The organism is Vibrio mimicus CAIM 602 (assembly GCF_000338875.1).
Classification (GTDB): Bacteria; Pseudomonadota; Gammaproteobacteria; order Enterobacterales; family Vibrionaceae; genus Vibrio; species Vibrio mimicus.
The window spans coordinates 230,686-346,028 of record NZ_AOMO01000024.1; the positions used below are offsets into that span (position 1 = coordinate 230,686).

Below are 115,343 nucleotides of genomic sequence, written 5' to 3' on the forward strand. Positions count from 1 at the left end.
TGCCACAGAAAGAGCAGTACAGCAGTTTACTACTACCGCCCTCTTTGCTTTTATCTGTCATTCGCTAACCTCTTAGCCTTTACTCACTTTGGTTTGAGTGTATAACAATTCGATAAAAATTGCGTTATACAATTACGAGCTTACTCGCCACGGTGTTTAAGAACCGCATCCACCAAACCGTACTCCACTGCTTGATCAGCTGACATGAAGTTATCACGATCAGTATCACGCTCAATCACTTCAAGTGGCTGGCCAGTGTGCTCTGCCAACAAACGGTTCAGTTTGTTTTTAATGGTCAGAATTTCCTTAGCATGAATTTGAATATCAGAGGCTTGGCCTTGGAATCCACCCAGTGGTTGGTGAATCATCACTCGAGAGTTCGGCAGTACATAACGCTTACCTGGCGCACCGCCAGCAAGCAAGAAAGCGCCCATTGAACAGGCTTGCCCCATACATACTGTGCTCACATTCGGTTTAATGAACTGCATGGTGTCGTAGATCGACATACCCGCAGTCACACTGCCACCCGGTGAGTTGATGTACAGGAAAATATCTTTATCAGGGTTTTCAGATTCTAAGAAAAGCAGTTGAGCCACGACAAGGTTTGCCATGTGATCTTCTACTTGACCGGTTAAGAAAATCACTCGCTCTTTCAGTAAGCGAGAATAGATGTCGTATGAGCGCTCACCACGAGAGGTTTGTTCAACCACCATAGGTACGAGTGCGTCAAAAATGGGCGACATTGCATTTTTTTCTTGGTAGCTCATAGTCTTATATCCCTAAAATAAATGGCCCGGATGATGGGTATCACACGGACCATTGTTAGCAGATGATTGATTGTTTCGTCAACCTTCTACGCTACAGTTTGCTTATTAAGCAGCAACTGGGTTCATCAGCTCGCTGAAGCTGATTGCTTTTTCAGTCACTTTTGCTTTTGCAATGATCGCGTCTACCGCTTGCTCTTCTAGAGCAACGTTACGCATGTTGTTCATCAACTGTTGGTTTTGCTCGTAGTAAGCAACAACTTCAGTTGGATCTTCATACGCAGTAGCCATTTCAGTGATCAGTGCTTTCACTTTTTCTTCGTCAGCTTTCAGCTCGTGAGTACGGATTACTTCACCCAGCAGCAGACCAACAACTACGCGGCGCTTCGCTTGCTCTTCAAACAGTTCACGAGGCAGTTGAGCAGCAGCTTCAACATTGCCACCGAAACGTTGTGCAGCTTGTTGACGAAGAACACCAATTTCTTGGTCGATCAGTGCAGAAGGAACGTCGATTTCGTTCGCTTTAACTAGACCTTCGATCGCTTGCTCTTTGATGCGCGCTTTGATTGCTTGCTTCAATTCGCGTTCCATGTTCTTACGTACTTCAGCTTTCAGGGCGTCAACGCCGCCTTCAGCAACGCCGAAACGTGCAACGAATTCATCGTTCAGTTCTGGCAGTTCGCGAGCTTCAACTTTGTTCACTTTGATAGCGAACTGAGCTGCTTTACCTTTCAGGTTTTCTGCGTGGTACTCTTCTGGGAAAGTCACGTCGATAACGAATTCCATGCCCTTAGTTTTGCCAACGATACCGTCTTCAAAACCTGGGATCATGCGACCTGCGCCCATTTCCAGAGGGAAGTTTTCAGCTTTACCGCCTTCAAACTCTTCACCGTCAATAGAACCAACGAAATCGATAGAAACGCGTTTGCCGTTCTCAGCCGCTTCGTCAACTTCTTTCCAAGTTGCTTGTTGCTTACGCAGAGTTTCCAGCATTTCTGCTACGTCAGCGTCAGTCACTTCTGCAGCTGGCTTTTCTACAGCGATGTCTTCTAGGCCTTTCAGCTCAACTTCTGGGTAAACTTCGAATGTTGCTGTGAAAACCAGATCTTTGCCTTCGCCAATTTCAACTGGAGCAAAAATTGGTGCGCCAGCTGGATTGATTTTTTCTTTTACGATTGCTTCGATGAAGTGGCGTTGCATTACTTCACCCAGCACGTCTTGACGTACTGCTTTGCCGTACATTTTAGCAACCATCTTCATTGGCACTTTGCCTTTACGGAAACCATCGAAACGACGGTTTTTCGCGATGTTGCGTAATTCTGCTGTTACAGCGTCTTCGATGTTTGCAGCTGGAACAGTAATATTCAGACGGCGCTGTAGGCCTTCTAGCGTTTCAACAGTAACTTGCATTATTTCTAAACCTCAAAACTGGCTCAGGGTTTCTGAGCGTCATGAGCCAACACGACGTGTGGCTGCATCCTTGTGTTGTGCCCGATTGAACACTTAAATGTAAATATTGAGCATCGGCTTTCAAGCGAATCACCAGAAAACCTGACTAATGAGCGATATCTTTTAGCAAAGGTATCTCCGATTAGTCTCAGGACCAAATTTCAGACGCGACATTCTAACGACCACAACCGGAGCTGTCGAGTTAATACCCGGTCAGAGTCAAGCCAATCTCCTGAAAACCCAATCAAGTGCTAAAAATTCCATCAAAAGGAAACCAATAGCCACTCTGAAATGGGGACAATATAGGCTTTTTCAACGGAATCGAGGCTTTTTTTTATTGAAAAGCGTAAAAAGAGATCTTGCTCTTGTTTTGTAAGCGGAGATTGCGATCTTTTTAGACGCCTGAGCGAGCCATTCTCAGTATGATGAGAGTTAAGGATTTGCAAAAGAAGAGTCAAGGATGCCATCGATTCGTCGTCTTAGCCTGATGCTATGGGTGATTTTTATTGTGCTGGCGAGCTTAAGCACACACTTGTACTGGCGTTTCCAGTATCAGTCTTTGCTTGATGAACACCAGTCGCAGCTTGATCGCTTCTCTAGTCATATTGCGGCGACTTTAGATAAATACGCACACATTCCCCACTTAATCTCAAAAGATAAAGAGCTGATTGATGCTCTACTTGCTCCTGAGAATTCAGCGCAAATTGATATCACCAATCGTTATTTAGAACAGGTCAACGAGGTGATTCAAGCGGCTGACACGTATCTGATTGACCGCTTTGGCAACACGATTTCTTCAAGTAACTGGAATTTGGATCGCTCTTTTATCGGACGCAATTTTGCATGGCGACCCTACTTCTATCTCTCGATTGCGGGTGAAAAAAGCCAATATTTCGCATTAGGCTCCACTTCAGGACAGCGCGGTTATTATTACGCTTATCCAGTGATTTATGCGGCGGAAACTCTTGGGGTTATTGTCGTCAAAATGGATCTGTCTGCCATTGAAGATGGCTGGCAAAGCAAAAGTAGCTATTTTGTGGCTACCGATGATCATCAGGTGGTTTTTATGTCGAGCCAGCCTGCATGGTTGTTTCATAGTGTGGCCGATTTGCCTGAATCGCAGCTAAAAGAGATTCGAGCCAGCCAACAATATTTAGATAGCCCTATCCCATCATTAGGTTGGCAAGGGGACTTACAAGCAGAGCAAAGCGAGTGGCGTAAACCAGAAAAACATTGGCTGCAAGATGACTACATCGTTTCGAGCCGCGCACTACCCCAACTTGCGCTCACCATTCGCGTACTCTCACCCAAAATCGAGCTATTTTGGTCAGCGTTTGGCCTTGTGATAATCCTTTGTATGGTGTTTGCCATTGTCTATCTGGGTTTTCAACTTTGGCATCACCGCGTGATGCGTCAGCGACAGATTGAGCAGATCCAGCAAGAAACCAAACAGAAACTCGAATTTCAGGTGATGGAGCGTACAGCCAAGCTGCATGCCGAGATTGCCGAGCGGATCAAAACCGAGCAAGTGCTGCGCCAAACGCAAGATGAATTGATCCAAGCGGCGAAACTGGCGGTGTTGGGTCAAATGTCAGCCAGTATTAGTCATGAGCTGAACAATCCGCTTGCGGCAATCCGTAGTTTTGCGGATAACGGCCGCCGTTTCCTCGCCACCAACAAGCCTGAACGAGCCGAAGAAAATCTCACACGCATTTCCGCACTGACTGAACGTATGGCCAAAATCAGTGAGCAACTTAAATCTTTTGCACGTAAATCTACCTCAAATGAGCAGCAAGACGTTCAGCTGTACCCATTGATTCTATCGGCCAAAGAGTTGATGACCGCTCAATTTAAAACCCAGATGACTAAGCTGGAATTGTGCGAGGTTGACACTCCAGTTTGGGTGCGGGTGAATCCGATCCAGTTGGAGCAGGTTTTGATCAATCTACTCACGAATGCATTACAGGCATTGGATGAACAAGCTGAGCGTTTAGTACAAATTAGGCTGCAAATTTCTGAGCAGCAGGTGCAGATTTTCGTTGATGATAACGGCCCGGGTATTGGCCTTGAAACGCTGCCGAAACTCTTTGAGCCATTTCATACCACCAAGAAAAATGGTCTCGGACTTGGGCTTTCGATATCACAGCAAATTTTGCACAGTATGCAGGGAGAACTGAACGTAGCAACCGCACCCATTGGTGGTGCGCGCTTTATTATCTCCCTACCCCGTTTCACACCACTCAATATGGAATGACCATGTGTGATGTATTTTTAGTTGATGATGAGAGCGATATTCGTATCGCACTCGCACAAAGTTTTGAGTTAGCCGATCTAACAGCACAATTTTTTGCTAGCGCAGAAGAAGCGCTGCTGACCATCAAAGAACAAGGTCTGCCATTGGTTATCGTTAGCGATATCTGTTTACCCGGTTTAAGCGGGCAGAACTTACTCAGCTCGGTTTTGCATCAAGATGATGAACTGCCCGTTATTCTGATGACTGGACATGGCGATATTTCAATGGCGGTCAAAGCCATGCACGATGGTGCCTACGATTTTATTGAGAAACCCTTCGCCCCCGAAAGACTCATTGATACTGTCCATCGCGCGATCGAAAAACGACGCCTCACCCTTGAAAACCGTCAGTTAAAACGCAGCCTAAAAGTCAGCCAAACCTTAGGCCCGCGGATAATTGGTGAGACAGCAGCGATTCAGTCTCTGCGCGATACGATTGCTCAAGTGGCTGATACTCAAGCTGATATTTTACTGCTTGGCGAAACCGGAACGGGTAAAGAACTGGTCGCGCGTTCGCTGCATGAGCAAAGCTCGCGCCGTGAACAGAATTTCGTTGCGATTAACTGTGGTGCTGTGCCGGAGAACTTAATTGAGAGTGAGCTATACGGACATGAAAAAGGTGCATTTACTGGGGCTGACACTCGACGCGTAGGCAAGTTTGAACATGCGCAAGGCGGCACACTGTTTCTGGATGAGATTGAGTCAATGCCGATGCAGGCGCAGATCCGGCTGCTGCGTGTGCTGCAAGAGCGTGTGATAGAACGCATTGGTTCCAATGAGTTGATCCCACTGGATATTCGGGTAATTGCTGCAACGAAAATCGATTTAAAACAAGCGGCAGCCGAAGGGCATTTTCGGCAAGATCTCTATTATCGGCTCAATATTGTGACCTTGGATATTCCACCACTGCGTGAGCGCAGAGAAGATATTCCGGCGCTGTTCCACCATTTTTTGCTTGTTGCTGCCGCACGTTATGGCAAAGCCGCAACCGCCCTGACTGCCAATGATGTACAAAACCTGCTTAGTCACGACTGGCCGGGCAACGTGCGCGAATTGCGTAATGCCGCCGAGCGTTATGTGTTATTGGGTAAGCTGGCTCAATTTGCTGAAAGCAGCGAGCCAAAATCAAAATTGTTAGGACTTAATGAGCAAATGGCGGAGTTTGAGAAATCAATCTTAGAACAGACCTTAATTGAGTGTGGCGGCAGCATCAAAGCCACCATGGAGCGTCTCAATCTTCCGCGCAAAACCTTGTATGACAAAATGCAGAAGTATCAGCTCGATAAAGAGAGTTACAAACCCTAAGGTCTGCCCAGATGTCATCTTAAAAGGCAATCGTAAAAACAAAGCCCTTCGCATACGAAGGGCTTTTCTTTGATTAGTAAGTCAACCTCTAACGAGTGATGATTTCTGGCCCCATTAAGAGGGTTGGCAACCAAGTAGATACCCAAGGTACATAGGTCACGATGATCAAGAATAAGAACATGACGCCGACCCAAGGCAGTGCAGCTTTGACAACGTTCATCATCGACATCTTGGCGACCCCGGAAGTCACAAACAGGTTTAATCCAACGGGCGGCGTGATCATCCCGATCTCCATGTTCACCACCATCATGATACCAAGGTGAATCGGGTCGATACCCAGTGCAATAGCGATTGGGAACACTAATGGTGCAACAATAACCAACAGACCTGAAGGTTCCATGAACTGTCCACCAATCAACAGAATAAGGTTAACCACAATTAAGAAAGTGATTGGACCTAAACCTGCGGATAACATGGACTCCGTAATCATCTGCGGAATGCGTTCCTCAGTCAGCACATGCTTAAGAATCAAAGCGTTGGCAATGATGAACATCAACATGATGGTCAGCTTACCCGCATCATACAAAGTGGCTTTGGTGTCTTTATGCACGAAGGTTTCAAACACTTTGACGAGTGCTGGCTTGGTGTTGTTCTTATCCGCAAATGGCCCCATGTCGCGGTAGATAAAGTTGGCAATCAAGAACGAATACACTGCGGCTACGGCTGCAGCTTCAGTTGGAGTGAAAATCCCTCCATAGATACCGCCTAGAATGATCACCACCAACAGTAAACCCCAGCTCGCTTCTTTGGCGGATTTTAGTGCTTCTTTCCAACCAACAAAGGGCTGTTTCGGTAAGTTCTTAACCCGAGCAGTAATGTAGATAGCCACAATCAGCATTAAACCAGCCAATAGACCTGGTATCACACCACCCAAGAACATGCGTCCAACCGATACGTTGGTTGCTGCTGAGTACACCACCATCACAATCGAAGGTGGGATCAAGATACCCAAAGTCCCCGCGTTACAAATCACCCCTGCGGCAAACTCTTTGCTGTAGCCGTTTTTAACCATACCCGCAATAACGATACTACCGATCGCCACCACGGTAGCCGGTGATGAACCAGACAAGGCCGCAAACATCATACAGGCCACAACGGAAGCAATCGCCAACCCGCCACGGAACCAACCAACCATAGCAATCGCGAAGCGGATGATCCGTTTCGCCACGCCACCTGTCGACATGAAGGTTGAAGCTAAGATGAAAAACGGGATTGCTAATAAGGTGTAGTGGCCAGCAAAAGCGTTAAACAAGGTTTGTGCAACCGATGCCAAAGAAGCATCCGAATGCCAGAGCAGGAACAAAATACTGGATAAACCCAGTGAAATAGCAATCGGCACACCAACAATCATCATGCCGATGACAAGAATAAATAACAGTGCAACGGCCATGGCTTACTTCTCCTTGCCTTGAGTCTTAGGCATCATTGCCTCACCGGCTTCTGAAAGCTCAGCTTTCAGTGCTTCCAAGTCTTCTTCTGCTTCATGCCCAGCAATCATGCGATCCAGCTTGCCTGTGATGATTTGCCAAGCGATTTGTAAAAATCGGAAAGTCAGTAATGCCATGCCAATCGGTAGAGCGGCATAAGGAATGAAGCGTGGCAGTTTTTCATAACGCTCGCCTTCGTTAACCCAATCAGCGAGGAACTGCAGCATATCAGGCATAGGAATATCGTCGGTTTCGTACCAAGCACGTTCAGTGATAAAGGGATGCCAGTAGTTCCAAGAGCCAATCAGCAACAAGATTGAAAATGCTAAACAACATGCCACCGCAACCAACGCATACAGTTTGCGCAGCCCTTCCGGAGCAATATTAATCAGCACATCCACACCGATGTGGAAATGCCTTTTTACGCCAAATGACGCGCCCACCAGCACCATCCAAGCAAACATAAATACGGTGCCTTCTAACGCCCAGAGAATATTGTCGTTAAATAGATAACGCATGATGACGTTAGCAAAAGTGAGTAGGGTCATCGCGCCCATGAAAAACGCGATCAGAAATTCTTCTATCGAGTCGGTGAATTGGCCAACCCTCGAAAACCATGACTGTTCCATGTGATACATCGCTCTAATAGTGTGACGAACAGGCAAAAGGCCCCATTAACATGGGGCCAAAGAGTGATTACTTCTGGTTCGAAGCTAATGCAGCATCAATCAGATCAGCACCGATGTCTTTCTCAAACTTCTTCCATACTGGTTTGAGTGCATCGACCCACTGCTGACGTTGCTCAGGCGTTAATGTGCGTACCACACCACCCGCTTCAATGATGTATTGCTTATTGAGTTCTTCCACTTTGTTGGATTCAGCGTTGCGCTCAATCGTTACCTCGTTGAGGATCTTGGCAAACTGGTCACGAACATCCGCAGGTAAGCCGTCCCACCATTTGCTTGAGGTCACGACGAGGTAATCAAGAATGCCGTGGTTGGTTTCAGTAATCCCATCCTGCACCTCGAAATATTTTTGGCCGTACGTGTTTGACCATGTGTTTTCTTGGCCATCAATAACTTTGGTTTGCAAACCGCCGTAGGTTTCTGCGAAAGACATTTTCTGTGGGTTTGCACCGATTTGCTCAAACTGAGCAACCAGAACATCTGATGCCTGTACGCGGAATTTCAAACCCTTGGCATCCGCTGGAACGAGGATAGGTTTGTTCGCAGAAATCTGTTTCATCCCGTTGTGCCAGAACTCCAAACCTTTCACACCACGACGAGTCATGGCGTTTTTCAGCTCTTCGCCTTTAGCAGAGCTTTGGAAACGGTCAACGGCATCAACATCTTCAAAAAGGAAAGGTAGGTCAAAAATGCGGTACTTTTTGGTGAATTTTTCGAATTTTGACAGCGAAGGAGCCGCCAGTTGCACGTCGCCATTCAGCAGCGCTTCTAACACTTTGTCGTCATCGTACAGCGTTGAGTTAGGAAACACTTGCATACAAGCTTTGCCATTCATTTCTTCGTTCACTCGTTTTTCGAGCAATGACGCAGCAATCCCTTTCGGGTGTTTGTCTGTGTTGGTCACATGGCTGAACTTGATAACGATTTCACCAGGGTCACAGTTAGCAGCAGCATTAAAACTAGTGACAGCGAGGACAGAAGCGGCAATTAGGGTAAGCGGCTTGAACATTCTTATTCTCCTTGGTTGGATTTTTCAGCCCATCATTGGACTGCGTACCTTTACCAAAGCAACAAGCGCGCCAAAAGTTACACAAATTTAACATTTACTAAAAATCAGTAACTTGCAATTCACTTTCTAGGTTCAATCTCGCAAGCTCGCTGTTCAAGGTATAAAAAATGGGTGGAAATCCACCCATCAAATTTGAATTATGTGTGAGTTTCCACCCATGAGTTGCGGTTAGGATGAACAACTGATTTCCAGCTTTTTACCCCACTCCGGAGGTAATTTCGCATAATGTTCAAACTCAGGGTGTTCGTCATAAGGGGTCGCGAGCACTTGGGCCAAACGCTGCATCTCTTGGAAATCGCCTCGCTCCGCCAATTCAATGGCTTGTTGCGCCAAGTAATTGCGCAAAATGTATTTCGGGTTCACCTGACGCATCACTTGGCAACGTTCAACTTGGCTGATTGGCTGACCATCTTGGCCAAGTTCGCGAGCCGCACGTTCAAGATAGCGAGTTAACCAAGCCTTCGCCGCTTGGCGATCGACCACCAGATCAATCACAGCCTCTGTACTCTGTCGATCAAGGCAAGAAAGTTCACGCAGAAAGCGAGTGTAGTCGGTGTGATTGTTAGCAAGCAGCGCGAAGAAATCGGTAAACAGTTCCCCATCCCCCTCTTGCTGAGTCGCTAAACCGAGTTTAGCGCGCATCAACTGGCTGAAATAACGGTTAAGGTGCTCAGAGTAACTTTCCAAAGCAGCTTCTAAATCCGCTTTTTCGATTAAAGGTGAGAGTGCATGCGCCAATGCCGACAGATTCCATAGCCCAATCCGCGGCTGCTGATCAAAAGCATAACGCCCCTGATAATCGGAGTGATTACAGATAAAGTTCGGGTCGTAGTCATCTAGGAAGGCAAAGGGCCCGTAATCAAAAGTCTGCCCCAAAATCGACATATTGTCGGTGTTCATTACCCCATGGTTAAAACCGTAAACCTGCCATTGGGCAATCATAAGCGCCGTACGCTCAACAACTTGATGAAACCAATCGGCATAAGGTTTAGTGCTCTGCGCACAAGTTGGGAAATACCATTCGATGACTTTATCCGCCAGTAACTTCAGTTCGGTATGCTGCTCGGTGTAATAAAAATGCTCAAAATGGCCAAAACGAATATGGCTTTGCGCTACACGCACTAACAAGGCTCCGCGTTCTTCACGTTCACGATAAACCGGTGTGTCGCTATTCATGAGAGCTAAGGCTCGAGTAGTGGCAATCCCCAACCCTGCCATGGCTTCACTGCACAAGTATTCACGGATGGAAGAACGCAGCACTGCGCGGCCATCTCCCATTCTTGAATAAGGTGTAAGCCCTGCGCCTTTCAGGTGAATGTCATAGACATCCCCGGTTTTTGAGGCCATTTCTGCCAGCAGTAGCCCGCGTCCATCACCCAAATCTGGGTTATACACACCAAACTGGTGGCCTGCATATTTCATCGCGAGTGGGGCAAAATCAGCAGGAAGATGTTGCCCTGAAAGCGCTGCGAGCAATTCAGAATTCGGCACTTCGGGCAAGCCAAACTCTTGTGCCAAAAGTGCATTCCACATCCCCCAACGCGCGTTCTCTAAAGGCTGCGGATGAATTGAGGTATAAAAAGCTTTGGGCAAAGCCGCAAAACGTTGACTGAGGCGAACAGAATTCCACACCGACATAACTTCACTCGTGATAAATCGTTTGTCCGCACGTTAGCAAATACCTGACCATTTCACTAGGTTTTATTGCGACCACTTTTATCGTGGGCTTCCATCACACGAAAGTTGCTCTTCAAGAGACAAAAAAGCCGAGTATTAAACTCGGCTTTCACAAGGATCCGGTGTCATTACAAAAGCATGAAGGTGAAGCCTAATGCCAGCAAGGAAAACACCAAAGTACGACCCACAACTCCTAGCGTGCTAGGTTGAACCATTTCAACGTGTTCCATATCGATTCCCCCACCTTTATGTTTATGACACGGCAATGACAATATGGTGAAGTTTCAGAAAATCAGCAAGAGTTCGAAAAGTTAATTTTTTGTGACAAAAGTTAGTCTCACTCGCTCACCCAGACGATTCATCTACGCGACTTTAGTGTTAAGCCAGAGATGTACCTTGCACGTGGCACATGAGCTACCTATACCTATTAGAGATACTCAACCATAGAGGGCATAACCAATGAGAGCACTGAGTACTTTTTTCTTGGTATTGCTGACGTTATTGAGCAACAAAGTGTTTGCCGATGAACCTATTCTCACGTTAACCCATCAAGGCCAGCAATTTACAGCCACCTACCAAGAACTTCTTGCACGCAGCGATTTAACCATCACAACCGAAACACCATGGACACAAGGCAGTGCAGAGTTTAAAGGCATCTCAGCTCAAGCGCTTCTCGCTTGGTTAGGGGTCAAGCAAGCTGATCTGAAGGTGACTGCTTTAAACAAATACTGGGCGATCATCCCTTATTCCGACATCCAAAAATACAATCCGGTATTTGCGATTCAGAAAAATGGGAAACCGATGGCTATTCGTGATCGAGGACCCATCTGGTCAATTTACCCACTGACCAGCAGTAAAGAACTGGATAATGAAATCCTCCACAGCCGCATGGTTTGGCAAATCAGCAGCATAGATGTCATCAGCCAATAACGGTTATGAAAAAGTCTCTGCTTGCTTTTTTTGTATTGGTTTTCGCCATCATCCTGCTCTCTTTGTGGGCGATGGTGCGCTTTACCAATACCTACAATATGTTGACCAAATATACCCAAATCGCCGCTTGGTCCTTGGCTCAACTTGAAGTCGAAACCCTCGATTTTGTACATCGGCTGGATAGCTATTTACTTACCGCCAGTAATGAGCATTACCATTCGATGACCATCAATTACGATATTTTGTGGAATCGTTTCGATCTCTTTCTGACCAGCAAAGAAACACAAGATATTCGAGAGCAGCACGGTGCGCAGCAGATCATTCAAGAAACCTTTACCCAACTGAAAAGCTACGATTTGGCCGTCAGTCACGGTGATATAACTGAACTAAAACAGCTAAGGCAGGTTCTGGAGTCATACAGTGATCGAATCCGGGACTTAGCTGTTGTGAATTTCACAGGGGAAAGCGCGAACTCCCATCTACATATGATTGCTGAAAATAAGCAGCAACTACTCTATTTTTTTTGCTGCAATTCTGCTCATTTTGATCCTGCTTTCATACCTGACTTATCGCTCTGCCGATTACCAACAGTTTTTAGCTTGGCATGATCCATTAACTCAACTGAAAAACCGCAATTTCATCGTGAAGACATTGAAAAAAAACCATCTTGGCAAAGAAGATGCTATCGCACTGGTTTTGTTAGATCTCAATCGATTCAAAGAATTGAACGACACCATAGGCTACGCTTTTGGTGATCAACTCTTAATCAAAATAGCCTCACTATTAGCGATACGCTGCCAACCTTTTGGGTATGAATGCGCTCGAATTGGTGCTGATGAATTTGCGGTTTTGCTCCATCCCTGTAGTGGAAATGCAGAATTTTTTATCCGTAACCTATGGAATGATTTAACCAAACTCGTTAAAGACAATGATCCAACCAAGCGCTTAAGCATCGCCATGGGGGTGGTCACGTATCAAAATCCAGATACAGGCCAAGCGAACTCAGCACTGCGTGCCAGTAGCTTACTAAATAATGCCGATTTGGCTCTGCACATCGCAAAAAAAACGCCTGACGGACAAGTGGTCTATTACACCCGTGAAATCGAGTGTGCTTACAATAAAAAACGGATACTTGCGGAGCAGTTACAACAGCTCCTTTCCGACCCCAACCAAACTAGTTTGTACGTGTGTTATCAACCCATCTTATCTTGTCATTCTGAACGTTTAGGGTGCGAGGCTTTACTGCGTTGGCAACACGATGAATTTGATTTGATTGACCCACAATATCTGATTGAGATTGCCGAAGAGTACGGGCTTGGGAAGCAGCTCGGCACATGGATTATGGAACAGGTTTACTTGGCACTGAAAAAGGAGTGGCATGAGTATAACCATCGGTTAGATGTTTCAATCAATCTATCCAATGCTCTGTTTGATGAGACACTTCCCACGTTAATCAAGGATATCTTTGACCACCAAGAAAGCTTCCTCAACTCGATCATTTTAGAACTGACCGAAACCATGACCATTGAAGATTTCGCCCACAGTCTGGCAATCATCAATCAGTTGGAAAAGATGAAAGTCCGCTTCGCCCTCGATGATTTCGGAACTGGCTGGTCTTCTTTGTATCAACTCAATCACCTTAAATTCAGTAAGTTGAAAATTGATAAATCGTTTGTCGACAATATGAACCAGAACCAGCAACAAGCGATCTTTATTGCCTCGATTGTTAATCTCGCTCACCAGTTGGGGATGACGGTTGTTGCTGAAGGGGTTGAGCAACTGGCGCAATTAGAACAGCTCAAACAGCTCGGGGTTGACGAATTTCAGGGCTATTACTTCTCTTACCCCATCACCAAGGAAGAGTTTGCAACCTTTTGCGAGCACCACTTTGCTTCAGGCAACACCTTAACCTCAACTCAAATTAATGAGTGATGCATTAGCACTCACTGCCACAAGATTGAGATGCGTGCCAAAAATCACTCATTCCTACTGTGTAGCGCTTCTTTTAACTACAGATTGGTGATACCACATCGCCTATTGCCAACCACACTTTCATTTGTGGTAACAAGAGGTTATATGGAAATGACAACAGTCGAAGAGAAAAACCGCCGTCCTCTAGCGGTGAGAGAACTCAAATTCACCAAACGCATCACAATTTGGTTGAGCCAAAAACAGATCACCCCCAACCAAATTTCGTTAATGAGTATTGCCTTTGCGCTACTCGGTTGTGCCCTATTGGCTCTTTATCATTACCACCCTTCACCATTGTGGCTAATCGTTGCGGCTTTGTGTATTCAAGCGCGCTTACTGTGCAATCTTTTTGATGGCATGGTCGCCGTGGAAGGCGGCAAGAAAACCCTAGCAGGCGAGCTTTTTAATGATGTTCCCGACCGAATCGCTGACCCTTTACTGATTATCGGTGCAGGTTTTGTCACCGCTTCGGCCTTAGGGATGACACTGGCTTGGCTCTGCGCACTCCTTGCAGTATTGACGGCATACGTTCGGGTTTTGGGAGTCAGTATGGGTGGAGAAGCCGATTTTCGTGGCCCTATGGCCAAACAGCACCGCATGGCACTACTGACATTCAGTTTACTGATGATTGCTGCACTGTCTCTGCTTAGTGAGCCGCCAGCACTTTTGGCCTACAGCATGGATGGTGTTTTGGCTGTCATGCTCGTTGGATTAGTGGCCACTGTTTGGCGACGTTTACAACACATCTATCAATTTCACGCAACTCGCGTGCCGTCATCGCCCACTCAAGGTGAATAAACATGCTCAACATTCCTGATCATTCACTGCATTTGATGTTGGTGATATTGGCCATTTTAGTGGTTGGCACTCTCACTTACTTATGGCTGTCTCGTCGCCATCCAGAGCGAGATTACTTAGAACTTAAACTGCGAATCCGCTCTTGGTGGTGGATGGTGGCTATCGTTTTTGTAGTGCTGCAATTGCCCCTCAACTACACACTCTTTTTTGTCGGATTCCTAAGTTTTATGGCACTGAAGGAATTTCTTTCCATTGTGCCAACACGAATGACCGATCGCCGGGTGATTTTCTGGGCTTACCTTTCGATTCCGTTCCAGTATTACTGGCTCTCGATTGGCTGGTACGGCATGTTCATCATCTTTATTCCGGTCTATGTGTTCCTTTATCTCCCTATGGTGATGGTACTGATTGGTGACACTAAGGGCTTTATTCGCTCTGCAGGGATCATTCATTGGGCGATGATGCTGACCGTTTTCTGTATCAGCCATATGGCGTACCTATTGGTTTTACCTAGCTTGAATGCTGATGCGGGTTCATTAGGTATGTTGCTGTTTTTGTTAGTCATGACCCAGTTCAATGACGTAGCCCAATATGTGTGGGGCAAAAGCTTCGGCAAGCACAAAATCGTGCCCAAAGTCAGCCCAAACAAAACATGGCAAGGCTTTATTGGTGGCACAATGACTGTCATTACCGTCTCTTACTTTGCCGCACCTTATTTAACTCCTTTAACCGCAACTCAAGGACTGGTCGCTGGGGTCATTATTGCGTTGAGCGGCTTTATTGGTGATCTGGTGATTTCTTCGGTCAAACGCGACTTGCGCATTAAAGACACCAGCCAATTTATTCCGGGTCACGGTGGCATTTTAGATCGAGTTGATAGCTTGATGTTTACCGCACCGCTGTTTTTCCACTACATCTACTATCTCTATTATTGAGGTATTTATGGCGCGCTTTCTAAAAGTGATGTTTTTTCTGCTGATTGTAAAACCCTTAGTGTTCATTGGTTTAGGGCTAAACATTTTGCAGCGACAAAATTTGCCAAGCCAAGGGCCAATCATTATCGCAGCCAACCATAACAGCCACTTGGATACGTTAGTGCTAATGGCACTTTTTCCGCTGCACTTGATCCATCGAGTGCGGCCAGTTGCCGCAGCAGATTACTTTCTGGTCAATCCGTTTATAGCTTGGTTGTCCCTTAATATTATTGGGATCATCCCTATCCGTCGTTCGCCTTCGAGTAACGAAAGAGATGCCGTGTTACAAGCCTGTCATGATGCTTTAGAACAGGGTGAAATCCTGATTCTTTTCCCTGAAGGCAGTCGCGGTGAGCCAGAAATCATGAGTGGTTTGAAAAAAGGCATTTATCATCTGGTCAAAAACCATCCTAACCGTTCGGTACTGCCTGTCGTGATGCGTGGTCTAGGTCGCTCTCTGCCTAAAGGAACCGTGATGTTTGTGCCTTTCAATTGTGATGTGGTCATTGGTGAACCTTTAACAGGTTTTACCGATGCCGATCATTTTGTACTGACTATGCAGAAGAGTTACCAACAACTGGCCACACATTGCATAACTCAAACCCAAACGGCTCTCGACAGCGAAGAAATTTAACGTTTTGCTAACAAACTCAAGCTCTGAATAGCGACTTGTCGTTAGACTAAATGTTCTAATAACAACATGAGTAAAAAACATGGAGTCGCTTTTAAAGGATTTTCCGGTGGTGACCAGCATCACTGTCGCGTGGGGAGAGATGGATGCTCTACAACACGTCAATAACGTCGTCTATTTCCGCTATTTTGAAACCGCGCGAATCGATTACTTCGCCCATTTAAAACTGATGGAAGAGTTGCAGAGCACCCAAATTGGCCCCGTTTTATCGGAGACTCAAGCGCGCTATAAAATTCCAGTAACCTTTCCTGACACCTTACTGATTGGCTCACGAATCACAGCCGTGCAAGCGGATCGTTTTAGCATGGAGTACCAAGTGGTTAGCCAGAAACTGGGAAAAGTCACCACCGTCGGTAGCGCAACCGTGGTGATGTTTAACTTCAAAACTGGCGAAAAAGCGCTATTGCCACCAGCAGTCATCGACACAATTCAAGCTTTGGAAGGTTTATCTCCTTCTATCACCAACGCATAGTCAAACTCATACCAGCTTGACCCCTCTCCAAAGTAACGCTTGCACCGAGTCATCAATGGCTCGGTGAATCACCATACCGACACAACTCTTTATGCTAAATCTGTATGTGCATTTCGCCATGGTTTTTGCTCCATATATTGTCACCTTTCACACTTAACATACACCATTCCATAAAATCAACTGTGCTTATTTATCTTTTTGACACTAAGGCAAAAATCTCTTTTTTGAGATTTTCGGGTTAATACACAAAATTTACACTGAAACTGTTCACATAAGGCTCTTCATTGTTTGAGCGTTCTGTAGGCAGTGAATAGTTCTATGTTGAATATCCGATTTTTTAACTTCTCTTAAAGTGAGTTTATATTGTGAAAAAAAACATAATTGCTACGGCATTGTTACTTTCATGCGCAGGCTCTGTACTGGCCGCAGAAAACTACGACCCACACCAAAGCTACGCAAGCGGTGAACAAGTTTACTTCGACGGTAAGCTTTATCAGGCGCAGTGGTGGGCAAATCCGAATCAGTCGCCTGCTGAGATCACGGAAAATAGCTGGGATTCCCCTTGGGTTCTTATTTCTGATAGCCCTGAAATCACACCACCAGTAGAACCGCCTGTCGAACCAGAAATTCCTACCCCACCACCTACAGATGGTAATCATCCGAGTTACGTTGAAGGTAATCGCTATGTAGGCGGAGATATTGTCGAAAATGATGGTCGTTACTATCGCTGTAAATTCGGGGCAACCGAAGGATGGTGCTCACAACCAGCTTACGAACCAGGCCAAGGCAACGTCTGGCAAGACGCTTGGGAAGAAATTGAAGCAACCGTTACCGAAACCTTTTCTCTCAGCTATCTGGGTAACAGCTTTAAACTAAACCATTCAACCTTTGGCTACGCAACAGAATCTGAATTCGCACCAGAGTCTATTGCCATCAACAATAACATCCTATATGTCGGTAACACGGCCAAAAAAGACGAAAAATCAAACATCGACCGCTACGACTTAGTGAACAAACGTGCACTATCACCAATAACGGGTTTCACTCTGAACGGTAAAGAGGAAACTATTCGTGTGGTGAGTGACATCACGGTTCACAATGACCGCTTGTACATGGCATCACTGTCGTCTAACCGTGTCGATATTTATGACACCAAGAACAACAACCAGATCATCATGTCATTAGGTACGGGAGTGTATTGGGGTGATAAATTCCGCGATGCGCTGACTCACCCTTACGCTGTTGCGGCTAACGATAACTATGTGTTTGTCGCAGACATCACAGGTAAAATTTCAATTTACCTACAAAGTGATGTCACGTTAGAAAACCATAAACGTGCGGTTAAGCATGCTTTTTTTGATTTGCCAGACAGCAACTCCATCCATCGCAATCTGAAACTAGAAGTGGTTGGGGACGAACTGATCGTTAGCTTTGATAATGGTAAAACTTATGTCTTCGACATTACCAATATCGAAGAGAGCCAAAAGCTGGTTGAAGCGAAATATGTTGTCAACAATGCCAACCGACGCTGCATGTATGAAGCGCAAAATGGTGCCATTTTCGCGGGTACACGCTCGGGTATGATTGAAGAGTACCCTGCGGGTAAATTTAGCTTCAATGAAAATGGCGTTGCTACTGCGCCTCTACATACGTTTAACCGCTACTACAATACAGCAGAAAATCGTGAAGAAATGCCCGTCGGAGCTTTCGACTTTGCTGTTGAAAACAACACCCTTGCTCTATTGCAGGGTAAAACCGTGGTACTGGCAGATAAAGTCCAGCTCACTGTGTCGGTAAAAGATATGCCGAACAATGAACAGCCAACCGATTTTGATCTGACTTCACCAGAGGTTAGTAAAGCCAAGCTACTGCAAAATGACGAAAGCTGGGAAAGTCTCATTCAAAATCATGAAGTACGTGTCAACCGCATCCTTTCTGGTAAGCAAGGGATTGATAAGCTTGAGATCACCAGCTACGCAGCTCAAACAACTTACGATCTGGATGTAGAAGCGCGCTTTGGCTCAAAGGGCGAATGGATCAACTTGGGAACCATTACCCAATTAGAGCCGTTCTCAAAACATGAGCTGAACTATACGTTACAAGATGGGCATTATTACACCAGCGTAGACCAACTAAAATCGTATGCGATTTCTGGCCTGGAAAACTTGGATTACTTGCCATCAGATCTGATTGATATTCGTCTTACTTCAGACACCGATACCTTTGTACAAAAAATCACTGACTTAAAACCGAGCTGGCGTCTGCGCTTTGGTAACTACAGTCCTGAAACACACGGCAAATGGGGACGCATTACAGGTCCATATGCTCGTGAGTGGATGATTATGATGACTAACTTTGCGTACATCATGAACAGCCCTGAGTTTGAACACATCTGGTTCAATTACAAAGAGACATTTGGTCAAGGAACCAATGAGTTCTTCGGTAATGCAGGCCCTGTGAATGCTCCAAATGGTAACTTTACCGCGGCGGATTACCAACGTGTATACCAGCAATTCATGAACCGCGATCTGATCCATTTGGGTGTATCTACCATTGGTGGCGGACTTGGTGGCGGTACCGTACTTGGCATTGATACTTGGCTTTTCTACGGCCACTACTATCGTTCAGGTTTTGGTATTCTCGCTCATGAGTTTGGCCATGGCTTCGGCAGTCATAGTAGTGCCTTTTCTAACAGTGGTGCTGGGTTACAACCGCTTTTCACCCAAATGCACCATATGATGCTGCTTGATAAAGTGCTGCCGTATGTGGATGAAGAGATCAATGCGTTTTACGCATCGCCACAAGAGCTGCTGCACAATACGGTTTCTAACGGCATTCGTACACCACTAGCACCAGATCACACCAACTGGATGATTGAATACTTCAAAGCAAACCCTCTGCATTAAGCAGAAATCAACCTCAAGGCTGGAGCGCACATCGTTACCCTTCAGCCAATAAGCCAAGCCCCAGCTGAAAGCTAGGGCTTTTAAATAAAACGCATAGGGGTTGCAATTCAAACATTGAACAAGCTTTTCTTCCGCTATCACCAACGCATAGTCACACTGATACCCGCTTGTTCCCCATCAATCCAAGGTAATACTTGAACCGAATCATCCAATGATTCGGTGAATATCCATGCCGACACGGTTCCCAAAACCGCACCTGCGAGCACATCTCGCCAGTAATGTTTATTTCCTTCAACTCGCCCAACGCCAGATAACGCCGCCACACCATACGCAGGCAAACCAACTTCCCAACCGTAACGAATGTTTAACGTCGTCGCAGCTGCAAAAGCATTCGCGGTATGGTTTGACGGAAAACTATCATTACCACTGCCGTCTGGGCGTTCTTCATCAATCAACGATTTAGTCACAAGCCCCACTCCTGAAGCGGTGGCAATGCTAAGCCCTGCTTGTGTAAAACCTTGCCAATCGCTCTGATAAGCTGGCATAGCAAACGCCAATCCGACCAAGCCGTAAGTACCAATATCACTCAAGGTTTCCCAATTTTGAGCGTTGTCCGCACACACGGCGCCAGAGTAAACCACGGACATCACAACACTACTCAACCAAAGCTTTCTCTTCATAACGCTATCCATTTAGATTCAATGCCGTAATTGTATCTTGCCACTTCGCTATACCTCAAATTTCTTAGGGTTACAGCAGGTCATCCATTTGCAAACCTATCTATTTAACGTGAATAAAAAGAGAGATTGAATTAATTGAAGATTGCGCATTTTGAGACTGGCCTATATTGTGAATCTGTTGTTAATGGATATAACACGATAATAATCTGGTTAGGGAGATAACTTGATGAATAGCGCTCTATTGGGACTGTTTATTCCCACCTTCTTTTTTGTCTCGATCACTCCGGGCATGAACATGACCTTAGCACTCACGTTAGGAATGAGTGTGGGTTATCGACGAACCTTGTGGATGATGGTTGGCGAACTACTCGGGGTCGCTTTGGTTGCTGTTTCTGCGGTCGTTGGCATTGCAGCGGTAATGTTGCGTTACCCGAGCATCTTTACTCTATTTAAGATAGTGGGAGCGAGTTACCTGATTTATTTAGGCATTCAGATGTGGCGATCACGCGGCAAACTGGCGATCAATGTCGAACAGGAGACAACTTACCAAGGCAGTGATTGGGGACTATTAGTGCAAGGCTTTGTCACTGCGATTGCCAACCCCAAAGGTTGGGCTTTTATGATTTCGCTCCTTCCTCCCTTCATCGACCAATCTCTAAGCCTTGCTCCACAACTCACCCTATTGGTGGCCATCATCCTGCTTTCAGAATTTATCAGCATGAGTCTGTACGCGACTGGCGGAAAAGGGCTAAAACGCTTATTGGGCCAAGCACGCCACGTTCGTTTATTGAATCGTATAGCGGGCACACTTATGGTTGGCGTTGGAATTTGGCTCTATTTTAGTTAAGCGATAAAAACAAATCAGCCTGCACAATGCAGGCTGATTATCTATGTATCCGATATATCTCGTTGGCTAGTCACCGCTACTAACAGTGAACAATACCCACGATGCTTTGAGCTAATTCACCGGATTGTCTTCACTGCTGTTTGGCTCGCTCACTACTTCATCATTCGCAATTTCACTGCCGGATAACGGATCAGCGATAACCTCATCACTAATCGCGATAACGTCACTTTTCTGTGGCTGAGGGATAGCAGCAAAACTGGTGGTCGCAACCAAGAGCAGGGAAAGACCAGCCACTACAGCCGATGACAGATTCATCACTTTATCTTTACGTTGTTCCTGTAACCAAGCTGCAATCCATAATGTCGTGCACAACAATAAAATAATGGATGTGTGCCAAAATGAATCACGCGTCGTCAACAACCAAGGCGCAGTTAAGAAAATCAACACGGTTTGCCAAGTAAATACTTGAAGTGAGTGACGGCCAAGGTAGCTGAGCGGTTCAAACACCAAAGCAGATGGGAAAAAGCGAATAATCACCGCAATTAGGTAAATCCACACACTCAGGCTAAGTACCCGTAACCAACCGAGTTCTGGTTTGCTGGATGCCGCAAACACCATTTGTTTGGTGATCCCAAATGGCGCTAAAAGATCACGGTAGGCCACAAAGATAATCAAAGCCAACACACCACACGCCCAAGCTAATTTGGGATTGAACCAAGCCAAATCGCCTTGACGTTTAGCAAAACCCAAGGCTCCGCCAAACACAAATAACACTTGCCACGCAAACGGATCAAAGTAGCCCAGCTCAGGTATGTATTTCGCTGAAACCTGCTTGAATATAGGTGTCAACATAGAAGCTTCAATCCAGCTACTGCCTGCCCACAAAGCGACACTGACCGCGAGCACTAACCAGAGGTAGCCACGGCGAAATGCATACAGAGCCAGAGGGAAAATCAGCATATACATGATGTAGAGCGGTAAAATCTCCAGATACGCAGGTTTATTGAGCAGCAGGAAACTCATCAGCATAGTCAGCCAAGGCATCGTCAGCAGATTACTGAAGCTTCCACCAAATACTGTTACTTGCTCAGGAAAATAAACGCTTCCCAGCAAAAACCAGAGCATCGCAATGAACAATCCACCGATGTGATATTTGTAGATGGTCAGGGCTCGATGCCACACTTTACTGGTCGCTTGACGGTCAGAATACTCACGGCGGCTATACACCATGCCAGCCAGTAATCCAGACATAAAAATGAAACCTTCAGCTGCACCAAATACTCCCACAGGCTCATGGGTGAACAATTGCAGTATGGTTGTACCGCCGCTATACCAGATCAGATGGTTGAAGGTGATTAACACCAACAATAATCCTCGGATACTGTCCAATGCGGGGATGCGTTTCATCGATGATCTCCCTGCTTTCTCAGTGAGGCAAATCGGCGATATACGAAAGTACCAATCTCTGACTGAAAATGCGGATAAACGGTTGAATATAATAGGTAATATGGAAGGACGGTGATATCTGGCGTTGGACTACCCTCTCCCCGAGTACGCGGATCCTTGCACCACCTGATGGCTTTGTAAATAGGACGCACAGAAAAAACCGAGAGGTCGCACACCTTGCTGATGATACACCTGAAAACCCTACTCCTTGGATAAGCCAACCAAGTAAAACCAACACAAAAAACCCCAGCAAATAAGCTTTGCTGGGGTCTGGAATAATGGCACGCCCTACAGGATTCGAACCTGTGACCACATGCTTAGAAGGCACGTGCTCTATCCAACTGAGCTAAGGGCGCGCTACAGGGTCAGGATTATACGAGTTAAACGGGCTAGATCAACGCCTTTGTCTAACTTTCTGTTTCAAATGAGCAATATTTTGCCAATCTCACTTCAATTGCCGAAAAACAGAACAAAGCAAACGTTTGCCTGTGGATGTTATCAAAAATATCTGCGACAATGCGCGCAAAAATTTTCGCTCCAAATCTGTAAGGAAAGTCATGACTGCTCAAAATATTGATGGAACGCTGATTTCGCAAACGGTGCGCTCAGAAGTTGCAGCCCGTGTTAAAGCTCGAATTCAAGCCGGGTTACGAGCCCCGGGGCTGGCGGTTGTGTTGGTGGGCGAAGATCCTGCTTCACAAGTGTATGTCGGCAGTAAGCGTCGTGCCTGCGAAGAAGTCGGTTTTGTCTCCAAATCGTATGATTTACCTGCAACCGCCAGTGAAGAAACCTTGCTATCACTGGTTGATGAACTGAATAACGATCCACAAATCGACGGTATTTTAGTTCAGTTGCCTTTACCAGCAGGTATTGATACCACAAAAGTGTTGGAGCGCATCCATCCAGAAAAAGACGTGGATGGTTTCCACCCATACAACGTAGGTCGTTTGGCACAGCGCATTCCTAAACTGCGCTCTTGTACGCCCAAAGGCATCATCACTTTGCTTGAACGCTACAACATTCCACTGCGCGGCAAACATGCAGTGATTGTCGGCGCATCCAACATTGTGGGTCGCCCGATGACTTTAGAACTCTTACTGGCAGGCTGTACCACCACCACTTGCCACCGCTTTACTCAAGATCTTGAAGGACACGTGCGCCAAGCGGATATCTTGGTGGTTGCCGTCGGTAAACCGAATTTTATCCCTGGAGCATGGATTAAAGAAGGCGCGATTGTGGTCGATGTCGGTATCAACCGTTTAGAAACTGGTAAGTTAGTTGGCGATGTGGAATACGATGTTGCTCGTACTCGTGCTAGCTTCATTACCCCTGTACCGGGCGGTGTTGGGCCAATGACTGTCGCGAGCCTGATTGAAAATACCATGATGGCGTGTGAACAATTCCATACCCAAGCTTAAGCGGTTCACATTCCAAATCGTGGAATAGAGCTGAACCCATCACTGATATTTGATTAGTCAATTTCAGGATCTAAAAGCTCAAAAAACAGAGGTCAACGCATTGTATGTGTTGACCTCTGTTCTTCCTTTTGGCACTCACTTTTCTCCGAAGTCTCATCATCACAAAACAGCGCAAGAATTAGAGATCGTTCATGAGCTGCTCTAACTCATCCGTCGCATCTTCAATGAGATGACTGAGCTCGCGGGCATCTGGTTCTTCCAAAGAAAGTTGCCATGGACGTTTTTTGTTGGTGCTGACAATTCGAGTATGCCCACTCTGTTTTTCAAACTTCACTTGTTCAAATTCCGCGACATGGTGTTGGTGCGTTTCCATCACATCGACGCATAATTTGCCCAGTGGGTTGACTTCGATATGAGCATGTAACTGTGGCTTACCGGCCACTCGGTAATGCCTATGTACAGTAATCATCGTATTTCTCCTAGCCTGACTTAGGTTGAAATCCTTTTTAGTTTAGAACACCCGATTGAAATCGAGGTGTGAATTCACTATCAAGTTCACAAGACACATTTTAATTGTTTGAAATGCTCAGTATTCATTGTGGACTGACCAGAGACATGGCGAGAAGAAGGAGGTGATGAAAATGAAGACGAGAAAAAACACCCCAGCTAAGCCAGGGTGTTATTTTAGAAACGCTGATGTTTATTGCGCGTTATTCATTTGAGTGAGCTTATCGCCTACAGGTTTGGAAAAGTTAAAACCGTCATGCTGATCCCAGTTAATCGACCAAGTCATTACGCCTGCATAGTTAGGATAGAGGAATGCAGGTTTGATGGTGCCACAACGGGTTCCTTTAGTTAAACAATCCAACGCATCGAGGATATTTTGTGTTGGTGCTTGACCAGAATTGGCAGAGCTTGGACCTGAAGGTAAACCAATCGCTACTTGATCATCACGCAGTGGTTCAAAGCGTGTTCCGTTGGCTAATGTGAAGCCTTCAATCAACATTTTTGATTGCGCTACCATCATATCTACCGAGCCTTCTGGTGCTGCACTCGGTGTGTATGGGTTAGGTAGGCCACCGTTGTTGTAGAGCTGAACATGAAGAAGATCCAGTGTATCGCGCACTTCGTTGATTACCGGAATGTAAGCGCCCCAAATGCCACTGTAAGCAACCATACCACCTTGCACATAAGGGTGCTCTGGCGCCATAGTGAGGAACATATCACCACCCATGTTTCTCTCGATTTGCTTCAAGGCACGACCTAAACGAGCTTGAATTTGCGAGCCGTGAACTAGGTTTGAACCACTTTCGAGATCCACATCCAGACCATCAAAGCCCCATTCTTTAATCAAGGCAGTTAAGCTGTTTACAAAGTTAGCTTCATCCTGATCGGTGTTAAGGGTGATCGTACCCTCTGCTCCACCTAAAGAGAGAACAAAGACTTTACCTTTGGCCTGCAAAGCTTTCATATCTTGTTTGAATTGAACAGGATCAAGAGCAGGACAGCTGCTGTAGATGTCACCAGAGTAAAGATTGAAATGCACGGTTCCATTACTGCTGCGATCGTTTTCCGCAAACGCGATATCAATCACGTCCCACGCGGTAGACATATCAGCAAGGCGAATTGGACAACCCGCACCATTAACGAAGTTATGCCAGTAACCAATCAAGCGGTGTTTCTTCTGCGCTTGCTCAACCACATTAATTGCGGCTGCAGTAGAAGTCATACTGGTTCCGGCAGCATCGGTCGCTTTCGCTGCAACGGTATAGTTGCCAATAGCGCTCGGAGTCCAACTGTATGCAAATGGCACTGTGGTATCGGTCGCGACAACAGCGCCATTGACGACGAATTCCACTTTCGCAACATTGTTGGTCAGTGAAGTCGCATCAGCGGCAATGTTGACAGGTTTACCTAAACCAACGGTTTGACCAGAAGTCGGCGATGTGAGTGATACGACAAGATCTTGATCGCTTACTGTCACGCTCACTGCACTTTCGCTTTGATTGTTGTCATTGTCCGTCGCCACTGCCTTGATGGTGTTGTTACCAATGGTAGTCGCTAACCAATTCACTGCGTATGGCGCTTGAGACACAACGCCTAAGCTGCTATTGCCAGCAAAGAATTCAACTTGTGTGACAGTACCATCTGCATCGCTGGCTTGGGCAGCAACGTTAACGGTAGATCCAGCAAGAATAACTTGGTTTGCACTTGGGTTCGTTAAAGTCACGACAGGAGGCGTCGTGCAGGCACCCAGACCAGTCCAAGCTTCTTTCCAGTTACTGCCAACACCCGGTTCATAAGCCCATGCTGAGTTAGAAGAGCACCAACCAGCGACTTCACAACGGTATTTTTGATTCTGATTTTGTACCAGTTGACCTGCAGAGTAAGCCGTTCCTGCGGAGTAAGCAGGTAATCCGGCACAACCTGCGTTAGAACCACTGCTGACCGTCAGCGTGACTTCTTGGCTGAACGTGGCTTGGTTGTCATTATCGACGGCTTTGGCTTTAAAGGTGTGGCTGCCGACAGCGGCATCCCAATTAAACTGGTAAGGCTCAGAATTATCCGAAACCGCGAGTTGGCCATCCACATAGAATTCCACTAACGCCACACTGCCATCAGTGTCATTGGCATTAGCCGCTACCGCTAACACATCCCCGGCTTTTAACTGCTCATTACCTGTCGGGCTCGTTAACGCAACCGTCGGCGGCACTAGGCTACCACTTGGCGTTACACTGATATTCACTGTGTTACTGCTCGTCGCGCCTTGGTTGTCCGTTGCTATTGCTGTTACGGATGTTGCGCCCAGTGTCGCTGTCCAATCAACTTGGTACGGTGCCTGTTGATCAATGGCAATGCTCTGCGTACCAACTAAAAACTCAACTTGAGCAATGCTGCCATCGGTATCGGATGCATTGGCTTGCAATCCTACGACAGAGCCTTGAGGAATCTTTGCATTATTCAAGGGAGATTGAATGGATACCTGTGGTGGGTTATTGGCTCCCCCTTCACATTGACCAAGAACTTGCCATGCATCCCATTGGCCAGAATAGGTTGCTGGATCATTACCCTGTGTCCAGTGTCGAGCTTGATAAGCCGTATTGGACTGTTGAACCTTGTCACTACCGACATACACTGTGCTGCTGTCCCAAACTGGCACTCCGGCACAATTGTAGGCTTGGGCGGAGTAACTCACGCCCAAGGTCGCAGCAATCACTGCCGCTAAGCAATAACGCGTCATCTTTCTCTCCTGTATTAGATGGGGTCGCTTATAACTAATACTCCAGAGCGAAAGTTTTGCATGCTAATCATCTGATTAGTTTATGTTTCTCGGCACAGTGTCACTGACTTATTGAGCGCTTAACATTGCTTTCAATGCTTTTTCGGCGCGATTCACGAATCCCTCTCATAAAACGTATATCGTGTTTTATGTTGCCAAAATGGGCATAAAAAAAGCCAGCATCATCGCTGGCTTTTTCTTTATTTTATAGAGATCACAAGGACAAGATTACCCCGGCAATCGATGCGCTCATTAGGTTGGCCAACACGCCAGCACCAATCGCACGGAAACCGTATTTTGAAATAAAGGCACGACGCTCAGGAACAAGGCTACCCAGACCACCAATCAAGATCGCCATGGTTGAAATGTTAGCAAAACCACACAGAGCAAAAGTGATGATCGCTTGTGAGTGCGCACTCAACTGCTGCTTCACTTCAATAAGCTGAATGAAGGCCACAAACTCGTTCACTACCACTTTGTTACCGATCAGCGAGCCAGCGGTGATCGCTTCATGCCATGGAATACCAATCAGCCATGCCACAGGAGCGAAAACATAACCCATGATCAGCTCAAAGCTCAGCTCGATGCCAAACCAGCCACCAACCCAGCCTAACAAGCCGTTTAGCAAAGCAATCACACTCACGAAGGCCAGCAAAGTAGCACCAACTGCAACGGCAATTTTAACGCCGGACATCGCACCGTCAGCAATCGCTTCAACACGTTAGTCGCTTTAGGCAGATCCAGTTCGTCATCCGCCGTCACAACATCGATTTTTTCGGTTTCTGGCAACATGATTTTTGCCATTAACAGACCTGCTGGCGCAGACATAAATGCCGCAGCGATAAGGTAGTTAAGCTCAACACCCAGAGAGGCATAACCCACCAATGTACCACCAGCAACAGAGGCAAGACCGCCAGTCATCACCGCAAAGAATTGCGAATCGGTCATCTTATTCAGATAAGGTTTTACCACCAGCGGCGCTTCAATCATGCCCACGAAAATGTTCGCGGTGGCAGAAAGTGATTCCGCACGACCTGTACCAAGCAGTTTTTGCAGGCCGCCACCAATCAGGTTAATCACTTTCGGCATGATGCCTAAATGGTAAAGACCAGAAATCAATGCTGAGAAGAAGATAATGATGCCGAGGACATTAATGGCAAACACAAAACCCACACTGCCATTGGCAAGGCCACCAAACACAAAACCAATTCCATCTTGTCCATAGTTGATCAGTTGTGACACTGCGCCTGTCACACTATTCAGTGCATCTTTACCGGCTGGCACGTACAGCACCAGTAATGCGAAGAAAATTTGCAGCAGTAACGCTAACGAGACTGTGCGCAAGTTGATATTTTTTCTATTGGTAGAAAGTAGCCACGCAATCAATAAAATTGCGCCCATACCGAGGAGTGATGACATAACGCCGCCCAAAATGTGAGTAGAACAGGAAAGGCGGCGATTTTAGTGAAGGAAATCGTATGCGCAAGGCGAGTTTGTTAATCACTCATTACCAAAGAAGTGAACAAAATGCGGTTTTTCATAACTTGCTGATTTTATTAAAACTAAACGTTTGCCTAAAACTTATCTTTTCCATTTGGAAAATATCTTTTTAAAGTCAGCAACAATTCATTGCTCTTTATCCTGATGTAAAACGCACATAAGGTTGTAATCGCGAATCCCAGTAGCAAGGGTTACCTAAGGCTTGTTTGATAAACTCAATGACCGCCGAAGTCTTCTTCGGCATATGTTGACGGCTTGGATACACAGCATAAAACGGCATCTGTTGATTGGCGCACCATTCAGGCAACAACTGAATCAACTGCCCGGTACGAAATTCATCACGCAGTAAATACGTCGCCAAATAAGCGATGCCCCACCCTGCTACTGCGGCATCGCGCACCGCTTCCGCCAGATCGACCGAATAGTTACCTGAGACTTTAACGGTTTGACTTTGCCCATCCCGACTGAATGACCAGCGAGTGTAATCTCGCTCCCAGCTTCGATAAATCAAGCAGTTATGATCCATCAGATCCATAGGTTGAGCTGGTGTTCCATGGCGTAACAAATACTCTGCTGATGCGGCAACCACAAAGCGACAATCCGCAATCCGTTGGGCAACATAACCTTCTGGCAGCTGTTCATTACTGGTGATCCACAAATCGAGCCCTTCTTTGAGCATATCGACTTTATGGTCAAACAGATGCACTTCGACTTTCAATTCCGGGTATTGCTGGCGAAGCTGCTCCAAGGCGGGCAAAACATGCAAAGTACCGAACGATTGCGATAAACCAAGACGAATAAGCCCAGCCACTTCATCACGCTGATCTTCCATTTCACTTTGCGCGTTGGTCACAATCGTTAACAGTTCACGGCATTGGGAATAAAAGAGATTTCCGGCATCGGTCAGAGTAAAACTGCGCGTCGTACGTTGTACCAGCTTTACCCCTAGTGACGCTTCTAACGCAGCGAGCTGCTTACTGACATGAGAAACCGACACACCCAACGCATGTGCTGCTGCAGTAAAACTCTGATGTTGGATTAACACCGCGAATAAAGCCATTTGACTGGCACGTTCAGCAAGCAAACTCTATCCCCATAAAAGAAATATCCTCACCATGTATTATGACTATGAACTGAAAAAACAGAGGGCTCATTAGAGCCCTCCCGTTGGGTATACAGAAATCAGAATTTGATCCGATCCGCTAAATGACTGACAGCGAGAGCGAAGTAGTAAGAACGGTTCCACTTCATCAGTACATTGTAGTTGTTATAAACAAGGTAAATGCGCCCTGCTTCATCGTCCGGCATGATCAGCCAAGCCTTAATATCGTCGGAGAGTGCTGGCAGTGGTTTACCGTCATAACGGGTCACGCCCAACTTGCTCCACTCTTGTAAGGTTTTGCCTTTTTCAGACTGACGCCCTTCAAGATCATGGTCAAAACCCTTCGGGATTTTCACTTGGCGTCCCCAAGTGTACTTATCATCCCAACCCGACTGGCTTAGATAGTTCGCAGTTGAAGCAAATACGTCTGAACGTGTACCCCAAATATCTTTCTTGCCATCACCGTCGCCATCTGCGGCAAAATTCAAAAACGAACTCGGCATAAACTGACACTGCCCCATGGCACCAGCCCAAGAGCCCTTCATCGCTTCTGGCGCAATATGGCCTTGCTCTAAAATCTGCAATGCTGCCATGGTTTCTTTGCGGAAAAACTCTTCACGACGGCCTTCATAAGCCAGTGTCGATAAGGCATCAATCACTCGAAAGTTACCCGTTAACGCACCGAAGTTACTTTCAACGCCCCACAACGCCACAATAAATCTGGGTTGCACACCGTACTGCTTACCAATACGTTGCAGCTCATCATAATGCTTTTCGTACAGTGACTGAGCTTGCTTAACTTTCCATTCTGGCACTGCACGAGGAATATATTCATCCAGAGTCAACTTTTTCTCTGGCTGGTTTTTATCAGCAACAACCGCACGCGGTTTATATTCAACATCACGAAACGCTTCACTGAGTATGCGTTCAGAAATACCTTCCTCACGCGCTTGCTGCTTTAGTCTTTCGACATATTGTTCAAAACTGACTTCATTGGCGAGTACTGGTGCAGACAGGGTCAAGCCCAATACTATCGATAATAATTTTTTCAAGATGCCCTCCTTGAGCGATCTTCATCAGGGAGTTTGGCGCGCTTTGCGCTCTTTATGTTGCTCAAGCAAATTCTCTGGCGGTGGTGGTAATTGTAGGAAGAAACCCTGCTCTTGCAGTGATTCTTTCACTTTTTCCACATTTACCTGCGCAAGCTGGCGCTGTTCAAGATTGACCAACATGACAAAAATAGGTTTACCAAACATCTGTTTCAAGGTGTCAGGAACCTGTGAAAAATCGTCCCGTTTCGGAATATAGAGATAAGTGCCTTCTTTTTTAGGACTTTTATAAATAGAGCAAAGCATGACAAGCCTTTTAATTAGATGATTGACCACTTAGGGCATTTTGTCTTAATTCAGTTAACCTTGACCAAAATTGATGCCAAATCACTTATTTCACCGCAAGATAACTTGCTGTGCTTTGGCGCTGAATATAACATGACAGCCCTGTTCTCAGCCAATGCTCTCTCCGCAAGGCATAGAGTTTATTGAGGTCAACGTTACAATGTCGAAAACCCCTGACCTGAAAGGTAGTAGTTTTACTTTGTCGGTATTACACCTTTCTGACAACCAAATTGCGCATACTGTTCAATTTCTTCAAGAAAAGGTCGCGCAAGCTCCTGCTTTTTTTGCTCATGCCCCTGTGGTAATTAATGTGGCAAAAGTGGAGGGTGATCTTGATTATCTAACTTTAAAGCAAGGAATCAGCCAAGCAGGTTTAATACCTGTCGGTGTCACAGGATGTAAAGACAAACGTAGCCAAAATCTCGCAGCCGAAGCGGGTTTTGCGGTGATGTCGGCAACCAACTCTCCGACTCAAGCCCCTGCGAAAATGGCGCCTACCAAAGTGGTACGGACTCCGGTACGCTCAGGTCAGCAAATTTACGCCAAAGACGGCGATCTGGTGATCTTAAGCCATGTCAGCGCCGGAGCAGAAGTGATCGCCGATGGTTCAATCCATATCTACGGCACGTTACGTGGCCGAGCGATTGCTGGAGCGAGTGGCCAAAAAGAAGCACGAATTATTTGTCATGATTTGCAAGCGGAATTGATTTCCATCGCGGGCCGTTACTGGCTGAGCGATCAGATTGAAAGTCAGTTCTGGCAACAGAGGGTGATGCTCAGTATGACTGACGAGTCACTCTATCTCGAAACGCTCACGATTTAAGATTGAAAGGAAAATATAACATGTCGCGCATTATTGTCGTCACGTCAGGAAAAGGCGGGGTTGGCAAAACCACCTCCAGTGCTGCTATTGCTTCAGGTCTCGCGCTGCGAGGCAAAAAAACCGCAGTGATCGATTTCGATATTGGTCTGCGTAATCTCGATTTAATCATGGGCTGTGAGCGCCGCGTGGTGTACGACTTTGTCAATGTCATCAATGGTGAAGCAACACTGAACCAAGCCTTGATTAAAGACAAACGCAACGAAAACTTATTCATCCTGCCTGCCTCTCAAACTCGTGATAAAGATGCGCTAACCAAAGATGGCGTGCAACGCGTGTTAGGTGACCTAAAAGAGATGGGCTTTGATTTCATCATTTGTGACTCACCAGCGGGTATCGAACAAGGCGCATTAATGGCGCTTTACTACGCTGATGAAGCGATTGTCACCACCAACCCGGAAGTATCATCGGTACGCGATTCTGACCGCATTCTCGGCATTCTCGATTCTAAGTCACTGCGTGCAGAGCAAGGCCAGGCGTCTATCAAGCAACACTTACTGCTAACCCGCTACAACCCAGCGCGCGTTACTCAAGGTGAGATGCTGAGCGTACAAGACGTCGAAGAGATCCTGCATGTTCCTCTATTGGGTGTCATCCCAGAAAGTCAGGCGGTACTGAATGCTTCCAACAAAGGCGTTCCAGTAATTTTTGATGATCAGTCAGATGCTGGCCAAGCATATCAAGATACAGTCGCACGTCTGCTGGGTGAACAAGTCGAATTTCGTTTCCTGACTGAAGCGAAGAAAGGTATTTTCAAACGCTTATTCGGAGGTTAGCGCTATGTCATTGCTGGAATTTTTCCGCCCACAGAAGAAGACTTCCGCGAGCGTTGCCAAAGAGCGTTTGCAGATCATTGTTGCCGAACGTCGCAGCCAAAACGATCCGGCACCAAGTTACTTGCCACAGCTCAAAGAAGACATTTTGAACGTGATTGCCAAGTATGTTGCGATTGACCCTTCGATGGTCGAGCTCTCTTTCGAACATAAAGATGATGACATCTCGGTACTCGAACTCAACGTCAAACTACCGGATGACGAAAAATAAGCACTTACAGACCCTCGACTTCGAGGGTCTTTTTTTATCTCTCTCTTTTCGACTTGGAACTGCTGTTTCAAAAGACAAGGGCATAACGATTTATTATCTGTTGGGAAATGTCGCTTTTGTTGAGCTAGATCACACACAACTTGTCGCTAAAATGACGCGCGTTTGACCCAGACTTAACGGCGTGGGTTCATAGTGAGCCGTGTCTTAGATGGTCAACATTTCTTAACCAAGGATTTATGATGAAAAAAAGTATTTTTGCCCTGAGCGCGCTGACTCTCATTCTTGTCGGTTGTGATAACAAGCAAGACGCAAAAGTGGAAGTTGAAAAAATCGTTGACGTGGCTGAACAATCTACTGAACAACCAGCGGCTCAACCATCAACAGAAAGCGTGGATGCAGCACATAATTCCCAAAACAGCCTAGATTGGGCCGGTATTTACCAAGGTACTCTGCCTTGTGCAGACTGCGGCGGTATTGAAACCGCATTAACGATCAATGCTGATGGTACTTATACGCTTACTGAAAAATACCTCGATAAAGAAGGTGAACCTTTCGCCTCTGAAGGTACATTCGTTTGGGATGAAACAGGCAGCATCGTGACATTGCAAACTGGCGAACAGACTGGCAGACAGTACTTGGTGGGCGAAAACACTCTGACCCATCTGGATATGCATGGTCAACAAATCGATGGTGAGCTGGCTGAATTCTACGTACTCAGCAAGCAATAGTTCTTCAAGCAATAGCCCTCAACAAGCAACGAAAGCCTAGCTTGACGGCTTATCGCTTCTCACTAAAAACGCGCCAAACTATTTGGCGCGTTTTGTTTTTATCCGCAAATTACTTCTTACTTTTCGCCTCAAAAGCGGCTAACTGCTCTGGCGTTGCTGGCGGTTGGTGGTTCGCTTTCCACTCATCGTAAGTCATACCGTAAACGCGCTCACGAGCGTCATCAATATCCAGTTCAAGTCCCTGCTTCTGTGCTTCTGCGGCATACCATTTACATAAACAGTTACGGCAAAATCCCGCAAAAATCATCAGGTCGATGTTCTGCACATCTTTGTTTTGATCCAGATGTTGCAGCAACTGGCGAAAAACCGCTGCATCCAATTTATCTTGCTCGGCTTGACTAAGTTGTTGGTGTTTAAATTGAGCCACGTGACTTTCCTTTTGTGCGATTTATAGTGCAGCGAGTATATACCAAATAGCCTAGCGTTTCAGGTGAGTAATCCAAGTATCTGTTATTCTGAAGATAAAAAAACACCCAGCAAATGCTGGGTGCTAAATACAATGACTAAATTGGGCGTTGGCCTGTTTTTTAACCTTGGATACCAACAATCAACCAAGGAGCATTTGGGACAGTCAGGTCACGTTCTAAGTGCCATACATCCTCAATGTTTTCTTCAATGCCTTCTACCGCATCACGGTAACGACCGCTGAACTGTAGGCTCAACTGAGCGCGATTTGCATCGTAGTCAGCGCGAACAATTTCTGCATCCACGTACATCACATCAGTATGTTGATCGCCTTCGTAGTTAGCACGCTCTGCTTGAAGATCTTCAAACAGGCTTGGTGACACATACTCACGAATGGTTTCTAGTTGGTTGTGGTTCCATGCGCCTTGCAGAATACGGTAGTGCTCACGTGCGCCATTGACAAACGCCACACGATCAAAACCTGCTGGGTAGTTATGCGGTACATCACTTTGTGCTGCGCTACCAAAACCACCACCCATAGATTGTGGTTGTTCAAAGTTATGAACATTAGGTTGCTCAAATGATGTGCGATTCATACCGCTGTATGCTGGTTGCTGTTGCGACTGGTTCATACTGCCTTGCTTCGAAGCAAGCAGACCACGCATCAGTTTAAAGATCACAAACGCAATCAGGCCCATGATCAGAATATCCATGAACTGGATACCTTCAAACGCACCACCAAAGAAGGCAGCAAGCAGACCACCAGCCAGAAGGCCACCCAACAAGCCGCCCATCAAACCTTTCTTGGTTGAGCTGGCAGGGTTAGCCGTATCATTCTTTAAAGTATCGTTCTTTTGTTGCTGTTGTTTCGGTGCCGGTGCCGTTTTGTAGCTGCTACCAAACGATTTACCGCCACCCATTTTTTTGGCTTCAGCAATCGGAGTTACCGCAACCGAAACCATGATTAACGCGATAAGCGAAAACAGACGTTTCATACACTTCCTTAGGGTTAGATGTTATGGGGCTTTTGAGCCTATCTATCTTTACTGACTCACTATAGCCAGTTCATCCCGCTATGGAAACGTTTTGCATTTATCGACATGTATCAGAATATTGCAAATCGATGCGTTGACGCTCCCAAAGGGGATGTTTAGACTATCGAACGTTGTTCATTATTGAATCCAGATCATGGCAAGACGAAACGATCATACCCGAGAAGAGCTGGTGGCTCTCACCCTAGACAGAGTCAAGCAGTTCCTCGATACGCATACCTATCATGAGCTAAGCTTGCGTAAAGTTGCCACTATGATTGGCTACGTGCCAAGAACCTTGGTCAACGTGTTTGGCAATTACAATTTGTTGCTGCTTCATGTGGTCGCACAAACTTTGGATGAGTTGGCACAAGAAGCACAGCAAGCGGTGAAGTCGACGCCTTATCCTAAGGATGCTTTGTATCAACTCGCCTACTGTTACCATGATTTTGCGAAACGTAACCCATACCGTTGGCAGCTGATTTTTGAGCACAATATGAATGGTGACGCCTTGCCGGAATGGCAAGTGCAGCGGATTGATAACATGACCAGCATGTTAGAAGGATTGCTGAAAGTGATTGCGCCTTTGCGTTCTGAGCAAGAAGTATTGCAAGCCAGCCGTGTACTTTGGTCTGGCGTACACGGAATTACCGTTTTGAGTGTGGATGATAAGTTTTTTGCAACTGAGCCTATTGATGGCAATGCTTTGATTGAGAATCTACTCAATCACTACCTAGCCAACTGGTAATGGGGGAAACATGGCAAAGTCCACCTCGGCACTTTTAACTGAGCGCCGTTTTTTACCCTATTTCATTACTCAGTTTCTCGGTGCCTTTAACGACAACATTTTTAAAAATGTTTTGTTACTGTTTGTGGCCTTTGCTGGCCCTCAAGCCCTCCCCATCTCCAGTAATCTTTTTATCAATCTCGCAGCAGGGTTATTCATTCTGCCTTTCTTTCTGTTTTCTGCTTCTGCCGGTGTACTGGCTGATAAACTGGAAAAGTCGCGCTATATCCGCAAAGTGAAACTGCTGGAAATCGTCATCATGCTCGGTGGAGCCATCGGTTTCCTCACCCAAAGTTACGGCATTTTATTGTTTCTGCTGTTTTTGATGGGCACACAATCCGCCTTCTTTGGCCCAGTCAAATACGCGCTGCTGCCACAACAGCTGAAATCGGAAGAGTTAGTCCCCGGTAACGCCTTAGTGGAAACCGGAACTTTCCTAGCCATTTTGCTCGGCACTGTGGGGGCTGGCGTGATTGCCTCAGCAGACTACGCACACTACTTTGCAGCTGCCGCTGTGTTAATTTTTGCGCTACTCGGCTATCTCTCCAGTCGAGCTATTCCGCTTGCACCTGCCAGTGCACCACATCTCGATTTTCGCTGGCAACCGATCGCTCAAACCAAACAGACGCTCCGCATTGCTAAGCGCGATCGCGCTATCTTCCAATCCATTATGGCGATCAGTTGGTTTTGGTTCCTCGGTGCTGTTTATCTCACCCAATTCCCTAATTTCACTAAGCTTTATCTCAATGGTAATGAAGCAGCGGTTTCTTTCCTGCTTGCCTTATTTTCGATTGGTATCGCCGTTGGCTCACTGACCTGCGATAAACTCTCAGGACATCGAATTGAAGTGGGCATTGTCCCGCTGGGCAGCATTGGGATCAGCTTATTTGGTTATCTCATGGCCACCAGCATTCCGGCTGATCTGCCCGTTTTCACCACTTTTGCTGACTTCGTTTCTTATTCAGCATTATGGCCGCTATTTGCTTACTTATTACTGATTGGTGTGTTTGGTGGCGTGTTCATTGTTCCGCTGTATGCCTTGTTGCAGCAACGCGCCAAAGTCACCGAACGAGCCCAAGTCATCGCTGCGCTCAATATTTATAACTCGCTGTTTATGGTAGGCAGTGCGCTACTGGGTATTGTATTTCTCAGCATATTGGAGATGAGTATTCCGCAACTGTTTGCCTTGCTTGCCGTACTCAACGTGCTGGTTGCCTTGTATATTTTCCTACAAGTGCCGATTTTTGCAGTGCGCTTTCTGGTGTGGATACTGACTCATACTCTGTACCGAGTTCGGCACAGAAATCTGCACCATATACCGGAGCAAGGTGGCGCTCTACTGGTGTGCAACCATGTGAGCTATATGGATGCTCTACTGCTCAGTGCGGTTTGCCCACGTTTGATTCACTTTGTGATGGAAGAAGAGTACGCCAATCTGCCACTGCTCAAACGGTTTTTGAAACGCGCGGGGGTAATCCCCATTTCTGCCAACAACCGAGCTTCACTTCGCCGAGCCTTCACTGAAATTGAACACTCATTGAGAGAAGGAAACTTGGTGTGTATTTTCCCTGAAGGCCGTTTAACGGCGGATGGCGAAATGAACCCTTTCATGCGGGGATTGGATTTAATCCTCCACCGCAGCCCGGTTCCGGTTATCCCTTTGGCGCTTAAAGGTTTATGGGGCAGCTATTTCAGCCGCCATAGAGGGCGAGCTTGCCAAGGTCTGCCAAACCGTTTTCGCTCACAACTAGAGATTGAAGCTGGATTTCCTGTTCTTCCCGAACTCGCCAATGCTACCGTTATGCAAGAAAAAGTGGCTCAGCTACGCGGTGACTGGCGGTAATTCTTCTCCCTCCCTAGCTTTACGCATAACGTTTTGAAGTTGCAGTGAATAACACTGCAACTTCAGTTCATTGCACCGAACTACCATTCTTTTTCCTCCCAACTAACCAATGACACCTCTAAAACTGTTCTAGACTCAAAGTCACATAACATACTCTTTCAGCCTTTAATCCCTGCTTCAAAGGTTTCGTCGAGTAAGATCAGATTGGTTAGGAGACTCTTTTATGAGAGTAAAAACACGGATATTGCTTACATTTGGACTCGTAGGAATTATTGTTGCGGCGCTAGGGCTGTGGGCGGTAAAGACCATGTACTCCAGCTCAGCCTCCCTGAATTACATTGTCGGACCCGCATGGAATACAGCGGATGGTGCCATGGAAACTTCAATCAAAATCGAAGCTCAGATGCTTGCCGTCAGTCGATTGATCCTCGGAGGCGACAGACAGGAGGTTGAAACCACCCTTAAAGGTGCGATTGAAGATGTCGATAATGCCTCTTCACGGATGATTCAGGCAGGGCTGCTCAGTGCCGAACAATCCCGTCAATTCTCTCAATTCAACGCACAATATCAGAAAGCACGTGATGAGCTGATATCAAGTTACGAAACGTATATCCAAAGTAAAACCACTTACGATAAATCGACCATCGAGCTCGTGGATTTTGGAGAGAAACTGGAAGCACTCGGTGATACGGCCGTTGAAGAATTAGAACGAGACCCAACTCGAATGCTGACATGGGAAACCGATGTCGTGAAACGTTGGCAGGCAGCAGATGGTGGCATGGAGTCAAACATTGGACTACTGTGGAAAATGTATCACACCCAGCGTTTACTGGATGGGCAAGATGATCAAGCCCAAATGAAAGCCATTGAACAAGCCATTACATTCCAAAAACAGGCTAACCAAGAGATGTTCTCCACTGGGCGATTTGATGTATCCGCAGGCCCTGAATGGAAAGAGGCCAGTTATTCCGAAGTGTTCACCCAATTAAACTCGCAGCATGAAAAGGCTATGACGACAGTGATAGACAACTATCGACACTATCGTGAAACTTATGCGCAATACACCACCCTCTCTCGAGATTTTCTGAATTTCATCGCCGAATTAGAAAGCATTGCGGATAGTAAAGTTGAGCAACAATCTGATGTTACTTTGCATGAACAGGCCGTTGCCATCGCCACTTTTGAGGTGTTGACGGCCGCAAGCATTGTCATCCTCTGGATACTGGGTTGGATTCTAGGCAAACAAGTTTTGTCTCCCGTAGAACGTTTGTTAGATAGAGTAACCGATATTTCCGAAGGCAACGGTGACTTAACCCTGCGAGTCAATATTTCAACGAAAGATGAGTTTGGAGCATTAGGCAACGCAGTAGACAAGTTTATTGAGAAAATTCATTCCCTCGTCACTGATATCAACCAATCCATCAACACAGCAAAAGTTGCCGTGGGCGATCTCTCTTCTACATTTAAAGTAACCGCTGATGCAGTCAATAAGCAGACTATTGAAGTCAACGCCATTTCCCACGCCGCCACCGAAATGACCGCTAATGCTTTGCAAGTCACGAGTGGTGCCAAAGAAATAAGTCAGTCAGTTTTAACTATAGACAAAAACGCACAGAATACGCTCACCAATGTAAGGCAAGCGGCCAGTGCCGTTAATGAATTGGTTGCTGAAGTGACTCAAGGCACGGAAACCATCAACTCGTTGAAAAATCATGTCACCAGTATTGAACCGGTCTTAGCTGATATCAACGGCATCGCCGAGCAAACCAATTTACTGGCACTCAATGCCGCTATAGAAGCCGCTCGTGCAGGTGAGCAAGGGCGTGGTTTTGCGGTTGTTGCAGATGAAGTGCGCTCCCTCGCAACTCGAACTCAAGGCAGCACCAACACCATTCAAGAGAGCATCACTCAGCTACGCAGCAGCGCTGATGAATCGGTAAGAGTGATTAACAACAGTATGCTAAAAGGAACCAAAACGACTGAAATCACGTCACTGGCTGAAGAGTCGTTACACCAAGTGGCTGTTGAAATCACTAAATTGACGGAAATGAATAAGCAGACTTCAGTTGCCATCACCCATCAAGAGCATTCGGTAACCAATATCTCGTCCAGCGTTTCTCACCTACAAGCACTTTGCCAAAGTGCTCAAGAGAAAATCCAGCAGAGCGAGCTTACTATTTCATCGCTCAAAGCTAAGCAAGACGATTTGGCACTGAAGGTGAGCAAATTTAAGATCTAATGACAGGAGGATTCTGGCAGTTTTGTTTCCGTATACCAAAGCTGCCAACTTCTTAGACTTATCAGCCTCTTGGATAAGAGACAATATTTTGAAACACAGCCTTGTCGGTTACCGCCGCGTAACCGTGGGGCTGGTCGCTAAAAAAGCGAATGTGCTCTCCTTGTTTCAGCTCATGCCATTGATCATCAAAAAACACCTTCATAACCCCCTCCAAAACGTGAATGTATTCAATCACCCCTAATGCATGAGGTGATGACATCTGCTCGTGATGGTTAAGCAGTGTAATTTCAAACATCTCCAAACCAGAGTCCGCTGCATAAGGAAACAAGGTATGAACTTTCATGTTGGGATCATCAGGAAAGGAGCGCTCACTCGATAACAGCTGCGGATCATTCGCAAAAAAGGCGGAAAATGAAGCCTCAAGACCACTGGCAATTTTCCAAAGCGTCGCGATGGTGGGACTCGATTCGCCGCGTTCAATCTGACCCAGCATGGCTTTGGAAACGCCCGTAAGTTGAGCTGTCGCATCCAGACTCAAGCCTTTGCTTTTGCGCAGTACTTTTAATTGATTAGCGATTTGTGACTTAAACATAGCGTCAGTCATGCGGAAAACCTCTTATTGTGCGCTATAACGCACAGAGCTATACTCGAAACGTGCGTTATTACGCACAAACACTTTACCCAAAAAGGAACCCATGATGAAAGGATTATTCAATCTCAGTCACCTCTCTGCGGGCTTTACCACGGTTTTGGTTGGCTACACGAGTTCAGTTGTGATCGTGATTCAAGCCGCTACAGCCTCAGGTGCCAACCCTGCTCAAATCGAAAGTTGGTTACTGACTTTGGGTGTGGTGATGGGGTTGACGTCACTTATTTATTCTTGGGTTTACAAAACGCCCATCTTAACCGCATGGTCAACGCCGGGCGCAGTGATGCTGGCTGCAACGGCGGGTCAATACTCGTTACCGGTCGTGATTGGGGCGTTTATGTTCTCCGGTGTGTTGATCGCTCTCACTGGCATGATCACGCCTTTGACTCGTGCACTGAGCAAAATTCCGGTTCCTCTTGGCACGGCCATGCTCGGCGCTATTTTGCTGCCCTTTTGTGCCAAAGCTTTTACTCCACTCACCCATACGACCGTGTTTTTTTTCCTGCTGTTTGCCAGTTATTTGTTAGCCAAACATTTTGTGCCTAGATACACCATGTTGGTACTGCTGATTGCATGCATCGGTTGTTCTATCGCTCTGGATAGCTTTGCTGACACAAACCTCTCATTAAGCATTGCAACACCGCTTTGGGTTGAGCCGGAGTTTGATTGGTTGGCTTTGCTCAATCTGGCTCTGCCGCTTTACCTCATCACCATGCTTTCGCAAAACTTACCGGGGATTGCGATGATGAAAAGCTATCAATATGAAGCGCCGATCAAACCGATTTTGCTCGGAACCGGATTGACCAACATGCTCGCCGCTCCCTTTGGTGGTTTTAGCGTGAACTTAGCCGCGATTTCAGCTGCGATCTGCATGGCAGAGGAAGTCGACAGCGATAAAACTCAGCGTTATCGCGCAGTGATGTGGGCAGGTGTGTTTTATTTATTGGCAGGGATTTTTGCTGCTGCGGTGGTCAACCTTTTCCTCGCACTCCCCCAGCCTATTTCTGCCATGCTTGCCGGTTTAGCCCTGCTCGGCACTTTGATGATGTGCCTGCACACCGCCTTTAAAACAGATGAATATCGTGAGCCAGCGCTGTTTACTTTTATCATCACGCTTTCTGGCGCAACGCTGTTTGGGATGAGTGCAACCTTGATTGGCCTTGTGGTGGGTTTGGTCTACTTACGTTTGAGCGCGACATCGAAAAAATAACGGCAAGAGAACGCTACTCAAATGGCTTGGCGTTACAGTTAAGCAGTAAATATCGCTGCTGCGACTTCAAGCTATCCGAGTATTACAATAACTTAAACGTGGTTTGGTACGTGTCCAGCCAAGCTTTGACGGCTGCACGAGACACCTTAATTCCCCCATCCAGCAAAGTATCGGGGAGTAAAAAGTACATGATAGGCCATTTGAATTTTTCGAGTTTGCCTTGGCACCAAGCATCACCGATGGCTTGACTCCACTGTGCTTCACTACGAATAATCGCAACAGGTCGCGCACCATACTCATTATCTTGAACTGGCACTACGATCGCCACTTGCACATGAGGGTGCTGATTTAATACTGCCTCTATCTCTTCACAGTGAATATTTTCACCGCCAGAGATGAAAAGGTTATCGGCACGACCATCAATCAGCAGGTTGTTGCCCTGCCAGCGACCGAGATCTTTGCTGTCAAACCAACCCTGCTCATCAGTGAAAGGCACTAGCTGACCTTGCCGATAATAGCCTTGTGCCAACGTTTGCCCACCGATATAAATCCGCCCATCAACAATGCGCAGCTCACGATGAGCCAAAAGCTCACCATTGCCCGCAAGTCCATCAACACGCTTTGCGGTAACCGTCGAAGCCGCTTCGGTCATGCCGTAGCCCAGCCAAGTATCAATACCGCGCTTTGCCGCAGCTTCGGCGAGTTCAACGGGGATATGGCTGCCACCAAGCAGAACACGTTGGAGCGTCAATGGGCAGCGACTGTCCAATAGACGTTTAAGCTGAGTAGGCACCAGTGAAGCATGGGTCACGCCGGCAATATCGCTTTGCAGATCACCCACTCCGATTTTGAGTGTTGCACCCACTGCAAGCCAGCGATAGAGGATCGCCACACCGGAAATGTGATACAGCGGCAAACTCAGTAACCAACAATCTGACTCAGTAAAAGCGAACTGAGTCAGCAAACCGCGTGCCGAAGCCAAATGTTGCTGATGAGTATGCACGACGGCTTTGGCTGCGCCCGTCGAACCCGAGGTGAAAATTAATGTCGCCAGTTGTTCACAAGAGAACTGGCTAGAGACTTTCTCATCATCAACGGTTTCATCCCGCTCATCGGGCAAACTCAGGCGATGGGCATTAAGCTCCGCAATCTCTTCTTCACTCAGCGCGCAAGAAGGTGCTAGCCAAAGGTGCTTTGGACTTTGCTCCGCATAAAGCGTGGCGAGCTTTTCCTGCAAACGAGCCAAAGGTTGTGGTGCGACAAAAGAGCACAGTGCGCCCACTTGAGTGCAGGCCAAAAACCACAGCACAGTGTGCAGATGATTTTTCCCCACCAGCGTCACTACCTCTCCAGCTTGCACCCCTTGCTCACGCAGCGCTTTGGCGTAGTGTGCGACTTGGCGGTCTAGGGCTTGCCAAGTCAGTGTTTGCCCGGCATGGTTCAGCGCGACCTGATTGGGGTCGCGCTCAATCCAAGCATGCCAAAGGCTGTTCACAGGGCCGGTTCCGAGCGCCATACGATTTGCTGCTCTTGCAGAGTAACCACGGGCAGTGAGCTATTTGGCCAAGGCGTTTCTAACTGAGCACGGAATAACCCAATCGTATCCAGTCCCGGCACTTCATTAGGCAGTAATTTATGCGCCAAACGCGCTAACTGGTTCAATCCTAAGCTCGACTCTAAGCTAGAACTGATCACCGCTTGCAACCCAAGTGCTTTCGCTTTCTCGACCAAAGCCTCAACCCGGTACACAGAACCAACCAAGGTCGGTTTGATCACTATGGTCTTCACGCCAAGTAAATTTTCTAAAGCAAAATCTGCATCCCGAACCGCTTCTTGTAAGGTTTCGTCCCACGCAATTGCAATACCGGTATCAATCGAAAATGCGATGCTTTCACTCGGCGACTGGCATGGCTCTTCCAGGAAGGCGATACGGCTGCGTAAAGACGGCGCGACGTATTGAGCAAATTTAAGCGCTTTGGCAGGAGTCCACGCGCGGTTGGCATCCAAACGCAGCGTTAAATCCGGCATCGATTCCAAGAATAGATTGACGAGCATGCCATCACGGATCGGCTCATACAGTCCAACTTTAACTTTAGCGACTTTCTGCCCCGGCAAATTGTTCAACACGGGCAACAGATCATCAGGATCGCCCGTGCACAGCGGCGCAACATAGTAGTTGCCTTGTGTGGGCAGCGCTTGTTCTAGCTCGTAGTGCGCCATCGAAATACCAAAGGCGACCGAAGGATGCTGAGCATCCCACTCGATAGCGTGACCTTTGACCCACTGCTCAAGCAGCGCTTGCGCTTGTACGCCCGCTTCTTCCAGCGTTTCACGACTAAAGCCGGGCAGCGGTGCAATCTCGCCGCGTGCAGTACGGCCGTTTTCGGTCAGTTCGACAATAAAGCCTTCACGCTGAGTCAGTTTCTCATTGCGAAGGATGACACCACTATCCATCGGCAGTTGGTAGCGATAGAGGGTTGCATGACGCATGCTGATCTCTTCCTATATCCAATACATCCACATAAACCGACGTTTATGCTCAAAGAGAAAGAGCGGCAGGACGCCGCTCTGAGAAGAATTATGGGTTACGCGGGAACTTGTTGAAGTCCGGGCGGCGTTTTTCATTAAACGCATTACGACCTTCCTGACCTTCTTCGGTCATGTAGAACAGCATGGTCGCGTTGCCAGCCAGCTCTTGCAGGCCAGCTTGGCCGTCACAGTCTGCATTAAGTGCCGCTTTCAAGCAGCGAATCGCCATTGGGCTGTGTTGCAGCACTTCGCGACACCAGCGCACGGTTTCTCTTTCCAGCTCTTCAACTGGCACAACCGTGTTCACCAGCCCCATATCCAACGCTTCTTGGGCATTGTAGAAACGGCACAGGAACCAGATTTCGCGCGCTTTCTTCTGGCCGACAATACGCGCCATGTAAGAAGCACCCCAGCCGCCATCGAATGAGCCCACTTTCGGGCCAGTTTGACCAAATTGTGCATTTTCTGCCGCAATGGTCAGGTCACACATCATGTGCAGAACATGACCTCCACCCACTGCCCAACCGGCTACTGCCGCAATCACAGGTTTTGGACAGGTGCGGATCTGACGTTGAAAATCCAGCACGTTCAGGTGGTGAGTACCAGAATCATCACGATAGCCGCCGTAGTCGCCACGGATCTTCTGATCGCCACCGGAACAGAACGCATCTTCACCTAAACCGGTCAGAATAATTACGCCCACCTTGTCATCGTATCGAGCATCTGACAGCGCGTGGATCATCTCTTTCACAGTCAATGGACGAAACGCATTGCGCACTTGTGGTCTGGCGATGGTGATTTTCGCAATCCCATCTTCAGACTTGTGGTAGTAAATATCTTGATAGTCACCGGTGCAATCTTGCCAAATCACTGGTGCGTAAAGTTCTTGCTCAGAAATGCCTGTAGTTTTAGCCATGGTGGTTCCCATTGTCGTTATCACTCAATCTGCGATCGAGTGGATCATCGCTTGTACAATCTTTGCGAAGGCTTGCGGCTGTTCGTGGTGTACATTGTGGCCGGCCTGCGCAACCTGACTGTAACTCAACCCGCAATGCTGTGCGAGTTGCTGAAATTTATTGTCTTTCTCGCCACACACATAGTGTATCGGTAGAGTAAGTGCTTGTAGTGCTGGCAATAAATAGGGCTGCTTAGCCAAACTTGTTGCCAGTAACATATGTGCTACTGATGAACCAAGATTAGCACTACGTTGCGCAATTAAAGTTTGTCTTTGCTCATGGTTTAGTGAACTAAATACCGCTTGCTGATACCAATCGCTCAACACATGCTCAATCGGTTGCTTAGAAAATCGCTGCGCCCATTGTTGATCATTTTGCCAACGCGCCGCTTTTTCCTCGTCATCTTGCAGTCCGAAGTGACCGCCTTCGATGACAGCCCCTCGCAGATTAAGGCGCGAAAAAGCACCCTGAGCTAACCCATTCATGATTAATCGCCCGCCAAGCGAGTACCCAACCAAAATGACTGGCACCTCAGGTGTTAGATATGATTGTACGGTTTGTTCAATCATGGCGACCGCTTGAGCAAAATCATCACAATGCAGTTCTGGGTTTGCGCCATGACCAGAAAGATCCAGCGTCAATACGGCGTACTTCATGCTAGCCATATGAGAGAGAACCGGTTGCCAATCAGCACCACTGCCAAGCAAACCATGCACCAACACCACTAAAGGTGTTCGTACAGTAGGCTTGGCAAAATGCAGCGTGCTAGAGAGCATGAAGTTGCGACGTCAGTTGTTTGATGTGCATAGAGGCCTGCTGGGGTGGTGTTTTCACTTCGATCAGTAAAGTGCCAACACTTTGCGCGAAATGCTCTTCCACCAAGGTTTGGTAATGCTCTAAGGTTTGTGCAGCGCAATACGCCAAGCCAAATTGCTGGGCTGCGTGGGCAAAGTCCATTCCATGCGGCATTTGATAGAGCGCTTCACGCTGCTCACTCGGCACAGGGAGGAGATCGAAAATTGCCCCACCATCGTTATTCGTCACCACAATCACTGTCGGCTGCGGTGGATTGCGCATCAGCGCTAGCGAGTTGAGATCGTACAGCAGCGAGGTATCACCCATCAGCATGAACAGAGGTTTCTGTCGTGCACGTTGAACGCCTGACGCCGTCGCAACTAAACCATCAATGCCGGATGCACCGCGATTAGAGAACACTTCACGCCCATCGAGAGCGCTGAACATATCCACCAAACGAACAATCAGGCTGTTGCCCAAAAACAGATCCGCTTGCGTGGCTCGCTCGGTTAAATCCAACGCCAGAGCCACTTCACTTAGAGCAGAAGAAGAGAAATGCAACTGCGCCAATTGGCGAACAGATTGCGCATAACGCGTTAACTCATCCGCCCAGCCCTGCTGCGTATTTTGACCCGCTAAGCGTTTACTGAGCAAAGCTTCTACCCAGTTTGGAATATCACACACCCACTGCTGCTGCATCGCATGCCAAGGGTTGTTACGCTCAGTCTGTGGCGAAACATAGTGATATTCACCACGGGCTTGCCCACACCAATTGGCTAACCATTGCGCTAAGCGTTTAGAGACAATTCGTGAACCAAACTGTACCACGACTTCACACTGATTGAGCACATCACGCGCAGGTTGATGTTGTAACCACAAATCGAAATGCGCCCACTCACTGCTGATTCCCGATTGCGGATCACACAGTAGCGGCCAGCCCATCGCTTGCGCAAAACGCTGCGCGGCTTGTGCTTCATCAGATGTCAACGAACCGACAATCACCACACCTTTGACTAAAAAACCGTCCAATGATGAAGGTACGCTTTGCGCCAAAGTTTGGTGACGCTCAGTATAGGACGTTGATGTTCGCGCCATCTTTGCACACTGGCCAGATAAGGCTGATAAATCGCTTCATCACCAGCCGAATACAAAGGTTCAGGAAACGGGCAATTGATATGTACACTGCCACCGAGCAGGGCTTGGCGAGCCATTACATCATCAATCGTAGTGAGTAACCAAGGGAGTGGATGGTGTATCGCAGGACTTGGCAGCTCAAGGGTTACATTAACGTGATGAGAAAAAATTCCAGATTGAACAATGGCTTGATTCGCACCGCAACCCACCAGCTCTGGCGGGCGATCCGCAGTGAGTACCACTAAACGTTCACCAGTAAGTTTGGATTCGGCAATGGCAGGCAACAAGTTCGCCACCGCGGTGCCCGAAGTCACGATCACCGCTACTGGCTGTTGGCTGGCTTTCGCTAGACCCAGCGCCATAAAACCTAAGCCGCGCTCATCATAGTGAGTATGTAGAGTGAACGCCGCATTGGCATGTGCTTCAAGCGTCAAAGGCGTAGAGCGAGAGCCCGGAGCCACACACACTTGTGTTACGCCTAAACGGCTTAACTCTTCGAGTAAAACTCGCGACCAAAGGCGGTTCAGTAAGGCTTGGTCGTGGTTCATGAGGCCACTCCCAGCGGTAGACGGTCGGTAATCAAACTCAGTAAGGTAGAGAGCTTTTTATCCAGCTCCTGCCATTCATGCTCAGCAATCGAGCCCGGTACAATACCCGCACCCGCAAAAAGCTGAACTTCTTTATCCACCACTAAAGCACTGCGAATCGCCACACAAAACTCCGCTTGTGCATGGCTAAAGTAGCCCATAGAACCGGCGTACCAACCGCGCGCAAAAGGCTCATTTTCAGCAATAAAAGCCAGCGCACTTTGGCGTGGCAAACCCGCGACCGCAGCCGTAGGTTGCAACACACTCAGCAGTTGTACACCATTGATACCCGATTTTAATCCCGCATCAATCCGCTTTTTCAGGTGTTGTACTTTACGCAAGCGCACTAACTGAGCTTCACTCTGGCTATGAATTTGCTCTGCGTATGGCGCAAGACTTTCAATAATGTCTTCCACTACCAGCTGATTTTCATTGAGGTTCTTGCTGTCGTGGGCCAACCAGTTCGCTAATTCCATATCTTGTGCGGCATTCATACCGCGACCAATCGTACCAGCAAGCGCTTCGGTTTCGAGCGTTTGGCCGTGACGCAAATAGAGCCGCTCCGGAGTCGACCCCATAAAGCTATGCCGAAAATCGAGTGCCAGTAAAAAATGAAAACTGTGATGGTTTTGCGCATGACTGGCTTTAAGCAGTTGAGCCGCACTGATCGGCACATCCAGCGAAAGCTTGGTTTTACGCGCCAGTACCACTTTTTTAAACTGCTGCTGAGTAATCCCACTCAACACTTTCTCAACTAAATCATTCCACTGCGGAAGTGTTGGCGTATGTTCAACGGTATTTACTTCTGCCGTCATAGAGCGCAATGTGGGCACTTCGAGCAATAATTTTTGCAGCGCGCTGAGAGTGCGTTGTGGTTCATTGTTCAGGTTGACTGACAATGACCAGTGATTATCAAAACGACTCAGTTCAATCTGCGGCAAAAAGAAGAAAGAGGACATACAGCGTGGATTTTTCGGTGTATGACCATCAAAAGATCGGCCCCCCCAAACACGTTGGTCATCGCCTAATATTGCGTAAGCCGGTGCGGGATCAGTAAAAGTGTAGACTTGGCCTAGTGCAACCACCTCTTCACGAGTATCACGCGACTGCCAATAAAATTTGGGGAAAATCGGTTGAGCATCAAGCCAGTCAATCAGCGCAAACGGTGGCTTATCGGCCAGCGGCTGAGTAAAACGAACATCATGATCCTTCGCGCCACGGATTTGCTCCATCAATTGAGCAACGGCCTGAGAAAAATGCAACAAAGCGACCTCGTACGGAGTGAGATTCGGTAAACTGTGGCTACTCTATTGAGAGAGCCTTATGAAATCAAGGTTATGGGGTATCTTTTGCTCCACCAAGTGATCGGCGCAACATGTACTCGGATTTTAACCTGTTTTCACAATAGATTTTTATTCTAAAAATTGACAACTTAGTGTAGCTTGAACAAGCAAACAGTTCATTTTCAGGAAAATTACAATGCAAAATATCGGGATGTCGTCAAAACTCGATAATGTCTGCTATGACATTCGAGGACCAGTACTTAAACATGCTAAGCGCATGGAAGAAGAAGGGCACAAAATACTGAAGCTTAACATCGGTAATCCTGCCCCATTTGGTTTCGACGCCCCAGACGAGATCCTAGTTGATGTGATCCGTAACCTGCCGACTTCGCAAGGTTACTGTGACTCTAAAGGCATCTATTCCGCTCGCAAAGCGGTAGTGCAGTACTACCAGAAAAAAGGTATCCGCAGTCTGGACGTCGAAGATGTGTACATCGGCAACGGTGCTTCAGAGCTTATCGTGATGGCGATGCAAGCCCTGCTGAACAACGGCGATGAGATGCTGGTACCCGCCCCAGATTACCCACTGTGGACAGCCGCGGTTGCACTTTCTGGCGGCAAAGCTGTGCACTACATCTGTGACGAAGAAGCCGATTGGTATCCCGATCTCGACGATATTCGCAGCAAAATCACTCCGAAAACCCGTGGCATTGTGCTGATCAACCCAAATAACCCAACGGGTGCAGTGTACAGCCGTGATTTCTTACTGGAAATCGTTGAGATTGCTCGCAAGCATAAGCTGATCATTTTCGCCGATGAGATTTACGACAAAGTACTGTATGACGGCGCAGTACATACCTCAATCGCCACCTTGGCAGATGATGTGTTAGTGGCGACTTTCAATGGTTTGTCAAAAGCGTACCGCGTTTGTGGTTTCCGTGGTGGCTGGATGTTCCTGACTGGCCCAAAACAACAAGCGCAAGGCTACATTGCGGGGCTGGATATGCTTGCCTCGATGCGTTTGTGTGCCAACGTACCAATGCAGCACGCGATTCAAACCGCATTAGGTGGCTATCAAAGTATCAATGAACTGATTTTGCCGGGTGGCCGTTTGCTGGAGCAGCGTGACCGCGCATGGGAACTGATTAACCAGATCCCGGGAATTTCCTGTGTGAAGCCAAAAGGTGCTATGTATCTGTTCCCGAAAATCGATACCAAGATGTATCCGATCAAAGATGACCAGAAAATGGTGCTCGATTTCTTAGTGCAAGAAAAAGTGCTGCTGGTACAAGGCAGCGGCTTTAACTGGCCAAAACCGGATCATTTCCGCATTGTGACTCTGCCACATGTTGAAGATCTGGAAATCGCCATCGGTCGATTTGAACGCTTTATCACCACTTATAGCCAATAACAAACTGGCAGCAAGTCCCAAAACGACTTGCTGTTATGGGTAGGCGAAACAGGCTCTCTTTCGGTACACTGAAGAGAGCCTTTTGTTTTTTAACCTTCCCTCTTCAATGTATTTTGCACGTTGAAAGGGAATCCATCAGCAAGGAAGTGAGAGCGCTATGCAAGAGAGCCATTTTTTCGCCCACCTCGCGCGCATGAAACTGATTCAGCGCTGGCCATTAATGCGTTCCATCTCCAGTGAGAACATTTCTGAGCACAGCCTGCAAGTTGCCTTTGTGGCCCACGCGCTGGCGGTGATCAAAAACAAAAAATTTGGCGGAACGCTCAACCCTGAGCGCATTGCTGTTCTCGCCATGTATCACGATACCAGCGAAGTGCTGACGGGTGATTTGCCAACGCCCATCAAATACTTCAATCCTGAGATCGCCAAAGAGTACAAAAAAATCGAAGCGGCGGCAGAGCTGCGTTTATTAGAGATGCTCCCAGAAGAACTGCGCGAGGATTTTCGCCCGTTTCTGGTGTCTAACGCGGCCGACCCGCAAGAGAGTGCCATCGTTAAGCAAGCCGATGCGATTTGCGCATATTTGAAATGTTTGGAAGAGCTCAGCGCAGGTAACCACGAATATGCCCAAGCGAAAAAGCGCCTCGATGTGACTTTGCGTGAACGGCACAGTGAGGAGATGGAGTACTTTCTGCAAACCTTTGCCCCAAGTTTTGAACTAACACTGGACGAAATCAGCTAAGTCACTATAACTTAAGACATTGTAGCGTATACCCAAACGACTTGGAGTTGCAGGTAGGCGGCAAGTGAGTGAATTCCCATGAGCATAGACAGACTATGTGATTCGGGTGAACGAACGTAGCCAACACCGCTGCAGCTTCAAGTAGGAAGGGTATAAAATAAAACCGTGCAAGGAGTAACGCGATGCAAGTATCCCTAAGCCCTGAGTGGTTAGCTCGTAACAACGATGAGCACAAAATTCGCCGCAACGATCACCGCAGCCCATTTCAGCGCGATCGCGCACGCATTCTGCATTCGGCGGCTTTTCGGCGCTTGCAAGCCAAAACTCAAGTCCACGGTACTAGCTTGAATGACTTTCATCGCACTCGCCTCACCCATTCACTGGAAGCGGCACAAATCGGTACGGGCATCGTCGCGCAAATCAAACTCAAACAACCAGAATTTCGTGAGCTATTACCTTCTGATAGCCTGATTGATTCACTCTGTCTTGCTCATGATATTGGTCATCCCCCTTATGGGCATGGCGGTGAAATTGCACTCAATTACATGATGCGCGATCACGGTGGCTTTGAAGGCAATGCGCAAACTTTTCGCATCGTCACCAGCTTAGAACCTTACACCGAGCATCACGGTATGAACCTGTCGCGCCGCACGCTACTGGGACTTTTGAAATACCCTGCTCTGCTGAGTGCCACGCGTGCCGCTACACCACCTCCTTCGGTCGCCCACCAACGCCAACTGAAAGCCAAAGATTGGTCGCCAGCGAAAGGCATATACGACTGTGATTTAGCCAGTTTGGACTGGGTACTCGAACCTCTATGTGAAAGTGACCGTGAATTGCTGGGGCAAATGCGCGCAGAACCCAACTCACCCAAAGAGCATCGCAAGACACGCTTTAAATCGCTTGATTGCTCAATCATGGAACTGGCGGATGACATCGCTTACGGCGTACATGATCTGGAAGATGCCATCGTGCTTGGCATGGTGACGCGAGCTCAATGGCAAGAAGCCGCAGCGGCACAGCTTGCCGAGTGTGGTGACCCTTGGTTTGAAGAGCATATTGCCGAGTTGAGTGACATGCTGTTTTCTGGCAAGCACTACGTACGCAAAGATGCGATTGGCGGCATTGTGAATGCGCTTTTAACCAGCATCAGCGTGAAGCCGGTTGAAGCGCCCTTCCATAATGAACTCTTGGCCTTCAACGCTTATATCGAGCCGCACATGGGCGCTGCACTTGAAGTGCTCAAACACTTTGTAAACCAATACGTGATTCAAATTCCGCAGGTACAGCGCTTTGAATACAAAGGTCAGCAACTGATCATGGACTTGTTTGAAGCGCTAAGTGCTGACCCTGAGCGCCTACTGCCACAAGCCACCGGCGAAAAGTGGCGAAAAGCCCAAAAGCAAGATGAAGGAATGCGCGTGATCTGTGATTACATTGCGGCGATGACCGATGCATATGCGCAGCGACTGCATCAGCAACTCTTCTCGGCACAGAGTCATTACTGACGGTAATTTCGCTCGAAAACGCCTTCCGGCATCTGATCGATCTGATATTGAATCATGGCATCAAACACCTTAAGCAGTGGCGAAAAGTCACGCTCAGGTTGCCACTGCTGGAGCAGATGGTACCCCGCCTCCACAGTAGAAAGCGCTGTATCATCCGGCGCTTTGCGAATTCGGTAATGCCCAACACACTCGACCGGCAAACGCAGACTCGGTAAATCATGCAGTTGAGTGTTGATTTGCCACATCTTGTAGGCTTTTTTCCACGTCCCATCGAGCAAAATCACCCGCTTTTTGCGCGCTGTCGCAAGGCTTATCTCGGTGCATTCTTGCGCATGTTCATTCGGGTAAAGCACATAGTGATCCACATCCGGCTCTGCCAGCAGTTGGTTTAACTCGTCATGCTCACGAAAATCTTCACCCACTAACAGCCGACAATTGTCCAATGACAAGCTGAGAATGCGCGCGGTACCCAATGGGCGCTTTTGTTCCGTTGGGTGTTGAAGAATGATAAGCTCAACCGCACTTTCCAGCGCGACAATTGACGGACACAAGCACGCTTTACGCGCTTTACCACACTCGGAACAATAACGGGACATGACGTGAATCTTTACCTGCTGTTATTGGCTATAAGCCTGTTGAGTTTAAGTCTGCAGTGGCCACCACTGCATGAGCTGACTCTGTGGCACTTCAGCGCCATAGAACAAGGTCAATGGTGGCGCATCCTAGCAGGAAACTTCGCACACACCAACTTTGCCCACTGGGCGATGAACCTTGCCGCATTATGGATCATCAGTTTTGTGTTTAAACCCACGCCACGTCAGCTGCTGATCCCTCTGGTACTGATCAGCCTTGCGGTGGGGGGGATGATTTTAGCTTCCGATATGCAGTTTTATGTTGGGCTTTCTGGCACCTTGCATGGTCTATTTGCTTACTACGCGCTGAATGAAGCCCTTAATGGACGACGCAGCAGTTGGCTGTTAGTGCTTGGCGTTATCGGTAAGGTGGGATGGGAGCAGTGGTTTGGCGCATCTGCCAGTACCGCAGAACTGATTGGCGCACGAGTAGCGACGGAAGCCCATTTGGCTGGTTTAGTCAGCGGTTTGTTGCTTGCTGCTGGGCATTTCTTCTTGCGGCGTAAACTATCGCAATAAACACGATAAAGAAGGCCGAACATTATACGTTCAGCCTTTTCTTCTCTTACTTTTTTAGTCGTTGAATGCCACTTAAAAACACCAATTAGCAGCCGTATTCTTTAGCAATATACGCCTCAAATTGGCGGCACAGCTCCTCATCCGAATCACGGTTAGAAGCCAACTCAGTGGCGCCATCAATCACTCGAATCTGCGCATTTAATGAAGCGGGTTTGGTTTGCTTACGCGTCTCCAATTGCACCATTTTGTGCTGCTGCTTTTTCCATGCTTCTTCCGGAGTTAAGTTACAGGCATCCGCAAGATAGCGAGCATTAAAGCCTTCGCCAGTAAGGTTCACAATAGTGTCATTGTGAGAAAGTGCGTTACCTTGATACCAATAATGCTTCGCCAAGAGTGGCCCAATGGCAGGGTTATCGGTGAGATAACCAAACTGCTCAAGGAAATAAGCGCGGGTTTGGTATACCGCCATATGTGCCAACAAGTAACCGTGATAAGCACACGCCGATTCATCTGATAACAGATGCGGGATCGCCATCAGTGGGCGCGGACTGCATTCTAGGCCGATAATACGCTTTTCGGTTGCTCTGGCCAGTTCGGTAACTCGCTCTGCGGTCAGCTCTTCCTCGCTCAGTTCATACAATGCTCGCTCAAAATACGGCACTAACAAAATACTGCGCTCTTCGTAAGCTTTAAACGGTTGGCGGCTAAACACCATGGCTTTAATGGTTTCGTCAGGTACGGTATTACCCTGCGCATCTTTGGCGTAGGTTTTCAACCAGTCGGCATCCATCAATAGGCTGTCGCAGAACATGGATTGCGTTTCGGCGTACGCCATAGAAGTTGGTGCAAATTCTTGTGAAAAACACGGCGCGTTCATCTTCACATTAGCAAAGTGCGCCGCGTGCCCACCTTCATGGAACAAGGTGTTGATGCCATCGTAACCACTACCCACCTGATCTGGCTTCGCATTACTGGTGAAATTGACTTTCGCCGCCACCCACTGACCTTGGTCGTAAAACGCCGGAATTGGCCCATGGCAGAAACCGTTTGGATATTTGCCTTTGCGATCCAGCAAATCGAGCGTAAGCTCAGCGCCACTAAATTCAATGTTGAGGCGACCAAAAGACTCCACCCAACGACGCAGCGATTGTGAAAATGGCACGTAAGGATCCAGCTCACGCATCACATCGCCCGCAAACGAATAGATGAAGTTATGTCCTTGCAGCGCTTGCTCACCTTTACTTTGTGCAAGTTCCGCCAAACTGGTGAAGTGGCGATCACGCGTGCGCTGTTCAAAATCATCCAAAATGGTGAACAGTTGCTCAGTGGTCATCTTCTCTTTTTTGGCAACCGAGTAATCAAAAAAGGTTTGATAACCTAAGCTGCGTGCAAAATGGTTACGACGCTTCACCAGCTCTAACAATCCATTTTGTAATAGCCACTGTTCTAAACCCAAGAAAGCCTGATGTGCGCTGCGACGTACCGCTTCTTGATCATGAGTACGCACCGTGGAACCCAAAGTGACAATCGAGGCTTCGACTGCTTCGCCCTGTTCGTTGGTGTAAGTCAGCACATGCTTCTGTTTTTTCTCAAACAAATCGGCCTCAAATTGGATTAATCCGGCTTTGAGTGACTGTGCTTGCTCTGATTCCAGCGCATGACTTTCAAACATCGCGAACCAGCCTTGTAAGCCCGTTAAGGTTTGTGCTTTTTCTTCGCTATCGGTGATCTGTTCTGCCAATTCGATTTGCTGGCGAATTTCCTCAATCCGCGCACCATTGCTCAGAAACTGAGTCCACTCGGTTTGTGCTTGCGCGGAACCCGCATGATCGTCACTCAGCCCCATGTAGGTATCCCAGAAGAAATCTTCTTTGACACGATGGATGTTCAGATAACGGTGGTTAAGTTGGTTGAGGTAGTGTGTCGCAGACATAACAATCCTTATTGATGATTTTCCTTGCTCTTCTTGTCGAGATTAGAAGAGTCGATGAAGGCGCATTATCGCACGATGCTGCACAATGCGAGCAGGCACTCCGAGAAATGCGATAGAGCCTACTGTCCATTGAATTTTACTGGCGGAAAAAATACGTGAATAAAACGCCTACCCTCAAACTAAATAAAGCACTTCTCCCCAAACTAATTGGCGCTGCAGGTAGGCGGCAAGTGAGTGAAACCCCATGAACATAGATAAACTATGTGATTGGGGTGAACGAACGTAGCCAACACCACTGCAGCGCCAAGTAGGAAAGGGATTATTTCGAGACGAGCGTATTAAGCTTTTCACCCAGTAGTGGCAAACGCCACCCTTGCATCAAATCAGGCAAGCGGGCTGGGTCACGATCGCGTTTCCACACCCAACTCAGCAGCTGGTTAAGCTGTTTTTTCGACGCCAGAAACTCAGTCGCAAGACCACTGGTGTTCGAAACGCTCTTTACTTCATCTTTCAAACGTTTGAACAACTGCTTGTAACCTGGGTATTCCATAATCGGCACGATTTCTGGTGGATACGCATCGGCTGGCGTTTCCAGTGCCGCCTTCACCATAGCGATAATTTTGCTGCTATGACGACGGATCGCATGAGGGTCTACACCCTCTTCTTCCATGCGTTTCGGGCTACGGAGTGCCAAACGCGAAATGGTCAGTAAGTCCGTTTCTTTAATCACGAAGTTCAGCGCCAAATCTCGGTTCACTGCTTCATGATAACGCCATGTTGCTAATGGTTTGAGGATCGCCAGTTCTTTAGGTTTAAGCTGCCAAGCACCTTTGATGTCTAAGTAAGCGAGCTCTGGGTTGCTGACTTTGGTGCGCTTCGCGACTTGCAGTTCACTTTCTTGCAGCGCCGCTTCCCACCAACCGGCGTGAGTCACTCGCTCCAGCAATTTTTCGTACATCGGCAACAGATAGAACACATCGGCCGCTGCGTATTCGAGTTGCTTGTCACTCAGTGGGCGTGCTAACCAATCGGTGCGTGATTCGCTTTTATCTAACTCAACTTGCAGTTGATCTTGCACTAACGCCGCAAATCCGGTGGATAAACCGTAGCCCAAAAACGCGGCCATAATCTGAGTATCCACCATAGGGAAAGGAGTACAGCCAAACGCGTTCTGGAATACTTCCAAATCTTCGCCACAGGCATGCAGCACTTTCAATACGGAAGTGTCCTGCAATAACTCGACAAACGGTGTCATTTCATCAATCACAGTCGGATCGATCAGCGACAGGTTTTCCCCATCAAACATCTGGATCAATCCCAGTTGTGGGAAGAAAGTACGGGTGCGGACAAATTCAGTATCCAGCATCACCACATCCGCATCACGGGCGGCAAGACAGACTCGTTGTAGATCGCCAAGTTGGGTAATAATTTGATAATTCACAGATAACTCGCTGTTGTTGCTCAAAAGAAGAGACACTTCTTTTGAAAGAAAATGCCGGCAGTTAAGGCCGGCATTCTAACATTAAAAAACACTCGCAGATGGATACAGCTTATGCGCTTTCTTCAGCCTTTGCCGCTAATTGTGCGTCATTTTCTTCGCGTAGCACACGACGCAGGATTTTACCTACGTTGGTTTTTGGCAGATCCTCACGGAATTCGATCAGCTTAGGCACTTTATAACCAGTCAGATGTTTACGGCAGTGAGCAATGATTTCCTCTTTGGTCAGGCTTGGATCACGCTTCACCACGTAGATCTTCACTAACTCACCAGAAGCATCATTTGGCTGACCGATCGCTGCCACTTCAAGCACTTTGCCGTGAAGCGCCACCACATCTTCAATTTCATTTGGATAGACGTTAAAGCCAGAGACCAGAATCATGTCTTTCTTACGATCGACAATGTGGATCAAACCTTGGTCATCAAATTTAACGATGTCGCCCGTCGATAACCAACCATCGGCATTCAGCACTTCTTTGGTTGCTTCTGGACGTTGCCAGTAACCTTGCATGACCTGTGGACCACGCACTTGAAGCTCACCGACTTGATCGTTAGACAGTACATTGCCTTCATCATCGATAATGCGCACTTCGGTTGAAGGCACAGGCAAACCAATGGCTCCGGTGTAATCGGTCAAGTCGTAAGGGTTACCCGTTACCAATGGCGCACATTCGGTCAAACCGTAGCCTTCCAGCAAATGGACACCGGTAGTCTTTTTCCAACGCTCAGCAACAGCGCGTTGTACCGCCATACCGCCACCCACAGCTAACTTCATGTTTTTGAAGTCCAGTTCGTGGAAATCTTCGTTATTAACCAGCGCGTTAAACAGAGTATTTACGCCAGTAATCGCCGTGAAGGGGTACTTTTGCAGCTCTTTCACAAAACCCGGGATATCACGCGGGTTAGTGATCAGTAAGTTGCGGCCACCCATTTCAATAAACAGCAGGCAGTTTACAGTCAAGGCAAACACGTGATACAGCGGTAGCGCTGTAACCACCAGTTCACGACCTTCTTGCAGCACAGGGCCATAAGCACCTTTGGCTTGCAGCACGTTTGCCACCATGTTGCGGTGAGTCAGAATTGCGCCTTTAGCCACACCCGTTGTACCACCGGTGTATTGCAGGAAGGCAATATCTTCACCTGACATAAACGGCTTCACATATTGTAGACGGCGACCTTTGTGCAGCGCCTTACGCATCGAAATCGCGCCCGGCAGATCGTACTTAGGTACCATGCCTTTAACATATTTCACTACGAAGTCGACAACCGTGCCTTTCGCGCGTGGCAGCATCTGTCCCAAGCTGGTCAGAACCACATGCTTCACCTGAGTATTCGCGACGATCTGTTCTAAGGTGTTGGCAAAGTTTGAAACGATCACAATCGCGCGCGCATCTGCATCATTCAGTTGATGCTCTAGCTCACGTGGGGTGTAAAGTGGGTTCACGTTAACTGCGATCATACCTGCACGCAGTACACCAAACAGCGCCACAGGGTATTGCAGCAAGTTCGGCATCATCAGGGCGACACGGTCACCCTTCTTCAATTTCAGATCATTTTGCAGATAAGCCGCAAATGCACGGCTGCGCTCTTCCAGCTTACGGAATGTCATCACCGCGCCCATGTTCATGAAGGCTGGCTGATCCGCGTACTTATGTACCGATTGTTCAAACATTTCGACCAGTGATGGGTACTGATCAGGATTAATGGTTTCCGGTACGTCTTTCGGATAACGTGAAAGCCAAGGTTTATCCACGGTAATACTCCTCGTTATTGGCTGGCGCTATTCTTGTTGTTGTCATGCAGTTGTTATGCAAATGCTGACCACTATTACAGCACAGCCTAAGTGGTTGAGCACGCAACTCTCAAACACTTGTTTAAATTTTGTTAACTAAGCCAAAAATCAATTCAGCGACTGATTGTGGCTGTTCAAGATGGCAGTGATGACCACCCGTTACAGTGTGAATGGGGATTGCCGCAAGATTCTCTTCTTGCACTTTCTGCTGGAGCGAAGCAAACCCCTGAGTTCCTAAAATCACCTGTTGCGGGCAACACACTTGCTCGCGGATCTGCGCCGCTTGCTCAGGCGACATACGATACAAAGAATCTGCTTTGAGCTTAGGATCATGTCGCCAGAAGCATTTCCCATCACGCATTTGAGTGCCTCGTTCTACCAGTGGGCGTAACAACTCACCGGGCAACTGATTGGCCAAAGCACGATGGCGAAGTGCATGTTCGAAGCTGGAATAACCGCGAGGCTTAGTGTTACGTAACGCATGGCGAGAGCGAACACCTTGCCGCAAACGCGTGACACTGTACGTGGCTGGTTCAGAGAGTGGGCCAAAGCCTTCAATCTGCACTAAGCCGTTCACTTGCTCAGGAAAGGCGGCACTATAACAACTTGCGATTAAAGCACCAAGCGAATGGCCTACTAGCAGCCGTTTGTTTGGCGATAAGTTGAGCAAAAGCTGATCAATATCGTCGATATAGTCATGAAATGGGTAATAACCCACTCTGTGGCTGGATAAACCATGCCCAGGTAAATCAATGGCACACAAATGCAAATCGGGGCACAGATGATGTAGTGCCTGCATGAGTGAGAAAAAACTCGCGGCGTTATCAAGCCAGCCATGAATAAAAATGACCGATACCTCGGCCATTTTTGCATCTCCCACTTCCACAGCAGCTAACTGCCCCTGCTCAAGCGGGTACGTTGTTTCGATCAGCTTCATTTGACTTCTTGAATAATCCGCCCATCCCGTTCGGGTACAGAATGCGGCCAACAATAGAAGCCACGGCATGGGAACATGTAAGGACCAATGTCATCCACTTGCACTCGCTCTTCAACTCGCCATAAATGATAGCCTTCGGCATTAATCACTGGATAACGATGCTCAAAATCGCCAACCTTGCCCTCTTCTGAGCCCGCACTTGTGCCATACACCGTCAGTAACCGGCCCTCACCAAAGGTGACGGGATCCAAAAAACCCTTCACGTACGCGACGAATCGACCTTGTGGATCTCGCTGAATGTTAGGACGTCCCGCACTGTCGATCGGTAAGTTAACCAATTCAACGCGGGTACGATCTTTTTGATTGCTGATATTGGCAACAACACCACCCATTCGAACCGGTGCCGTTGAAGCAGGGTCAAGCTCAAGCCAAGCCGAATATTGGGTAACCACGCTTTTATCATCTGGGTTCCCCAACTCTGGCGGCAAGCTTGTACAAGCTGAAAGCAGCAACGCCATTGTGGGTACAAATAGTTTCAGAAAATGCATTTTCATCGAATTTATCCCATGGTTAGATGTAAATATCGACCCCAAGCAGCTGCGCAAGTTCCTCTTTACGCGCTTGGTTCATCACATCCAGATACTCTTCCATCGCCTTGCGAGCACGCCCTTCGGGTAAATCGTACTGCACTTGCGCACGGTGAATATCCGACTCACTGACTTGGCGAATCGATTCCGCAACCGCATTGGCAACTTTGCTGGTCGATGAAACGCTCTTGCCACTCTCGCTCTGGCTGACTTCGCCCTTTTTCCCCGCCTTGGAGGTTTTATTGGTGCCGGGCAGCCGCGCCGGAGGTAATCCATTAATTGAAACCATACTGTTCCTATCGATTAGCGAGTGAGTGAGCGCTCATCTTCTGCCTTATTCTCGGCCGGGAAGCTTTTTCCAAGCCACGGTATCACGCAGATACACTGGGCTCGCTTGCTCAACACTCATGGTATTGCCTTGCGCCAATTCAAACTGAGCCAAATAAGCAATATCTTGCGAATCTGGGTAAAGCACTTCACTGGTTTGCACTTGCAGCGGCAGATCCGCCAGTGCTGGGTAAGCGTCCCACCCTGTTCCGGCTTTGCCCCAAACTTGCTCGTCTTGCGTCAAGGTCTGCGCCAACAGCGCAGGCGCAATCACACACTCCGCTTCCGCGGCTTGCCAACTGCCATCTTCTTGACGCACATAGCACCCCCAATACACTTCTTCCATGCGCGCATCAATGGCACTGGCAACATGGGTCATGCCTTGTAGGCGATACGCTGCTTGCGCCATCGCCGCTAAGGTGGAAATGCCAATCATCGGCAGATTCGCACCAAATGCTAAACCTTGTGCAATTCCAATGCCAATCCGTACCCCAGTAAAACTCCCAGGGCCACGACCAAAAGCCAAAGCATCCAATTCTTGTAGCGTTACGCCTGCTTCTTTTAATACTTCATCCACCATAGGCAATACTTTTTTGGTGTGATCACGCGGGGCGATTTCACTGCGTGAATAAACGGTATTGCCGACGAGTAGCGCGACGGAACAGCGCTCGGTGGCGGTATCTAAGGCGAGAATTTTTACGCTCATGAGTCTCTCTGATTGATTTCAGTTACAGCTAATTGTTGTAGAAAAGTAGTGACTACGTCCAGATCCCGTGTGCGCGGAATCGGCGGTAAACTGGCGAGGAACACCCCGCCATAATCGCGCGTGACCAGTCGATTGTCACAGATGATCAACGCGCCTTTGTCGTTTTTATCGCGGATCAGACGACCCACACCTTGCTTTAAAGTGATCACCGCTTCCGGCAGTTGCACTTGCGCAAATGGATCACCACCACGCAGGCGGCAGTCTTCAATGCGAGCTTTGAGCAACGGGTCATCGGGTGCGGTAAACGGAAGTTTGTCGATGATAACACAGCTTAAGGTATCGCCTCTAACGTCAATCCCTTCCCAGAACGCGCCTGTGGCCACCAATAGCGCATTGCCCAGCTCCATAAATTCGGCCAGCGTTTTCTGTTTGCTGGTTTCCCCTTGCATCAAAACCGGTAAGGTTAAACGTTCGCGAAAACGTTCGCCTAAATCACGCATCATGCTGTGCGAGGTACACAAAAAGAAGCAGCGCCCTTGGTTGTGCTCAATCACGGGCGCGAGCATACGTACCAGTTTATCGGCCAGTCCGGGACTATTCGGTTCTGGCAGATAACGAGGCACGCACAATACGGCCTGTTGTTGATAATCAAACGGGCTGACCAGTGAGAATTGCGCGCTCGGGATTAACCCGAGTCGCTCAGTAAAATGGCTGAAATCATCGTTGACCGCCAAGGTCGCGGAAGTAAATATCCACGCGCCCTCTTTTTGTTCAATCTGCTCACAAAATTTATCCGCCACAGACAACGGTGTGATGTGCAAACTGAAATGACGCGGCGTGGTGTCATACCAATAGGAATAACCGGTGATAGAGACATCACACACACGGCGAATGCGGCCTAAAATCAGCGTGGCGCGTTCAAACGCCGTATCCAGAAGTTGACTGCGACCCAAAGCCAGTTTGAGCACATCCAAAGCAAATTGCAGCGCTTCATTGAGGCGTTCGACTTCTCTTGCCACGGTCGGCACTTTCAGCACTTCACGCCAGTTGCCGCGATAGCCCGGCTCACCAAGCACAATGCGTAAATCCATTGCCGCCTGTACCAGTTTGTCCGACACTTTTTGCAGTTGTCGCATATCTTTCGCTTCGGTGCGATAACCGAGTTCAATATCTTTCGCCAACTCTTGCACTTGGCGGCTCGATACTGACTGACCAAAATATTGGCTCGCGATGTCCGGCAGTTGGTGCGCTTCATCGAAAATAAATACTTCTGCTTCAGGAATTAACTCACCGAAGCCCGTCTCTTTGATCGCCAAATCGGCCAGAAACAAGTGATGGTTCACCACAACCACATCGGCATCCATCGCACGACGGCGCGCTTTGGAAACAAAGCAGTCTTGGTAGCTCGCGCACTCTTTGCCCAAGCAGTTGTCATTAGTCGACGTTATGGTGGGGATAATCAGGCTATCTTCCGCCAGATCGTCACATTCACCTAAGTCACCACTTTGCGTACTGGCTGCCCAACTGCGCACTTTCACCAGTTGAGTTAGCAACGCAGGATCCGCTTCCGGAGTGTGGCTTTCCACCATTTGACGACTTAAGCGATCGAGGCAGAGATAGTTAGCACGGCCTTTAAGCAGTGCCACTTGGCCGAAAAAGCCTAATGCACTGACCATCAGAGGCAAATCACGATGGAAAAGCTGCTCTTGCAGGTTTTTAGAACCAGTACTGATGATGACCTTTTTGCCACTGAGCAAGGCTGGCACTAAATACGCGAAGGTTTTTCCGGTTCCTGTACCCGCTTCGACCACCAACTGAGATTGGTTGGCAATAGCACTGGCAACGGCTTTCGCCATATCCACTTGTGCTTGTCTGGGTTGAAAGCCTGGAATCGCTTGGCCTAATGCGCCTTGCTGGGAAAAGGTTTTTTCAATCATGCCAATTCTATGTGCAACGGAAATGGCGCGATTATGGCAGGTTTTGAACAGCGGCGCGAATGGCAATCACCTTCACGCCGCTAAGAAGACATTACTTACGGTTGAGATAACGGGCCAGCCAAGGTGGTGCGTCGTAACCAGAAGATGAGCCCATGGTCGTCATAGCTTTCGCCGCTTCAGAAGGAGAAGCTCGGTTTTCCCACATTTCTTCCAGAATATGCTCATCTATAGGTTGATCCCCGAGCAGTGCTTCAACCCGTTCGACATACAATTTACGTGCGAGAAGTTCTTTATCCATATACGACCACCTTACAGCTCTCATTAATAAGAAACGGCTGATTCAATGCTGAATAAACCTAAGTATTCCTTGGCTAAAGCGATTGAATCTGTATTGATAATAGATTAATTATAGGTGCGTATTTGCGTGCTGCCTCACCGTTCAGACGCCGCTAATTTGTTTTTTAGAATGAAAAAAATCGCTAGCCCCAAACTCGTTGAAATTGCAGTCAATACCGTTGCGGTTTCAAATAGCTAGGGCATATTTCTTTTTTGCATGGAAGTAGTTATCAATGGAAAAAAAAACCCTGCTGACGCATTGCCCTGATGCGCCGGGACTGATCTCCAAAATCACCAATATTTGTTATAAACATCAACTCAACATTATTCACAACAACGAATTTGTGGATAACACCAGCGGCCATTTCTTCATGCGTACGGAATTGGAAGGTTATTTCAATGACGCCACTTTATTGGCTGACCTTGACCATGCTCTGCCGCAAGGCACGCGCCGTAAACTGATCAGCTCTACCCGCAAACGCATCGTCGTACTCGTAACGAAAGAAGCACACTGCCTAGGCGACATTCTGATGAAGAATTACGATGGCAGCTTGGATGTCGATATTGCTGCCGTGGTGGGCAACTATGACACTTTGCAACGTTTGACCGAACGTTTTGATATTCCTTACCACTCTGTTTCCCATGAAGGTTTATCTCGTGAAGAGCACGAACAAGCGCTATTAGAGGTGATTGACCAATATCAGCCGGATTATCTGGTACTCGCCAAATACATGCGTGTTTTAACACCCGGTTTTGTTGAGCGTTTCCATCATAAGATCATCAATATCCATCACAGCTTCTTGCCTGCCTTTATTGGTGCGAAACCCTACCAACAGGCTTATGACCGTGGGGTAAAAATCATTGGTGCGACGGCACACTTCGTGACAAACGATCTCGATGAAGGCCCAATCATCAAGCAAGACGTGATTCCGGTCGACCACACCTTTAGCGCGCAAGACATGGCGCAAGCAGGACGTGATGTGGAGAAAAATGTGCTCAGTAAAGCACTCAATAAAGTGCTGAATGACCATGTGTTTGTCTACGGCAACAAAACTGTCATTCTGTAATCCTATTTTCCAACCGAAAACAACAAAGGGCACCGAAGTGCCCTTTGTTGTTTCGTATACGGGATTACAAACGCACCGCCAGTTCAACACCTTGACGAATCGCGCGCGCGGCATCCAACTCTCCTGCCACATCCGCGCCGCCAATTACATGCAGTTTATCGCCCAGTTCAGCCCACTGCGTTTCAAATGGACGCACCGACTCTTGACCCGCACAGATCACCACACTGTCTGCTTCAATAAGCTCTGGTTTGCCATCACGTTCAATATGTAGACCCTGTTCATCGATTTTCTGATATTGAACGCCACCTACCAAATGCACTCCACGTTTTTCTAACGTGCGTTTATGGATCCAGCCCGTAGTTTTACCCGGCCCTTTACCCACCGCACCTTTACGCCGTTGTAGTAACCAGACTTCTCGCTCACTGGTGGTATCCGGATAAGGGTACAAACCACCGGGATGCTCGATGGTTTTATCGATGCCCCATTCGTATAACCAATCATCTAATGTTTGATCTTTCGGCTCGGTGAGCATACTCGCCACATCCACACCAATTCCGCCTGCACCAACAATCGCGACCTTTTGGCCTACTGGTGTCTTTTCGCGGATTAAGGTTTGGTAATCAACCACTTTTGGAGAATCCTCTATCCCTGTCAGGGCGATTTTGCGTGGCGTGACGCCCGTGGCAATCACCACCTCATCATAACTACGCAAATCACTGAATTGCACTTCACAGCCTAGATGAAGCTTCACGCCAGTTTGGTCAAGCCGATTGGCAAAGTAGCGAATGGTTTCACGAAATTCTTCTTTCCCCGGAATCTGCATCGCAAGGCGGAATTGACCACCAATCCGATCGTTGCGTTCAAAAAGATCCACCTGATGACCGCGTTCTGATGCAGTCGTCGCAAACGCCAAGCCCGCAGGGCCAGCACCAACAACCGCAATCTTTTTGCTCTGCGCGGGTTTCACCACAATCTCGGTTTCATAACAGGCGCGCGGGTTCACTAAACAGCTCGCACGTTTGCCACGAAATACGTTATCCAAACAGGCTTGGTTACAACCGATACAAGTGTTGATCAGCGCACTCTGCCCTTCTTGTGCTTTGCGTACAAAATCCGCATCGGCTAAAAACGGACGTGCCATAGACACCATATCCGCCTGACCGCTGGCCAGAATTTTCTCCGCTTGTTCAGGCGTGTTAATTCGGTTGCAGGTCACCACAGGCACTTTCAAGTAGGGTTTGATCTTCTCTGTTACCCAACTAAAGGCGGCACGCGGCACTTGGGTAGCAATGGTCGGAATACGGGCTTCATGCCAACCGATACCCGTATTAATGATAGTGACTCCTGCCTCTTCCAAGGCTTTGGCTAGTACTACCACTTCTTCAAAGGTGCTGCCTTGCTCAACCAAATCGAGCATCGACAAGCGAAAGATAATGATGAACTCTTTGCCAACCGCTTCACGAATGGCTTTGACAATTTCGACCGGAAAACGGATGCGATTTTGATAACTGCCGCCCCACTCGTCATAACGCATATTGGTGCGTTTACAGATGAATTGGTTGAGAAGGTATCCTTCCGAGCCCATCACTTCCACACCATCATAGCCCGCCAGTTGCGCCAACTCCGCACTATTGGCGAAATCATTAATGGTATTGCGAATTTGGCGAGAGCTCATTTCACTGGGAGCAAACTTGGCGATTGGAGCGCGAATGGCTGAAGCGCTTTGCGAAAAAGGATGCATGGCGTAACGACCTGCATGCAGCAGTTGCAACGCAATTTTACCGCCATGGCGATGCACCGCTTCCGTTACAACTTTATGCGCTTTGGCATGTTTGGTCTTGCTAAATTCAGCACTAAAAGGATGCAAACGACCACGTAAATTTGGGGAAAAACCGCCCGTAACGATAAGGCCAACGCCCCCTTTGGCACGTTCTTCATAAAAGGCCGCAAGCTTGTGTAGCCCTTCCTTATTTTCTTCTAAGCCAGTATGCATGGAGCCCATCAACACACGATTTTTGAGCTGAGTAAAACCAAGATCGAGAGGCTGAAACAGATTTGGGTACATGGCGACTTCACTTTGCTTCTTATTAGATGGTCTGACCAGAATATTCTCGCCAGTTACAAAAATCAAACGAGCGTTTACATTTGTGTAACAGCGATCAAGGTTACGCTTGTTTGCAAGGTTGTTGTTTGCCCCGATCAGATAACGTAGGATGTGACTCGTTGTGCGCTAATTTGCACTAGAAATCTGAAGCTTTGGAGTGATGCGCCACTCCGTTGGTCTGGAGATACCATGAAATCACTGTTTCGTTTTGTTGGTCTGATTTTGAAAGGGATTTGGAAAGCCATCACTTTCATTCGGCTGGCACTCACTAACCTTATTTTCCTACTCAGTATTGGCATCATTTATTTTATATATGTTCACGCAGATGCCCCGCTGCCTAGCGTCAATAAAGCCTCTGCGCTGATCCTTAACCTTTCAGGTCCCATTGTTGAACAGAGCACGCATATCAACCCGATGGATTCCTTCGCAGGCTCAGTGTTTGGTGAAGAACTGCCACGTGAGAACGTACTGTTTGATATTGTCGACACCTTGCGTCATGCCAAAAATGACAACAATGTCACCGGACTCGTTCTGGCTTTAGGTGATATGCCAGAAACCAATTTGACCAAGCTGCGTTACATCGCCAAAGCCATCAACGAATTCAAGTCATCTGGCAAGCCTGTGTACGCCGTGGGTGATTTTTACAATCAAAGCCAATATTACTTAGCGAGCTATGCAGACAAAATCTACCTCGCTCCAGATGGTGCCGTGCTGCTTAAAGGCTATAGCGCCTACTCCATGTATTACAAGACTCTGCTTGAGAAATTGGATGTAACGACTCACGTCTTTCGTGTCGGCACCTACAAATCAGCGATTGAGCCATTTGTACGTGATGACATGTCAGATGCAGCGCGTGAGTCTGCTTCTCGTTGGTTAACTCAACTGTGGAGCGCATATGTCGATGACGTCGCGGCCAATCGCCAAATTGATATTAAAACTCTGACTCCGACAATGGATGAGTTTGTCGCTCAACTGAAAGAAGTGGGCGGTGATTTAGCGGCGCTATCCAAACAAGTTGGCTTGGTTGATGAGCTGGCAACACGCCAACAAGTGCGCCAAACATTGGCGGAAACCTTTGGTAGCGATGGTAAAGACAGCTATAACGCCATTAGTTACTACGAATACAAAGCCAGCGTGAAACCGACTCTGCTTAATGAAGCCAATGACATCGCTGTTGTAGTTGCAAGTGGTGCCATTATGGATGGTTCACAACCGCGCGGTACTGTCGGCGGAGATACTGTGGCTGGGTTACTGCGTGAAGCTCGTAACGATAGCAATGTGAAAGCAGTAGTACTTCGTGTGGATAGCCCAGGAGGTAGTGCTTTTGCTTCCGAGGTGATCCGCAACGAAATTGAAGCGCTGAAAGCCGCAGGTAAACCAGTTGTAGTTTCTATGTCTAGCCTTGCTGCTTCCGGTGGTTATTGGATCTCAATGAGCGCAGATAAAATTGTGGCGCAGCCCACCACGCTGACAGGCTCAATCGGTATTTTCAGTGTCATCACCACCTTCGAGAAAGGTCTGAATAATCTTGGTATCTACACCGATGGTGTGGGCACTACACCATTCTCAGGACAAGGTGTTACCACTGGCCTGACTCAAGGTGCAAAAGACGCTATTCAACTGGGTATCGAGCATGGTTATCAACGCTTTATCTCCTTGGTTGCTGAGAAGCGTGGCCTAACGTTGAAAGCGGTGGATGAACTTGCTCAAGGCCGTGTTTGGACTGCACAAGATGCGCAAACTCTGGGCTTAGTCGATCAGCTCGGTGATTTCGATGATGCTGTACATTTGGCAGCGGATTTGGCACAGCTAGATCAATACAACCTTTACTGGGTTGAAGAACCACTCACACCAGCACAACAGTTCTTGCAAGATCTGCTTGGCCAAGTGCGTGTTAGCTTAGGTTTAGATGTTTCGGCACTGTTGCCAAAATCACTCCAACCTTTAGCAACTGAGTGGCAACAACAAACGTCACTACTCAATCAATTGAATGATCCCAAAGGGCAGTACGCATTCTGTTTACCCTGCCAAGTAGAATAGTCTACGAGGTCACAACCCTTGATATACCGAGGCGCTTTGCAAGAAGCGCCTCTTTTTATTGCAAGAGTTTTCGCTATAATCGCCGCTCTGTTCCCTACACTGAGTGATTTCTCGCTATGGCAAGAAAACATATTTATATCGCCTATACAGGCGGCACCATTGGCATGAAAAAATCGGATCACGGCTACGTCCCTGTTGCAGGGTTTATGGAAAAACAATTAGCCAGCATGCCTGAGTTTCACCGCCCTGAAATGCCTCTGTTTACTATCCACGAATATGATCCATTGATGGATTCTTCGGATATGACTCCTGCGGATTGGCAAATCATCGCTGATGATATCGCCGCCAACTACGACAAATACGATGGTTTTGTGATCCTCCACGGTACGGATACCATGGCTTACACTGCCTCAGCTCTGTCGTTCATGTTCGAAAACTTAGGTAAACCTGTGATTGTGACTGGTTCACAAATCCCACTGGCCGATCTGCGTTCAGATGGTCAAGCCAACCTGCTTAATGCCCTGCACATTGCCGCCAATTACCCAATCAATGAAGTCACCCTGTTCTTCAATAACCGTTTGATGCGTGGCAACCGTAGCCGCAAATCACACGCCGATGGCTTCAGTGCTTTCAGTTCACCAAACCTGCCACCTCTATTGGAAGCAGGTATTAATATTGAACTGAGTACTAATGTGAAAGTGGATGAGAAACCGAGTGGCAAGTTCAAGGTCAACCCCATCACACCACAACCGATTGGGGTGATCACCATGTACCCGGGGATTTCTCATGAGGTTATCCGCAACACGCTATTGCAACCGGTCAATGCGATGATTCTGCTCACTTTCGGGGTCGGTAATGCACCACAAAATCCAGAGTTGCTGGCTCAGCTAAAAGCTGCATCAGAGCGTGGAGTGATTGTTGTGAACCTAACACAATGCCTTGCGGGCAAAGTGAACATGGGTGGTTACGCGACTGGTTGTGCGCTGGCAGACTCAGGCGTGATCAGTGGCTATGACATGACTCCTGAAGCGGCACTCGCCAAACTGCATTATCTGCTCAGCCAAGATCTTTCTTATGAAGAAGTGAAAGCGAAAATGCAGCAAGTGCTACGCGGTGAAATGACACTGTAATTATCGGTGACAAGAGCTGAAATAGATCTAGCCAGTTCAGCTCACTTGCCAATCAGCCTCGCACTGTGCGGGGCTTTTTTATGCTTCTTGGTTTGGGTTAACACGCAGGATGTCTTCTTCCCCTACCGTGAAACGCTTTTTGAGTTCTGCTTTTGACTTAAAAACGACCTCGCCACCCACGCCAACCGACATATGATCCGCTTCGGTATTATGCTTAGATTGATACAACATCACAGCTTGCATACAGGAATCTCGCTGCTGTTGTGAAAGTGGTGTACCCTCAGGCCACTTTCCCGTTTCTACGGCATACAGCAAACGCTGATAGGCCTCAGGCGTAATCGCATTAATCAGTTGTTGGGTATCCATGATCTCGTCCTGCTTAAAAGTGATGTGGCGACAACATAACGACCTAGCATAATGCGTCAAGAACAGCTAAATAAATAAGTGTATTTGATCACAAGCCGATATCATGAATTTGACTAAACCGTTACTTATACTCGCCAGCCTCACTCTTTTGAGTGGCTGTTTCGAGAGTCGCAAAAATACTGAGAAACTCTGCGCTGATAACCCGAATCTTCGCTGTGAGCAACTCAATATGGACGATGGACAATGCCGCATTCCGCGTACCGATCTGATTTGGCACCGTTTTGAAATTTTGAAATCACCGAGCGATGACAAAATCATCAAAGAGTACAGCCTAGTCAGCGCCTATCGAAAATGCCTAGAGCTTGCATCGCAAATCCAAGCCATTGATCAAACTAAGTTAAAAGAGAACCGTTTTAATGCTTTGGTCAATATGGGCAAAGAACAAGAACGTATTGCGACCCAACTAAAACAATCTAACTCACCGGAAGCGTTGTATTTTTTGTGGAGCCAAATTGGCGATAACAGCGCACGGCGTGCTTTCTTGCAGTTGGAAGGTAAGCCAGAGCTTGAAACAGCTGAGATGCAATACGCGCTTGCCACCTTTTATACCGATCGTGACAAACCCAAAACCATTGAGCTATTGCATAAATCGTTGGAACTAGGCAATGGCAAACCACTCAATACCGAACTGCTCAAAGCGTTAGCCAGTAACTATCACGCCTTGCACGATAAAGAACATGCCTATCTTTGGGCTATGGTCGGCAAGGAGTTTGGTGTTCCTGTTGCTTCTTCTACTGAGATGAAACGACTTTATGGCTTTAGCCCAGAGAAGTTTGCAGCGCTTGATGAAGCCGCTGCATCTATTGTCAAAGCTATTCGTAACGGTAGCTACACCAAAACACTACTACCTAAACCGAATGAAGGATGAAAAACCTCAACAATAAGCGGTGAGTCTCTCACCGCTTTTTCACTTTTTGTTGAAAATTAACGACACAGAGTTAACACAAAATCGTAACCCAGTCGTCTTAGGGCCATCTTCAAAAACGTGTCCAAGGTGGCTATCACAAGCCGCACAACGGATCTCCGTACGTACCATTCCGTGACTCATGTCATCTAAATAGCGTATCGCTTGTTCATCAACGGGTGCATCAAAACTCGGCCAACCGCAACCCGAATCGTATTTACTTTCTGAGCTAAAAAGCGGTGTTTGGCAACAAGTACAATGGTAAAGCCCTGTTTCTTTATTATGCAGCAACTTGCCTGAGAATGGAGCTTCGGTTCCTTGCTGGCGACAGACAAAATATTGCTCATCCGTCAAATACTCACGCCAGTATTCATCAGGCTTCAGCTCGTTTTCTGGTTCAAATTTCACCGTTTTTACTTCCTTTTTCGTTATCGTTTGGTCAAGCATTTTTTGAGAAAAACTTGCCTTATTTAGAGTTTGTGGCACATACTTTTTCACTCTATTTTGAGCAAGATTTTTTGATGTGTACGGGGCTTAAATTCCGTCACATTCTACGTCAATTGGTAAGCATAAAAAGCAGGCTCAAGTTTAAAAGTTAATCAGTTGCAAACGATTGTGAAAAAAAGCGACGCTTTTTTTTGACTTTAAACAAGTTAAGTCCGATTATCTGTTGCAGCTTTTAACTGGATTCTGTAATTTTACTACCAGTTATCTTTAATCAGAAATTAAGTTGTGGAGCAACTATAATGACTATCAAAGTAGGTATTAACGGTTTTGGCCGTATCGGTCGTTTCGTTTTCCGTGCAGCGCAAGAGCGCAATGACATCGAAGTTGTAGGTATCAATGACCTGATCGACGTAGATTACATGGCTTACATGCTGAAGTACGATTCAACTCACGGCCGTTTCAACGGTACTGTTGAAGTTGAAGGTGGTAACCTGATCGTAAACGGCAAAACTGTACGTGTAACTGCAGAACGCAACCCAGCTGACCTGAAATGGGGTGAAATCGGTGTTGACGTTGTTGCTGAAGCAACAGGTCTGTTCCTGACTGACGAAACTGCTCGTAAACACATCGAAGCTGGTGCGAAGAAAGTTGTTCTAACTGGTCCTTCAAAAGACAAGACTCCAATGTTCGTAATGGGCGTTAACCACAAGACTTACGCTGGTCAAGACATCGTTTCTAACGCTTCTTGTACTACTAACTGTCTGGCGCCTATCGCTAAAGTACTGAACGACAACTTCGGTATCGAGTCTGGCCTGATGACTACTGTTCACGCAACAACTGCAACTCAAAAAACAGTTGACGGTCCTTCAGCGAAAGACTGGCGCGGTGGCCGTGGTGCTTCTCAAAACATCATCCCATCTTCAACTGGCGCAGCAAAAGCAGTAGGCGTTGTTCTTCCAGAACTGAACGGCAAACTGACTGGTATGGCTTTCCGCGTACCAACTGCTAACGTTTCTGTAGTTGACCTGACTGTTAACCTGCAAAAAGCAGCGTCTTACGACGACATCAAAGCAGCTATGAAAGCAGCTTCTGAAGGCGAACTAGCTGGTATCTTGGGCTACACTGAAGATGCAGTAGTTTCTACTGACTTCAACGGTGACACTCGCACTTCTATCTTCGATGCTGACGCAGGTATCGCACTAACTGACAAATTCGTTAAAGTTGTATCTTGGTACGACAACGAAATCGGTTACTCAAACAAAGTTCTTGACCTGATCGCTCACATCTCTAAGTAATGTGGTGATTAGCGAAGAAATTCGTTAGACAAAAAGGCGACTCTAGGGTCGCCTTTTTGGTATCTGGGCTTTGGTAATTCAGTGTCTTGCACTCCTGGGTTAACCAATCTCAGATCAGGCTGAAATGCAGATTCAAGGAAACTAAGATGGATTTACACTCTCTGAACACCGTCGCCGTATTGTCTGATTGCGTCACTATTGTGGAACAGGATCAAATCAAAATTGTGCGCGTTATTCACGACAAAGCCAGCGCAGCTATCTCACTGCACGGCGGCCATGTCATCTCCTTTCAACCTAAAGGCCAATCCGATCTCTTGTGGATGAGCTCAAAAGCCATTTTTGATGGTAAAGCGGCACTACGTGGTGGCATTCCTGTCTGTTGGCCATGGTTTGGCCGTATAGCGGCACCAGCGCATGGTTTTGCACGTAATCAAGAATGGAAACTGGTTGAACACAGAGAAAATGATCAAGGCGTTATTGTCACTCTCGGTTTGCAAACTACACCTGAGAGCTTGGCGATTTGGCCATACCTATTTGATGTTCGCTTGCATGTGGAAATCAGTGAGAACTTGAAAGTGACGCTTGATGTGACTAACACTGACGAAAAAGCATGGACATTCTCTGGTGCGCTACACACTTATCTGCATGTGGGCGATATACGTGAAACTCAAACCACAGGCGTAGGTGCTGAGTATCTCGACAGTCTCCAAGGGGAACAGCTCTGCACAGGCGATGGCCAACTGGCTCTCATCGATACCATAGATCGTGTTTATACCCAGCCGGAATCCTTGATCAAAGTGCAAGACATGACGCTAGCACGAACGTTGACGGTTGAAAATCAAGGTCACAACTCAGCGGTATTATGGAATCCTTGGCAACAAGGCGCTCAATCCATGGCTGATATGAATGATGATGGTTACTTACATTTCTTGTGTGTGGAATCGACGCTTCATGCTCCGTCACTGGCCGCAGGCAAAACACTTCAACCTGGGCAAACCCATCAGTTGAGCACACAGATCTCTAGCCATAAGCATTAATTCCTTATCAAGCAGCGCGCATCTCGAACGAGATGGAACACACAATACATGGTGAATTCAACTCGAATCGCGCTGCTTTTTCATCCACAACCCTCATGTTTTGCGCAACTTATTGACACGAACAGCTCAACGATATCATTCACATAATCATTTTTTGTTCATATTTTCGTCATGGCGCTTCTTACTCAGCTCGGTATAATCGTGCCTCTCGATGCACAGCATACATTTGGTAAGGACACCTAATGAAAAATGTACACTTTTGTCTCGCTACTCTGCTTTTTTCCTCTCTGTCACAGGTTACTCACGCTCAAAGCTTTTCGGATAAAAATCAACCGGGGTGGGACGTTACGTTAAGCCTCAACAGTTTTTACGTGCGTAGTCAGTCGCAAATGAACACCAATGATGACAATGCCGTAACCGAGAATTTGCAGCAATCCGGACAGAGCACTGCTGAATTGTTGTTTGCTCCGTTAGGAAATATTCAATACACCTTTGCTTCTGGAAACACTCAGCTTTTTGCAGGTCAAAGTTCGGATCAAATCATTGAAGGGCATCTACAAGCGGAACTCGGCGTGACCCATAGATTTGATAGATTGGGTGAAATTACGCTAGCCTATTTTCCCTCTCTGCCAGGGGTGAACGAGACATGGCGTGACCCCTACCTAACGCAAACGGCAAGATCAGCTACTGACATTAGCGCGCAAGGTGGACGCTTAGCTTATACCGCCCCTTTCGCATTTCCGCTGACTCTGCGCTATGCCTACCTAGACTATCAAGTCGACGAAGAACAAAGTGGCACAGTGTCTGGGTTAAGTAACGAGCAAACCGCTCTGTTGAATCGTAACAGCGACTATCAAAGGGTTTCCGCGGAGGTTTCTTTACCATTTAGCCGCTCTTGGTCTTTAGTGCCAAAAATCAGTTATACCCAACGGGACGCTCAGGGTGATGCTTTTGATTTTACTGCCTTCGACTATCAGCTAGGAATCAATACCTTTGCAGGTCCACAAGCGCTATTTTTAACCTTCAGTTATGGTCAAGAGGACTACAACACCGCACACCCCATCTTTGCAGCAGCGAGAGAGGCGGATCGCTGGAGTGCATTTGCGCTTTATGTCTACCGTGCTCCCTTCGGCTGGAACAATGTGGCAATTAATGCGATGGCAGGATTCAGTGAAACCAATGACGCAATCACGTTTTTTGACCAGCAATCAACCTTCCTTTCAACAGGTATCGCTTTTAATTTCTAGACTCTGAAAACCGGACTGAGGTCGCTGCTTGTTAGTCGGCCTCAGTCTGCTTAGCAAACCACCACCAGCAAATCCAAAACCTATCCTTACCTTTTTTATTTCACGCTTCAACCGCTAAACTTACGCCTCTATTTTGTTGATTGAGACCACTATGACCTTTTTGTGCCCCCTTTGTGAGCAGCCTCTGACGCTTAACCAAAACACGTATTCCTGCGTCCATCGTCACCAGTTTGACGTGGCAAAAGAAGGCTATGTCAACCTGATGCCAGTTCAGCATAAGCGCTCCAAAGATCCCGGTGACAGCAAAGAGATGACTCAAGCACGCCGGCGTTTTTTACAAACGGGCCATTACGCACCAATGCGTGAAAAAGTCGCCGAGCTTTGCCAAAAATACTTAACTGGCCATCAACAGACGCTGCTTGATATCGGCTGTGGAGAGGGCTACTACACAGATTTTTTCGCCAAAGCTCTGCAAAAACAAGATGATTCTGCCAAACGTTTGGGCTAGATATTTCCAAAGTTGCCATTCGTTACGCCGCAAAACGCTACCCAGAATGCCAGTTTGCCGTCGCATCCAGCCATCGCCTACCCTTTGCAGAACAAAGCATAGATGGCGTGATCCGCATCTACGCGCCATGCAAAGACACCGAATTAGAACGTTGCGTTAAAATGGGCGGTATTGTAATCACCGTAACTCCAGCTGCTCGTCATCTTTATCAATTCAAACAAGGGATCTACGATCAAGTTCGCTTACATGAGGAACAACCAGAAGCTCTGGCTGGATTTGAACTGGTTGAAGAATGCAAGCTTCACTACCCAATGACACTCAGCGGTGCAGAGGCCGCGGATTTGCTACAAATGACGCCCTTTGCATGGCGAGCGAGCGACACATTTAAAACTCATGTCAGTACCAGTGCAACCTTCGAATGTGAAGCCGATTTTATGCTTCGGGTTTACCTAAGAAAATAACTGATAATAGTTCTCATTAATTTGCATAAGTCTGTGGCCTCCATTACCATGTTCAGGGTATTTATGGAGGCCATTGTTATGCGTGTTATTGCGGCACTTTCTCTTACTCTTAGCCTGATTGGCTGTGCGTCTACACCATCGGACATCAGCACATTCTATGATTATCAACTCGCTACCCCCAAAGGTGAGCGGATCTCTATCCAGAATCTACCTGCTGATATTGAAAATGCCAATGTCATTTTGATTGGTGAGTGGCATACCCATGCTGGCATCCACCGTTTTCAAACCGATTTACTCCAGCAGATGGTAGAAAATGGACACCCAATGGCCCTTTCAATGGAGCAATTCGCTCGCGATGCTCAACCTGTACTTGATGAGTATTTGGCTGGCGAGATTGGTGAGCAATACTTGATTCAAAAAGCCAATGCTTGGCCCAATTACGAAAGTGATTATCGCCCTCTTGTTGAATTCGCAAAGAGCCAACAATTACCTATTATTGCAGCTAATGCCCCCAAGCCGATTGTGCGTTGTATAGGCAGAGTGGGCATTGACTACATTGAGCGTTTAACACCAGACCAACGCCAATTGATTGCAGCCGAGATCAATACTCAAGATTCGCCTTACAAAAGCACTTTTATGGCTTCCATGCACCATGGCAATCCTGCTCAAAATGAAAATCAGTTTGCTGCTCAAGTCACTTGGGATGAAACCATGGCAGAGAGTATCGTTCGCTATCTCAGAACCAACCCTGAGCGTAAAGTGCTGCACATTGCTGGCATGTTCCACACTCAACAGGGGTTAGGTACCGCGGCATCGATTTTGCGTCGTAATCCTAATCTTAAAGTCGTTATCATCACCCCAGTTGGCGATATCACAACCAAAAGTGACGATTACCAGTTGCAGGTGTTGACTCCCCCAGTCCGTTACGTACAAAAGGCTCACCAAGCCGAAGCCATTAAAGCATTGAAAAATCGCAATACAGATCTCGTTTGCGAATAAATCTATCTTCTCTTCTATCAAACGCTCAAAACAGGCATAGCATTTGCCTGTCTGTTTTTCACACATAAAGTGTAAAAAGCACGCAAGTTTTATTACGTGCGGTCGATATATGATCAGAGTAATGACTTAGGAGAGATGTATGAACCCAGTAGGCGCAGGATCAGTGCATCATTTGCCATCCCCTCAAGCGGTGAAATCTCAGGCACCTGCTAAGCCAGAAACAGCCCCTGCCCCATTAAAAGTGGAACAGAATAAAGTCACCTTGTCTGAAGAAGGCAAAGCCTTGCTTGCCGCTTTACAGGAGATCGAGAAAGAGGGTAAAGCGGCTGAAAATAAAGATAAAACCGTTGGAGACAAGGTTGAATCATTCACTTATGGCGCACTAGGAATGAATCATCCAGATAAAGTAAAAGAGGTAGAAGACACTTCTTACTCTGCGGGGCAATATCTTTCCGCAGCGGCAACTGTAGGCGGCATTATTTTAGCTCTGCTGTAAATAACCATTCATTGTGGCAGTTATTTGCTGCCACAAATGATGAAAGTTGATTGACTCGAGAGGTCAACATCCCTAGATTCTTGGGTTTTAATCCATCGAAGATCGACTTTATGTGTGAAATATTTGCCAATCAACCTAAAGAAAATTACCAGTTTATTACCCGTTCAGTGCGTATCGATGGCCATGCGACAAGCGTAAAGCTAGAAGCCAGCTTCTGGAATATTTTAGAAGAAATTGCACAAGCCCAATCCATGTCACTTCCTAAATTCATAGGCCTCATTTATCGAGAAGCACTTGAATATACTGGGGACATCACCAATTTTGCTTCTTTATTGCGTTGCGCTTGCCTAATCTATCTACGTGATCCTACTGATGTTATGACTCATGTTCGTAGTCAACTACTTGCAAGTCGCACATCTACTGTGTAACTCCAGCAAGCGGTAAACCTCGTCACGAAAAGGCGCTGTCGTACTCAAGTACTACCACCAACCACTTCAAGATCATTAGTCTTTACTCCAATTCGCTGGAGGAAACATGACTAAACTGATCCACACTATGCTTCGCGTTAACGATTTAGAACGCTCAATCCACTTTTATCAGCAAGCATTAGAACTTGATGTACGTGCACAATACATTTTTGACACCTTCACTCTCACTTACCTCGGCAACGAACAGACAGAAGTAGAACTGGAGCTAACGTATAACCACAATCAATCGGAGCCTTATCTTCTCGGTAATGCTTACGGACACGTTGCAGTCAGTGTGTCAGACATCGATACAACTCATCGACAACTCATTGAAAAAGGCTTGCAGCCCAGTGACATAAAAGTGCTGGATCATCACGGACGACACCTCGCAACTTTCTTTTTTCTTACTGATCCAGACGGTTACAAAATTGAGTTTTTGCAACGTCAGGGCCGCTATCTATAACAATTACAGAGGAAATAACCTTGATCCATTTAACCGCAACATTGCACGCTAAAGCTGACCACAAACAAGCCGTTCGCCAATTGGCGCAAGGAATGCTAGCTCCAACTCGCCAAGAACCCGGCTGCGTTCGTTACGAGCTATTTGAACAACAAGCCACGGAGGGAGTATTCCTTTTCCAAGAGCAGTTTGTTGATCAAGCCGCTTTTGACAGCCATTGCCAAAGCGAACACTTTCAACAATTTATTGCAGCTCTTAACGGCTTACTAGCCGATGAACCTGTACTGCAGTTTTATTCTTCACTGAGCTAATAATAAGAAAAGGCACTCAATGAGTGCCTTCTATATTTCTGTTCGATCAATGAACAATGCTCAGGAGAGTACTTCCCTCAATCTTTCCTGAGCAACTTGTACCAACAAGTCTGGTTGGAACTTGGAAATAAAGCGATTACAGCCCACTTTCTGCACCATCGCCTCGTTGAAGCTACCACTGAGTGATGTGTTAAGGGTGATAAACAGATCCTTCATTCTTGGATCATTACGAATTTCGTGAGTCAATTTATAGCCATCCATCTCTGGCATTTCAGCATCCGTAATCATCATCAGCAGTTCTTTGTAGATGTTTTTACCTTGATCACACCAAGATTTCAGAAGATGCAGGGCTTCCAATCCATCCCGACACTCAATAATGTTCAAACCAAGCTGTGAAAGCGTATCCTTAACTTGGTTTCTGGCAGTTGAAGAATCATCCACGATCAGTACTGTGCGTCCAGACATATCATTGAGAAGCTCATGATCCAGCACTTCTTCGGAGATGGAAACATCATAATGGACAATTTCTGCTAGCACTTTCTCAACGTCAATAATCTCAACAATCTGAGTATTGCCCTGCTCTTTCACATGTGTGATCGCAGTAAGGTAATTCGCTCTTCCTGCCGATTTTGGTGGCGGTTGAATTTCAGTCCATGCGGTATTGATGATGTTGCGAACTTGCCCCACCAAAAAACCCTGCACAGTACGGTTATATTCGGTGATGATGAGATTTTGCTCGGTGTCCTGAGCCCGACGAGGTGGGAAGCCAATGGCTGAACGCAAATCGATAACAGGTACAGGCTCACCACGCAGGGAAGCCACACCAGTAATATGCGGATGCGAGCCCGGCATCTTAGTCAAAAGTGGGACTTTGATGACTTCTTTGACTTTAAAAACGTTTATCGCGAAGACCTGACGACTATTGAGACTAAACAGTAAAAGCTCTAGTCGGTTTTCACCGACCAAATTAGTCCGTTGGTCTACCGTGTTTAAAACACCTGACATACGAATTTCCGTTAAATGAATACCTTGGTAACAGTATAGTCCCTAGGTATGAATGTAAATGTAAGCAAGGTTGAATTTCTTACTAATGTAGTTATCGATTATCCTTCGACCACTTTCATTAAGAGTAGACCATCATAGAGCGCCTGTTTGATCAAAGCCGCACCCGGCATAGTCGCCTGTTTGTAAAAACGCGATTCCACCAACTGAAGATCCTGATGGTACACTGGCAAACTCTGTTCACGAATGCACTGTTCAATAGAGGGGTATAAAATCGCTTTGGCTTGATTAATTACACCGCCAATCAAGACCTTATCAGGATTGAACAGGTTAATTACGATAGCGATAGCGGCCCCTAAATAGCGGCCAAGTTGTTGAATCACATCAACGGCTAGTGGGTCACCATCTGCAGCCGCAGCGCAAATGTCTTCAATCGAGATATCTTCAATTGCCTCAAGGCAACTTGGCTCTCCAGCCGAAATTCTTGATTTCACTTGGTCACGAATCGCCTGTGAGGATGCCACGGTCTCTAAACAGCCATAGTTTCCGCAGTGACAACGCTTTCCATTCGGGTCAATTTGGATATGCCCTAATTCACCTATGTTGCCATGCCGGCCTTGCAGCACTCTTCCATCAAGGACAATCCCAGCACCCAACCCATGATGAATCGAAATCAGCACGGAATTATCAACATCTTGGGAATGACCAAACAGTTTTTCAGCCAAAGCCCATGCCCTAGTATCGTTGGCAACAAAAACTGGCAAACCTGTAGCTTTGTAGATTTCAGGTCCTAAGGCCAAGTTTTTTACATTGTAGTGGGGCATTTGCAACACAATGCCTTGTTCAGAATTGACTAAACCTGGCAAGGTAATCGCGATGCTGGTAACACGATCCAGCTGTGCCGCGTAAGTTTGAAAAAACTCTTCAATTTCAAACAATAAACGCGCGAGCACATCATCTTGATCGATTTCATGAATATCGATTTTAGTGTCGATCAGCACTTCCCCACCTAACTCGTGAAGGGCAATCGTAAGATAGCCTCGACCAAGTCGCATAGAAAGGAATTGCCAACCTATATTGTTGGTTTGCAGACCAACGGCAGGACGACCACGGCTAATGGCTTCTTGAACTGTGGTTTCATGAATCAAATGCGCGTCAATCAATTCACGGGTAATTTTGGTAATACTGGCTGGCGCAAGCTCACTCTCTTTCGATAAATCGATGCGAGAGATTGGCCCTTTTTGGTCTATCAATTTATATACGCGGCCCGCATTGATCTGCTTGATGTGATCAATATGGCCGGGTTGAGCCATGTACATGCGGCGCTCCGGAATTCAACGACAGACCAATTTTTTTACTTTGCGAAGTAATTGTGAAGTTCTTTGTCGGATAGGCGTGACAAATATCACGCATATCCCTAGAAGTTTGTGTTTTATATCCAATTATTGGGCTTCATTTCCCCTTTTTACTGATTCGCACGGTATACCAAAACAAGTGAAGTCGCAGCCTTAAACAAGGAGCAATACCTCGTTTAAACACATCCTACATTGCTAAAACGATCTAATTTCTCTGAGTCACTATACTTAGCGTATGGCTCGTCCACATCGACACCTCTAAGGAACCTTGATATGAGCTCAACTCTACGTAGAACAAAAATCGTCACCACCTTAGGCCCTTCCACCGAAAGCCCAGAAATACTAGAAGCCATCATTCGCGCAGGAGCTAATGTGGTCAGAATGAATTTCTCACACGGCTCACCCGAAGATCATAAAAATCGAGCACAGAAAGTACGTGAGATCGCTGCAAAATTAGGGTGTCATGTCGCATTACTCGGGGATTTACAAGGCCCTAAGATCCGCGTATCGACCTTTAAAGAAGGAAAAGTCATTTTAAATGAAGGGGAAAATTTTATTCTTGATGCCGACTTAGCCAAAGGCGAAGGTACGGTAGAAAGCGTCGGCATCGATTACAAAAAGTTACCTCAGGATGTTCGCCAAGACGATATTTTATTGCTTGATGATGGCCGTGTTCAGCTACAAGTCATGCGTGTGGAAGCCAATAAGATACATACCAAAGTGCTGGTTGGCGGCCCCCTCTCCAATAACAAAGGGATCAACAAAAAAGGCGGTGGCTTATCTGCCGATGCCTTAACCGAAAAAGATAAGAATGATATTCGTCTCGCGGCTGAAATTCAGGTCGAATACCTAGCAGTGTCTTTCCCTCGAAATGGTGAGGACATGAAGTACGCTCGTCGTTTAGCGCAAGAAGCAGGCCTTCATGCTCGTATGGTTGCTAAAGTGGAGCGTGCTGAAACGGTCTCTTGTGATGAGAATATTGACGATATTGTTCGCGCCTCTGATGTCATCATGGTCGCTCGTGGCGACCTTGGGGTTGAAATCGGTGACCCTGAACTGATTGCGGTGCAGAAAAAACTGATTTCTCGCGCTAAAAAACTCAATCGTGTTGTGATTACCGCAACACAAATGATGGAATCGATGATCAGTAACCCGATGCCAACACGCGCCGAAGTTATGGACGTGGCTAACGCCGTACTCGATGGCACTGATGCTGTGATGCTTTCTGGCGAAACGGCTGCAGGTAAATACCCTGTCGAGACAGTCAAAGCCATGGCAGAAGTCTGTATTGGTGCCGAAAAAATGATTGAGTCTAATGAGCAGAATTACCGCATCAAAAGTGTGTTCCTCACTGAAGAAGAAGCGATTGCGATGTCTACGATTTATGCAGCAAATCACTTAGAAGGCGTCAAAGCTATGGTCACTCTCACTGAGTCAGGGCGTACTGCTTTAATGACTTCACGCCTCAATTCCGTGTTCCCTATTTTCGCGATGTCAGCAAATCAAGCCACACTCAATCGCTGTGCATTATTGCGCGGGGTGATCCCATTCTACTTTGATACCAAACAGGCCAGTGGCTTGGAAGTGGCAATCGCAGCTCTAGATGCCTTAAAAGAGCGGAAACTACTGGAAGAAGGTGATTTAGTCATCATTACTCAAGGAGATATTATGGGTGTGGAAGGTTCAACAAACTGTATGCGAATTCTACCTGTTTACTAACTAGATACTTATGAATCGGATAGAGAAGGAGGCTTTGGTACCTTCTTCTCTAGACCATGCTGATTCAGGTTATCGTATTGGGCTATACGCTTACGTAAATCATTGGCCTCATTGTACGCTTTTAAAAAACGATACCCCGCTTTAATGCCCACTTCATAATCATGCTCAAGATCCTCTGACGAACTCAGCAACGAATTCGAACGCAGCGGCTCACTCGGCATGATCTGAACAATAAAAGTATCATCATGAGAGGCTTCGAGAAACTCACTGGTCAGCGTATAGGTTTGATAATGAACCATGAGTAAATCCGCTAATCCTGCATCGAACTTACTACCTAGCAGATGGCTAAGGCGATAAATATCATCAGCGCCAAACAACCAACGTCCACCATTTAGTGCATCCAAATGCTTCTGCTCTTTTTTTTGTTCTCTCGCCCGTAATTTCTGCTGTTGAAAAAAATCACTCCAGTCCTGACGCCACCCCAACCATTTGTGCTGCCACTGCTGTTGAAGATGATTCAGTGACTCAGGTAGCCAATGTGGTTGCTCTGTTTCTGGTGATAATGGTAGGTTCACTTGCGGTGGCGTGTGCTCAGTGCGAATGACAGTAATAAAGCGCGCTTCTTTGCGCCAAGCCTCTTGCACTGGAATTGATGCTGACACACCGCCATCAATATAATGTTTTCCATTCAAAGCAACTGGCTCGGGATAAAGGCCGGGAATCGCACAGGTTGCCAGCAACACTTGCTGCCAATCTGCCCCCAACATAGGAAAGTAAGCATCTTTGAGATCGTCCGCCGAAGTTACGGCAGCATAAGCTTTGCGTTTCCCTAAAACTTGACGCGCCATTCCCAGATCTAGGCGGTAGGGATATTCACAGATACGATCCAACGCCCACTGCATATTCATATATTGCTTACGTCGAATATAACTGAACAAATGAAAGAATTCGGATCGCGTGGTCAATTCCAGAATAAAGGATTTACCAAGACCCGCCTGGCGAGACAAAAACGCACACAAATTCAGGGCACCAGCAGAAGTGCCATAAAATTCATGGTAGGGGTCGAAGTTAGAGAGAAGAAATGCATCCAACACGCCAGCAGTAAAAATACCTCTCTGGCCACCACCTTGGGCAACCAGTGCATGTTTACCGCCAATGTATTTGGCTAAACGCTGAGTATCAAGTTCCGTCCTTGCATCAGAAACAACTCCACCACTATTCATATGCAGGACCACCCAAAACTAGTGCGTAATCGCGATCACTCCAAAGCCTATCAGAACAGTGAAAGTAATCACAACAATGGTCAGCGCAAACTTCAGATCTTGTTCCATGTTTTAACCTCCTTGGTGACATAACAAAGTAATAACATCTGTGTGAAGTATCTTCAAGAATTGCGGATTTTTTGTGCACGAATATGCAGTTACTATCACAATACCCCTATCGTCAATAACTTGGCCAGGATCATACAATGCGTCAAATAAATATCTTCGTTCTCAATGTATTACTTCTTCTCTTCTCACCCTTTTTAGCCGCTGAATGGATGGTAACGCCTTCTGTCGGTTACACCTTCGGTGGCAAAGTACTCAATCAAGCAGGCAATCAATACGACCTCGAAAGTTCAAGCAGCTACGCTCTAGCAGTTGAACTCCCTTACGATAAAGGACGAGTTGGCCTTTTTTATTCAGCTCAACCAACAAACGTTGAAACGCTAAGCAATCAAGACGCGAACATTCACTATCTGCACTTTCAAAGCAGCATCTACTACCCTATTTCTGAAAACTTTTCTTCTTTCATTGGATTAGGCATTGGTGGTGCATATACAGATGTAGATTGGGCTGATAAGAAATATGGCTTTTCTGCGAGTGCTTTTGGTGGAGTTGAATACCAAATCTCTTCAAACGTTGCAGTCAATGCTCAGTTACGTTGGTTAGGTACCATGGTTGATAACGACTCGAGTGCAGTTTGTACTTTGCCCTCTTCCGAAAGCTGTGTAGTTAAATTTAAAACCGACTGGCTCAATCAGGGTTCAGCCCATGTTGGGATTACAATCCGTTTCTAGTTCCAGATTTTAACAAAGTCGCAAAACTGGATATATCTTCTAAAGGGTGACTGTTTTTTAGACAGACACTCTTTGCTTCATATTAGATAGTTCTATCAGTGAGAGGTCTGGCCGCCAGTCACTTACACTGCATTTACTACCCCTCAAATAATATTCCTCGCCAAAAGCTCGCAAACACAAAAAGTACAACCTAACATTAACAATAAATCAACTTTCATAATCTATTGCCACCTACAAAATAAAACGGTAGTCTCGAATCATTGCGTAGCTGATTATTTCAGATCCCGCAAACACACATCGCGTTACTAAGAATTAAATCCTGGGTTTTCGCTCAGCAGCCAATATATATAACTAACTTTTTGCTGAATCATGGATGATAGAGCAAAAGTTAACCGGACAAAAACAGTACAGGTGACTTTGGTTTCTTCCATCCCCACATTCAGCGACCGCTGACGAAAGCTTCATACCCTAGGATATTACAAGGAGTTGTTTATGAAGCGAGAACAATGGGGATCCCGTGTTGGATTTGTATTAGCCGCCGTAGGGTCAGCAATTGGCCTTGGTAACATCTGGCGTTTCCCTTATATGGCCTATGAAAATGGCGGAGGAGCCTTTTTTATCCCTTACCTTTTCGCTATGGTCACCGCGGGTATTCCGTTTATGATCCTAGAGTTCAGTATGGGGCAAAAAAATCGTGGCTCGGCACCAACGACTCTCGCCAAGATCCATTCAAAATTTGAGTGGTTAGGCTGGTTCCAAGTGGGTATTGCAGCAGTTATTGCGGTGTACTACGTAGCCGTTATCGGTTGGGCGATCTCTTATTTTGGTATGTCATTTACCCAAAGTTGGGGCAGTGATACCAATGCTTATTTCTTCAGTGAATACCTTAAATTAGGTGATAATTCGCCAACCAATCTAGGTAGCATTCAATGGCACATCGCATTTGCTATGCTGATCGCTTGGGTGATCACTTACGCAGCGATCGTCGGTGGGGTGAAAAAAGGCATCGAGCGTGCCTCAAAAATCATGATGCCAATTCTGTTCATCATGGTTCTTATCTTGATTGCGCGAATGATTTTCCTACCCGGAGCGCTTGATGGTGTGAACTACATGTTCCAGCCTGATTTCAGCAAAATTTGGGATGTGAAAGTTTGGGCAGCGGCCTACGGACAGATCTTCTTCACACTTAGTATTGGCTTCGCAATTATGCTGGCTTACTCAAGCTATCTGCCGGAGAAATCAGACATCACCAACAACGCCTTTATGACTGTGCTGATCAACTGTGGCTTCTCCATACTTGCCGGCATCATGATTTTCTCGGTGCTGGGTTACATGGCCCAAGAACAAGGTAAGCCTCTGACTGAAGTAGTTTCAGCTGGTGTTGGCCTTGCATTCGTGACTCTGCCAGCTGCGATCAATTTGCTACCAATCCCATACATCCTTGGCCCTTTGTTCTTCCTTGCTCTGGTTGTTGCTGGTTTGAGCTCACACATTTCGATCATGGAAGCCGTAACATCAGCCATCATCGACAAACTGGGTTGGAGCCGTAAAAAAGCCGCAAACATCGTTATTGGTACAGGTGTACTCGTTTCTATGGCCTTTGCAACAAACGGTGGTTTGCTGCTGTTGGATCTGGTGGACCATTTCGCCAACAACGTGGGCATCATGGCCAGCTGCTTAGTTGAATTGGTGCTGATGACTTGGTTACTGAAAATTTCTGATGTTCGTAAATACGTAAATAGTATTTCGGATTTCAGTGTTGGGGTTTGGTTTGATATCTGCCTACGTTTTATTTCGCCAGTTATCCTCGCCATTATTGTGGCGACAAAACTGCAAACACTCTTAACTGAAGGCTACGGCGGTTATGATTTAACACTCGGTTGGGCAATCATTGCTGCACTGTTTATGGCTGGAGTTCTTATCAATGCTGGCTCACGCAAGGAGGCATACTAATGACGTTTAGTGCAATTATCATGATGATCATCGGTCTTGGGATCACATGGGGTGGCGCAGCCATCTGTATTAAAAAAGCGATGGATAAATAATCAATATCTGTTGTGCAAAGGCCAGCGGTAAGCTGGCCTTTTAATTTCAGAAACGGTAAGCAATACCTACCGCAGCGCCCAATTGTAGCTCCGCACCACTGTAAAAGTTCACTTGCGGGCTCAATTGGCCATAGATATTAACGTTAGGCACAACCGTCCAATCAAGTCCAATCGGTATCCGGACTCCAAACTCATCATCCCACTCGGCCCATGCACCTGCACCAACATACCAGTCAATAGGCATCTGTGATGAAGACAACGCTCCCCTTTTAAACAGGTAATCGGCTGCGATACCATCATTGCCAACTGTCAGTCGGTATTGTTGACCCAATTCAACAACAGCGCTAAGCCCTTGATCGAAAGCCAAACCAACAGCAACATCATTAGATTTAGCAAATGCAGCGTTTGAAATACACAACGCCCCTAAGACGACCAATCGATATTTCACAATGTATTCCTAAAAGTGATGAATAAAATGAAGTGCCAATCTACTGTGCTCATCAAAATATGGTGTCAGGCCGATGTCAGTTGGGGTGTGACTTCTGCTAAGAAAATGAAAACTCCCTCTTTAACGTCTACTCTAAATTTTCGCCACTTAGTATTTGGCTCATTGCTTCACAAACGGCAGTATGAACGAATCTGTAGCAATAAAAAAAGGAGACCGAAGTCTCCTTTTCTCTAGGGGGAAGAATGAGATTAACCGTGGTTACGGATCCACTCATCCATTTCAGTTTTCAGGTTATCAGATTTGGTACCGAAGATAGCTTGAACGCCGCCAGATACCATCACAACACCAGCTGCACCTAGTTTCTTCAGTTTGTCCTGATCAACCAGAGCTGTATCTGCTACAGATACACGCAGACGAGTAATACACGCATCTAGGTTAGTGATGTTCGCTTTGCCACCAAATGCAGCAACCAGGTCACCAGCCAGCTCATTACCGCTAGTCACCGTGTTGTCTGAACTTTCATCTTCACGACCCGGAGTTTTCAGGTTCAGTGTACGAATCACGAAAGTGAACACGACATAGTAAAGTACAGCGTAACCAATGCCCAAACCAACCAACAGCAGCATGTTGTCTGCACGTGGAGATTGAACAACGAAGTCGATGAAACCGTTAGAGAATGTATGACCGTGAACCACACCCAGTGCGTTAGTCAGTACATAAGCCAGACCCGCCAATACCGCATGGATAGCGTACAGTATTGGTGCAACGAACAAGAATGAGAATTCGATTGGCTCAGTAATACCTGTCAGGAATGAAGTCAGCGCTGCAGAAGCCATGATACCCATCACTTTTGCGCGGTTTTCTGGTTTAGCGCAGTGAGCGATAGCAAAAGCAGCCGCTGGCAAACCAAACATTTTGAACAGGTAACCACCCGCCAATTGACCAAAACCGTTACCTGCCGCACGTGAAGCGTCATCTGCAGTCAGGAAGCAAGTCATGATACCGTGAACTGTTTCACCCGCACCATTCACACAAGTACCCGCTTGGTAGAAGAAAGGTACGTTCCAAATGTGATGCAGACCGAATGGGATTAGTGAACGTTCAACAATACCGTAGATACCAAATGCGGTTACTGGGTTTTGGTTAGCAGCCCAATCAGAGAAAGTACCGATAGCTGAACCGATTGGTGGCCAAATGAACGACAGAACAACGCCCAAAGCAATCGAGATAAAACCGGTGATGATTGGAACAGCACGTTTACCAGCGAAGAAACCTAAGTATTCAGGTAACTGAATTTTATAGAAACGGTTGAAAGACCAAGCAGCTACGCCACCAGCTAGGATACCACCTAGTACACCAGTCTCAATATTGTCTACGCCCATTACACCGGCCATTACTTTCAATGTAGCAACCATAATGCCGTAGCCAACAATCGCAGACAGGCCTGAAACGCCGTCATTGTTAGTAAAGCCAAGTGCAACACCTACAGCAAACAGCAGAGCCATTTGACCGAAGACTGAACCACCCGCTTGTTCCATAAGATTTGATACAACTTCTGGCAGCCAGCTAAAGTTAGCAGCACCTACGCCCAGCAAAATACCGGCAACAGGCAATACTGATACTGGAAGCATCAGAGCCTTACCGACCTTTTGCAGATTCGCAAAAGCGTTCTTAAACATGTTTATGCTCCTGATTAAGTTATTAGAATTGCTGGGGCTAACGGCATACCCCCGTAGCCTAAATGTTAGCACCCAGTGAAAATGTAACCACTTTTTGCATTATATTTTCCGGCTCTAAATATATCTTGATAACCCTCAAATTTTCTAGTTTGAGGCGAAATTAAGTTTCAAATTACTAATTAGATCACAATCAGTGGCAATACATCTTTAATATAAAAATGAATATAACAAATTGATTTGATTGAAATAAACTATCTATAAGATTAATTTTATTGGATAAATAAAATCAGCTGTTATGTTATTTTTAGTAACAAAATTACAATTTGATGAATTTAGCCTCATTTTTCAACATATATAGTAAACACTAACCGATTTGCAATTTGTTATTTATTTGGAGAATAAAAAAGCGAGCATTTGCTCGCTTTTTTATCTATTTATTATTTTTATCGCAAAAAAAGATTTTGGAAATTCGCGGTGGTTTTTTCTGCAACTTCAGTCAGTGAAACCCCTTTAAGCTGGGCAATATAAGCTGCAACTTCGACTACATAGGCAGGTTGATTCTCTTTTCCTCGGTGCGGCACAGGTGCCAGATAAGGAGAATCTGTCTCGATCAATAGGCGATCCAGTGGCAAGGTTTTCACAACCTCTTTCAGTTCCGTTGCTTGTCTGAAGGTCACAATCCCAGAGATAGAGATATAAAAACCCAAATCCATTGCCGCCTGCGCAAAAGGCAAGTCTTCGGTAAAGCAATGAATTACACCGCCACAACGTTCTGCATGTCCTTCTCTCAGTAGCTGCAAAGTATCTTGCTGAGCATTACGAGTATGGATAATCAGTGGTTTATTCAGTGCGACTGCAGTTTCAATCTGCTGTCTAAAACGCAATTTTTGTAACTCTGCTGTTTCTGGTTGATAGTGGTAATCCAACCCTGTTTCACCTATCGCAACCACTTTAGAATGCTGTGCATATTGGTGGAACAGATCGAGAGAAAAGTCACTCTCGACATCCAGAGGATGAACACCACAAGAAGCATAAACTTGCGGATAGGGTTCAATCATTTGCAACATTTGGGGGAAAGAACCGAGTGTGACACCTACCGATAGTAGATGTTCCACTTTCGCTTGACGTGCTTTCTTAATTACGTCACTCACATCCGTGTGCAGATCTTGGTAATCCAACTTGTCGAGATGACAATGTGAATCTACAAACATGTTTCCTCATCAATAAATTGATAAAACCATTGCAACAACAGTAGCTCTGTATTCAAACCGGTAAATTGGCTTAGCTGCTCGATAAGCGCCTCTAAAGCAGCAGTCTGTGCATAAAGTTTTTGGTAAGTAAATCGACTCGCCAGCGATGAACTGACAGGGGTGAAATAGTCTTGTTGTACACCAAACTGGATTTTCTGCGCATCCACCAGTACACACCAAATCCAATAGAGATGTGTCGTTAAGTTAGCATCAATCAAAGAGATACACTTTAATTGCGCACTCACATCGCCATTGACCGCTGCAGCCAGTTGAGCCTCAATCTCACGATATTTGTCCACTCCCCCCTCAAGCATAAACGCACGAGTTTTGAGTGGCGAATCGGCACAAAGATGTAAGGCATAAGCTGGAGCATCAATGCTCTGATCTTTTAACCACTCCATGACCAAAGACGTTGAGGGTGTTGGCACCACTAGCCTTTGACAACGACTCACAATCGTCGGTAATAAATGATTGATTCGTGAAGTGACCAAGATAAAAAGGCAATCTGGCGCGAGTTCTTCGAGTGTTTTCAGAAGCGCATTAGCCGCCGATTCATTCATTGCATCGGCAGGCTCAACAACAATCAGACGGTAACCGGAGAGTTGGGAAGACTCTTGAGCAACGCGATTAATATGCCGAATTTGCTCAACCGTGATCGACTTACCTACTTTTTCAGGCTTAACTACATGAAAGTCTGGATGGTTTCCAGCCTGCATTAGGCCGCAACTATGACAAAAGCCACATGGTTCACTGTTGCTGCTAGTACACATTAATGTGCGAGCCATATGCTCAACCAAGCTCTCAGCACCTACACCTTCAGGGGCTTGAATCAAAGTAGCCGCCGAGATTTTCTCGGCAGCTAGTCCGGCTTGCCACGGCAACCAAACCGGAGCCAACCAAGGGTATAGCGTGTTCATGCTAGACATGACCAACTCGGCTTAGCCAATGTTCAAGCGCGGTGCGAATATCTTTCGACACTTGCTCAATGGATTGTGCAGCATCAATCAATACGACAGATTCATCGCTTTCAGCCAATTCGAGATAACGCTGACGAGCACGCTCGAAGAAGCTGATATCCATCTTTTCAATACGGTCTAGCTCACCACGACCACGAGCTCGCTCTAAACCAAGTTTAGGATCAATATCCAAGTACAAAGTGAGGTCTGGCTTAAAATCACCCAATGCTGTTTGCTTAAGGTTTTTCATCGTACTGGGTGCAATTTGTCGACCACCACCTTGATAAGCTTGCGATGACATGTCATGACGGTCACCAACAACCCACACACCATCAGCCAAGGCAGGCTTAATCACGTTTTCGACTAATTGTACCCGTGCCGCATAAACCAACAGTAGCTCTGTGATATCTTGCAGCACTTCTCCCGGGTGATCTTCTTTCACTAACGCTCGCAGTTTTTCAGCAAGCGCGGTGCCTCCCGGCTCACGAGTGCGTGTGATTTGATCGATACCGTGTTGGTGCAACGTCTCTACAACGACTTGAATAGCCGTACTTTTCCCTGCCCCTTCAAGGCCTTCAATTACGATAAATTTTGCATTCATTGTTTTGTTCTAAGTTTTTTTAGGTAGGCACGCACAGCGCGATTGTGATCGGCCAACGTTTTTGAAAATGTATGTCCACCCTCACCGCTGGCCACAAAATAGAGATAATTACTTTGCTCAGGATTGAGTGCCGCATAAATTGATGCTTCGCCCGGCATAGCAATAGGCGTCGGTGGCAAACCATTGATTACATAAGTGTTGTATGGTGTACGAGCACGCAAATCTTTCTTACGAATATTGCCATCGTACGTTTCACCCATGCCGTAAATCACCGTCGGGTCTGTTTGTAAACGCATGCGTTTATTTAAGCGATTGATAAACACAGCCGCAATACGCTCACGTTCTTCAGCGATTGATGTTTCTTTCTCAATAATTGAGGCCAGAATGAGCGCTTCATATGGAGTTTGGATCGGCAAGCCTTCTTGACGGTGCTCCCAGGTTACCTGCAGAAATTTTTCTAGCTTCTGATTCGCTCTTTTAAGAATGTCGAAATCACTCGTACCTTTTGTGAAATGATAGGTTTCGGCAAGGAATAATCCTTCGAGTTTTTCCTGCTCAATACCCAAAGCCTTAGCAATATCAGCCTCTGAAAGCCCAGTGAGCTGATGCTCAATGAATTCATTATTTTCTAGAATAGTTCGCCATTCTTGAAAACGGCTTCCTTCAACAAAAGTAATCGCGAATTGATGCTCTTTACCAGAAACAAGCAAAGCCAACGCTTGTTGTAGCGACATTTCAGGCAACAGTTTGTATGTGCCAGCTTTAATTTTAGCGAGCTCAGGATGAAAACGGCGCACCCAATCAGAAACAAAACTATCGTTTATCCAACCTTGTTCGGTTAACAGGACGAGTTCTCTATTAAGACTTGTTCCCGACGCAATCGTCACAAACTGCCCTTGCTCAATCTTCAGTGGCTGAGCAAGATACCTGTCCATCTGTTGAACAACATAGAAATAACTCCCTGCCGCAACACAGATCAGGGCAATAAAAACCAATACCAGCTTTTTAATCACGAATTACTACTCTCCTGAAATCGTCGCGTCATACTACCTAGCGTAAACCGCTGTTCGCCAATTTGTTTTATCGGGGCTACTTCCAGTAGCGCATTGGTGATGAAGACTTCATCCGCAGCCAACAACATCTCAATAGTGAAATCATCTATAACAACAGAAAGCCCGACATGTTTCGCTTGTTCAATCACGCGCTGACGAGCAATACCCGCAACTCCCGCATTTTTTAAACAAGGCGTGTAAAGCTGCCCCTCTTTAAACCAAAATAGATTGGCAGATGTCGTTTCAATCACCTTACCATTGATATCGAGACAAACACCATCATCCAGCCCAGCGAAATCCATCTCTCGCTTAAGTAAAATTTGCTCAAGTCGATTATTGTGCTTATACCCCGCTAGCAGAGGATTTAACCCCATTCGCTGTTCACAAATACCTAATGCCACCCCAGTTTGACGCCATTGCTCATAGTGAGGAGGAAAAGGAAAGGCGCTAATAGTAACACTGCTTTCACTCACTTGAGTAGGGCTGTAACCACGCCCACCTACACCTCGGCTAATGTGTATTTTCAGTCCAGCTTTTTCATCGGGAAGAGACATAGCTTGAATGCCCTGTAACACCAGATTCCAATCAGGTTGAGTGATATGTAGAGCATTTAGGGCTGCTTGTAATCGCGCGATATGCAAAGACCAATGCTGAACTTGTCCGTGTTTGGTCAGAATAGTAGTGAAACAGCCATCGCCATATTGAAAAGATCGATCATGAATCGGCACATCATTGAGCCGTTTGCCATTAACCCAGTACATGATCTCACTCCATAAAAAGAAACGGCTCAATGCTATGCATCAAGCCGTCTTAACTCAAGTAAAGACTGGTGAAGTTTTTACATGCGTTTGAAAATCAAGCTACCGTTAGTACCGCCAAAGCCGAACGAGTTACACATTGCGTATTCCATGTTCTCAACTTTACGTGCTACATGTGGCACCAAATCCACACCTAAATCTTCTTCTGGATTATCCAGATTGATGGTTGGCGGTACGATTTGGTCAACTAAAGACATCACAGTGATGATCGCTTCCGCTGAACCTGCAGCACCTAACAAATGGCCCGTCATTGACTTAGTCGATGAAATTAACACTTGCTTAGTACCCGCTTCACCCAGAGCGCGTTTAATGCCTTTCACTTCAGCAACGTCGCCCGCTGGTGTTGATGTGCCATGAGCATTGACGTAGCCGATTTGCTCACCAGTCACACCTGCATCACGCATTGCAGCTTCCATCGCCAGCGCACCACCTGAGCCGTCTTCGCTTGGTGAAGTCATGTGATAAGCATCACCCGACATACCAAAGCCGACTACTTCAGCGTAGATTTTCGCGCCACGCGCTTTTGCGTGCTCGTATTCTTCCAGCACCATGACACCAGCACCGTCACCCAGAACAAAACCATCACGATCTTTATCCCAAGGACGAGAAGCTTTTTGCGGTTCATCGTTACGAGTCGAGAGTGCTTTCGCAGCACCAAAACCAGCCATACCCAATGGGGTAGATGCTTTTTCTGCACCACCAGCCACCATGGCATCTGCATCACCGTAAGCAATCATGCGTGCTGCATGGCCGATGTTATGCAAGCCTGTCGTACAAGCAGTTGAGATCGCAATGTTTGGACCACGTAGACCACGCATGATAGACAGATTACCCGCAATCATATTCACAATGGTCGATGGTACGAAGAAAGGGCTAACCTTACGTGGGCCTTTCTCCATCAATGCTTGATGTCCCGTTTCAATCAGCTCAAGGCCACCGATACCAGAACCAATCGCTACACCAATACGTGCAGCATTTTCTTCATTAACTTCTAGGCCTGAATCTTCCAAAGCCTGAATACCCGCAGCAATACCATATTGGATAAACAAATCCATTTTGCGGGCATCTTTTTTTGACATGTACTGCTCGCAGTCAAAATCTTTTACTAGGCCTGCGAAACGAGTAGAAAAATTGGTAGTGTCGAAGTGCTCAATGTTGACGATGCCGCTTTGGCCGGCCAACAAGGCTTTCCAAGATGACTCTACAGTGTTGCCTACCGGTGACAACATACCCATGCCAGTGACAACAACGCGACGCTTGGACACGATAATATTCTCCGGAATTGAAATTGAAATGAGAGAGTTTTTGAGAACTAAGAAAAATTCAGGCGGCCAGTGAGCCGCCTGAGGAGAGATTACTGAGCGTTGCTGGTTACGTAATCGATCGCAGCTTGAACAGTAGTGATTTTCTCTGCTTCTTCATCAGGAATCTCAGTATCGAATTCCTCTTCCAGAGCCATTACCAGCTCAACAGTGTCAAGAGAATCAGCACCCAGGTCTTCAACGAAAGAAGATTCATTCTTTACTTCTGCTTCGTCTACACCTAGCTGTTCAACAATGATTTTCTTTACGCGTTCTTCGATGTTGCTCATTTTTTCTTTTCCTTTACAGATTTCGCCTAATGCGATGATTCCGTAGTTTATTCGAACTAGGGAAAGTTGCAAGCGTGAGGTTTCTGGTCTAACCACAAATTAGGCGATTTTAACCGAAATTCACACCATTTTTGATATAAATCATGCATAAATATTGTGCATGTTACCTACATTTTTCACACAATTTCGCCTCATACAACTCATATTTTGTGAGTTTCAATGAGGCAAAAATGCTAGATCATGTACATACCACCGTTAACATGCAGAGTTTCACCGGTGATGTATGCCGCTTCTGGTGATGCAAGGAAAGCAACCGCAGACGCAATTTCACGAGGATCCCCCAGTCGACCTGCTGGAACCTGCGCTAGTGTAGCAGTACGTTGCTCGTCATTCAGCGCTTTTGTCATATCAGTTTCGATAAAACCTGGTGCAACTGTGTTGACTGTCACACCACGCGATGCAACTTCACGCGCCATTGACTTAGTAAAGCCAATTACGCCCGCTTTTGCTGCGGCATAGTTTGCTTGACCCGCGTTACCCATAGTACCCACAACAGAACCTACGTTGATAATGCGACCTTGGCGTTTTTTCATCATGCCGCGCAATACTGCTTTAGACAGACGGAAAATCGAAGTCAGGTTGGTCTCCATAATATCTGACCACTCTTCTTCTTTCATACGCATCAGCAGGTTATCGCGAGTGATACCAGCGTTATTCACCAGAATATCTACACCACCAAACTCATCAGTGATGGTTTTCAGAACCGCTTCAATAGACTCAGGATTGGTCACATTCAGTGCCATGCCTTTGCCATTGTCACCCAAGTAGTCACTGATCGCTTGCGCACCGCTTTCGCTGGTTGCTGTACCAATCACTTTGGCACCGCGTTCGGCTAAGAGTTCAGCAATCGCTTTACCAATACCGCGGCTTGCACCTGTCACTAGGGCAACTTTGCCTTCTAGATTCATGAATTGACTCATGTTTTCTTCCTGTTGTTATTTCACCGCATCCAAAGAAGCCACATCGTTTACCGCGGCACCTTCAAGGGTTTTTACAATACGTTTTGTTAGACCAGTCAATACCTTACCCGGTCCCATTTCAATCAGCTTTTCGACACCTTGTGCGCTCATTTGTTCAACACACTCAGTCCAACGTACTGGGCTATACAGTTGACGAACCAGTGCTTCTTTAATTTTGGCAGGGTCAGTTTCAGCTGCAACATCGACGTTATTGATTACTGGGATTTGTGGTGTATTAAATTCAAGTTCAGCTAAGGTTTTCGCCAATTCATCTGCCGCAGGCTTCATCAGTGCACAGTGTGAAGGCACTGAAACAGGCAGAGGCAGAGCACGTTTTGCACCCGCTTCTTTACACAGAACGCCGGCGCGCTCAACGGCGTCTTTTTGACCCGCGATAACCACTTGGCCTGGAGAGTTGAAGTTAACTGGAGATACCACTTCGCCTTGCGCCGCTTCTGCACACGCTTTAGCAATCGCTTCATCTTCTAGACCAATGATCGCATACATTGCTCCCGTACCTGCTGGCACAGCTTGTTGCATCAGTTGTCCACGCAATTCAACTAGCTTGATCGCTTGTTTAAAATCGATAACGCCCGCACACACTAATGCTGAATACTCACCCAAGCTGTGACCCGCCAATACCACAGGTTGCTCAAGGCCAAGTTGTTGCCATACGCGCCAAATTGCAACAGATGCTGCTAACAAAGCAGGCTGAGTACGGAAAGTTTGGTTTAGGTCTTCCACTGGGCCATCTTGAACCAGAGCCCACAGATCGTAGCCAAGAACTTCAGAGGCTTCTGCGAACGTTTGTTTTACAACATCATACTGCTGCGCAAGATCAGCCAGCATACCCACCGCTTGCGAGCCCTGACCTGGGAAAACGATAGCAAACTTACTCATAAATCTTTCCTTCATCTAAGAATGGATAAGGAGTCTTACGACCCCTTAAAGTCAAAATTCATCGTGCGTTTAGAACTTCACCAGAGCAGAGCCCCAAGTGAAACCGCCACCAAAAGCTTCGAGCAGTAGCATCTGCCCACGCTTGATACGGCCGTCACGAACCGCTTCATCTAACGCCGTTGGCACGGTAGCCGCTGAGGTATTGCCGTGGCGATCTAACGTCACCACAACCTGATCCAACGACATCGAGAGCTTTTTCGCTGTTGCGGAAATGATTCGATAGTTAGCTTGGTGCGGAACCAGCCAATCAAGCTCGGATTTATGCATATCATTGGCTTTTAAAGTATCTACTACTAGCTTAGACAACTGAGTCACCGCAACTTTGAACACTTCGTTACCTGCCATGTGCAGCCATTTATCACTGTCGCCGCCACGAACAGGCACTTCAAGGCTTAGTAAATCGCCATACTCACCATCCGCATGAATGTGAGTAGAAAGAATGCCCGGCTCATTACTTGCGCCAATCACCACCGCGCCTGCACCATCACCAAACAAAATAATGGTTGAGCGATCGGTTGGATCACAAGATTTCGATAGTGCATCGGAACCAATCACTAAAATATTTTTGCAGACACCTGATTTCACATGCTGATCAGCAATCGATAAGGCGTACATAAAACCAGAGCAAGCGGCTGCTAAATCAAACGCAGGGCAACCTTTAATGCCGAGCTTACCTTGTACTTGGCAAGCTGCAGACGGAAATGTGTGGCTAGGACTTGTCGTTGCCACAATAATCATATCGATGTCGTTTTTATCGATACCCGCCATGTCTATGGCATTTTGTGCAGCATAGAAGGCCATATCGGCAACAGTTTCATTGTCAGCAGCAATGCGACGCTCGCGAATACCAGTACGAGCAACAATCCACTCATCACTGGTGTCTACCATTTTCTCTAAGTCTGCGTTTGTACGCACCTGAGATGGCAGGTAGCTGCCAGTACCTAAAATTTTGCTATACATGAAGACTAATAATGCCTCTCGAGTAAAACCGTTTCCAAACGATCGCTTATACGGCTGGGTACTTGTCGTTTCACCTCATGTACCGCTTCAGAAATCGCATTCACGACAGCGGATACATCAGCACTTCCATGACTCTTAATGACAATGCCGCGCAATCCTAGCAAACTTGCGCCGTTATACTGGTCGGGGTTCAGGGTTTTTAATTCAGTAAAAAGCTCAGAAAACAGTTTTCTTGCTATCCAACCCTTTATGGATGAGCCTAAAAGTGATTTTTTTAACTTATCGATAAAGAGTTGCGCTGTTCCTTCACACGCTTTAAGGCAGATGTTTCCAACAAAGCCATCGCACACTATCACATCTGCAGCATCGGTTAATAGCTGATTACCCTCAATATAGCCGATGAAATTAATGGCCTGAGTTTGTGCGAGCATCTCAGCACAACGCTTAACCAGATCATTACCTTTAATCTCTTCTGCACCAATGTTCAAAATCGCTACACGAGGAGTCTGCTGCAAATGTTGCTCAGCTAACGCCGCGCCCATCACGGCAAATTGAAACAGAGAATCGGCATCACTCGACACATTTGCACCTAAATCAAGCATCCAGGTTTTGCGTCCGGAAATGGTTGGCAATGCCGAAACCAGTGCTGGACGGTCAATACCAGGCAGAAGCTTGAGACGAAAACGTGACAACGCCATCAAAGCACCCGTATTTCCACCACTGACACACGCATCCGCTTGATTATCAGCAACGAGATCAATCGCGATACCCATTGAACTACCAGTACTATGGCGCAAGGCAAGAGAGGGTTTTTCGGAGTTGGAGATAACACGGTCACTGTGCACAATACTTAAACGAGTATTGGGTGAGTAACCTAGGAGAGAGAGTTGTTGAGCAATCTGATGACGATCACCCACTAAGATCACTTTTAGCTCTGGGAAATGTGACAGTGCCTGCACGGCGGCAGGCACTGTAACGCGCGGACCGAAATCCCCGCCCATTGCATCAAGTGCAACGGTTAAATTTTGCAAAGGTCAACCTTACTTGTTGATAACCTTTTTACCACGGTAGTAACCTTCAGCGGTTACGTTGTGGCGCAGGTGAGTTTCACCTGAAGTTGCGTCTACAGATAGCGCTGCAGCTGTTAGCGCATCGTGTGAACGACGCATACCACGTCTTGAACGTGTTTTACGGTTTTGTTGTACGGCCATGGACCCTACTCCTATGTTAAGAATGCTTAGCGAATTACTTCTTCAAGCTTTTTAAAACATCGAATGGATTCGGCTTCTCTTCCAAAATTTCTTCCGGAAGTTCACCAAACACCAAATTGTCTGAATCAACGCTACAATCCGCTTCGTCGTGCATTGCTACTTGAGGCAAATTTAAGATGAACTCGTCTTCAACTAACTGAACTAGGTCAACCTCGCCAAACTCGTTTAGATCTACCAAATCATACTCGTCTGGGGCGTCTTCTTCACTTTTACGACCTAAATAAGGAGTATAAGTAAATTCAACTTCACACTCGTGTGCGAAAACCTCGTTACAGCGCTGACACTCTAAATCAACTCCGATGTTAGCTTTACCAGAGATAACAACCAGTTGCTGTTCATCAATCTCAAATGACAATGAAACTTCAGCGTCGCGTTTAACGCCTGCGACTGACTCCTCTAAGCGCTTGAACAGATTAACTTGGATGATACCATCAAAGTCTAATCTTTTCTGAGCGGCTTTAGCCGGATCAACCGTTCGCGGTATTTTTACCTTTTGCATAGGGCGCGAATATTATCTTCCAAAACAGATTTAGTCAAAGAAAAAGGCAAAAAACTTGGTTTTTTTTCCCTTTCCACAGAGAGCATTATGAACAGCGCATTAGGATAAGTTATGCTGCTGCCAAACACGCGATGATTGTAAAGTAAAATGCAAAATTACCAACTAGTTTTAGCTTCCACTTCTCCATTTCGCCAACAAATTCTAGCGAAACTGAAGTTGCCTTTTATCACCTCCAAGCCAGATTGCGATGAAACCCCACTAATCGGCGAATCGCCAGAACATTTGGTGATGCGCTTAGCGGAAAACAAAGCGCGCAGTTGTTTTTTGGAGGAGCCAAGCTTAGTGATTGGTTCCGATCAGGTTTGTGTGATCGATAATGAAATCATCGGCAAACCCTTAACCACGGAAAAGGCCGTCGAGCAACTTTTACGTCAAAGTGGCAAGGCCATTACTTTTTATACGGGTTTAGCGCTTTTTAATAACCGAACTCAGCAAACCCATGCCCTTTGCGATACCTTCACTGTTCATTTTCGAACCTTATCAGAAAGTATGGCCAGACGTTATGTTGAAGCTGAACAACCACTTCATTGTGCTGGTAGTTTTAAAAGTGAAGGCTTAGGAATTGCGCTGTTTGAGCGATTGGAAGGTGATGACCCCAATTCTCTCATCGGCTTGCCGCTGATTAAGCTGATTCAACTGCTTGAACAAGAAGGTTTACGAGTAATCTGACCTTCTACCCCATAAGCAAAAGGGCGAAATATCGCCCTTTTGAATCGTGATTACTGAGCTTGACGCATTTTGGTCAGTGCCTGCTCAAGATGTGCTTCGAGCGGTGCGTGAATTTCCAGTTTTTCTTCGCTTGCCGGATGAACAAATTGAATGTTCGCCGCATGCAAGAACAAGCGTTCAATACCAAATTTTGCCGTGTAAGCATCAAACCGACGATCGCCATAGCGATCATCCCACGCTATCGGGTGACCCATATATTGAGTGTGTACACGGATTTGGTGAGTACGCCCTGTTACTGGACTCGCTTGTACTAAAGTTGCTTCGGTAAACTTCTCAAGAATACGGAATCGTGTTTCTGACGGTTTACCGTTGGGGTTCACCCGCACAATGCTGTTAACTTCATTTTTCAGTAACGGAGCATTGACCACCTTACATTCAGGATCCCAATGCCCCATCACTAAGGCGTAGTAATATTTCTGCACCGTTTTTTCGCGAAACTGGGCCTGTAAATGGCGCAACGCCGAGCGTTTTTTAGCGACAAGCAGAATGCCGGAAGTATCACGGTCAATACGATGCACTAACTCAAGAAAACGCGCTTGTGGTCGCAGAGCACGCAATGCCTCAATAGCACCAAAATGCAAACCACTACCGCCATGCACCGCCGTGCCAGATGGTTTATTGAGAATCAATAAATGCTCATCTTCATAGACGATGCAGTGCTCTAACTCAGCCACTTTGTTGAGTTTAGTACTTGGCGGCGTCGCCTCATTCTCTTTCACTTCAACCGTAACGGGGGGCACTCGCACCACATCGCCAGCTTCAAGCTTATATTCAGCCTTAACGCGCTTTTTGTTCACACGTACTTCACCCTTACGTAGAATTCGATAAACCACGCTTTTAGGGATAGTTTTTAATTGGTTACGCAAAAAGTTATCAATGCGCTGACCAGCCATGTCTTCATCAATGTCGATGAACTGGACTTGAGTTCTAATTTCGTTCATGGCGCTATTCTATCTGGAATATTGCTAAAGTCACATTTCTTAGAAACAAAAAAGCCATTTTCATTAGCTCTCTATCGCTTTTGTCGACAATTTGACCATGTTAACACTGGGGCTACTGGTCAATCTGGAAGCATGACAGTCACACAAGAGACTATTCACGCACAATAATCTTAAATAACAATAAGTTATAGCAATCATTTTTTGTAATCTCCCGCAAATAATTTGCGCTACAGATTAAAGCTGATTGCTGATTTTAGCTGTCACTGCTATAGTTCACAGCTGCAAGAGCTGAACCGGTGGCATTTTGTTCTTTACCGTTCAATTTCTAGCAAGTTAATGAGTAGTCAGTCGAAAAATTGGGTGCAGCAAACGGCGTAAGACACACTATTTAAGACTTTTTGTTGCTCTACTCATCGCCTTTTCATGTTGAGTACCCACCGCCTCTATAGCGGATCACAGGCAATCGAATGCTTGTGAATACTGTTGTGCCCCAGAGCATCCCCTCCAGCCGGGAGGCTGTATCGAATAAGCCATGGGATCAGGCACCGTGAAAACGAAACACGGCAACAAAAACAAGAATCAAAACTATATTAAGAAAATGAGATTTCTAAATGAAAAGAATGCTAATTAACGCAACTCAAAAAGAAGAGTTGCGTGTCGCGTTGGTTGATGGCCAACGTCTGTTCGATCTGGATATTGAAAGTCCGGGGCACGAATCGAAAAAAGCAAATATCTACAAAGGCCGCATTACCCGTATTGAACCCAGTCTGGAAGCCGCATTCGTTGATTACGGTGCTGAAAGACACGGTTTCCTCCCTCTCAAAGAAATTGCTCGTGAATACTTCCCTGATGGTTACAGCTACCAAGGCCGTCCAAACATCAAAGACGTTCTGAACGAAGGTCAGGAAGTGATCGTGCAGATCGAAAAAGAGGAGCGCGGTAGTAAAGGGGCTGCACTGACAACCTTTATCTCTCTAGCGGGTAGCTATTTAGTTCTGATGCCAAATAACCCTCGTGCTGGCGGTATTTCTCGTCGTATCGAAGGTGATGAGCGCACTGAGCTTAAATCGGCACTCAGTTCTCTTGAACTACCACAAGGTATGGGCCTGATTGTCCGTACTGCAGGTGTTGGTAAGAGTGCAGAAGAGCTAGAGTGGGACTTAAATGTACTGCTCAAGCACTGGGGTGCAATTAAACAAGCCTCAGATTCTAACCCTGCACCTTTCCTTATCCACCAAGAGAGTAACGTGATTGTTCGTGCGATCCGTGACTACTTGCGTCGTGATATTGGTGAAATTCTTATCGACAGCACCAGCATTTACGAACGTGCACTTGAGCATATTCGTTTAGTGCGTCCTGACTTCGTCAACCGTGTGAAAAAATACGAAGGCGAAGTACCGCTGTTCAGTCATTTCCAAATTGAAAGTCAGATCGAATCCGCTTTCCAACGTGAAGTTCGTCTGCCTTCTGGTGGCTCAATCGTCATTGACCCAACCGAAGCCCTGACTTCTATTGACATCAACTCTGCCCGCGCGACTAAAGGTGGCGATATTGAAGAGACCGCTCTCAATACCAACCTAGAAGCAGCGGAAGAAATTGCACGCCAACTGCGCTTGCGTGACCTTGGTGGTCTGGTCGTTATCGACTTTATCGATATGACTCCTGTACGCCACCAGCGTGAAGTAGAAAACCGTCTGCGTGAAGCGGTACGTGTTGACCGTGCTCGTGTACAAATCGGCCGTATTTCTCGCTTCGGTCTGCTAGAAATGTCACGCCAACGTTTGAGTCCTTCTTTAGCAGAAGCTAGCCATCACATCTGTCCGCGCTGTAAAGGTACTGGTGTAATTCGTGATAACGAATCTTTGGCACTTTCTGTATTACGTTTGATTGAAGAAGAAGCACTGAAAGACAACACTTCTCAAGTGCTTGCTGTTGTGCCTGTTTCTATTGCTTCTTACTTGCTGAACGAGAAACGTCGCTCAATCAACCACATTGAAAAAGCTCAACAAGTTCGCATCACTATCGTGCCAAATTCCGACATGGAAACTCCGCACTTTGAAGTGATCCGTGTACGTGACGGTGAAGAGCAAGACATCCTGTCTTACTTGATCCCGAAAAAGCTGGAAGCGATGAAAGAAGCAGAAGGCAAAGAAACACCAGATGTTGAGCTTAAGCCAAAACGTATCGAAGAACCTGTGCTAAAAGGCTTTGCTGCACCAGCTGAAGCCGTACCTGCACCGGCACCAAAAGCTAAAGCAGAAACGCAACAACAAGTTGAAACGGCACAACCTGCTCAACCGGGCTTATTCAGCCGCTTATTCAAAGCGATTGCTAACTTGTTCTCTCCTGCACCTGAGGCTGCAAAAGCCGAAGCGGCTGTAGCGCAAAGCAACGAGCAAGAGAAGCCGCGTCGTGAGCGCAATGAGCGTAATGATCGCCGTCGTAATCCTCGTGACAAAAACCGCCGCCGCGGTAATGAGGAGAGCAGCGAGCGTAACGATAAAGAAGGCGCGACAAATAATCGTAAGCCACAAGATCGTAAACCGAAGCAAGAGCGTGGTGAACGTACAGAACGCAATGAGCGTCCGGAAACGGAACGTGCAGAGCGTCAAGATCGCCGTAACAAACGTGACGAAAGCAAAACTGCTAAGTTGCTAGAGCAAGGTCGTCAATTGGCGGCAGAAGCTCAGCAGCAAGAAGTGAAAACGACTGAGCCAAAAGAAGAGAAAGCTGCAGTTGTTAAAGAACGTCGTCAACGCCGTAAGCTCACCAAGCAAATTCGCGTAAAAGATCAGATTGCGGCTGAAGAGTTAGACAATCTTCAATCAGCGCCTATCAGCAATGAGTTCGAGGCTCCTGCATCAGTCAATCTGCCAGCAACAGATGATTTCGCAGATTCAACTCAGGATGAGAACGAGCAAGACGATCAGAAACAACGCCGCAATCGCCGCTCTCCACGCCATTTACGTGCAAGTGGTCAGCGCCGCCGCCGTGGTCGTGATCGTCGTCCTAACCCATTCCGTCTACGTAAAGGTGGGGTTGCCTCTCCTGAGATGGCAATGGGTAAAGTGATGCCTCGTTACGATTTAGCGCCGCGTCCGCAATCTCGCAATGAAACCGCTGAAGTGGCTCAACATGTAGCTCATGTCACCCCATCTGTTGTGGTAGAAAGCGTAAAAGTAGAAGAAGCTCCGCGTACTTTAGGTGGCTTTGCTTTCCCAGAAATGGCAATGGGTAAAGTGATCCTACGCCGCGAACCTGCTGTAGCTGAACCGGCTCCAGTCGTGCAAGAGCCTGCGGTTATTGCAGAGCCCGTCACTGAAACTGTTGTAGCGCAAGTTGAGCAAATCGTAGTTGAGACTCCAGTCGCTGACATCCCTGCAATTGAAGTTTCAGCTCCAGTGGTGGATGAAGAAGAAGCTACTCCTGCAGTTCAGCCTGTTGTTGAAGATAAAGTGGTTACCGAAAAACCAGCTGAGCAAATCAAAGTTGTGAAGCCTGCGAAAACGAGCAACAAAAAGCTCACGGCTAAAGCTGTAATCGAACAACCTAGTGCATCATCACCGATGACTAAAGCACCGGGTTCACAAGAGATCAGTGAAGTGTTGGTTAACGCAGCACCACTACGTGCAGAGCGTTATCAGGCACGTGGTGCGGGTAGTCAAGTTGCGCGCAATCAAGCCAGCGCAGCCATGGCCAAACCACAAAGTTTCTGATAGGTAAAACGATACGATAAGGGCTGCTAACGCAGCCCTTTCTTTTACCACTTAGTTTTATGTTTACTCCTTCTTCACCTTCCTATCATCATCTATTCCGTATAACACTCATTAACACTTGTTATATCTGATCGAAAAGTAATTGATGATTGCACCCTATCGTTCAATTCTGTAGCATCCGCGGTTCAAAATTAATCCGCTTAGTCACACCTTGAACTTTCACTTTACATTAAGCGGTTCGGTTCACTGCATGCTCTAATCTACGAGCAACACAACAATGGAATCTCGTTTTCCCATGTTTGAATTTCCCTCTTTCTCTCATCATTCCGTTAAGAATGATGTGTTATCAGGACTAACTGTCGCGTTAGCATTGGTTCCGGAAGCTGTTGCTTTCGCCTTTGTGGCAGGTGTCGACCCTATGGTAGGACTTTACGCCGCTTTCATCGTAGGACTGATTACCTCCATTTTTGGTGGTCGTCCCGGCATGATTTCTGGCGCAACAGGGGCTATGGCAGTAGTGATGGTGAGCTTGGTTTCTAGTCATGGTGTGCAATATTTATTTGCCGCTATTCTTCTCACTGGTTTACTGCAAGTCACCGCAGGCTTATTTAAATTAGGCAAATTTATCCGCATGGTGCCCCATCCAGTGATGATTGGCTTTGTGAATGGATTAGCCATTGTGATTTTTCTTGCCCAACTTGGCCAATTCAAAGCACCTGACTTGAATGGCGTGCTCACTTGGTTACCCCAAGATGAATTACTTTTGATGCTGGTATTAGTCGCCTTAACCATGGCGATCATCCATTTCCTACCAAAAATCACCACAGCAGTACCTTCTTCGCTAGCAGCGATTGTAACAGTGACTTTGCTCGTTCAAGGGCTGGGATTGGAAACACGCACCGTGGTTGATTTCCTTCGCGCGATGTCGGGTAACGATGCGGCGACTCTCGCTGGTACTCTGCCCTCTTTTGCGATTCCAGCTGTCCCTATGACTTGGGAAACACTGCAGATCATTTTCCCTTATGCATTAATTTTGGCAGCAATTGGATTAATTGAGTCTCTACTGACACTTACGGTGTTGGATGAAATGACTGGAACTCGCGGCCAATCGAACCGTGAGTGTATGGGTCAAGGTTTAGCCAATATCACTTGCTCAATGTTTGGTGCTATGGGTGGTTGCGCCATGATTGGTCAGTCGATGATCAACGTCAATTCTGGAGGTCGTGGACGACTTTCTGGCATTGTAGCTGCGGTTCTCTTGCTCTGTTTTATTCTCTTCACTTCCTCTTTGATTGAAATGATCCCACTCGCTGCTTTAGTTGGTGTGATGTTTATGGTGGTGATTGGTACCTTTGAGTGGGCAACCTTCAAATTGGCACGTCGTGTCCCTAAACAAGATTTCTTCGTGATTGTACTGGTGACAGTGGTCACTGTGTTTACCGATTTAGCCATTGCTGTTGGCGTTGGCGTCATTGCCTCCGCGCTGATGTTTGCTTGGGAGCACGCTAAGCATATTTACGCTTCAAGCCAGATGAATGCAGATGGCCATAAGGAGTATCAAGTGCACGGCCCGATATTCTTTGGTTCTGCAGCGAACTTTCTTGATCTGTTTGATGCACACAATGATCCCAAAGAAGTGATTGTCGATTTCGCTCATTCACGCGTGGCAGACCATTCAGCAATTGATGCGATTGAAACCTTAGCTGAGCGCTACGCAGCTGTAGGTAAAACCTTGCACCTGCGACATTTAAGTCCAGATTGCCGAGCCTTACTCCACAAAGCTGGCAGTTTGGTTGAAATCAATCTCAAGGAAGATCCGACTTACAAAGTCGCCAGCGATGTTTTGGCGGGATAAATTCATAAAAGGCAGCCTCTCGCTGCCTTTTGTTTAGCATTTTCCAACCATCGATGATTTTGACTTGCTGATAATTTAACCTTTCCCTAGCATAGAACTTCTGCTTTTCTCAGGAGCTTGTCATGACATGGATTTTTCTCACCTTATTTGCTGCCTTTATGCAATCTTGGCGCAACGCTTTTCAAAGTCGTTTGTCCGGTGATGTCTCCACCGCTGGTGTTACCCTCGCACGTTTTCTATGGGCAAGCCCGCTTGCTGCTGTTTATCTTGTAACTCTCTATCAGTGGCAACCAGCTGCGCTGCCTAGCTTTTCCATTACCTTCTGGGGTTATGTCATCGGAGCCTCATTTATGCAGATTCTCGCAACTGCACTCATGGTAAAGCTTTTCAAATTCAATAATTATGCTGTCGGGGCTGGGCTTGCTAAAAGTGAAGCCTTGGTTGCGGCAATACTAGGTGTGCTCTTTTTTGGTACTCAACTGACTCTGTTAGGCTGGGTTGGCGTGGTTATTGGTGGCGTAGGGTATTTATACTCAGTAGCACGGTGGTTTTCGGCAACTTTCACTGCCTACAGTAATGCTAGGTTTAGGCAGTGGCAGTGCTTTTGCTCTTACGTCACTGTGGGTGAGAGAAGCCAGCATCGCCTCTGAACTCCCCTTTCCCTATAGTGCGGCGTGGGTGCTGTTTTTTGTTATCTCTCTGCAAACGCTTTGCTTAATCGGGTACATACTCATTCAAGAGCGTCCGACTTTATGGCAACTCTGGCATCGCCCAAAACTGGTTATGTTGACGAGTGCAAGCAGCTGTTTGGGGTCAATTGGCTGGTTTGGCGCAATGTCTTTGCAAGCTGTTCCTTATGTAAAAACGCTCGGCCAAGTAGAAATATTTTTTACTATGCTGATTTCTGTATTTTGGCTGCGCCAGAAAGTACGGATTAAAGATGGCTTAGGACTCATTCTCGTCGCGCTTGCCGCTATTTTGGTGATGTGGACTTAGCGTTCGAAGCGACTAACTAATACAGGTTGATAAACAGAACTTATACCACTCCAGTTCTGTTTTACACTTTAACGAAAACATAAAAAAACCCTCCTTGCGGAGGGTTTGTATTTCCCGATTTGTTTCGTGCTAGCGAAAACCAATCACATTACTTTTTCGCTTTTGGCGCTACTTTCGCTGCTTCTTGATCTGCTTTCTTTACGATAACAGTTGTGCCTTCGAAAGTCTGACCTTCAACAAATGGCTTACCGTAGTAAGAAGCCAGCAGAACTTCTTTCAGCTCAGCAATCAGTGGGTAACGTGGGTTTGCACCAGTACATTGGTCATCAAACGCTTCAACCGCTAGCTCATCCACTTTTGCCAAGAAGTCAGCTTCGTTTACACCAGCCGCTTGGATAGACATTGGGATGTCTAGGTTCGCTTTCAGTTCATCCAACCATGTAAGCAGACGTTCAATCTTCTGCGCAGTACGGTCGCCCGCTTGGCTCAGACCTAAGTGATCAGCCACTTCTGCATAACGACGACGTGCTTGTGGGCGGTCGTATTGAGAGAACGCAGTTTGTTTAGTTGGGTTGTCGTTCGCGTTGTAACGTACCACGTTAGCAATCAATAGCGCGTTAGCTAGACCGTGTGGTAAGTGGAACTCAGCACCGATCTTGTGCGCCATAGAGTGACATACACCTAGGAACGCGTTCGCAAATGCGATACCTGCAATGGTTGCTGCGTTGTGTACTTTCTCACGAGCGATTGGGTCTTTCGCGCCGTTCGCGTAGCTTGAAGGTAGGTACTCTTTCAGCATCTTCAGTGCTTGCAGAGCCTGACCGTCTGAGTATTCGTTCGCTAGAACTGATACGTAAGCTTCTAGTGCGTGAGTTACCGCATCGTAACCACCGAAAGCAGTCAGAGACTTAGGCATGTTCATCACTAGGTTTGCATCTACGATCGCCATTTGAGGAGTCAGTTCGTAGTCTGCCAGTGGGTACTTAGCGCCAGTCTTATCATCAGTAACAACCGCAAATGGAGTCACTTCTGAACCAGTACCTGAAGTGGTAGTGATACACACAAGCTCAGCTTTTTTACCCATTTTAGGGAACTTGTAGATACGTTTACGGATATCCATAAAGCGCATTGCCAGTTCCGCGAAATGAGTTTCTGGGTGCTCATACATTACCCACATGATCTTCGCTGCATCCATTGGTGAACCACCACCTAGAGCGAGAATCACATCTGGTTGGAAGCTTTGCATTGCTGCCGCACCTTTCTCTACTACAGACAGCGTTGGATCCGCTTCTACTTCGAAGAATGTCTGAACTTCCATGCCTTGCGCTTTCAGCAGGGCAACAACATCATCTGCATAACCGTTGTTGAATAGGAAACGGTCAGTAACTAGGAATGCACGTTTCTTACCTTCTAGATCGCTCAGTGCGATTGGAAGGCTACCACGGCGGAAGTAGATAGACTTAGGTAGTTTGTGCCACAACATGTTTTCAGCTCGCTTCGCAACAGTTTTCTTGTTGATTAGGTGCTTAGGACCTACGTTCTCAGAAATTGAGTTACCACCCAAGAACCACAACCCAGAGTTAGAGACGGTGCAACGTTGAAGTTGTACAGGTCACCGATACCACCGTGAGTGGTTGGGATGTTGACAAGGATACGAGCCGTCTTCAGCTTGTCACCGAAGTAACGGATACGTTCTGCATTCACGTCTTGGTTGGTGTATAGACCAGAGGTGTGACCGATACCACCGATTTCTACCATGGTAACCGCTTGTGCAACAGCGTCTTCGAAGTTGTCAGCACGGAACAGACCCAGAGTTGGAGACAGTTTCTCGTGAGCGAATTCGTCGTCATAAGACACTTTACCTAGGCCTTCACCTACCAGCACTTTAGTGTCTGCAGGAACTTTCACGCCTGCCATTTCAGCGATAGCCGCTGCTGGCTGACCTACGATTTTCGCGTTCAATGCACCATCAATCAGCAGAACTTTACGTACTTTATCCGCATCAGCTTTGCTTAGTACGTGTGCTTTGTGCGTTGCGAAACGCTCTTTTACTTCATCGTAAACTTCGCTCACTACGATAGCTGCTTGCTCAGAAGCACATACTACGCCGTTGTCGAAGGTTTTTGACATTAGGATAGAAGCTACTGCACGTTTGATGTCTGCAGTTTCATCGATAACAACTGGAACGTTACCTGCACCTACACCGATCGCTGGCTTACCAGAAGAGTACGCAGCTTTAACCATGCCTGGACCACCAGTTGCAAGGATTAGAGCAATACCTTCGTGCTTCATCAGTGCGTTTGAAAGCTCAACTGAAGGTTGATCAATCCAACCGATGATGTCTTTTGGTGCGCCCGCTGCAATCGCTGCATCTAAAACCAGTTTCGCTGCTGCGTTGGTTGAATTCTTAGCGCGTGGGTGTGGGGAGAAGATGATACCGTTACGAGTCTTCAGAGAGATCAGAGATTTGAAGATAGCGGTTGAGGTTGGGTTAGTTGTTGGGACGATACCACAGATGATACCTACAGGCTCAGCGATGGTCATAGTACCTAGGTTGTCATCTTCTTCGAGGATGCCACAGGTTTTTTCGTCTTTATATTTGTTGTAGATAAATTCAGAAGCAAAGTGGTTTTTGATAACTTTATCTTCAACAATACCCATACCTGATTCTTCTACCGCCATTTGTGCTAGCGGGATACGCGCTTGGTTTGCTGCCAGAGATGCTGCGCGGAAGATTTTGTCTACTTGTTCTTGAGAGAAAGTAGCAAATTCAGCTTGTGCTGCTTTAACGCGAGCAACTAGAGCATCAAGTTCAGCCAGATTAGTAACAGGCATAATGAATCTCCTAAAATAAAAAAATGTTAAAAACTCTTTAGTAAGTGTGCTGCAGTCAGTTTTTACCTTGGTTCAAAGACTTAACTTACGACCGACTTAGTAAATTGCTTTCACGACTGAGTATAATATTTCAGACTGTGAAAAAAATTGACTCAGATCAGTTATGAAAAATTAATTACCTAAGAAGTGGTAATTAGCTAAGCCAATACAGGACAAATTATTGAATTAAAAGGAATTAGAGCATCCTTTTTCAACCATTTAAAAAGTAGCACTCAGTTTCTAAAAACTAAAAAAACTACAACAGCCTGTAAAAAAGTTTCATTTTTATACACAACCACCACTTCTCACGGGGTCATGACGTGCTACTGAGAGTATATCGGTTACGACTATGACCACCAGAGCTCATCTTAGTTTTTACAAAAAATGTGCAGATGTTAACAAGAGAGGGCGCAAACAAACAAAACTGACACAAGGGTGACACGTTTCTTTTTCATAGTTATTCATCAATTAGTTTTTCTCACACAATAATCAGTGGCGACCCAATTTTTTTCATTCGTGCTTTTGCTATCTTTAACTTACATTACGCACGCTTCTTTACGTCCCTGTGATGGTTACGAGACTTCATCATGCAAAGCTTTGAAATTGCGATTTTTCTTCAATTTTTTCTTGGTTTAGTGGCTGCGGTTAACCCCGTAGGCATTATGCCTGTCTTCGTTTCTCTGACCGGTCATATGACGCTGGAAGAGAAAAACAAAACTGCAGCAACCGCCAATATTGCCGTCGCGATTATTTTGATCATTGCGCTACTGGCGGGCCAAATGTTGCTGGATCTCTTCAGTATTTCTCTTGATTCTTTCCGTGTTGCGGGCGGTTTATTGTTGTTGAGCATCGCGTTTTCGATGATGAGCGGTAAGCTCGGTGAGGATAAACAGAACAAACAAGAGAAATCGGAATACATTAGCCGCGAGCAAATTGCTGTTGTTCCATTGGCAATGCCACTGATGGCGGGCCCTGGTGCTATCAGCTCCACCATCGTTTATGGTGCGCGTTATCCGAATATGTTTGATACATTGGGGATCATTCTGACCGTTGTTGCTTTCAGCTTCTGTTCTTGGTTGCTGTTCCGCTCCGCACCTTATATTGTGCGTTTGCTAGGACAAACTGGCATTAACGTGATCACTCGTATCATGGGGCTTATCTTGGGAGCCTTGGGGATTGAGTTCATTGCTAACGGTCTAAGAAGCCTTTTCCCTGGATTAGCCTAACGCTAGCAACACCGCTATGATATTGCGATGTACCTTTGACGTCGCAATATCATGTCCAATCAAGCTCATTTGAAACATCGTCTTTATGTGATTATCTTCGGCACTCACACTCCTGCGGGTAAGCTGTTTGATCTCTGCTTAATCTGCGCTATTCTCTCCTCGCTTGTGTTGTTGGTGTTGGAATCACTCCCCTCTATGAGCGAATGGCAATCTTCGCTCCGGATCGCGGAATACCTTTTCACAGCCTTATTTACGATTGAATACGCTTTACGACTCTATTGCTCACCCAAGCCCAGTGCTTACGCACGCAGTTTTTACGGCATCGTGGATCTGCTTGCGATTTTGCCGACTTATCTAAGCTTTATTTTCCCATCGGCCAGTATTGTCGGCGTCATTCGATTACTTCGCATCATGCGGATATTCCGAATTCTCAAGCTCGTACGCTACCTGCAAGACTCGAATCTTCTTTTGCGTTCCTTACTGGCTGCCAGACGTAAAATTTTCATCTTTTTCAGTACAGTCGCTATTTTAGTAACGATTTTTGGCGCATTGATTTACGTGATTGAAGGTCCTGAGAATGGTTTTACCAGTATCCCTACCAGTATTTATTGGGCGATCGTCACCATCACCACAGTCGGCTATGGCGATTTAGTGCCTAAGACCCCTTTAGGTCAAGCAATCGCTTCCATGACTATGCTATTGGGTTACTCCATTCTTGCCGTTCCGACGGGGATCATCACCGCCGAACTGAATAATGAGATGCACACTCACCGAACCTTAGTGAAATGCCCGAATTGCGCCCTACCTGGCCATGAGTCTGATGCTTTGTTTTGTAAGCATTGTGGCAGCGAATTAGCCGATCCTGATAAACGAGTTGTTCCTGTTGAAAACAATCACCTCAATAGTGAGGAACGATAAGAAAATGCGTAGGCAAAAAGAAAGCGCCGATCGGCGCTTTCATTATTTTAGTGCTGGTAACAACTTGGGATTAATGCGAATTACTTCTCAGCTAGGATGATACGTAGAGTACGGCGCAGTGGCTCAGCCGCCCCCCACAGTAATTGATCACCTACCGTGAAGGCATTGAGGAAATCATCACCCATCGCCATCTTACGTAGGCGACCAACAGGAACAGACAATGTACCTGTCACTTTCGCAGGAGTCAGTTCACGCGCGGTAATATCACGCTCATTCGGGATCACTTTCACCCAATCATTGTGAGTGGCAATCATCTCTTCGATTTCATCCAGTGGAATGTTCTGTTTCAGCTTGATAGTCAGAGCTTGAGAGTGACAACGCATTGCACCGATACGTACGCAAGTACCGTCAATCGGAACTGGAGAATCTTGCAAACCAAGAATTTTGTTGGCTTCTACGCCAGCTTTCCACTCTTCTTTGCTCTGTCCATTATCACGCTTCACATCGATCCAAGGGATCAGTGAACCCGCAAGAGGAACGCCGAAGTTGTCAGTTGGGAAAGTGCCAGAACGCATGGTTTCTGCAACTTTTTTATCGATGTCTAAAATTGAGCTTGCTGGGTTTGCCAACTCAGAGCTTACTGCATCATTGATTACGCCCATTTGCGAAATCAACTCACGCATATTTTGTGCACCAGCACCGGATGCAGCTTGATAAGTCATTGCACTCATCCACTCCACCAAGCCACGCTCATATAGGCCACCTAATGCCATCAGCATCAGGCTCACGGTACAGTTACCACCCACGAAGGTTTTGGTACCGTGGTGAATACCGTGCAGAATTTGTTTTAGGTTAACCGGATCGAGCGTAATGATGGCATCTTTATCCATACGCAAAGTAGAAGCGGCATCAATCCAATACCCTTTCCAACCCGCTTGACGCAATGCTGGGTAAACCTTTTCTGTATAGCTACCACCTTGACAGGTGATCACTGCATCGAGCTGTTTGAGACTTTCAATATCAAACGCATCTTGCAGCATGCCTGCATCTTTACCAAAATTAGGTGCAGGTACACCAATTTGCGATGTACTGAAGAAAACTGGCTCAATCAGATCAAAATCGCGCTCTTCTACCATACGCTGCATCAGGACAGAGCCCACCATGCCGCGCCAACCTACTAAA

Annotated in this window: 99 protein-coding genes, 1 tRNA gene and 7 pseudogenes (2 of these 107 only partly in view); 46 read left to right on the forward strand and 61 right to left on the reverse strand. The window is 46.7% G+C overall.

Features of this window, described 5'->3' with window-relative positions; all coding sequences use genetic code 11:
• The 4 genes and pseudogenes from clpX to D908_RS22285 form a co-directional block, all read right to left on the reverse strand.
• On the reverse strand, positions 1-61 hold the 5' portion of the coding sequence (gene clpX, locus D908_RS13120; protein ID WP_000130329.1) for an ATP-dependent protease ATP-binding subunit ClpX. 1,220 nt of this gene lie to the left of the window's left edge; 61 of the gene's 1,281 nt are visible here — the first part of the coding sequence; it begins with the start codon at positions 59-61; its stop codon lies beyond the left edge, outside the window.
• Between the two features lie 79 nt (positions 62-140).
• The gene (gene clpP, locus D908_RS13115) at positions 141-767 is read right to left on the reverse strand and encodes an ATP-dependent Clp endopeptidase proteolytic subunit ClpP (protein WP_000121677.1); all 627 of its coding nucleotides are present in this window, start codon (positions 765-767) and stop codon (positions 141-143) included.
• A gap of 105 nt (positions 768-872) precedes the next feature.
• A complete protein-coding gene (gene tig / locus D908_RS13110; RefSeq protein ID WP_001198449.1) occupies positions 873-2,174 on the reverse strand; it encodes a trigger factor in 1,302 nt (433 codons plus the stop codon).
• 302 nt (positions 2,175-2,476) lie between these two features.
• Positions 2,477-2,684: pseudogene (locus D908_RS22285) on the reverse strand (TolB protein).
• On the opposite strand from D908_RS22285, the gene D908_RS13105 reads away from it, so the two are divergent.
• A complete protein-coding gene (locus tag D908_RS13105; RefSeq protein ID WP_005523563.1) occupies positions 2,674-4,467 on the forward strand; it encodes a sensor histidine kinase in 1,794 nt (597 codons plus the stop codon). The pseudogene D908_RS22285 and the gene D908_RS13105 overlap by 11 nt on opposite strands.
• A gap of 2 nt (positions 4,468-4,469) precedes the next feature.
• The gene (locus tag D908_RS13100) at positions 4,470-5,810 is read left to right on the forward strand and encodes a sigma-54-dependent transcriptional regulator (RefSeq protein ID WP_005523564.1); all 1,341 of its coding nucleotides are present in this window, start codon (positions 4,470-4,472) and stop codon (positions 5,808-5,810) included.
• Positions 5,811-5,898: 88 nt separating this feature from the next.
• Here D908_RS13100 and D908_RS13095 read toward each other — a convergent pair whose 3' ends face one another.
• The 4 genes from D908_RS13095 to D908_RS13080 all read right to left on the reverse strand — a co-directional run bounded on the left by D908_RS13095 (position 5,899) and on the right by D908_RS13080 (position 10,690).
• Positions 5,899-7,260, reverse strand: a complete 1,362-nt coding sequence (locus D908_RS13095; RefSeq protein WP_000257374.1) for a TRAP transporter large permease — start codon at positions 7,258-7,260, stop codon at positions 5,899-5,901.
• 3 nt (positions 7,261-7,263) lie between these two features.
• On the reverse strand, positions 7,264-7,926 hold the full coding sequence (locus tag D908_RS13090) for a TRAP transporter small permease (RefSeq protein ID WP_000438263.1): 663 nt from the start codon (positions 7,924-7,926) through the stop codon (positions 7,264-7,266).
• Between the two features lie 67 nt (positions 7,927-7,993).
• A complete protein-coding gene (gene dctP / locus D908_RS13085; protein ID WP_000476117.1) occupies positions 7,994-8,992 on the reverse strand; it encodes a TRAP transporter solute-binding subunit DctP in 999 nt (332 codons plus the stop codon).
• Between the two features lie 228 nt (positions 8,993-9,220).
• Complete coding sequence (locus tag D908_RS13080; protein ID WP_005523565.1) at positions 9,221-10,690, reverse strand: protein adenylyltransferase SelO; 1,470 nt, start codon at positions 10,688-10,690, stop codon at positions 9,221-9,223.
• Positions 10,691-11,188: 498 nt separating this feature from the next.
• Between D908_RS13080 and D908_RS13075 the strand changes: the two genes are divergently transcribed.
• The 7 genes and pseudogenes from D908_RS13075 to D908_RS13050 all read left to right on the forward strand — a co-directional run bounded on the left by D908_RS13075 (position 11,189) and on the right by D908_RS13050 (position 19,471).
• Positions 11,189-11,659: a putative pterin-binding protein gene (locus D908_RS13075; protein ID WP_001202369.1), complete on the forward strand. Its 471-nt coding sequence runs from the start codon at positions 11,189-11,191 to the stop codon at positions 11,657-11,659.
• A 98-nt stretch (positions 11,660-11,757) separates the two neighbouring features.
• Positions 11,758-13,591, forward strand: a pseudogene (locus D908_RS0119085) (putative bifunctional diguanylate cyclase/phosphodiesterase).
• 144 nt (positions 13,592-13,735) lie between these two features.
• On the forward strand, positions 13,736-14,428 hold the full coding sequence (locus D908_RS13070; RefSeq protein ID WP_005523569.1) for a CDP-alcohol phosphatidyltransferase family protein: 693 nt from the start codon (positions 13,736-13,738) through the stop codon (positions 14,426-14,428).
• Between the two features lie 2 nt (positions 14,429-14,430).
• A complete protein-coding gene (locus D908_RS13065; protein ID WP_000932186.1) occupies positions 14,431-15,363 on the forward strand; it encodes a phosphatidate cytidylyltransferase in 933 nt (310 codons plus the stop codon).
• 7 nt (positions 15,364-15,370) lie between these two features.
• Positions 15,371-16,036 (forward strand): lysophospholipid acyltransferase family protein, encoded by a 666-nt coding sequence (locus D908_RS13060; protein WP_005523571.1) that lies wholly within the window; start codon positions 15,371-15,373, stop codon positions 16,034-16,036.
• Between the two features lie 79 nt (positions 16,037-16,115).
• Positions 16,116-16,565 (forward strand): acyl-CoA thioesterase, encoded by a 450-nt coding sequence (locus D908_RS13055; protein WP_000444709.1) that lies wholly within the window; start codon positions 16,116-16,118, stop codon positions 16,563-16,565.
• Positions 16,566-16,930: 365 nt separating this feature from the next.
• A complete protein-coding gene (locus D908_RS13050) occupies positions 16,931-19,471 on the forward strand; it encodes a hypothetical protein (protein ID WP_005523573.1) in 2,541 nt (846 codons plus the stop codon).
• A gap of 137 nt (positions 19,472-19,608) precedes the next feature.
• On the opposite strand, the gene D908_RS13045 is transcribed toward D908_RS13050, so the two are convergent.
• Positions 19,609-20,151: a phosphatase PAP2 family protein gene (locus D908_RS13045; protein WP_032467548.1), complete on the reverse strand. Its 543-nt coding sequence runs from the start codon at positions 20,149-20,151 to the stop codon at positions 19,609-19,611.
• Between the two features lie 226 nt (positions 20,152-20,377).
• Here D908_RS13045 and D908_RS13040 point away from each other — a divergent pair, with 226 nt between their 5' ends.
• A complete protein-coding gene (locus D908_RS13040; RefSeq protein WP_005523577.1) occupies positions 20,378-20,998 on the forward strand; it encodes a LysE family translocator in 621 nt (206 codons plus the stop codon).
• 111 nt (positions 20,999-21,109) lie between these two features.
• On the opposite strand, the gene D908_RS13035 is transcribed toward D908_RS13040, so the two are convergent.
• On the reverse strand, positions 21,110-22,405 hold the full coding sequence (locus D908_RS13035) for an OpgC domain-containing protein (RefSeq protein ID WP_005523579.1): 1,296 nt from the start codon (positions 22,403-22,405) through the stop codon (positions 21,110-21,112).
• A gap of 318 nt (positions 22,406-22,723) precedes the next feature.
• Positions 22,724-22,800: transfer RNA gene (locus D908_RS13030), tRNA-Arg, on the reverse strand.
• 201 nt (positions 22,801-23,001) lie between these two features.
• Between D908_RS13030 and folD the strand changes: the two genes are divergently transcribed.
• Positions 23,002-23,862, forward strand: a complete 861-nt coding sequence (folD, locus tag D908_RS13025; protein ID WP_000126768.1) for a bifunctional methylenetetrahydrofolate dehydrogenase/methenyltetrahydrofolate cyclohydrolase FolD — start codon at positions 23,002-23,004, stop codon at positions 23,860-23,862.
• A 178-nt stretch (positions 23,863-24,040) separates the two neighbouring features.
• Here the strand turns inward: folD and D908_RS13020 are convergent, their stop codons facing one another.
• From D908_RS13020 to D908_RS13000, 6 genes and pseudogenes are all read right to left on the reverse strand, one after another.
• A complete protein-coding gene (locus D908_RS13020; RefSeq protein WP_000633734.1) occupies positions 24,041-24,331 on the reverse strand; it encodes a hypothetical protein in 291 nt (96 codons plus the stop codon).
• Positions 24,332-24,562: 231 nt separating this feature from the next.
• Positions 24,563-27,103 carry an Ig-like domain-containing protein gene (locus D908_RS13015; RefSeq protein WP_005523582.1) on the reverse strand — a complete coding sequence of 847 codons (2,541 nt, stop codon included), beginning with the start codon at positions 27,101-27,103 and terminating at the stop codon, positions 24,563-24,565.
• A gap of 253 nt (positions 27,104-27,356) precedes the next feature.
• A pseudogene (locus D908_RS0119090) lies at positions 27,357-28,561 on the reverse strand (NupC/NupG family nucleoside CNT transporter).
• Positions 28,562-28,778: 217 nt separating this feature from the next.
• Positions 28,779-29,726 carry a LysR family transcriptional regulator gene (locus tag D908_RS13010; RefSeq protein ID WP_000879075.1) on the reverse strand — a complete coding sequence of 316 codons (948 nt, stop codon included), beginning with the start codon at positions 29,724-29,726 and terminating at the stop codon, positions 28,779-28,781.
• Between the two features lie 98 nt (positions 29,727-29,824).
• A complete protein-coding gene (locus D908_RS13005; protein ID WP_000735491.1) occupies positions 29,825-30,796 on the reverse strand; it encodes a lytic murein transglycosylase in 972 nt (323 codons plus the stop codon).
• A gap of 24 nt (positions 30,797-30,820) precedes the next feature.
• Positions 30,821-31,099, reverse strand: coding sequence for a YcgL domain-containing protein (locus tag D908_RS13000; protein ID WP_000882649.1), 279 nt, complete (start codon positions 31,097-31,099; stop codon positions 30,821-30,823).
• A gap of 199 nt (positions 31,100-31,298) precedes the next feature.
• On the opposite strand from D908_RS13000, the gene minC reads away from it, so the two are divergent.
• The 4 genes from minC (at position 31,299) to D908_RS12980 (ending at position 33,790) form a co-directional block, all read left to right on the forward strand.
• Positions 31,299-31,961: a septum site-determining protein MinC gene (gene minC / locus D908_RS12995; RefSeq protein WP_005523584.1), complete on the forward strand. Its 663-nt coding sequence runs from the start codon at positions 31,299-31,301 to the stop codon at positions 31,959-31,961.
• Positions 31,962-31,981: 20 nt separating this feature from the next.
• Positions 31,982-32,794 carry a septum site-determining protein MinD gene (gene minD / locus D908_RS12990; protein ID WP_000086772.1) on the forward strand — a complete coding sequence of 271 codons (813 nt, stop codon included), beginning with the start codon at positions 31,982-31,984 and terminating at the stop codon, positions 32,792-32,794.
• A gap of 4 nt (positions 32,795-32,798) precedes the next feature.
• Positions 32,799-33,062, forward strand: a complete 264-nt coding sequence (gene minE / locus D908_RS12985; RefSeq protein ID WP_000054417.1) for a cell division topological specificity factor MinE — start codon at positions 32,799-32,801, stop codon at positions 33,060-33,062.
• A 236-nt stretch (positions 33,063-33,298) separates the two neighbouring features.
• A complete protein-coding gene (locus D908_RS12980) occupies positions 33,299-33,790 on the forward strand; it encodes a copper resistance protein NlpE (RefSeq protein WP_005510494.1) in 492 nt (163 codons plus the stop codon).
• A gap of 109 nt (positions 33,791-33,899) precedes the next feature.
• Here D908_RS12980 and D908_RS12975 read toward each other — a convergent pair whose 3' ends face one another.
• Complete coding sequence (locus tag D908_RS12975; RefSeq protein ID WP_005523587.1) at positions 33,900-34,217, reverse strand: DUF1244 domain-containing protein; 318 nt, start codon at positions 34,215-34,217, stop codon at positions 33,900-33,902.
• A 160-nt stretch (positions 34,218-34,377) separates the two neighbouring features.
• Positions 34,378-35,250, reverse strand: coding sequence for a Tim44 domain-containing protein (locus D908_RS12970; protein WP_000825379.1), 873 nt, complete (start codon positions 35,248-35,250; stop codon positions 34,378-34,380).
• A gap of 193 nt (positions 35,251-35,443) precedes the next feature.
• On the opposite strand from D908_RS12970, the gene D908_RS12965 reads away from it, so the two are divergent.
• From D908_RS12965 to D908_RS0119095, 3 genes are all read left to right on the forward strand, one after another.
• On the forward strand, positions 35,444-36,034 hold the full coding sequence (locus D908_RS12965; RefSeq protein WP_005523588.1) for a TetR/AcrR family transcriptional regulator: 591 nt from the start codon (positions 35,444-35,446) through the stop codon (positions 36,032-36,034).
• Positions 36,035-36,044: 10 nt separating this feature from the next.
• Complete coding sequence (locus D908_RS12960; protein WP_005523590.1) at positions 36,045-37,916, forward strand: MFS transporter; 1,872 nt, start codon at positions 36,045-36,047, stop codon at positions 37,914-37,916.
• A 223-nt stretch (positions 37,917-38,139) separates the two neighbouring features.
• Positions 38,140-40,155: a methyl-accepting chemotaxis protein gene (locus tag D908_RS0119095; RefSeq protein WP_082320913.1), complete on the forward strand. Its 2,016-nt coding sequence runs from the start codon at positions 38,140-38,142 to the stop codon at positions 40,153-40,155.
• A 61-nt stretch (positions 40,156-40,216) separates the two neighbouring features.
• On the opposite strand, the gene D908_RS12955 is transcribed toward D908_RS0119095, so the two are convergent.
• Positions 40,217-40,759 (reverse strand): helix-turn-helix domain-containing protein, encoded by a 543-nt coding sequence (locus D908_RS12955; protein WP_000128682.1) that lies wholly within the window; start codon positions 40,757-40,759, stop codon positions 40,217-40,219.
• Between the two features lie 94 nt (positions 40,760-40,853).
• On the opposite strand from D908_RS12955, the gene D908_RS12950 reads away from it, so the two are divergent.
• Positions 40,854-42,014 carry a benzoate/H(+) symporter BenE family transporter gene (locus D908_RS12950; RefSeq protein WP_000677200.1) on the forward strand — a complete coding sequence of 387 codons (1,161 nt, stop codon included), beginning with the start codon at positions 40,854-40,856 and terminating at the stop codon, positions 42,012-42,014.
• Positions 42,015-42,096: 82 nt separating this feature from the next.
• Here D908_RS12950 and menE read toward each other — a convergent pair whose 3' ends face one another.
• From menE to D908_RS12925, 6 genes and pseudogenes are all read right to left on the reverse strand, one after another.
• Positions 42,097-43,530 (reverse strand): o-succinylbenzoate--CoA ligase, encoded by a 1,434-nt coding sequence (menE, locus tag D908_RS12945; protein ID WP_005523596.1) that lies wholly within the window; start codon positions 43,528-43,530, stop codon positions 42,097-42,099.
• Positions 43,506-44,504 carry an o-succinylbenzoate synthase gene (menC, locus tag D908_RS12940; RefSeq protein ID WP_005523598.1) on the reverse strand — a complete coding sequence of 333 codons (999 nt, stop codon included), beginning with the start codon at positions 44,502-44,504 and terminating at the stop codon, positions 43,506-43,508. The genes menE and menC overlap by 25 nt, the downstream gene beginning before the upstream one ends.
• Positions 44,505-44,592: 88 nt before the next feature.
• Positions 44,593-45,459 (reverse strand): 1,4-dihydroxy-2-naphthoyl-CoA synthase, encoded by an 867-nt coding sequence (menB, locus tag D908_RS12935; protein WP_001140803.1) that lies wholly within the window; start codon positions 45,457-45,459, stop codon positions 44,593-44,595.
• Between the two features lie 24 nt (positions 45,460-45,483).
• Complete coding sequence (gene menH, locus D908_RS12930) at positions 45,484-46,275, reverse strand: 2-succinyl-6-hydroxy-2,4-cyclohexadiene-1-carboxylate synthase (protein WP_005523600.1); 792 nt, start codon at positions 46,273-46,275, stop codon at positions 45,484-45,486.
• Positions 46,265-47,976: pseudogene (gene menD, locus D908_RS0119100) on the reverse strand (2-succinyl-5-enolpyruvyl-6-hydroxy-3-cyclohexene-1-carboxylic-acid synthase). Before menD ends, menH begins: the two are co-directional and overlap by 11 nt.
• Positions 47,973-49,280, reverse strand: a complete 1,308-nt coding sequence (locus tag D908_RS12925) for an isochorismate synthase (protein ID WP_005523601.1) — start codon at positions 49,278-49,280, stop codon at positions 47,973-47,975. Before D908_RS12925 ends, menD begins: the two are co-directional and overlap by 4 nt.
• 214 nt (positions 49,281-49,494) lie before the next feature.
• Between D908_RS12925 and D908_RS12920 the strand changes: the two genes are divergently transcribed.
• The 3 genes from D908_RS12920 (at position 49,495) to D908_RS12910 (ending at position 52,959) form a co-directional block, all read left to right on the forward strand.
• Positions 49,495-50,709, forward strand: coding sequence for a pyridoxal phosphate-dependent aminotransferase (locus D908_RS12920; RefSeq protein ID WP_001179461.1), 1,215 nt, complete (start codon positions 49,495-49,497; stop codon positions 50,707-50,709).
• 157 nt (positions 50,710-50,866) lie between these two features.
• Positions 50,867-51,451 (forward strand): 5'-deoxynucleotidase, encoded by a 585-nt coding sequence (gene yfbR, locus D908_RS12915; protein WP_005523602.1) that lies wholly within the window; start codon positions 50,867-50,869, stop codon positions 51,449-51,451.
• A gap of 182 nt (positions 51,452-51,633) precedes the next feature.
• A complete protein-coding gene (locus D908_RS12910) occupies positions 51,634-52,959 on the forward strand; it encodes an anti-phage deoxyguanosine triphosphatase (protein WP_005523603.1) in 1,326 nt (441 codons plus the stop codon).
• Here D908_RS12910 and D908_RS12905 read toward each other — a convergent pair.
• Entirely contained in the window at positions 52,953-53,555 is a 603-nt protein-coding gene (locus tag D908_RS12905; protein ID WP_000092442.1) for a tRNA-uridine aminocarboxypropyltransferase, read from the reverse strand. The genes D908_RS12910 and D908_RS12905 overlap by 7 nt on opposite strands.
• Before the next feature lie 3 nt (positions 53,556-53,558).
• Here D908_RS12905 and rrtA point away from each other — a divergent pair, with 3 nt between their 5' ends.
• On the forward strand, positions 53,559-54,110 hold the full coding sequence (gene rrtA, locus D908_RS12900; protein WP_005523604.1) for a rhombosortase: 552 nt from the start codon (positions 53,559-53,561) through the stop codon (positions 54,108-54,110).
• Positions 54,111-54,195: 85 nt separating this feature from the next.
• Here rrtA and D908_RS12895 read toward each other — a convergent pair whose 3' ends face one another.
• The 9 genes from D908_RS12895 to D908_RS12855 all read right to left on the reverse strand — a co-directional run bounded on the left by D908_RS12895 (position 54,196) and on the right by D908_RS12855 (position 64,125).
• Positions 54,196-56,043 carry a M3 family metallopeptidase gene (locus D908_RS12895; RefSeq protein WP_005523605.1) on the reverse strand — a complete coding sequence of 616 codons (1,848 nt, stop codon included), beginning with the start codon at positions 56,041-56,043 and terminating at the stop codon, positions 54,196-54,198.
• Between the two features lie 319 nt (positions 56,044-56,362).
• On the reverse strand, positions 56,363-57,484 hold the full coding sequence (gene rnd, locus D908_RS12890) for a ribonuclease D (RefSeq protein WP_022579349.1): 1,122 nt from the start codon (positions 57,482-57,484) through the stop codon (positions 56,363-56,365).
• A gap of 109 nt (positions 57,485-57,593) precedes the next feature.
• Positions 57,594-59,294 (reverse strand): long-chain-fatty-acid--CoA ligase FadD, encoded by a 1,701-nt coding sequence (gene fadD, locus D908_RS12885; RefSeq protein ID WP_005523608.1) that lies wholly within the window; start codon positions 59,292-59,294, stop codon positions 57,594-57,596.
• Between the two features lie 121 nt (positions 59,295-59,415).
• Positions 59,416-60,270, reverse strand: a complete 855-nt coding sequence (locus D908_RS12880) for an alpha/beta hydrolase (protein ID WP_005523610.1) — start codon at positions 60,268-60,270, stop codon at positions 59,416-59,418.
• The gene (locus D908_RS12875) at positions 60,267-60,824 is read right to left on the reverse strand and encodes a Slp family lipoprotein (protein WP_000781738.1); all 558 of its coding nucleotides are present in this window, start codon (positions 60,822-60,824) and stop codon (positions 60,267-60,269) included. Before D908_RS12875 ends, D908_RS12880 begins: the two co-directional genes overlap by 4 nt.
• Before the next feature lie 16 nt (positions 60,825-60,840).
• Complete coding sequence (locus D908_RS12870) at positions 60,841-61,146, reverse strand: hypothetical protein (protein WP_000253638.1); 306 nt, start codon at positions 61,144-61,146, stop codon at positions 60,841-60,843.
• Positions 61,147-61,191: 45 nt separating this feature from the next.
• Entirely contained in the window at positions 61,192-61,890 is a 699-nt protein-coding gene (gene tsaB / locus D908_RS12865) for a tRNA (adenosine(37)-N6)-threonylcarbamoyltransferase complex dimerization subunit type 1 TsaB (RefSeq protein WP_000111664.1), read from the reverse strand.
• Complete coding sequence (locus tag D908_RS12860) at positions 61,887-63,827, reverse strand: DNA repair helicase YoaA (RefSeq protein ID WP_032467549.1); 1,941 nt, start codon at positions 63,825-63,827, stop codon at positions 61,887-61,889. Before D908_RS12860 ends, tsaB begins: the two co-directional genes overlap by 4 nt.
• 91 nt (positions 63,828-63,918) lie before the next feature.
• Complete coding sequence (locus D908_RS12855) at positions 63,919-64,125, reverse strand: hypothetical protein (protein WP_000356698.1); 207 nt, start codon at positions 64,123-64,125, stop codon at positions 63,919-63,921.
• 271 nt (positions 64,126-64,396) lie between these two features.
• Here D908_RS12855 and purU point away from each other — a divergent pair, with 271 nt between their 5' ends.
• The gene (gene purU, locus D908_RS12850) at positions 64,397-65,230 is read left to right on the forward strand and encodes a formyltetrahydrofolate deformylase (RefSeq protein ID WP_000412710.1); all 834 of its coding nucleotides are present in this window, start codon (positions 64,397-64,399) and stop codon (positions 65,228-65,230) included.
• A 64-nt stretch (positions 65,231-65,294) separates the two neighbouring features.
• Here purU and D908_RS12845 read toward each other — a convergent pair whose 3' ends face one another.
• On the reverse strand, positions 65,295-67,295 hold the full coding sequence (locus D908_RS12845; protein WP_005523614.1) for an NADPH-dependent 2,4-dienoyl-CoA reductase: 2,001 nt from the start codon (positions 67,293-67,295) through the stop codon (positions 65,295-65,297).
• Positions 67,296-67,523: 228 nt separating this feature from the next.
• On the opposite strand from D908_RS12845, the gene sppA reads away from it, so the two are divergent.
• Positions 67,524-69,374 carry a signal peptide peptidase SppA gene (sppA, locus tag D908_RS12840; RefSeq protein WP_005523617.1) on the forward strand — a complete coding sequence of 617 codons (1,851 nt, stop codon included), beginning with the start codon at positions 67,524-67,526 and terminating at the stop codon, positions 69,372-69,374.
• Positions 69,375-69,490: 116 nt separating this feature from the next.
• Positions 69,491-70,504: an asparaginase gene (gene ansA / locus D908_RS12835; protein ID WP_005523618.1), complete on the forward strand. Its 1,014-nt coding sequence runs from the start codon at positions 69,491-69,493 to the stop codon at positions 70,502-70,504.
• A 78-nt stretch (positions 70,505-70,582) separates the two neighbouring features.
• Here ansA and D908_RS12830 read toward each other — a convergent pair whose 3' ends face one another.
• Positions 70,583-70,870, reverse strand: coding sequence for a YeaC family protein (locus D908_RS12830; protein WP_005523620.1), 288 nt, complete (start codon positions 70,868-70,870; stop codon positions 70,583-70,585).
• 103 nt (positions 70,871-70,973) lie between these two features.
• Here D908_RS12830 and D908_RS12825 point away from each other — a divergent pair, with 103 nt between their 5' ends.
• Positions 70,974-71,798, forward strand: coding sequence for a DUF2989 domain-containing protein (locus D908_RS12825; RefSeq protein WP_005523622.1), 825 nt, complete (start codon positions 70,974-70,976; stop codon positions 71,796-71,798).
• A 39-nt stretch (positions 71,799-71,837) separates the two neighbouring features.
• Here the strand turns inward: D908_RS12825 and msrB are convergent, their stop codons facing one another.
• Positions 71,838-72,281 (reverse strand): peptide-methionine (R)-S-oxide reductase MsrB, encoded by a 444-nt coding sequence (gene msrB / locus D908_RS12820; RefSeq protein WP_005523624.1) that lies wholly within the window; start codon positions 72,279-72,281, stop codon positions 71,838-71,840.
• Between the two features lie 299 nt (positions 72,282-72,580).
• On the opposite strand from msrB, the gene gap reads away from it, so the two are divergent.
• From gap to D908_RS12780, 9 genes and pseudogenes are all read left to right on the forward strand, one after another.
• Positions 72,581-73,576, forward strand: a complete 996-nt coding sequence (gene gap, locus D908_RS12815; RefSeq protein ID WP_000153498.1) for a type I glyceraldehyde-3-phosphate dehydrogenase — start codon at positions 72,581-72,583, stop codon at positions 73,574-73,576.
• A gap of 146 nt (positions 73,577-73,722) precedes the next feature.
• Positions 73,723-74,613, forward strand: coding sequence for a D-hexose-6-phosphate mutarotase (locus D908_RS12810; protein WP_005523627.1), 891 nt, complete (start codon positions 73,723-73,725; stop codon positions 74,611-74,613).
• A gap of 242 nt (positions 74,614-74,855) precedes the next feature.
• Positions 74,856-75,860, forward strand: coding sequence for a DUF2860 domain-containing protein (locus D908_RS12805; protein WP_005523629.1), 1,005 nt, complete (start codon positions 74,856-74,858; stop codon positions 75,858-75,860).
• A 151-nt stretch (positions 75,861-76,011) separates the two neighbouring features.
• Positions 76,012-76,829, forward strand: a pseudogene (gene rlmA / locus D908_RS0119110) (23S rRNA (guanine(745)-N(1))-methyltransferase).
• 78 nt (positions 76,830-76,907) lie between these two features.
• A complete protein-coding gene (locus D908_RS12800) occupies positions 76,908-77,828 on the forward strand; it encodes a ChaN family lipoprotein (protein ID WP_005523631.1) in 921 nt (306 codons plus the stop codon).
• A 139-nt stretch (positions 77,829-77,967) separates the two neighbouring features.
• Positions 77,968-78,324, forward strand: a complete 357-nt coding sequence (locus D908_RS12795; protein WP_001070269.1) for a hypothetical protein — start codon at positions 77,968-77,970, stop codon at positions 78,322-78,324.
• 110 nt (positions 78,325-78,434) lie between these two features.
• Positions 78,435-78,752, forward strand: a complete 318-nt coding sequence (locus D908_RS12790) for a ribbon-helix-helix domain-containing protein (RefSeq protein ID WP_000333225.1) — start codon at positions 78,435-78,437, stop codon at positions 78,750-78,752.
• Between the two features lie 106 nt (positions 78,753-78,858).
• Complete coding sequence (locus D908_RS12785; RefSeq protein ID WP_005523633.1) at positions 78,859-79,254, forward strand: VOC family protein; 396 nt, start codon at positions 78,859-78,861, stop codon at positions 79,252-79,254.
• A 20-nt stretch (positions 79,255-79,274) separates the two neighbouring features.
• Entirely contained in the window at positions 79,275-79,562 is a 288-nt protein-coding gene (locus D908_RS12780; RefSeq protein ID WP_000581591.1) for a putative quinol monooxygenase, read from the forward strand.
• 60 nt (positions 79,563-79,622) lie between these two features.
• On the opposite strand, the gene D908_RS12775 is transcribed toward D908_RS12780, so the two are convergent.
• The gene (locus D908_RS12775) at positions 79,623-80,567 is read right to left on the reverse strand and encodes a chemotaxis protein CheV (RefSeq protein WP_000017258.1); all 945 of its coding nucleotides are present in this window, start codon (positions 80,565-80,567) and stop codon (positions 79,623-79,625) included.
• Between the two features lie 98 nt (positions 80,568-80,665).
• Positions 80,666-81,883, reverse strand: coding sequence for a sugar metabolism global transcriptional regulator Mlc (mlc, locus tag D908_RS12770; protein ID WP_005523643.1), 1,218 nt, complete (start codon positions 81,881-81,883; stop codon positions 80,666-80,668).
• A gap of 309 nt (positions 81,884-82,192) precedes the next feature.
• On the opposite strand from mlc, the gene pyk reads away from it, so the two are divergent.
• Positions 82,193-83,638 (forward strand): pyruvate kinase, encoded by a 1,446-nt coding sequence (gene pyk / locus D908_RS12765; RefSeq protein ID WP_005523646.1) that lies wholly within the window; start codon positions 82,193-82,195, stop codon positions 83,636-83,638.
• Between the two features lie 8 nt (positions 83,639-83,646).
• On the opposite strand, the gene D908_RS12760 is transcribed toward pyk, so the two are convergent.
• Together D908_RS12760 and cydH are read right to left on the reverse strand one after the other, a co-directional pair.
• Entirely contained in the window at positions 83,647-84,861 is a 1,215-nt protein-coding gene (locus D908_RS12760; RefSeq protein WP_005523648.1) for a patatin-like phospholipase family protein, read from the reverse strand.
• An 18-nt stretch (positions 84,862-84,879) separates the two neighbouring features.
• The gene (gene cydH / locus D908_RS21820) at positions 84,880-84,969 is read right to left on the reverse strand and encodes a cytochrome bd-I oxidase subunit CydH (RefSeq protein ID WP_000434308.1); all 90 of its coding nucleotides are present in this window, start codon (positions 84,967-84,969) and stop codon (positions 84,880-84,882) included.
• A 137-nt stretch (positions 84,970-85,106) separates the two neighbouring features.
• On the opposite strand from cydH, the gene D908_RS12750 reads away from it, so the two are divergent.
• The 3 genes from D908_RS12750 to D908_RS21420 all read left to right on the forward strand — a co-directional run bounded on the left by D908_RS12750 (position 85,107) and on the right by D908_RS21420 (position 87,742).
• Entirely contained in the window at positions 85,107-85,697 is a 591-nt protein-coding gene (locus D908_RS12750; protein ID WP_005523650.1) for a porin family protein, read from the forward strand.
• A 492-nt stretch (positions 85,698-86,189) separates the two neighbouring features.
• Positions 86,190-87,650, forward strand: coding sequence for a sodium-dependent transporter (locus D908_RS12745; protein ID WP_000818009.1), 1,461 nt, complete (start codon positions 86,190-86,192; stop codon positions 87,648-87,650).
• Positions 87,650-87,742, forward strand: coding sequence for a MetS family NSS transporter small subunit (locus tag D908_RS21420; RefSeq protein ID WP_005523653.1), 93 nt, complete (start codon positions 87,650-87,652; stop codon positions 87,740-87,742). The genes D908_RS12745 and D908_RS21420 overlap by 1 nt, the downstream gene beginning before the upstream one ends.
• 46 nt (positions 87,743-87,788) lie before the next feature.
• Here the strand turns inward: D908_RS21420 and D908_RS12740 are convergent, their stop codons facing one another.
• From D908_RS12740 to yceD, 15 genes are all read right to left on the reverse strand, one after another.
• Positions 87,789-88,190 (reverse strand): hypothetical protein, encoded by a 402-nt coding sequence (locus D908_RS12740; RefSeq protein ID WP_005523655.1) that lies wholly within the window; start codon positions 88,188-88,190, stop codon positions 87,789-87,791.
• A gap of 248 nt (positions 88,191-88,438) precedes the next feature.
• Entirely contained in the window at positions 88,439-89,869 is a 1,431-nt protein-coding gene (gene ptsG, locus D908_RS12735; RefSeq protein ID WP_005523657.1) for a PTS glucose transporter subunit IIBC, read from the reverse strand.
• Positions 89,870-90,312: 443 nt separating this feature from the next.
• The gene (locus D908_RS12730; RefSeq protein ID WP_005523659.1) at positions 90,313-91,080 is read right to left on the reverse strand and encodes a TatD family hydrolase; all 768 of its coding nucleotides are present in this window, start codon (positions 91,078-91,080) and stop codon (positions 90,313-90,315) included.
• Positions 91,071-92,045 (reverse strand): DNA polymerase III subunit delta', encoded by a 975-nt coding sequence (locus tag D908_RS12725; protein ID WP_005523660.1) that lies wholly within the window; start codon positions 92,043-92,045, stop codon positions 91,071-91,073. Before D908_RS12725 ends, D908_RS12730 begins: the two co-directional genes overlap by 10 nt.
• Positions 92,038-92,676, reverse strand: coding sequence for a dTMP kinase (gene tmk / locus D908_RS12720; protein ID WP_005523661.1), 639 nt, complete (start codon positions 92,674-92,676; stop codon positions 92,038-92,040). The genes D908_RS12725 and tmk overlap by 8 nt, the downstream gene beginning before the upstream one ends.
• Positions 92,673-93,689, reverse strand: coding sequence for an endolytic transglycosylase MltG (gene mltG / locus D908_RS12715; protein WP_005523664.1), 1,017 nt, complete (start codon positions 93,687-93,689; stop codon positions 92,673-92,675). Before mltG ends, tmk begins: the two co-directional genes overlap by 4 nt.
• Positions 93,686-94,489 (reverse strand): aminodeoxychorismate lyase, encoded by an 804-nt coding sequence (gene pabC, locus D908_RS12710; RefSeq protein ID WP_005523665.1) that lies wholly within the window; start codon positions 94,487-94,489, stop codon positions 93,686-93,688. The genes mltG and pabC overlap by 4 nt, the downstream gene beginning before the upstream one ends.
• A gap of 77 nt (positions 94,490-94,566) precedes the next feature.
• Complete coding sequence (gene fabF, locus D908_RS12705) at positions 94,567-95,811, reverse strand: beta-ketoacyl-ACP synthase II (RefSeq protein ID WP_005523667.1); 1,245 nt, start codon at positions 95,809-95,811, stop codon at positions 94,567-94,569.
• A gap of 89 nt (positions 95,812-95,900) precedes the next feature.
• Positions 95,901-96,137 (reverse strand): acyl carrier protein, encoded by a 237-nt coding sequence (gene acpP / locus D908_RS12700; protein ID WP_000065130.1) that lies wholly within the window; start codon positions 96,135-96,137, stop codon positions 95,901-95,903.
• A 233-nt stretch (positions 96,138-96,370) separates the two neighbouring features.
• The gene (gene fabG, locus D908_RS12695; protein ID WP_005519610.1) at positions 96,371-97,105 is read right to left on the reverse strand and encodes a 3-oxoacyl-ACP reductase FabG; all 735 of its coding nucleotides are present in this window, start codon (positions 97,103-97,105) and stop codon (positions 96,371-96,373) included.
• 27 nt (positions 97,106-97,132) lie between these two features.
• Entirely contained in the window at positions 97,133-98,056 is a 924-nt protein-coding gene (gene fabD / locus D908_RS12690) for an ACP S-malonyltransferase (RefSeq protein ID WP_000032630.1), read from the reverse strand.
• 69 nt (positions 98,057-98,125) lie between these two features.
• Positions 98,126-99,076 (reverse strand): beta-ketoacyl-ACP synthase III, encoded by a 951-nt coding sequence (locus D908_RS12685; RefSeq protein WP_000287001.1) that lies wholly within the window; start codon positions 99,074-99,076, stop codon positions 98,126-98,128.
• A 5-nt stretch (positions 99,077-99,081) separates the two neighbouring features.
• Positions 99,082-100,107 (reverse strand): phosphate acyltransferase PlsX, encoded by a 1,026-nt coding sequence (gene plsX, locus D908_RS12680; protein ID WP_001180568.1) that lies wholly within the window; start codon positions 100,105-100,107, stop codon positions 99,082-99,084.
• A 9-nt stretch (positions 100,108-100,116) separates the two neighbouring features.
• The gene (gene rpmF / locus D908_RS12675; protein ID WP_000290732.1) at positions 100,117-100,287 is read right to left on the reverse strand and encodes a 50S ribosomal protein L32; all 171 of its coding nucleotides are present in this window, start codon (positions 100,285-100,287) and stop codon (positions 100,117-100,119) included.
• 34 nt (positions 100,288-100,321) lie between these two features.
• On the reverse strand, positions 100,322-100,846 hold the full coding sequence (yceD, locus tag D908_RS12670) for a 23S rRNA accumulation protein YceD (protein WP_005523669.1): 525 nt from the start codon (positions 100,844-100,846) through the stop codon (positions 100,322-100,324).
• A gap of 147 nt (positions 100,847-100,993) precedes the next feature.
• Here yceD and D908_RS12665 point away from each other — a divergent pair, with 147 nt between their 5' ends.
• Positions 100,994-101,575 carry a Maf family protein gene (locus D908_RS12665; RefSeq protein WP_005523670.1) on the forward strand — a complete coding sequence of 194 codons (582 nt, stop codon included), beginning with the start codon at positions 100,994-100,996 and terminating at the stop codon, positions 101,573-101,575.
• A 50-nt stretch (positions 101,576-101,625) separates the two neighbouring features.
• Here D908_RS12665 and rluC read toward each other — a convergent pair whose 3' ends face one another.
• A complete protein-coding gene (gene rluC, locus D908_RS12660) occupies positions 101,626-102,576 on the reverse strand; it encodes a 23S rRNA pseudouridine(955/2504/2580) synthase RluC (RefSeq protein ID WP_001002877.1) in 951 nt (316 codons plus the stop codon).
• 611 nt (positions 102,577-103,187) lie between these two features.
• Here rluC and rne point away from each other — a divergent pair.
• From rne to D908_RS0119120, 3 genes and pseudogenes are all read left to right on the forward strand, one after another.
• The gene (rne, locus tag D908_RS12655) at positions 103,188-106,292 is read left to right on the forward strand and encodes a ribonuclease E (RefSeq protein WP_005523671.1); all 3,105 of its coding nucleotides are present in this window, start codon (positions 103,188-103,190) and stop codon (positions 106,290-106,292) included.
• Positions 106,293-106,587: 295 nt separating this feature from the next.
• On the forward strand, positions 106,588-108,147 hold the full coding sequence (locus D908_RS12650) for a SulP family inorganic anion transporter (protein WP_005523672.1): 1,560 nt from the start codon (positions 106,588-106,590) through the stop codon (positions 108,145-108,147).
• Between the two features lie 122 nt (positions 108,148-108,269).
• Positions 108,270-109,143, forward strand: a pseudogene (locus D908_RS0119120) (multidrug transporter).
• Between the two features lie 148 nt (positions 109,144-109,291).
• Here D908_RS0119120 and adhE read toward each other — a convergent pair.
• Positions 109,292-111,978: pseudogene (gene adhE / locus D908_RS0119125) on the reverse strand (bifunctional acetaldehyde-CoA/alcohol dehydrogenase).
• A 626-nt stretch (positions 111,979-112,604) separates the two neighbouring features.
• Between adhE and D908_RS12645 the strand changes: the two are divergent.
• Together D908_RS12645 and D908_RS12640 are read left to right on the forward strand one after the other, a co-directional pair.
• Positions 112,605-113,243: a YchE family NAAT transporter gene (locus D908_RS12645; protein ID WP_001190426.1), complete on the forward strand. Its 639-nt coding sequence runs from the start codon at positions 112,605-112,607 to the stop codon at positions 113,241-113,243.
• Between the two features lie 51 nt (positions 113,244-113,294).
• Positions 113,295-114,161 carry an ion transporter gene (locus D908_RS12640; RefSeq protein WP_005523677.1) on the forward strand — a complete coding sequence of 289 codons (867 nt, stop codon included), beginning with the start codon at positions 113,295-113,297 and terminating at the stop codon, positions 114,159-114,161.
• 80 nt (positions 114,162-114,241) lie between these two features.
• On the opposite strand, the gene asd is transcribed toward D908_RS12640, so the two are convergent.
• Positions 114,242-115,343: the 3' portion of an aspartate-semialdehyde dehydrogenase gene (gene asd / locus D908_RS12635; RefSeq protein ID WP_001263696.1), read on the reverse strand. 11 nt of this gene lie beyond the right edge of the window; 1,102 of the gene's 1,113 nt are visible here — the last part of the coding sequence; the start codon falls outside the window, past its right edge; the stop codon is at positions 114,242-114,244.

Excerpts from the sequence above, each read along its gene's own strand:
- menC (WP_005523598.1), bottom strand. The coding sequence starts at position 44,504 with ATGCGTCATGCAACCCTCTATCGCTACCAACTGCCGATGGATAGTGGT.
- msrB (WP_005523624.1), bottom strand. The coding sequence starts at position 72,281 with ATGCTTGACCAAACGATAACGAAAAAGGAAGTAAAAACGGTGAAATTT.
- D908_RS13045 (WP_032467548.1), bottom strand. The coding sequence starts at position 20,151 with ATGAAGAGAAAGCTTTGGTTGAGTAGTGTTGTGATGTCCGTGGTTTAC.
- D908_RS13095 (WP_000257374.1), bottom strand. The coding sequence starts at position 7,260 with ATGGCCGTTGCACTGTTATTTATTCTTGTCATCGGCATGATGATTGTT.
- mlc (WP_005523643.1), bottom strand. The coding sequence starts at position 81,883 with ATGTACATGGCTCAACCCGGCCATATTGATCACATCAAGCAGATCAAT.
- minE (WP_000054417.1), top strand. The coding sequence starts at position 32,799 with ATGTCATTGCTGGAATTTTTCCGCCCACAGAAGAAGACTTCCGCGAGC.
- D908_RS13080 (WP_005523565.1), bottom strand. The coding sequence starts at position 10,690 with ATGTCGGTGTGGAATTCTGTTCGCCTCAGTCAACGTTTTGCGGCTTTG.
- sppA (WP_005523617.1), top strand. The coding sequence starts at position 67,524 with ATGAAATCACTGTTTCGTTTTGTTGGTCTGATTTTGAAAGGGATTTGG.
- D908_RS13090 (WP_000438263.1), bottom strand. The coding sequence starts at position 7,926 with ATGGAACAGTCATGGTTTTCGAGGGTTGGCCAATTCACCGACTCGATA.
- tig (WP_001198449.1), bottom strand. The coding sequence starts at position 2,174 with ATGCAAGTTACTGTTGAAACGCTAGAAGGCCTACAGCGCCGTCTGAAT.
- D908_RS12685 (WP_000287001.1), bottom strand. The coding sequence starts at position 99,076 with ATGTATAGCAAAATTTTAGGTACTGGCAGCTACCTGCCATCTCAGGTG.
- minC (WP_005523584.1), top strand. The coding sequence starts at position 31,299 with ATGTCGAAAACCCCTGACCTGAAAGGTAGTAGTTTTACTTTGTCGGTA.
- pyk (WP_005523646.1), top strand. The coding sequence starts at position 82,193 with ATGAGCTCAACTCTACGTAGAACAAAAATCGTCACCACCTTAGGCCCT.
- ansA (WP_005523618.1), top strand. The coding sequence starts at position 69,491 with ATGGCAAGAAAACATATTTATATCGCCTATACAGGCGGCACCATTGGC.
- tmk (WP_005523661.1), bottom strand. The coding sequence starts at position 92,676 with ATGAATGCAAAATTTATCGTAATTGAAGGCCTTGAAGGGGCAGGGAAA.
- D908_RS0119095 (WP_082320913.1), top strand. The coding sequence starts at position 38,140 with ATGAGAGTAAAAACACGGATATTGCTTACATTTGGACTCGTAGGAATT.
- gap (WP_000153498.1), top strand. The coding sequence starts at position 72,581 with ATGACTATCAAAGTAGGTATTAACGGTTTTGGCCGTATCGGTCGTTTC.
- D908_RS13075 (WP_001202369.1), top strand. The coding sequence starts at position 11,189 with ATGAGAGCACTGAGTACTTTTTTCTTGGTATTGCTGACGTTATTGAGC.
- D908_RS12905 (WP_000092442.1), bottom strand. The coding sequence starts at position 53,555 with ATGTCCCGTTATTGTTCCGAGTGTGGTAAAGCGCGTAAAGCGTGCTTG.
- D908_RS13035 (WP_005523579.1), bottom strand. The coding sequence starts at position 22,405 with ATGAAACGCATCCCCGCATTGGACAGTATCCGAGGATTATTGTTGGTG.
- D908_RS13015 (WP_005523582.1), bottom strand. The coding sequence starts at position 27,103 with ATGACGCGTTATTGCTTAGCGGCAGTGATTGCTGCGACCTTGGGCGTG.
- yfbR (WP_005523602.1), top strand. The coding sequence starts at position 50,867 with ATGCAAGAGAGCCATTTTTTCGCCCACCTCGCGCGCATGAAACTGATT.
- D908_RS12825 (WP_005523622.1), top strand. The coding sequence starts at position 70,974 with ATGAATTTGACTAAACCGTTACTTATACTCGCCAGCCTCACTCTTTTG.
- D908_RS12640 (WP_005523677.1), top strand. The coding sequence starts at position 113,295 with ATGTCCAATCAAGCTCATTTGAAACATCGTCTTTATGTGATTATCTTC.
- D908_RS12790 (WP_000333225.1), top strand. The coding sequence starts at position 78,435 with ATGTGTGAAATATTTGCCAATCAACCTAAAGAAAATTACCAGTTTATT.
- folD (WP_000126768.1), top strand. The coding sequence starts at position 23,002 with ATGACTGCTCAAAATATTGATGGAACGCTGATTTCGCAAACGGTGCGC.
- D908_RS12895 (WP_005523605.1), bottom strand. The coding sequence starts at position 56,043 with ATGTCTGCGACACACTACCTCAACCAACTTAACCACCGTTATCTGAAC.
- yceD (WP_005523669.1), bottom strand. The coding sequence starts at position 100,846 with ATGCAAAAGGTAAAAATACCGCGAACGGTTGATCCGGCTAAAGCCGCT.
- D908_RS12830 (WP_005523620.1), bottom strand. The coding sequence starts at position 70,870 with ATGGATACCCAACAACTGATTAATGCGATTACGCCTGAGGCCTATCAG.
- D908_RS12750 (WP_005523650.1), top strand. The coding sequence starts at position 85,107 with ATGCGTCAAATAAATATCTTCGTTCTCAATGTATTACTTCTTCTCTTC.
- D908_RS12665 (WP_005523670.1), top strand. The coding sequence starts at position 100,994 with ATGCAAAATTACCAACTAGTTTTAGCTTCCACTTCTCCATTTCGCCAA.
- D908_RS12950 (WP_000677200.1), top strand. The coding sequence starts at position 40,854 with ATGAAAGGATTATTCAATCTCAGTCACCTCTCTGCGGGCTTTACCACG.
- menE (WP_005523596.1), bottom strand. The coding sequence starts at position 43,530 with ATGGCGCTCGGAACCGGCCCTGTGAACAGCCTTTGGCATGCTTGGATT.
- D908_RS13065 (WP_000932186.1), top strand. The coding sequence starts at position 14,431 with ATGCTCAACATTCCTGATCATTCACTGCATTTGATGTTGGTGATATTG.
- D908_RS13105 (WP_005523563.1), top strand. The coding sequence starts at position 2,674 with ATGCCATCGATTCGTCGTCTTAGCCTGATGCTATGGGTGATTTTTATT.
- D908_RS12725 (WP_005523660.1), bottom strand. The coding sequence starts at position 92,045 with ATGTCTAGCATGAACACGCTATACCCTTGGTTGGCTCCGGTTTGGTTG.
- purU (WP_000412710.1), top strand. The coding sequence starts at position 64,397 with ATGGAAAAAAAAACCCTGCTGACGCATTGCCCTGATGCGCCGGGACTG.
- D908_RS12910 (WP_005523603.1), top strand. The coding sequence starts at position 51,634 with ATGCAAGTATCCCTAAGCCCTGAGTGGTTAGCTCGTAACAACGATGAG.
- dctP (WP_000476117.1), bottom strand. The coding sequence starts at position 8,992 with ATGTTCAAGCCGCTTACCCTAATTGCCGCTTCTGTCCTCGCTGTCACT.
- D908_RS12745 (WP_000818009.1), top strand. The coding sequence starts at position 86,190 with ATGAAGCGAGAACAATGGGGATCCCGTGTTGGATTTGTATTAGCCGCC.
- cydH (WP_000434308.1), bottom strand. The coding sequence starts at position 84,969 with ATGGAACAAGATCTGAAGTTTGCGCTGACCATTGTTGTGATTACTTTC.
- D908_RS12980 (WP_005510494.1), top strand. The coding sequence starts at position 33,299 with ATGATGAAAAAAAGTATTTTTGCCCTGAGCGCGCTGACTCTCATTCTT.
- D908_RS12960 (WP_005523590.1), top strand. The coding sequence starts at position 36,045 with ATGGCAAAGTCCACCTCGGCACTTTTAACTGAGCGCCGTTTTTTACCC.
- D908_RS13055 (WP_000444709.1), top strand. The coding sequence starts at position 16,116 with ATGGAGTCGCTTTTAAAGGATTTTCCGGTGGTGACCAGCATCACTGTC.
- D908_RS13100 (WP_005523564.1), top strand. The coding sequence starts at position 4,470 with ATGTGTGATGTATTTTTAGTTGATGATGAGAGCGATATTCGTATCGCA.
- D908_RS12880 (WP_005523610.1), bottom strand. The coding sequence starts at position 60,270 with ATGAAGCTGATCGAAACAACGTACCCGCTTGAGCAGGGGCAGTTAGCT.
- D908_RS12955 (WP_000128682.1), bottom strand. The coding sequence starts at position 40,759 with ATGACTGACGCTATGTTTAAGTCACAAATCGCTAATCAATTAAAAGTA.
- D908_RS12730 (WP_005523659.1), bottom strand. The coding sequence starts at position 91,080 with ATGTTTGTAGATTCACATTGTCATCTCGACAAGTTGGATTACCAAGAT.
- D908_RS12800 (WP_005523631.1), top strand. The coding sequence starts at position 76,908 with ATGCGTGTTATTGCGGCACTTTCTCTTACTCTTAGCCTGATTGGCTGT.
- D908_RS13040 (WP_005523577.1), top strand. The coding sequence starts at position 20,378 with ATGAATAGCGCTCTATTGGGACTGTTTATTCCCACCTTCTTTTTTGTC.
- D908_RS12855 (WP_000356698.1), bottom strand. The coding sequence starts at position 64,125 with ATGGATAAAGAACTTCTCGCACGTAAATTGTATGTCGAACGGGTTGAA.
- D908_RS13020 (WP_000633734.1), bottom strand. The coding sequence starts at position 24,331 with ATGATTACTGTACATAGGCATTACCGAGTGGCCGGTAAGCCACAGTTA.
- rluC (WP_001002877.1), bottom strand. The coding sequence starts at position 102,576 with ATGAACGAAATTAGAACTCAAGTCCAGTTCATCGACATTGATGAAGAC.
- D908_RS12845 (WP_005523614.1), bottom strand. The coding sequence starts at position 67,295 with ATGTACCCAAATCTGTTTCAGCCTCTCGATCTTGGTTTTACTCAGCTC.
- D908_RS12795 (WP_001070269.1), top strand. The coding sequence starts at position 77,968 with ATGAACCCAGTAGGCGCAGGATCAGTGCATCATTTGCCATCCCCTCAA.
- D908_RS13070 (WP_005523569.1), top strand. The coding sequence starts at position 13,736 with ATGGAAATGACAACAGTCGAAGAGAAAAACCGCCGTCCTCTAGCGGTG.
- rpmF (WP_000290732.1), bottom strand. The coding sequence starts at position 100,287 with ATGGCCGTACAACAAAACCGTAAAACACGTTCAAGACGTGGTATGCGT.
- D908_RS13000 (WP_000882649.1), bottom strand. The coding sequence starts at position 31,099 with ATGCTTTGCTCTATTTATAAAAGTCCTAAAAAAGAAGGCACTTATCTC.
- D908_RS13060 (WP_005523571.1), top strand. The coding sequence starts at position 15,371 with ATGGCGCGCTTTCTAAAAGTGATGTTTTTTCTGCTGATTGTAAAACCC.
- fabG (WP_005519610.1), bottom strand. The coding sequence starts at position 97,105 with ATGAATCTAGAAGGCAAAGTTGCCCTAGTGACAGGTGCAAGCCGCGGT.
- ptsG (WP_005523657.1), bottom strand. The coding sequence starts at position 89,869 with ATGTTTAAGAACGCTTTTGCGAATCTGCAAAAGGTCGGTAAGGCTCTG.
- D908_RS12870 (WP_000253638.1), bottom strand. The coding sequence starts at position 61,146 with ATGGTTTCAATTAATGGATTACCTCCGGCGCGGCTGCCCGGCACCAAT.
- D908_RS12860 (WP_032467549.1), bottom strand. The coding sequence starts at position 63,827 with ATGATTGAAAAAACCTTTTCCCAGCAAGGCGCATTAGGCCAAGCGATT.
- D908_RS12760 (WP_005523648.1), bottom strand. The coding sequence starts at position 84,861 with ATGAATAGTGGTGGAGTTGTTTCTGATGCAAGGACGGAACTTGATACT.
- minD (WP_000086772.1), top strand. The coding sequence starts at position 31,982 with ATGTCGCGCATTATTGTCGTCACGTCAGGAAAAGGCGGGGTTGGCAAA.
- D908_RS12775 (WP_000017258.1), bottom strand. The coding sequence starts at position 80,567 with ATGTCAGGTGTTTTAAACACGGTAGACCAACGGACTAATTTGGTCGGT.
- menB (WP_001140803.1), bottom strand. The coding sequence starts at position 45,459 with ATGGCTAAAACTACAGGCATTTCTGAGCAAGAACTTTACGCACCAGTG.
- menH (WP_005523600.1), bottom strand. The coding sequence starts at position 46,275 with ATGCTCTCTAGCACGCTGCATTTTGCCAAGCCTACTGTACGAACACCT.
- D908_RS12645 (WP_001190426.1), top strand. The coding sequence starts at position 112,605 with ATGCAAAGCTTTGAAATTGCGATTTTTCTTCAATTTTTTCTTGGTTTA.
- D908_RS12920 (WP_001179461.1), top strand. The coding sequence starts at position 49,495 with ATGCAAAATATCGGGATGTCGTCAAAACTCGATAATGTCTGCTATGAC.
- D908_RS12805 (WP_005523629.1), top strand. The coding sequence starts at position 74,856 with ATGAAAAATGTACACTTTTGTCTCGCTACTCTGCTTTTTTCCTCTCTG.
- rne (WP_005523671.1), top strand. The coding sequence starts at position 103,188 with ATGAAAAGAATGCTAATTAACGCAACTCAAAAAGAAGAGTTGCGTGTC.
- pabC (WP_005523665.1), bottom strand. The coding sequence starts at position 94,489 with ATGTACTGGGTTAATGGCAAACGGCTCAATGATGTGCCGATTCATGAT.
- fabD (WP_000032630.1), bottom strand. The coding sequence starts at position 98,056 with ATGAGTAAGTTTGCTATCGTTTTCCCAGGTCAGGGCTCGCAAGCGGTG.
- D908_RS12650 (WP_005523672.1), top strand. The coding sequence starts at position 106,588 with ATGTTTGAATTTCCCTCTTTCTCTCATCATTCCGTTAAGAATGATGTG.
- D908_RS12785 (WP_005523633.1), top strand. The coding sequence starts at position 78,859 with ATGACTAAACTGATCCACACTATGCTTCGCGTTAACGATTTAGAACGC.
- D908_RS21420 (WP_005523653.1), top strand. The coding sequence starts at position 87,650 with ATGACGTTTAGTGCAATTATCATGATGATCATCGGTCTTGGGATCACA.
- acpP (WP_000065130.1), bottom strand. The coding sequence starts at position 96,137 with ATGAGCAACATCGAAGAACGCGTAAAGAAAATCATTGTTGAACAGCTA.
- tsaB (WP_000111664.1), bottom strand. The coding sequence starts at position 61,890 with ATGAGCGTAAAAATTCTCGCCTTAGATACCGCCACCGAGCGCTGTTCC.
- D908_RS12965 (WP_005523588.1), top strand. The coding sequence starts at position 35,444 with ATGGCAAGACGAAACGATCATACCCGAGAAGAGCTGGTGGCTCTCACC.
- clpP (WP_000121677.1), bottom strand. The coding sequence starts at position 767 with ATGAGCTACCAAGAAAAAAATGCAATGTCGCCCATTTTTGACGCACTC.
- D908_RS12810 (WP_005523627.1), top strand. The coding sequence starts at position 73,723 with ATGGATTTACACTCTCTGAACACCGTCGCCGTATTGTCTGATTGCGTC.
- D908_RS12970 (WP_000825379.1), bottom strand. The coding sequence starts at position 35,250 with ATGAAACGTCTGTTTTCGCTTATCGCGTTAATCATGGTTTCGGTTGCG.
- D908_RS12875 (WP_000781738.1), bottom strand. The coding sequence starts at position 60,824 with ATGAAAATGCATTTTCTGAAACTATTTGTACCCACAATGGCGTTGCTG.